This is a genomic window from Salinicola halimionae (assembly GCF_003206065.1).
Lineage (GTDB): Bacteria > Pseudomonadota > Gammaproteobacteria > Pseudomonadales > Halomonadaceae > Salinicola > Salinicola halimionae.
Map to the genome: position 1 here is coordinate 287,395 of NZ_PZJQ01000005.1, position 113,226 is coordinate 400,620.

Below are 113,226 nucleotides of genomic sequence, written 5' to 3' on the forward strand. Positions count from 1 at the left end.
TCGAGCGGGAAGTCGAGGAGCGCCGCTACCGGGCGATCTTCGATAACGTCGAAGCCGGTATCTTCGAACTCGACGGTGGCGGTTTCATCCGGTCCGCCAATCCGGCATTTCGGCGCCTGTTCGGCATGCCCGGCGGGACCAATCTGGAGCGCCATCCGGTCGCGTTCGCTTCGCTGGTCGACGACGGTGACGGCGAGGCGCAATCCTTCGTCATTGGCGATGATCAGGGCGGACATGATCGACAGTGGGAGGTGGCGCTGGAGGATGGCGACCGGAAGCGCTGGGTCAGCCTGATTCTGAGCCCGCTCGAGACGGGGCGCCTGCAAGGGGTGGCGCACGATATCACCGAGCGCAAGGAGGCAGCGGACGCGGCCGAGCGGATGGCGATGACCGATCCGTTGACCGGGCTCGGCAACCGCCGCGGCTTCGATCATCGGCTGGCGGTGATGGCGCGCCATCATCGGCTGTATCCCGAACGCTGCCACGCGTTGATCACACTGGATTTCGACCACTTCAAGCAGATCAACGACACCTACGGTCATCAGGTGGGGGACCGCGCCTTGAGTCATATCGGCGCCATTCTGGCGGATCTGATTCGGCAACGAGATTACGTTGCCCGGCTCGGAGGCGACGAGTTCGTCGTACTGCTTGAAGGGTGCAGCGAGCGCAGCGAGGTCGAATCGATCCTGGCACGCTTCCTCGACCGGCTTCGGACTCCGCTCAAGGTGCATGAAAACGTCGAATTTACCGTCGGTGTCAGCATCGGTATCGCCATGCTGGGACTGGACTCTGACGATCCCCAGCAGACGATAAAATTCTCGGATATGGCGATGTATGCCGCCAAGCGGGCCGGCCGCAACACTTGGCGCTTTTACGAGCCTGTGAATGTGAGCCAGTAGCAGATCTCAGCTGGGTCGAGACATCTTGAAGTTCTGATCCGGGCTGATCTCGAAATAGTCGGCAGGCCCGCCACCACGCAGAATCGGACGCGCGGCGGCGGTCTGGTAGACGCCGTCGCTCAGCAGTGCCGGGTCGATATGCACGCCGACCACTTCACCCAGTACCAGCCAGTTGTCGATCTTCTCGCCGTTGGCCGATTCGAGACGAATCGATTGCGTCAACCGACATTCGAAGACGACCTGCGCTTCTCCGACATGCGGTACATCGAGGACTCGAGATTGACGGGGGGTCAGACCGGCCAGTTCGAACTCGTTCACTTCCGGGTCCACCGAGGCCGAACTTCGGTTCATGGCTTCGGCGAGCGCATGTGTGGACAGCTGCCAGCAGAACTCCCCGGTCGCTTCGATATTGCGGACGCTGTCCTTGTAGCCTGCGCTCGAGAAGCCGATGATCGGCGGCGTGTCGGCGAAAGCATTGAAAAAACTATAGGGCGCCAGATTCAGCCGGCCATCGCGATCTTGCGATGAGATCCAGCCGATCGGTCGTGGGCCGACGATCGCCTTGAAGGGGTTGTGGGGTAGCCCGTGACCAAGGCTCGGTTCATAGAAATGTGCATTGTTGGGCATGCCGAAGAATTCCTGAGAGACGTGACAGAGGTAGAGACGCTATCACGTAGAAGTTTATTACCTGGCGCTTCGTTATGCAGGGTATGTCGTGCGGCGTGCGGGAATTTGTCGTGCAAGGCTGTGTCGCGTAGGGCTTGGCTCGCATGTAGAGGATATCGGCGGGTAACGAGGGACGTGCCAGTTGACCGACGGCAACGGCTAAATCTCATGAGCAAAGGATTGAGTCGCGAATTCAAAAGTCGTAATAGAAAAGCGTCAGGCTCGACGGCCTGGGCCGTCGAGCCTGATAAACGCAGCGATCATTATTTGCGAACGACGCGATAGATCACCAGCAGCACGATCGCACCGATAACCGCGATCACGAAGCTGCCGATATTGAAACCGGACACGTCACCGAAGCCTAGGGCCGTGCCGATCCAACCGCCCACGACGGCACCGAGAACCCCGAGGATGATGGTGACGATGAAGCCACCCGGATCTTTACCCGGCATGATCAGCTTGGCAATGGCACCGGCGATCAGGCCGAATATGATCCACGCAATAATTCCCATGGTGTCTGTCCCTGTTTATTCATGCTGAAGTTTTCACGACAAGCGCATGCCTTCCTGACACGCCTTCTGGAAGTTAGTCGTAGATGGTGGAAACGACAAGCGTCGAATTGGCGCTATCATCGTTTCCTGAGCTTGACGCCGTTCCCGGCAAAACGCGCGTCCCAGCATATCAGTCGAAGGGTGAAGGAGGAGTTCATGTCATCCAGTGATGCCGACAACACGATCGTCGGGCGCGTATTGACGTCGAACCGACTGTCGGTTGGATTGGCGTTGCCGATGATGTCGAGCGATCAGGCGGTGATCGACGTTACCGAGCAGAGACGACTGGCAAGACTCGCCGACGATAGCGGGTTCCGCGCCTTGTGGATTCGTGATGTGCCGCTCAACAGCAGCCATTACCCCGACCCGGTCGGGCATCTGGACCCTTGGAGCTGGCTGGGTGCGCTGGCGGTGGAAACGCGGCAGATCGCGCTGATCAGCGGCGCCATCGTGCTGACACTGCGGCATCCGCTGCATATCGCCAAGGCGGCGGCATCGGTCGCCACGCTCTCGGACGGTCGCTTCATTCTCGGCCTGGGCTCCGGCGATCGCCCGCCTGAATTCGCTGCTTTCGGTGAGGATGTCGCCGAGCGGCGTCGCCTGTTCGCGGATCACTGGCAGGTGGTGGCAAGGGCGCTGGGCACGCCGCAACAGGTCATTCCCGATCGCCGCGAAGCGGATTCGCCGGAATTCCAGCTGCGACCGTTGCCGCCGGCGCCAGTCTCGCTGTTGGCGGTCGGCTCGGGCGGGCAGAGCGTCAACTGGATCGCTCGCAATGCCATCGGCTGGATGACCTATCACCGCGAACCGGCGCAACAGCTCGATCGCTACCGAATGTGGCGCGCGGCCGTCGAACAGAGTGCACCCGGTGAGTTCCGAGGGTTCGGCGAGGCGATGCGTCTCGATCTGGCCTTGGATCCGGGAACGCCGGCGACTCATATCGAACTGGGTTATCGGGCCGGCCGCGATGCCCTCATCGAGGTGCTGAATGCGCTCCGGGACATGGGCGTTCACCATGTCTCTCTGAATTTACGCCTCGACGAACGGCCAGCCGATGCGATCATCGAAGAGCTGGCCGCCTACGTCTTACCGCACTTTCATCACTCCTGAGTCGTTCCAGGTTCACTCTGGAACGACTTCACTCGCTCTGAAAGGCGTTTATTGGGATTGGCTGGCCAGGAACGTCAGCGTTCTGCCGTGGGCCAGCGCCGAGGCGTGCTGGTTGTAGCTTGCCCGCGCCCAGCAGTTGAAGCCGTGCTCTGCGCCGCCGTAGAGATGGACTTCAACATCGTCGTTGCCAGCAAAAGCCTGACGCGTCTGCTCGACGTGCTCGAGCGGAATGTGATCGTCTTCGGCGCCGAAGTGGAACTGCGCCGGCACCTTGAGTTCATCGGCACGCGGCAGATACTCGGTCACGCCGCCAGCGTAGTAGCAGACCGCCGCATCGACGCCGGCGTCCAGGCCACAGAGGTAGGAAAGCACGCCACCCATGCAATAGCCCACCGAGGCGACAGGGCCGTCGCAGACGGGGCTCGCGCGTAGCGCCTTGGTGGTCGCCCGCAAATCGCTGATCGCGGTGGGGAAGTCCAGCGCCTGCTTGTGTGCCACGGCTGCCTTCCAATCGTCGCCGTCGTAGCCGAGTTCCACGCCCGGCTCATCGCGCCAGAACATGTCCGGCACGATGACGGCATAGCCATCCATGGCGTACTGCTCGGCGACGCCCCGCATATGGCCGTTGACGCCGAAGATCTCCTGAATCAGCAAGATGACGGGGCCTTTGCCCTTGTGCGGCAGAGCCTGATACGCCTTGAACGTCTTGCCATCTTCGGCGGTGATCTCGATCCATTCGGTCTTGATGTGGGTCTGGGAATCGCTCTGAGACATGGTTTCTCCTCGTGGGCGGTCAACTGAACTTTGAGAGATACTTTGAGAGATAGATATGAAGCCCGAGACAGGAGTTTAGCAGGCAATGAAAAAGACGAGAGTATGGTGTGTCCTTACCTTTCCAGCGCGACACTGTTTCCTTTCGTTTCCCCCAGAATTCTTGCCGCGTCTCGGCCGGGAGGAAGGCCGAATACCCGCGCGTAATCACGGCTGAACTGGGTGGCGCTTTCATAGCCGACCTCGAAGGCCGCGTTGGTAACGCTTTTGGTACTGGCCACCATGAGCATTCGTGCCTTGAGCAAGCGGACGCGTTTTTGATACTGCAATGGACTCAACGTCGTAACCGCTTTGAAGTGCCGATGGAAAGCGGACACGCTCATCGCCGCTCTCTGCGCCAGTGCCTCCACTCTGATGGGCTCGGCAAAGTCCTGGCGAATCCATTGAATGGCCTGGCTGACCCGCGCCATGGCGGTATCCGGTGCCGCAATGTCTCGCAGCATCCAGCCGTGAGGCCCTTGCAGAACACGGTAGAGAATTTCCCGCTCGTATACCGGTGCGAGAGCCGCGATTTCATCGGGCCTGCCCGTTAATCGCAGCATGCGTAGCCATGCATCCATCAATTCTGGCGTGACCGCAGCCACCGAAAAGCCGGCGTCGCTTTCGTTGCGTTCGGCGGGCGAGGCCAGGTCGGTCAGCAACGTCGCGAGTACTGCGGGATCGAGCGTCAGGCTCAATGCAAGATAGGGCTCACCCGACGCCGCCGGATGGATCGTACCCACCGCCGGCAACTCGATCGACATGACGAAGTACGTGGCCGGGTCGTAGCGCAGCGTGCGGTCGCCGACGGTCATCGTCTTGCTGCCCTGCAGGATCAGATTGATCATCGGCTCGTAGACGGCGGCCAGCATGTGTTCCGGAATCTCGCCCTGAACCATGGCTACACGCGGGATGCCCGTTTCGGTACGGCGATTCTCGGCCCTGGAAGCCAGTGAGCGAAGCTCGAGCAGTTGGCCGTTCATGGTGAGCAGTTGGTTATTCATGGTGAGATGCTGATCCCGGGTGCACGCCCGCGCAAGCGAAAAGCAGAAACGGGCAGGTTTCGGGCAGGAACGGCTGAGCCCGCGATGAGGGTAATGGGTACGGTAGTAGCTGGTGACATCGTCTGAATCGCGAGGCTACTCCATGCTTGATCATCTCTTTTTATCCGTCAGCGACATCGAACGCTCGATTCGTTTTTACGAAGCCGTGCTTACCCCGCTGGGGATCACGGCTCGGCTCGATTACGACGGCAAAGATGGCCCACCAGGCCATCCGGATCTCAAGGGTTTCGGCGCCAATGGTCGGATGTTTTTCTGGCTACGCGAGGGCATGATCGAAGGAAAAGCCGTTCACGTCGGTTTCGTGGCGAACGGCAAGACAGCGGTCGAGGCGGCCTACGCCGCGGCTATTGAAAACGGTGCGACCGACAATGGCGCGCCAGGGGCTCGGCTGCATTATGACCCCGACTACTACGCCGCCAACGTTCTTGACCCCGATGGGTACAGTCTCGAATTCGTCTACAAGAACTGGCAGCACGCCCAATGAAAAAACTGCTGATCTACGGCGCGACCGGCTATACCGGCCGCATGGCGGCAGAACGTGCTAAAGCATCGGGGCTCGACTTCGAGATCGCCGGGCGCAATCGGCAGACGCTGGCTTCTCTCGCTGACGCTCTGGCGGTTCCGTTCCGGATATTTTCTGTCGGTGGGGCTGTCGATGGCGATGCAGATGCCGGGACGACGCAGTCTCTGGCCGGTATCGATGTGCTGCTGAACTTCGCGGGGCCCTTCGCGCAAACGGCGGCGCCATTGATGCGGGCGTGTCTCGACGCCGGCGTCGATTACCTGGATATCACCGCCGAGATCAACGTCTATCGGCTGGCGGAACGGTTGGGTGCCGAAGCGGCTGAAGCCGACGTCATGCTGCTGCCTGGGGTCGGCTGGGACGTGGTACCGACAGATTGCCTGGCAGTGCACGTCGCGCAGCGTGTGCACGACCCGAAGTCGCTGAGTGTAGCGCTTCAGGTTCCCGGCGCCATGTCGCGGGGCTCCGCCATGAGCGTCAGTGAGATCATTGGCGCAGGCCTGATGGCGAGAGTCGATGGTCATCTGGTTGCGACCCCCGAAGCACAGCCGCGAGACTTCGATTTCGGTGAGGGCCCGGTGCAGTGCGCGCCGCTATCGTTCGGGGATCTGGTGACCGGCTGGCACTCCACAGGTATCTCCAATATCGCCATGTACGTGCATGTCAGTGGCGAGGCGTTTCCCGAAGGTGATCTGTCACAACTGCCTGATGGTCCCACCGCGGAACAACGCGAGGCTCATCGCGCCCGTGCCGTGGCCGAGGTAACCGCGGCCGATGGCACGGTTTTCCGATCGATGATCGAAACCATCAACGGCTATTCCTACACGCCGCTGTCGGCGGTAGAGGCCGCGCGCCGGGTACTCGAAGGGGAGCGTCGCCCCGGTTTCGAAACGCCGGCGCGGCTGTTCGGTGGCGGGTTCGCCGGGACCATCGAAGGAACGACGATCACGGATTTCTAGAGACCGATCTGTAGAAACAGACCTGCAGAGATGGAAGCGACTAACCCCACAACGGCTTCACGACTCAAGACGCCGTTGTGGGGTCGTCGGTTTCCAGTTCACGCGCCACAAAACGGCCGGCGGTCCGCGCGGCTTCCGTCAGGCGCTCGTAAGACATGCCGTTGCAGGCCGAAGCCGACAGGCCACGCAAGGTGACCGCAATATAGTCGGCCATTGCTTGTGCCCCCTGCGGATGAACCCGATCGAGGTAGGCGCGAATCGCCTGGAGCCCGCCATCGGCAAGCTTCTCGGCCATCAGGCGGGCGGCCGGGTCATCCGCCCGCATCCCCTCCGTAATCATGCAGCCGCGCAACACGCTGTTGCGCCCATACTGTTCGGCGGCGGCGAGCAGCAGGGCAGGAATGGTTTCGGCGGGGTGGCGGTCAGGCGCCAGAAGCTCGTCCAGCGGCAGCGCGTTTTCCTGTGCATAGCGCCGCATGGCTCGCTCGAACAGGGCAGCCTTGTTGCCGTAGGCGGCATAAAAGCTGGGCGGCTTGATGTCCATGGCTTCGGTCAGGTCGGCAAGACTGACCGCGTCATAACCACGCTGATGGAAAAGAGCCTGAGCGATGGCGACTCCCGCTTCGCGATCGAAGGCCGGGCGGCGTTGGCGGATTTTTGCGTTCATGGTGGCCTCGCAGGATAAGACGGCAGTGTAGCGGTCGCTACATCAAGGTTCAAAGGGCCGCCAGACACCTATTTTATATAGTGACTGATAAATAGATTGTGCGATACTCTCGCTTTATGTAGTGTCTGCTACATGTGGTGTAGTCCTTTCCTTCCCTCGCTCAGGTAAACGTTCATGTCGTTCAAAGATAAAGTCGTGCTGGTCACCGGTGGGTCATCAGGTCTGGGGCTCGCAATCGCCCAGGAGTTCGCCGCACAGGACGCGCTGGTGGTCATTACTGGACGCCGGCAGGAGCAGTTGGATGAGTCCTTGGCCACTCTTGGCGATGACGCTGTCGCCATTGCAGCCGATGTGTCCAACGCAACCGATCTCGCAGCACTCTTCAGTCGTATCGAGTCGCTTCATGGCCGTATCGATGTTCTGGTCGCCAACGCCGGGATGGGCGAAATCACTCCACTTGGCACGATTACCGAGGGGGCCTTCGATCGCGTGTTCGATACCAACGTGAAAGGGGTAACGTTTACTGTCCAGGGTGCGCTGCCGCTGATGGGCAAGGGATCCAGCGTTGTCATCATCGGTTCCACGGCCTCAATGAATCCCGGCCCCGGCCTGAGCGTCTATGGTGCGACGAAAGCGGCCATCCGTGCCATGGTCAGAAGCTGGGTCCTGGACATCAAGGGTTCCGGCATTCGGATCAATCTGCTCAGCCCCGGCCCTGTCGATACCCAGTCCCTGCGAAGCATGCTGGCCGATGACGCGGAGCAGATCATTCAAGCGTTCAGTGAAAAGAGCACGCTCGGACGGATAGGCGAAGCGCACGAGATCGGCAAGGCCGTGGCGTTTCTGGCGAGTGATGCCTCGAGCTATATCAACGGCGTCGAGTTGTTTGCCGATGGCGGGGCGTCTCAGGTGTAATCAGCCACGCGTGTTTATCCCAACCCCTGAACTGCAGCGTACAGCCATGACCATCCTCGACCATGTTGAATTTGCCGTGCGCGATGCCGAGGCATCGCGTCATTTTTACGAACAGGCTCTGGCCCCGCTGGGCCTCTATCGAGTCCTCACGGTCGGACCCGAGCGCACCCGCACAGGGGGCACACGCCACGGTTTCGGCAAGGACGGCTATCCCAGACTCTGGATTCATGACAACGAGCCTCCGGGCGCCGGCACGCACATCGCCTTTGCAGCGCAGGACCGAGCCATCGTCGATGCCTTCCATCAGGCCGCACTGAAGGCCGGTGGGGTCGACAACGGGCCGCCTGGCGTCCGAACGCACTACCACGAACACTACTATGCGGCGTATGTACTGGATCCGGACGGTATCAACGTGGAAGTGGTGTGTCAGGACGCTTCTATCAATAACCCATGACGGCAGGAGAGGGCCACGGGCTTTACATGCCCCGCCCTTTTGATGCTGATGCATCGGTCACGACTCCAATCGTTTAAGCTTGAGGCCTTTCACGCCAATCCTGCCTCGACATTAGGAGCCGCATGGACGCTCATAGCCCGATATGGATCGCCGCTCAATTGGGCGGGTTCGTGGCCCTCGGCTTCATCATCGCGGCATTTGCCAGTCGTCAGGATGACCGGCTGCTGCTTTATCTGATATTCGCCAACGTGGCCTTCGCCGTGCATTTCCTGCTGTTTGGCGAGGCAGTCGCGGCTGGCATGTCGGGCCTGGTGGTCGTCCGGATCTGGCTAGCGCGGCGGTTTCCGCGGCGTCAGGGGATCATGTGGCTGGTGCTGGCGGCAACGGCGGCGGTCGCCATGGCGACCTGGCAGTCCTGGTACGATATTTTCCCGCTGCTCGCTGCCATTTTCGGTACGCTGGCGATGTTTCTATTGCGGGGCCTGCCCATGCGAGCGCTGCTGGCGGGCGTCGCGCTAAGCTGGCTCGCGAATGCGCTGATCATCGGTTCGATCGGTGGCGCCATTGCCGAGCTCATCGCGCTCGGCACCAATCTGATCACCATGTGGCGAATTCAGCGCGCCAAGCGTCGAATCCAGGCTTGCTGATGTATGAGTCAGACGGTCGCGGCCGGATGTGCGAGCAGGCGCTCGGCGAAGGCTAATCTCATCGCTGTCGTCCAGCGGGCCAGGCAGGACCATTATTATCCTTGAAAGCTCGAAAATGATTCGAACCAGTCTTGGCTCGTGGATGGCATTCAAGTCAAAAGGCCGCTATGCGCTCGGAGTGGCCTCCTCCAGCGTTTTCTGGCGTTCATCGTAGTCGCGCCGTGCCGTTTCGACTTCGTGATGGTATTGCAGCGTCCATTGATGCAGCGCCTGAAAAGGCGCCTTGAGCGTTCGCCCGAGCGGCGTGATCCGGTATTCCACGGCCACCGGAGCCGAGGCGATCACGCGGCGTTCGACGATGCCATTGCGTTCCAGCCGCCGCAGCGTATGGCTCAATGCCTTCTGGGTGATGCCTTCCAACTGGCGCTTGAGTGCGTTGAAGCGCAGCGGTTCGTTGCACAGGGCAGCCAGTACCAGTACCGACCACTTGTCCGCGATTTGATCGAGAATCACGCGGCTGGGGCAATTGGCCGCCGCGGTCGGGTGCGATGAATTGAGCATGGCGGTTTCCTCGAGGCTATCTGGTGAGTTGAAAGTATCCGGTGGGTATCTGGTATAAGTCCTATACCGCAAGTCCCATCTTATCACTCGGAGCATCTTCATGGCCTCATCCAATGTCGACGCGCTGTTTCAGCCTTTTCAATTGAAATCACTGTCGCTCAAGAACCGTATTGTCATGGCGCCGATGACGCGGTCGTTTTCGCCGGCGGGCATACCTGGCGAGAACGTCGCGGCCTACTACCGGCGGCGTGCCGAGAACGAGGTCGGTCTGATCCTGTCCGAGGGCACCACCATCGATCGGCCGGCCGCGCGCAACGAACCGAACATCCCGTTCTTTTATGGCGAAGACGCGCTGGCCGGCTGGCAGAACGTTGTCGATGGCGTGCATGAAGTGGGTGGTCGCATGGGGCCGCAGATCTGGCACGTGGGCTCGGTCTCCAGTTTTCTCACGGACTGGGTTCAGGACGTGCCTGTGGAAAGCCCGTCCGGTCTGGTCGCGCCCGGTCAGCCTCGCGGCAAAGCCATGAGTGAAGAGGCTATCGCCGACACGCTCGATGCCTATGCCCAAGCCGCTGTCGACGCCAAACGGCTCGGTTTTGACACGGTCGAAATTCACGCGGCCCACGGCTATCTGATCGACCAGTTCTTCTGGGCGGCCACTAATCAGCGCAGCGATCGATACGGCGGCACCACGCTCAAGGACCGCTCCCGCTTTGCCGCCGAAGTCGTCAAGAGCGTGCGTGACGCCGTCGGCCCCGATCTGCCGATCATCCTCCGCGTCAGTCAGTGGAAACAGCAGGACTTCGACGTACGCCTGGCCAACACACCGGATGAAATGGCGGCCTGGCTGTCCCCGCTCGTGGAAGCCGGCGCGGATATTCTGCACTGCTCACAGCGGCGGTTCTGGGAACCGGAATATCCGGAACTCGACGGCCCTGAGGGGCTGAATTTCGCCGGCTGGGCCAAGAAACTCACGGGCGCGCCCACGATCAGCGTCGGCTCGGTCGGTTTGTCCGGCGACTTCATGGGTGCATTCAGCGGCGAAAGCTCCACCCCGGCCAGCCTGGATAAGCTTGTGGCCCGGATGGAGCGCGACGAGTTTGACCTGATCGCCGTCGGCCGCGCCTTGCTGAGCGATCCGGCGTGGGTGAAGAAAGTGCATGCCCGCGATGAGGAATCGCTAAGCGATTTCACCAAGGAGGCGTTGGCCGAACTGTACTGATTCGGCGTCTGATCTCCGCAACAGACTCGGACCACCGCACGGTGGTCCGAGCAACCGGCCAGCGCTCGAGGTTGTGGCACTTTTAAATCCGACCCCGAGAGCTCTCGAGATAGCGGGGCCTCCGCTCGAAGCGTCGGCTTCACGCTCGCTGACGGCGATCCTCGATAATCCGTCGACCACGAACGCAATCGGCTTCATGGGGCTCGTCGACCCACGGTTCGGCGATGCCCTGTTCGACCCATTCGGCCACCGCCGGAAGGGCGAGCAACCGTTCGACGTAGGCCATGGCGGCGGTGCCGAGTTCGATACCGTAGCCGCGGATACGAACCGCGACCGGGGCGAACATGGCGTCCACGGCGGTAAACGAGTCGCCGGCGAGCCAGGGGCCGCCAAACACGTCGAGACCCTCCTGCCATAGAATATCGAGCCGGATCAGATCCTTCTCGAGCGCCTCGCTCGGCGTGTCCAGGTCGATGGTCAGCGAACAGTTCATCGAGCACTCGTCGCGTATCGCGGCAAAGCCTGAGTGCATCTCGGCGCTGGCGCAGCGAGCCCAAGCGCGGGCGGCGCGATCACCGGGCCACGCGGCGGGGTGATCCTCGGCAATGAATTCCAGAATCGCCAGTGAATCCCAAACCACCTGATCGTCATCGTGCAGGCAGGGGACCTTGGCGGTCGGCGAAAAGTGCGTGAACGCCTGCTGCTGGCCGGCGCCTTCGAACGGCGTCAGTACCTCCTCGAACGGGATCTCAAGCGCGCGCAGCAGCACCCAGGGTCGCATCGACCAGGAAGAGTAGTTCTTGTTAGCGATGAAAAGTCGATAGGCCATGGTTGCCTCTGCTGTCGGGAAAAATCCGAGTATGCGTTTTCGCCGTGAGTCCGCAAAGCCTCGATCACCGGGTCTATGACTGGCTGATTGATCGAGGGAATCAGACCTGATCGAGGAAAGCATGATCGTTCGATGGAATAAGGACAGCGCCGATCGGACTTTTTGATTCTTGCACCATACCCCAACACTCAACGATTAACCGACTAGGCTTTGGCCAATCGATTTCGAGAGCGCGTTTCGCGCCGTTTCGTTCAATTTACCGGTTTATCGGTTACCGGATGTGCCGAGAGGTCATGGATGGCTCCCAACTCGCTGACCGACACCAACAGCCCCCTGAGTGCCGATCAGGCCAAGCGCGTGCAGCAGGCTTTGACCGATCTGGATGCCTCCCAGTGCCAATGGTTGAGCGGTTACCTGGCCGGTCTCGGCGCCCAGGCGGCGGCCGGGACATCGCAGTTGGCGCCAGCGACATCCACTACGTTGACCGTGCTCTATGGCAGCCAGACCGGCAATGCCGAGGGTGTGGCCGAACTGGCGGCCGAGCGTGCCGGTGCGAAGGGCTTCGACGTCAAGCTCACGAGCATGGCGGATGCCGGCAAGAAGACGCTGAAGGAAGTCGAGCGGTTGCTGGTCGTCGTCAGCACCCAGGGCGACGGCGATCCGCCCGATCCGGCGCTCGAATTTCACGAACTGATGATGGGGCGCAAGGCGCCGAAACTCGCGGGGTTGCGCTTCGCCGTGCTGGGGCTGGGCGATACCAGCTACGAACACTTCTGCCAGACCGGCAAGCAGTTCGACGCCCGCCTGGCGGAGCTCGGTGGCGAATCGATCCATGCGCGGACGGATTGCGATGTGGATTACGAGGAGGCGGCCGAGGTCTGGATCGACGAGGTGCTCGAGGCGCTGGCCGCCGATCTCGCCACGCCGCCACCGGCTCAGGCCGCTGAAGCCGACGCTTCGCAGAGCGCTCAACTACGCTACTCCAAGAAGCACCCGTTCCTGGCCGAGGTGCTGACCAGCCAGCCGCTCAACGGTCGCGACTCGGACAAGCAGACGCTGCATCTCGAATTGTCGCTGGAAGAGTCGGGGCTCGAATACCTGCCGGGCGACGCGGTCGGGGTGGTGCCGCAGAACGATCCTGCCCATGTCGACGAGCTGATCGAAATGCTCAAGTTCGATGCCGAATCGCCGCTGGAGGAAGGACGCGTGCTGCGCGATGCGCTGCTGACGGATTTCGAGGTGACGACGCTGACGCGGCCGTTCCTGCAGCAGTGGGCCGAATGGTCGCAGGCGCCGGAACTGCGCCGCCTGCTGGGTGAAGACGCCCGCTCCGAGCTGCGCGACTGGCTGCAGGGGCGCCACATCATCGATGTGGTCGAGCAGTTCCCGGTCGACGGAATCGACGCCGCCCAGTTTTCGGCGGCGCTGCGCAAGCTGCCGCCACGGCTCTACTCGATTGCCTCGAGCCAGGCGGCGGCGTCCGACGAGGTGCATCTCACCGTCGCCGTGGTGCGCTACGCCACCCATGGCCGCGCCCGCGACGGCGTGACCACGAGTTACCTGGCGGATCGCATCGAGCCTGGCGATCGCGTGCCGATCTACATCGACCGCAACAAGCAGTTCAAGCTACCGGAAGATGACGAGGCGCCACTGATCATGATTGGCCCTGGCACCGGCGTCGCACCGTTTCGCGCGTTCCTGCAGGAACGTGAGGAGCGTGGCGCCGGTGGCGACAACTGGCTGTTCTTCGGCGATCGACGCTTTCGCAGCGACTTTCTGTATCAGTCGGAATGGCTCAGGTGGCGCCAGCATGGATTGCTAACGCGACTCGACGTCGCTTTCTCCCGCGACCAGTCCGACAAGGTCTACGTTCAGGATCGGCTGCGCGAACAAGCCGAAACGCTGTACGCCTGGCTGGAAGCCGGGGCGTATGTCTACGTCTGTGGCGATGCCGAGTTCATGGCGCCGGACGTACATCAGGCATTGCGCGATGTCATCCGTGAACAGGGCGGGCACGGTGAAGCCGGCGCCGACGACTATCTGCGCCAGATGCAGCAGGAGAAACGGTATCAGCGCGACATCTATTAGGAGCCGACATGGACATCATTGCCAAACTGCGTGACGTACCGCTCGATGAGCTGCATCCCAACGAGCGGCTCAAGGTAGAGAGCGACTACCTGCGCGGCACGCTCGAAGAGGGCCTGGCCGACCGCGCCACCGGGGCGATCGCCGAGGCGGATACGCAGTTGACCAAGTTTCACGGCTTCTACCAGCAGGACGACCGTGACCTGCGCGACGAGCGTCGCCACCAGAAGCTCGAACCGCTCTACAGTTTCATGGTGCGCTTGCGACTGCCCGGCGGTCTGGTCACGCCCGCCCAGTGGCAGACCCTCGACGACGTCGCTTCGCGCTACGCCAATGGCACGCTGCGCATCACCACTCGCCAGACCTTCCAGTACCACGGCGTGCTCAAGGAAAATCTGCGCCCGCATCTGCAGACGATTCATCAGGCCATGGTGGACACCATCGCCGCCTGCGGCGATGTCAATCGCAACGTGATCTGCACCGCCAATCCGCATCGCTCAGCAGTCCATCGCCAGGTTTACGAACTCAGCCATCGGATCAGTACCCGTCTACTGCCCAGTACCCGCGCCTATCACGAAATCTTTCTCGGCGAAGAGCGTGTCGCCGGTGGTGCCCAGGAGCGTGAACCGGAACGTGAATCGAAGCGTGAACCGGAGCGCACTGAGTCGGAGGCGAAGGTTGGAGATGACCAGGAACCGCTCGATCCACAGGAGCCGTTGTATACGCGCCATTACCTGCCGCGCAAGTTCAAGGTGGCGCTGGCGATTCCGCCGGAGAACGACGTCGACCTGTTCGCCCATGACGTCGGCTTCATTGCCGATGTTCTAAAAGGCGAAAATGGCGAACTCCAGGGCTTTACCGTCTGCATCGGCGGCGGCATGGGCATGACCCATGGCGAACCGTCGACCTTTCCGCGGCTTTCCGACCCGATCGGCTACTGCGCGCCGGACGCTGTTCCCGCCGTGGCAGAGGCGATCATGCTGGTACAGCGCGACAACGGTAATCGTCGTGACCGCAAACTCGCGAGACTGAAATATACCGTCGAGGACATGGGGCTCGAAGCGTTCAAGGCCGAAGTCGAAGGGCACCTCGGCGAGACGCTGGCACCGGCGCGCGAGTTTCACTTCGAGAACAACGGTGATCGTCTGGGCTGGATTCAGGGCGATGACGGTCTTTGGCACTACGGGCTGTTCGTCCAGAACGGACGAATCGCCGACTTTCCGGATGGCCCGCAGCTACGCACCGGCCTGCGCGAGATCGCCGAGCAGCACGATGGCGATCTGGTTCTCACCACCAATCAGAATGTGATCATCACACAGGTCGATGAGTCCCGGCGCGAGGCCATCGATGCGTTACTGGATCGCCACCGACTGGTCGCGGAAACGTCTCCGTTACGGCGCAATGCCATGGCTTGCGTGGCATTCCCGACCTGCGGGCTGGCCATGGCGGAAAGCGAGCGCTATCTGCCGTCGTTGATCGACAAGCTCGAGCACGTGATGCAGCAAGCCGGGCTCGCCGAGGATGCGATCATCGTGCGCATGACCGGCTGCCCCAACGGCTGCGCGCGACCCTATTTGGCCGAGATCGGCTTCGTCGGCAAGGCGCCGGGGCATTACAACCTCTATCTCGGCGGCGGCTTCAGCGGGCAACGGCTGAACAAGCTCTACCGCGAAAACATCAACGAAGCGACGATCCTCGAGGAACTGACGCCACTGATTCAGCGCTACGCCGCCGAGCGCGAAGCCGCCGAACCCTTCGGAGACTTCGTCATCCGTACCGGCGTGATCCGCGAGACCACGGCCGGGCGCGAATTTCATGAGGCCTGAGCATTCCCGGATGGCGTGACCTGGTCAATCTCGATGCGGTACCGGTCGCTGGGCCGGGCCGCCATAGGGCCACAACCATCCCTTGGGCATCGGCCCCTTGTTGCGGCCGCCCTGACACTGCTGTTCCCAGGCGTGGGCGAGAATGCCGACCGAACGGGAGAGGCAGAACAGGCCGCGGGCCAACGGGGCGGGGAAACCTAGCTCGGCGTAGATGACGGCGGTGGCGCCGTCGATGTTGAGCGGGATCGGCTTGCCTTTCATGGCGATCAACTGGCGTTCGACTTCACGGGCGATGGCGACGAAATTGCCATCCACTTCGCCACGAGCGGTGGCTTCTTCGACCAGTTCCAGCAACCGTGGAGCGCGCGGATCGATGGGATGGAAGCGGTGGCCGAAGCCGGGAATGATCCTGGTCCGCTCGCGCTGCCAGCTGGCAATGCCTTCCTCTACGGCGGCTTCCAGTTTGCGTCCGCCGATCTGGTTCTCGAGTATCGACTGATACAGTTCCACGGCCTGTTCGCCGGCGCCGCCGTGAACGTCATCTAGCACGTTGACGGCGGAGGCCATGGCGTTGTTGAGGCTGCTGCCGCAGGTCACCGCCATCCGTGCGATGGCGATGCTCGGTGCCTGCGGGCCATGATCGACGGCGCTCATCAACGCCGCTTCGAGCAATGCTGCCTGCGCTCGGCCGGGCAGTTCACCGCGGGTCATCAACCACACCATGTCGGTGAACCCGACGTTGCCGATCAGCTCCTCGATGGGATAGCCGCGATAGCGAATCTCACCGGGGCGCATGTCGATGATGTCGGTGTGCCACCACTGTTGGGCACGGAAGTCGGGCGCAGAAGTATCGCTCATGGAATATCTCCGGTTTATTCGTCGTTGGCAGCTTGAGCAGGAAGCAAGGTGGCGTTGTCTTGACCCAGGCGCGGGGGCGGGGAAGCAACGCGGGGTGCCTGGCCGTCGAAGCGGTAACCGCCGCTGACCACTTCCAGTGGCCGGCCGATCTCGGCACTGTCGAACCGCTCGATCAGACCGCGATCGCGAACCTGCGGGTGTGCCAAGGCTTCCGCGACGCTGTAGACGGGCCCTGCAGGAACTCCGGCCTCCACCAGTCTGGGCCACCAGTACTCGGTGGTTTCGCGTTGCAAAGCCGCTTCGATGCAGTCGCTGAGCGCCTGGCGGTTATCCAGACGTGCCTGACGTTGGACGAAGCGCGGGTCCTCCACCCATTCCGGATGCTCCATCAGGCGACAGATCGCCTCGAACTGCTCCTGCTTGTTGGCGGCGATATTGATCAGCCCGTCAGCAGTGGCGAACGTGCCGGAAGGGCTGGCCGTGACGTTGTCGTTGCCCATCGGCTGGGGCGGTTTATCGGCGATCAGCAGGTTGGACACGGCCCAGCCCATGGTGGCGAGCACGGATTCGAGCATCGAAATGTCGATGAAATGCGCCTTGCGCGGTCGCTCGGCCAGGGCGGCATTGATCGCCATGGCCGCCGTCAGACCGCCAACCGTATCCGCCAGCGGGTAGCCGACTCGATACGGTGCGTTCTCCGGCGAGCCGGTAATACTCATCACGCCTGCCATGCCCTGAATGATCTGGTCGTAGGCCGGGTAGTTGGCCAGCGGACCGTCCTGGCCGAAGCCCGAAATGGCGCAATAGACCAGCTCGGGGTTCGTCTGGCGCAGTGTCTCGAAGCCTAGGTCCAGGCGTTGCATGACGCCGGGCCGGAAATTTTCGACCACGACATCGGCACTCGCGACCAGCTCGAGGAAGGCCTCGCGATCGTCAGCCTGCTTGAAATCCAGTGTCACCGAACGCTTGCCGGCATTCTGGGCGAGAAAAGAGACGCCCATCAGATCGCGGTTGAGCGCCGGGTCTGCGCCGAGCTGGCGGGCAAGATCGCCACCCTGGGGTCGCTCGACCTTGATCACCTCGGCACCGAGATGGGCCAGCTGATGACAGCAGAACGGGCCGGCCAGCACATTGGTCAGATCGAGTACCCGGTAACCGCTTAACGGCGATGACATCATTCCTCCTGATGAAACGAATTCTTTCAGAGAGAATATGGCCGGCTCGAGCGAGTTGCAATACCGTTTTGTCTGTCGCAACATTCGCCATTAGTCCAATCCATGACAGTCAATGATCTTAAAGGAGCGTCCTATGGCCCAACGGCGCGTCGAGGCCGTCGAGCGAGCGCTGACTCTTCTCGAGGCGTTCTCCCAGGAGCGACGGGAGTTTTCATTGACCGAGCTGGCCAATGCCACGGGTTTTTACAAGAGCACCATCCTGCGACTGATGTCGTCGCTGGAGCATTTCGGCTACGTCACCCGAGACGAACGCGGCATCTACCGGGTTGGGCCGGCGGTGTCGCGCCTGGCGCCGTTGGCGGGGGACGGACCACAGCTCGAGAACCTGGTTCGGCCGATTTTGGAGTCACTGCGTGATGCCAGCGAGGAGACCGCTTCCTTCTATGTGCGAGACGGCGATCACCGCATCTGTCGTCTGCGCGAGAACGGGCGCCTGGAAGTACGACACCACCTCGAAGAAGGCGTAAGACTGCCGCTGGGGCGTGGCGCGGCGGGTCGAGTGCTCAATTACGAAACGCCCAGGGGCCAGGTCGCGGTATCGAGCGGCGAGCGGCAGGCCGGACTCTCGGCGGCGGCGATCGGTATCTACAACGGCGAAGGGGAATTGATGGGCGCCCTGGCGCTGTCCGGTCCCAGCGAGCGGTTCACGACGGCAGTCAAGGATCGTCATACGCCTTTGCTGATCCAGTACGCGCCACGTCTCGAGCGCCAATGGCCCCGTGCACTCCGGGCCACCTGACGGTCGTTGCATCGACAGCCCGTGACGAAAGCCCGTAGGCTCAAGAGAGACGGGAATGGATCGAGTGAGCAAGAACAACGGCTGACTCGCTGGTGAGCCAGCCGTTGTCACTGGCGGATCTTACTGAATCAGGCCGACTTCCTTGGAGATCGTTTCGATATCGGCGATCTGCTGATGGACGTAGTCCTTGAAAGCGTCACCACTGCGATCGAACGGAATCAGCCCGTTCTGCTGCATGACATCCTTCCACTCCTGGCTTTCATAGACCTTATGCAGGGCATCTTCCCACCAGGCGACATCTTCCTCAGAGAGTTTCGGCGGCAGGTAGAATCCGCGCCAGTTAATGCCTTCAACATCGACTCCCTGTTCCTTGGCAGTGGGGAAATCGCTGAGTGCGCCGGGTAGGCGGCCATCGGCGAGAACCGCAAGAACGCGTAGATCGCCGGATTCGACGAATCCCAGAATCTCCGACGCATCGCCTGAGAAGGCGTCGATATGGCCACCGACGACCTGCGTCATCGCCTCGCCGCCGCCGTCGAACGGCAAATACTTGATCTTGTTCAACGGTTTGATGTCATCGGCGCGCGCCATCATCAATACTTTTAGATGGTCCCATCCGCCGCTGGCGCTGCCACCGGCAAAGCTCACGCTGGAGGGCTTCTGCTCCATCGCGTCCAGCAGTTCCTCGAGGGTCTGGTAGGGTGAGTCCTTGCTTACCGCGATCACGCCATAGTCGGCGCCGACGGTGCCGGCCCAGTTGACCATGTCGGCGTCCATGCCGGGAAATTGATGCTGGGCCAGGCGAGTGGTGGTCGACGTCGACGCCGAGACGATGACGTCGTTCTGGCCGGCTCGCTTGGTTACCACGTGGGAGAACGCCACCCCACCGCTGGCGCCCGGCATATTGGTAGTCTGGACGCTACCGTCGATGGCGCCGATCTCGCTCAGCACCTGACCCACGCTGCGGCAGGTAAAATCCCAGCCGCCGCCGGGATTGGCGGGCGCGATGCAGTCGATCTTTCCGTCCGGGCCGGCTGCCTGGGTAATCAGAGGCAGTGCCGTCAACGAGAGCGCCACACATAGCGCGGCGGATTTGAGGGGCGTGAATTTCATGGCGTCTCCATTATTCTCTTTTGTAGAACCGGTTCCGACAGTGGAAATTAAGACTGTCCGTATGCCGGGTCAATCTCGAGACTATGAATTGCGACTAAAGAATATTGTCTGAAGCTATAATGTTCTTTCAGGTAGAACTTTGCCGGCCGAGGAGACGCCGGCAATCGTCAAGACAGGTGATATCTAACGGCGATATCGGCGGCCCAGGTTTTATCTCCGAAGAGGAAGCGTCAAACTAGTCAGGCGTGTGGCCTAGGGTCAGAAGAGCTGGCGCTAGCTCAGTGTTTTAATGAGAACGCTGTGCCATCCCTTTTTCAGCGAGACTGTGTTTTATGGCGTTACGACAATCGACCCGTATCAACAAGTACATCAGCGAAAGTGGGATGTGCTCTCGCCGTGAAGCCGATCGCTTCGTGGAGCAAGGCAACGTGTGGATCAACGGTCGCCGTGCCACCACCGGTGACCAGGTGGTAGCTGGCGATCGGGTCAAGGTCAACGGCCAGGATATCGAGCCTCAGGAAGAGGAAGATCTGATCCTGATCGCGTTGAACAAGCCGGTGGGGATCGTCAGCACGACCGAATCCAGCGAGAAGGACAATATCGTCGAATTCGTCAAACACGGGGCGCGTATTTTCCCCATCGGGCGACTCGATAAGGACTCCCAGGGGCTGATTTTTTTGACCAACAACGGCGATCTGGTCAACAAGATCCTGCGCGCCAACAACCATCATGAAAAAGAGTATCAGGTGACGGTGAACAAGCCGGTCACCGACGAGTTCGTCGATGGCATGCAGCGTGGCGTGCCGATACTGGGCAAGGTGACGAAGCGCTGTCAGATGCACAAAGAGTCGACGTTCGTATTCACCATTACCCTGGTTCAGGGGCTCAACCGCCAGATACGCCGGATGTGTGAATATTTCGGCTACGAAGTCACCCAACTGGTGCGTACCCGGATCATGAACGTCTCGCTCAAGGGGTTGGCGCTTGGCGACTGGCGGGATCTCACCCCGAAAGAGATCGACACCATTGTTGCGTTGACGGAAAGCTCTGACGCCGCGCCGGAGAAGAGGCGGTCCGCCAAACCCAACTCCGGCTCTCGCTCGGGTGCCGGCAAGGCAAAATCGCCGGTCTCCAAAGCCCGCCAGAAATCAGCGCAACCTGGTGCCAGAACCGGTGCAAAAGCGAATTCAGGGGCAGGGGCCAAAACCGGCGGCAAAGCCGCCGCATCCAAGCCCCATCCCAGAGGCAAGAACGCCGCCAACGGCAAAGGGCGGCCCGGCCCCAAGAACGGTGCTGCGGGCAAGCCACATCCCAAAGCCAAAGCGTCCAGCGCGGGGAAACCTGGCGCGAAAGGCAAGGCGAGCGTCAAACCCGCCGGCAAGAACCGTTCAGGCAAGCCGGGCCCCGGCAGTCGTGCCAGGAACGCGCCTTCCAAGAAGCGTTAGCAAACGATCCCGTCAGGACGCGCCAGGCGATAGTTTCAGGCGATGGTTTTAACTAATGGCTTTCACGCCAGCCTTGGCGACCTGAACGTCCTGGTCCGGCTTGACCCCGGAAACGCCGACACTGCCGATCACGTGACCGTCTTGAACCACCGGCACCCCGCCGGCCAGCAGCGCGGTCATCGGTGCAGTCACGAAGGCGGTACGCCCATTATTGATCATATCCTCGAACACCTGAGTTTCCTTGCGGCCGATCGAGGCGTTGCGTGCCTTTTCGGTGGCCACGCCAGCGCTGAATGGGGCGGCGCCATTCATGCGGCGCAGGCCGAGCAGATGGCCGCCGTCATCGGCGACGGCGATGGTGACCGCCCAGCCCTGTGCTTCGGCTTCGGTCTGCGCGGCATCCAGAATGGCATTGACGTCGTTGAGTTCGAGTGCGGATTTAGTGAGCATCGGTCGTCCTTTCGAGAGAGAAGTGCGTTTCGAGAGAGTGCGTTACGGGTTACCGAAAGCCGGTCGCCCTGAGTCAGCTTGGGCCTGAATCAGCCCATTCTTGAATCAATCTGTCCTTGAATCATTGGCTTCCAGGCATTCATCCACCAGTTCGATCCAGTGACGGACCGGTGTCCGACCGGCGCCGTTGAGATGACTCTGGCAGCCGATATTGGCGGTGACGATGGTGTCCGGCGCTTGCGCTTCCAGCGCGTCCATCTTGTTGTCGCGCAGGCGCTTGGCCAGCGTCGGTTGCGTGATCGAATAGGTTCCGGCGGAACCGCAGCAGAGATGACCATCCTGCACGGGCGCAAGCGCGAATCCCAGCCGCGTGAGAACCGTTTCGACGGCACCGCCCAGTTTCTGCGCGTGCTGTAGCGTACACGGACAGTGAAATGCCAGACGCGTCGCGGGATGACGCGCCCCTAACGCTTCCAGATCTTCTTCCCGCAGCACTTCCACCAGATCCTTGGCCAGCTCGCTGACCCGCTTTGCCTTGATCGCATATTCGGGGTCGTCGGCCAGCATCTCGCCGTACTCCTTGACGAAGGCGCCGCAGCCGCTGGCGGTCTGGACGATCGCTTCCACCCCGTCGGCGTCCGTCTCCGCTGCTCCCTTTCTCTCGATCATGGGCCACCAGGCATCGATATTGGCGCGCATGCGCTCGCGTCCGGCCTCCTGAGCATTGAGGTGGAAGTCGATGGCGCCGCAGCAACCGGCTTCCTGGGCAGGTCGCACCCCGATGCCGAGCCGGTCGAGTACCCGGGTCGTGGCATCGTTGGTATTGGGTGCCAGGCTCGGCTGTACGCAGCCTTCCAGAATCAGCATCTGGCGAGCGTGTGTGGCGGGATCGGGGCGTTTTCGCTGACGAGTTTGGGGGGGCGGCTGGCGTGCGGGAATCTTGTCATGCAGATCGTGCGGTGCCAGCGGACGAAATGTCTGGCCCAGAGCCAGCAGAGTCTTGAATCGCTTGGGTTCGGGGAGCATGGCGCGCAGGCCGAATCGAAGCGCGCGATCCCCCGGACTGCGACCAACCCGACGCTCGATTTCGGCACGACCGATATCCAGCAGCTTGTGATATTCGACCCCTGAAGGGCAGGTGGTCTCGCAGCTGCGACAGCTCAGACAACGGTCGAGATGCAGCTGCGTTTCCTGGGTGACCTGCGTATCGCCGTCTTCGCTCTCCAGCAGCTCCTTGATCAGATAGATACGCCCTCGAGGGCCATCGCGTTCGTCGCCCAGCAGTTGATAGGTCGGACAAGTGGCGTTGCAGAAACCGCAATGCACGCAGGTGCGCAGAATGCGATCGGCCTCGACGATATGCGGCTTCGCACGAGCGGCGTCGGAAAAATGGGTCTGCATGATGACTCCTTGCCACATGACGTTGGAACGGCTTGCCACTGTGGGCATCGAGACGGCTTACCACTCGGCGTAGAGCCGGCCGGGGTTGAAAATCGCCTGGGGATCGAGCCGCTGCTTGAGCTGACGGTGATATTTGTCCAGTACCGGCGTCAGCGGCGTGAAGGGCGAATCTCCGTTGGCGTTCGGCGTAAAACGCGTGGCATGGCCGCCAGCTGCAATCGCCACTTCTTTGATATGGGTATCGCTTTCCGAACCGCTTTGTTCAGGGCCTTTTTCTTCAGAGTCTATTTCGTCAGAGCTCCGCAGCCAGCGCTGGGCACCGCCCCAGTCGATGAACCAGTCGCCTTCTAGAGCCGGCGTGCGCGCCAGTGTTGGCAGCGATAGTCGCCACAGGGTCCGTCCGGTAGAGGTATCGAAAGCGCCATCGAAGAAGGGCAGGCGCTGCTCGCGTAGCTGCTCCCAGAACAGTGGGTCTTCCGATTCACCACCAAGCCGCTGACGTGTGGCCGATACCGAGCCTTCACCGCCTTCGAGACGCACGTGCAGTGCCGTTCCATCATGGGCGGCACCAGTGATCGGTAAAGGCTCGCGCCCCCAGACCGTCAGTCGATCGAACGCTTCGGTCAGCGGCAGTTCGAGTCGCAGGCAAGCGTGCGCGTGAGGGATGGGCAGCACCTTGAACGAGATCTCGGTCAGTACGCCGAGGGTGCCCTGGGCGCCGACCATCAGGCGGGAGAGATCGTAGCCGGCGACGTTTTTCATCACTTCGCCGCCGAAACGCAGATGCTTGCCCTCGAAGGTGATGACGCGCACACCCAGCACGAAATCGCGAACCGCGCCGACCCAAGGGCGACGCGGGCCAGAGAGTCCGGCGGCGACCATGCCGCCGACCGTGGCATTGGCGCCAAAATGCGGCGGCTCGAAAGCCAGACGTTGGCCATTATCGGCGAGCGTCCGTTCGAGATCGCGCAGCCGAGTGCCGGCGCGCACGGTCGCCACCAGTTCCACCGGATCGTAGTGGACGATACCGTGATGACCGGTGGTGGAGAGCGACTGCGCGGCGTCGACGCGGCGACCGTAGAACGCCTTGGTGTCACCGCCGACGATACGCAGCGTGGCCCGCTCGGCATGGGCACGTGCCACCTGTTCGCACAGTGCTGTGCTGTCATCGTTGCCTGCCGCCGGCCCGCTCGAGACAGTAGCGCCAGGCTCGCCCGGCAGGGTGTATTCCGGCTGCTGATCCTGTAGATGAGTCATGGGCGTGATTCCCTGTGTCTTGATCGGCATGGCGCTATGCCCTGTGACAACGCTTAAAATCTTGGCAGCTCGGGATGCGGCAGCTCGCCGTGATGCACGTGCATGGCACCGAACTCGGCGCATCGCGCCAGCGTCGGAATATTCTTGCCGGGATTGAGCAGCCGGCGCTCGTCGAAGGCCGATTTCACCGCGTGGAACAGGGTGATCTCGTCGGCGGCGAACTGGGTGCACATTTGATTGAGCTTCTCGCGGCCAACGCCATGCTCGCCGGTGATGGTGCCGCCGGCCTCCACGCACAGCTCGAGAATCTTGCCGCCGAGCGCCTCGGTGGCTTCGAGCTCGCCCGACTGGTTGGCATCGAACAGAATCAATGGATGCAGATTGCCGTCGCCGGCATGGAAGACATTGGCGACCCGCAGCCCGTAATGAGCGGAGAGATCGTTGATGCCCTTGAGCACACGCGGTAGCTCGCGCCGGGGAATGGTGCCATCGATGCAGTAATAGTCCGGCGACATACGGCCCACGGCCGGGAAGGCTGCCTTGCGGCCGGCCCAGAACAGCTGGCGCTCGGCGTCGTCTCGAGCGAGCTGGATCTGGGTGGCACCGGCCGCTTCGAGCAGATCTCGAACCCGCTCGCAGTCGGCGCGCACGTCGGCCTCGACGCCATCCAGCTCGCACAGCAGGATCGCCTGGGCCTCGACCGGATAGCCGGCGTGGATGAAGTCCTCGGCGGCACGAATCGCCAGGTTGTCCATCATCTCGAGGCCGCCGGGAATGCAGCCGGCGGCAATGATGTCGCCTACCGCCTTGCCGGCGAGTTCGACGTCGTCGAAGCAGGCCATCAATACCTTGGCGACTTCCGGCTTCGGCAGCAGGCGCACCGTGACTTCGGTGATCACGCCGAGCATGCCCTCGGATCCCATGAACAGTGCCAGCAAATCGAAACCCGGGGTGTCCAGCGACTCGCCGCCGAGCGTCATGCGTTCGCCCTCGATGGTGACGATATCCACGCTCAGCACATTGTGAACGGTGAGCCCGTATTTCAGGCAGTGCACGCCGCCCGCGTTCTCGGCGACATTGCCGCCGATCGAGCAGGCGATCTGCGAAGAGGGATCGGGCGCGTAATAGAGCCCGAACGGCGCCGCCGCCTCGCTGATCGCCAGATTACGCACTCCTGGCTGCACGCGGGCGAGGCGAGCATCGGCGTCAAGGCTCAGGATCTTGTTGAAGCGTGACATCACCAGCAGCACGCCCTTCTCCAGTGGCAGAGCGCCACCGGAGAGGCCGGTGCCGGCGCCACGCGTCACTACGGGCACCGCATGTTCGTAGCAGACCCGCATCAGGGCCTCGACCTCGGCCAGCGTCGTGGGCATGGCCACCAGCATCGGCAGCACGCGATAGGCCGACAATCCGTCGCATTCGAAAGGGCGCAGGTCTTCCTCCCGATCAAGCAGCGTCAACTGGGGGGCGACCGCCAGAACGGCCGCCATCAACGCCGACTTGTCGACGTTGGCGATGTCGCCATCGATGCGCTCGTCGTAAAGCAGTTCCATGACATCTCCTGGGGCCGGTCGGCGTCAGGCACGGTTCAGAAAAAGTGAGGTTTGTGGAAGGACTTTCCACATTGTCGATGCCGTCATTCTGTGGAAGGTCGCCGTCGAGGGCTATTAGCCAAAAGCCCAACGATCTGGAAAGTGGTCAGACCAATATAATGATGAATGAGTGACTCCCGGCGGTACCGGGAGTCACTGACAGATGCCAAGGATTGGCGAGAGAGAAGACGCTCTGGCGTGACCAGGAGCGTACGCAGGCTCTCATCCACCCATGAGGGGGTCGGTGAGGCCGAAGACATAGAACGTCAGCAGCCCGATGATCCCCGCGAACAGGCAGTAGTAGAGCGTCGGCAGGATCGTCTTGCGTAGCGTCGTTCCCTCGCGGCCCAGCAGGCCGACGGTGGCCGATGCCGCCACCACGTTGTGAATCGCGATCATGTTGCCGGCGGCGGCGCCCACGGCCTGAAGCGAGATCATCATCGCGGTGGAGGCGCCCAGGGCGTCGGCGACGTTGAACTGAAACGCCGACAGCATCAGGTTGGAAACCGTATTGGAACCGGCAATGAACGCGCCCAGTGCGCCGACCGCCGGCGCGAACAGCGGGTAGACCTGCCCCACGCCATCGGCGACCAGCTGGGCCATGGCAACCGGCATCGAGACCAGGTCGGACTCGTTGACGCCGGAGTTGATCAGGATTCGCACCATCGGGATCGTGAACAGCAGCACGAAGCCGGCGCCGAAGATGGTCTTGGACGATTCCGCAAAGGCGGCGGTGATCTGCTGGGCACGCATGCGGTGCAGGAAAATCGTGCAGATCACAGCGATCAGGATGATACCGCCAGGGAGATACAGCCATTCGACGCTACCGGAGACGCCCTGCTCGCCGAGAATGTTGCTCCAGCCGGTGCTGATCGACGATAGTCCCGCCTTCACCGAGGGAATGGTGCGGGAGATCACTAGCAGAATGGCGACGATGACGTAGGGCATCCAGCCACGCAGCGTCGACATCGGTGCGCGACCGGCAACCTCTTCGACCTTGATCTCGATGGTGCCCAGCCATTCTGCCGGCCATTTCGAGCGTTCCGGGAAATCCCAGGTGTCCTTGGGCAGCAGGAAGCCCTTGCGCGCTGCAGGCACCACGATTGCCAACCCGATCAGACCGCCCAGCAGCGACGGGAATTCCGGCCCTAGGAACACGCCCACCAGCATCGAAGGCACCACGAAACTGACGCCGACGAACAGCGCAAACGGCGTGATCGATAGGCCTTCGGTCCAGGACCGGTTCTCGCCGAAGAAGCGTACCATCACGATGACCAGGATCAGCGGCATGAACACGCCGATGATGCCGTGGGTGATGACGACTTCCGAGGTGATCAGGCGAAAATAGGTTTCCCAGGTCGAGCCATTGGCGGTGAGCTGTTCGGTGATACCCGCCTGATTCACGCCGCCGGTGACACCGACGACGATCGGCGTGCCGACGGCGCCGAACGAGACCGGCGTCGACTGCAACATCATGCCGACGACCACGGCAGCCAACGCCGGAAAGCCCAGCGCCACCATCAGCGGCGCAGCTACTGCGGCCGGCGTGCCGAAGCCGGAGGCGCCCTCGATGAAGCAACCGAACAGCCAGGCGACGATCAGCGCCTGCACACGACGGTCGGGACTGATCCCGGAGAAGCCGTTACGGATCGCCATGATGCCGCCCGAATGTTTCAGCGTATTGAGCAGCAGAATCGCGCCGAAGATAATCCACAGCAGCGAGACGGTCATGATCAGGCCCTGCAGCGTCGAGGCCAGAACACGGGTGCCGGTCATGTCCCAGGCGAGGAGCGCGATCAGTACTGCGACGACGAACACGATCGGCATTGCCGTGCGTGCCGCCATGCGAAACCCGATCAGCAAGACGCCGGCCAGTACCAGTGGTAGGAAAGCGAGCAGCGAGAGCAGCGTGTGGTCCATATCGAGAACCCCTGAGTCGTTGTTATCAGCGTTGGGTATCGCCGGCCGTATCGATATCTGGCTCTCGATCGCCGGCCCACGGCGATTGACTCGGAAGATAACCACAGAACGGGTCACTGCCAATTGTGGTTAATTGGTCTTACCTCTATGGGCGTTGACAAGAGTGTTAACCCCAACTCGTTGACCCGAAACGATTTGGGAGCGCTACTCGCGGACCAGAGGGATGGGTGGATGACGTCATCGGTGCGACTAATGGACATCGCCGCTTGACCGGGAAGGTCAGGCGGCGATGCTGGGGCGAGGGCCGAGTGGAGGTTGATTCGAGACGGTGCCGGATCGCGGCGGGAACACGTCAGCCGGTGGCGAGGACGCCTGTTTCGGCTTCGACCTGTTCAGTGGACATCAACTCCAGCGTCACGGGTATCGACTTGCCGGCGATCGTATTGCTCTGGCGATCGCGATTGGCCAGCGGAATCAGATCGTTGACCTCGGGGTAGTAAGCGCCAAGGCAGTTCTCCGGCAGATCGTAGGCAATGATCTTGAAGCCGGAAACCTGGCGTTCGATACCATCGTCGCTCACGGCTCTCAGGGTGACCCAGTTACCGGCTTCGAACCCGTGCTTCTCGATGTCGGTGGGGTTCATCATCAGCACCATGCGCGTGCCGTAGATATCTCGATAGCGGTCGTCATAGGAATAGACCGTGGTGTTGAACTGATCGTGCCCGCGGATCGATAGCAACTGAAAGTGGGTGTCGCCCGGTTCGGAGGCATCTTCGGTGAGGTGGTCCTCGGGAAACAGGAAGTTCGCCTTGCCGGAGTCGGTGTTCCAGATCCGGTCACGGGCGGCGATGTCGAGATGGAACACGCCGGTGGCAGCCAACCGCTGATTGAAGTCGTGGAACGTGTCTGGCTGGGTCGCCTCGATCTTGTCGCGAATGCGTGCATAGTCCTCGGTCAGCCATTCCCAATCGACCTTGGAGTTGGGCGCGAACGTCGCCTTGCCCAAACCGGCGACGATGGCGATCTCGGAGCGCAGATGCTTTGATGCCGGCTCCAGTGCGCCTTTGGATCCCTGCACGTTGCACATGCCGTCTTCGATGGTAATGGTCTGTTCGACGCCAGCCTGCACGTCCTTCTCGGTGCGCGCCAACGGCGGTAACAGATAGGCGGCCTTGCCATGGATCAGATGGCTACGGTTGAGCTTGGTGGCGATCTGCACGGTGAGCGGAATGTTGCTCACATGAGGCGCGACGCGAGCCTGATCGGCGATCGCCCGGAAGAAGTTACCGCCGAGACCGATGAAAGCGTCCACCTCGTCGCGCACGATGGCCTCGCAGCAGAGCGCCACGTCATGGCCATGTTCGCGTAGACATTCGATGCCGAAAACCTCGTCCATCTTGGACAGAAACGCTTCGCCTGACTTGTGGAAGATCCCCACGGTACGGTCGCCCTGCACGTTGGAGTGGCCGCGAACCGGGCAGGCTCCTGCGCCTCGGCGGCCGACATGGCCACCCATCAGCAGCAGATTGAGGATCTGATGGACGTTGTCGCCGCCGCGAATGTGCTGGGTGATGCCCATGCCCCAACAGCAGATCACGCGTTCGGCGTTGATCCAGGCGTTGGCAGCATCCACGATCGCGGCCTGGGTCAAGCCGCTGTGACGCTCCAACCGTTCCCACGACTGGCGACGGCAGTGTTCGGCGAAGGCGTCGAAGCCATCGGTATGCATGCTGATGAAGTCGTGATCGATCACGCGTTCGCCACCGCTGGCGCGAGCCCCGTCGTCGACCTCCAGGATATGCTTGCACATGCCCTGAATTGCGGCGATGTCGCCTCCGATGCGGACCTGATGATACTGCGAGCTGATCGGCACGCCGTGGTTGGTCAACATGTCCCTGGGCGTCTGCGGGTTGGCGAACTTGACCAGAGCCCGCTCGCGCAATGGGTTGAAGGTGATCACCTCGGCGCCACGCAGGCGGGCCTCGTGCAATAGCCCCATCATCCGCGGGCTGTTGGTTCCGGCATTCTGGCCGAACAGGAAAATGCAGTCGGTGTGCGCGAAGTCGTCCAGCACCGTGGTTGCCTTGCCCACGCCGATGCTCTGGGGCAGCGCCACGGTGGTCGTTTCGTGACACATGTTGGAGCAGTCGGGAAAATTGTGCGTACCCAACATGCGCCCGTAGAGTTGCCACAGGAATGCCGCCTCGTTGGAGGTACGCCCCGAGGTATAGAGCTCGACGCGCTTGGGGTCGAAGGATTTGACGCGCTCGCCGATCTCGCGAAAGGCGGTGTCCCAGTCGATCGGATCGTACTTGTCGGTCGTCGCGTTGTAGCGCATCGGATGCGTCAGCCGACCCTGCTTCTCGAGCGCGTGATCCGACCAGTCGAGCAGTTCGGTCAGCGTATGTTGGGCAAAGAACTCAGGCGTGGTGCGCGCGGCCGTCGCTTCCCAGGCCACTGCCTTGGCCCCGTTCTCGCAGAACTCCGCCGGGCCGGGTTTTTCCGGATTGGGCCAGGCACAGCTGGGGCATTCGAATCCCCCTTTGGGGTGATTGATCTTGAGCATCAGACCATTGCCCTTGAACGGCACCTTTTCGCGCAGGAAGTGCTTTTCGGTGGCCTGAATCGACTGCCAACCGCCGCCAGGCGCGTCGTGGTCTGACTGTGACCCATGTAACTCGTCGTCTTTGAGTTGGCGTACCATGATCTACTCCTTCCTGACCGATCTGACTTGGTAACGACGTGGTGAACCTTGAGGGTCTGCGTGAAAAAAGATGAGCCGCAGGCTCACGGTATGACTGCTATCCGTTGCAGTATGGCAACGATTGGCGGTTTGCGCCGAATCCAGCGTGGGGCGGTCTGGAACCGGTTCGGCGTTTGACGGTTTCCGTTCCGTTGGACATGCTGCGATCACAGCAATCGTGATAACCGTATCTGACGAGGAGTGTGAAATGGGCCGCAAGATGTTCGATCTGTGCGGGCGCGACGAGCGTCTGCGATTCTCTCCCTACTGCTGGCGGGTCAAGTATGCGCTGGCCCATAAAGGGCTCGATTGCGAGTTCGTCCCGTGGAAATTCACCGACAAAGAAGCGATCGCTTTCTCCGATCAGTCAAAGGTGCCGGTACTGGTCGATGTCGATGAGACCGTGGTCGACAGCTACGAGATCTTTCGCTATCTCGATCGCGCCTATCCGGATAAGCCATTGCTGGGAGATGAGACGGCCGAGGCTCGGGCACGATTCTTCAAGTTCTACGCCGAGCGTTCGCTGGCGCCGGGCGTGATGCGCACCATCCTGATGGATGTGTTCAATTCGCTGAATCCTGATGACAAGGAGTATTTCCGTACCTCACGCGAGAAAGCGTTCGGACGCACGCTCGAGGAGATGCATTCGCCGAGTCAGGGGCTGTCGATGCTCGACAAGGCACTGGAACCGATGCGTGGGCGACTGGATGAATCGCCGTTTCTGGAAGGCGATGAAGCCGGCGCATCGGACTACCTGGTCGTGGGCGCATTCATGTGGGCTCGCGTCTGTTCGACGGCGGATCTGGTCTCCAACGCCGACCCGGTCTACGCCTGGTTCCAGCGCATGCTGGACCTGCATGGCGGCGTCGGCCGCAACGCCACGCGAATTGTCGATCTCGAGGGTGCGTACGCCAACTGAGCGCAGGCTTCTAGCGGGTTTTTACCGGGTCTAGGTGGCTTGGGGCGACGTCATGAGAGACGTCGCCTCGTGTAAGGCCTATCCTGACAGCATCCGGCTACCGCCGGGCGTCACGACAGGAGCCTGTGATGATCGACCTCTATTATTGGACGACCCCCAACGGTCACAAGATCACGCTTTTCCTCGAGGAAGCGGGGCTCGACTATCGTATCCACCCGATCAATATCGGCAAGGGCGAGCAGTTCGCGGCCGAGTTTCTCGAAATCGCTCCCAACAACCGCATCCCCGCCATCGTCGACCGCGCCCCTGCCGATGGCGGTCAGCCGCTGTCGCTGTTCGAGTCCGGCGCGATCCTCGAATATCTTGCCGACAAGAGCGGTAAATTTTTGCCCAAGAGCGGGCGCCAGCGCTATCGCGTACTCCAGTGGCTAAGCTGGCAGATGGGTGGGCTGGGGCCGATGGCGGGGCAGAACCATCACTTTCGCAATTACGCGCCGAAGAAGATCGATTACGCCATCGAGCGCTATATCAACGAGACCTCGCGGCTCTATCGCGTGCTCGACAAGCAGCTCGACGATAATGATTTCGTGGCCGGCGACGATTACTCCATCGCCGACATGGCGATCTGGCCATGGATCAAGCCCTACGAGAAACAGGGCCAGGACCTGGAAGATTACCCCAGTCTGCAGCGCTGGTTCGAGCAGATCGGCAAGCGCGAGGCAGTCAGAGTCGCCTACGCCAAGGCGGAAGAGATCAATCCGCAAAACAACGTGGAAATGACCGACGAGGCGCGCAAGCACCTGTTCGGGCAGTAGCGCCTACGCCACGACGCCAGGCTTGGCGATATCGACGATAACCCCGGCTTCGGCCGGGGTTATCGTTTTGCGGTCTAGCCGGCAAAGAACTCTCTGACCTGGCGGAAGGCGGCGGAGAAGTAGAGTTCGTAGGTATCTTTCTCGACGAAGCCAATGTGGGGCGTTGCCAGCACGCGAGGATGTGACTGATAAGCGCTGGCGCCTTCGGGTTCGTTCTCGAAGACATCCAGTGCGGCAGCGCCGGGGCGGCCGGCGTCGAGGGCATCGAGCAGTGCGCCCGGGCGAATCAGTTCGGCACGGCTGGTGTTGACCAGCAGGGCATCGGCGCGCATGGCGGCGAGATCCGTCGGGGTGATCATCCCGCGCGTTTCGCCATTGAGCTTGAGATGCAGGGTGACCACATCGCAGCGGGCGAGGAAGGCGTGACGATCGGGCTCGAATTCGATGCCCAGTTCGAATGCGCGCCCGGCGCTGCTCTCGCGGCCGTGGGCGACGACCTCCATGCCGAATGCCTGAGCATAGCCGGCGACCAGAGCGCCGATCTTGCCCAGTCCCCAGATCCCCAGGATACGTCCATGCACGGCATGACCCAGCGATTCGGCTTCCAGGCGCTCATTGGTGCGCTGCCACTCGCCCTCTGCCTGGCGCGAAAGATAACCGCCCAGACGGCGACAGCCCGCCATGATCAGCAGCCAGCTGAGTTCCGCCGGCGCGATGGGCGATCCGCCGCCGTCGCGAACGGCGATGCCAAGCGCCTTGCAGGCGTCGATATCGATCGCCGAAGAGAGCCGCCCGGTCTGAACCACCAGCTTGAGTTTCGGCAGTTGCGTCAGCAGTTCACGAGTCAACGCGGTGCGTTCGCGAATCAGGATGATGGCGTCGCTGTCCGCCAGGCGGGCGGCCAGCGCCTCGTCGTCGAGATGGCGATGTTCGACGTCGAGGCGAACGTCGCTGCCATCGAGTTCGTGAGCGGCGTCGAGAAAGGCACAGCATCCCTGATAGTCGTCCAAGACCGTAACCGTTATCGACATGACAGCTCCTCGAGATGATGGCGTTTGCGCATTGTTGGCACTTTCGTCATCGGCTGTCGAGTCGCTTTCACCGTCTTCGATCGCCGGTCTTCGGTTCAGCTTTCTTCCCGCTCCAGGAACTTGCGTACCCGCTCGGTACTGGGGTTGGTGAAGAACGTTTCCGGGTCGGCCTGTTCGATGATCAGCCCCTTGTCCAGAAACACGACCTTGTCGGAAACCGCGCGGGAGAACGCCATCTCGTGGGTGACGACGATCATGGTGTAGCCCTCGGCGGAGAGATCCTTGATCACCGCCAGCACCTCGCCGACGAGTTCGGGATCGAGCGCCGAAGTGGGCTCGTCGAAGAGCATCACTTCCGGCTGCATCGCCAGCGCCCGGGCGATCGCCACGCGCTGTTTCTGGCCGCCGGAGAGCGTGTTGGGATAGGCATCGGCCTTGGGTGACATCCCGACCTTTTCCAGCAGTTCGCGGGCATGGGCCTCGGCCTCGGCCTTCGATTTGCCGAGCACGTGGATCGGCGCTTCGGTGATGTTGTGCAGCACGTTGAGGTGGGGCCATAGATTGAAGCTCTGGAACACCATGCCGGTACGGGCACGAACCTTGGCCAGCTCACGTACCGGCATGGGCCGGCCGGCATCGTTGACACCGATGCGCTGTCCGCCAATATGGATGCTGCCGCGATCGGGCTGCTCCAGCCAGTTGATGCAGCGCAATAGCGTCGATTTACCGGAGCCGGAGGAGCCCAGAATCGTCACCACGTCGCCCTCGCGCACTTCCAGATCCACGTCGCGCAGAACCTCGACGCCGTCGAAGCTCTTCGACAGATGGCGGATCGAGACCGCGGTCTGCTCAGACGTGTTTTTCTCAAACATGGTCGAACCCCCGTTTGGCGCTGAAGCGGCCACACTGTTTGATGATGATTTCCATGACCACACTGACCGCCCAGTAGAAGCCGATGACCACGATGAAGGCCTCGGTGGGGATGAAGTAGGTGCCCGCCAGGCTGTTGGCGGCGGCAGTCAGTTCTTGCACGGTGATGATCACCAGAAAGGCGGTGTCCTTGAGCGCATAGATCAGCTGGTTGCCCAGTAGCGGCCGGGTCTGCATGACGATCTGCGGCAGGATCAGGCGGAAGAACATCTTGCCCTTGGTGAAGCCGTGGGCCTTGGCGGCTTCGACCTGGCCGGGCGGGAAGGTCAACCGCGCGCCGCGGAATATCTCGGCGAAGTAGCAGCCGTGGTAGACCGCCAGTGCGCCGACGCCGGACCACCAGGCATCGAGACGGATATCGAACGCTGGCAGACCGTAGTAGAGCAGATAGGCCAGGATCAGAAACGGCAGCATGCGCATGCCGTCGATGAATACACGCAGCGGTACCGTCAGGCGAGGGCGGCTGCCCTCCAGCAGATAGAGCATGCCGCAGCCGATCAGGAATGCAGCGCTGATCGACAGGCCGAAGATCTCCATCGTGCTGAAGAATCCGCTCCAGAATTGATCGCGAGCGCTCCACAGGATTTCCCAGTTACTCATGGCGCCTCCGCAGCGTTTCGTTCCATCGTTTCTGTCGTCGTGGTCTCATCACACCGCCAGCCGATTGGCGCGACGTTCGGCAATTCGCTGCAGCCAGACCAGGCAGCCGATCGCGGCCATGTAGAGCACGCAGGCGACCAGAATCGGTGGTAAGGGCTCATAGGTCACGGCTGAAATTCGATTGGTGACACGGGTCAGATCGACGATCCCGATTACCGCGATCGCCGGGCTGCCCTTGATCAGAAACGACATTTCGTTGATCAGCCCGGGCAGGCTGGTGATCATCATCTGCGGCAGCATGATGCGCCGGAACGTAACCCACGGGGTCATGCCGTTGGCCATTGCCGCCTCGCGCTGTTCGCGGGAAAAGTTGCGAAACGCGCTGCGCCAGATCTCGGCGTTGAAGGCGGTGGTGTTGAGTGTCAGCGCGAGAATGCCGGCGACGTTGCGATCGAGATTGATACCGAAGGTCGGGGCGCTGAGGAAGATGAACAGCGCCAGCGTAACCAGCGGCGTGGCCCGGGCCAGACTGATGTAGAGCACCAGAACCTGGTCGACGACGGGAATGCGGGCGATGCGGATCAAGGCCAGAATCAGGCCGGCCGTCACTCCGATGGCGATGGAGATGCCGGAGATCCAGACGGTCGTCCAGGCGCCTTCCAGCAGCATATGCCAGGCACTGGCGTTCATGGGCGGCCCCTAGAGTTCGAGAACAAGGGTGGCGCCGCGCGAATCCGCGGCGCCGCTAACGCTGTAACGTGTCAGGCGCTGTGCTGTGCCGTGTCAGGCGATTTGCCGTGTCAGGCGATGCGGTATGTCGTGCGACCTGACGATCAGGCGACCTGGATCAGTCGTCCAGGCCGGCCAGCTCGTGGAACTGTTCGACGCTTTCGAGCGGTTCGTCGGGCAGGTCAGGGAAGCTCTCGCCGAACCACTTTTCCTGGAGCTCGGCCAGACGCCCGGTCTCCTCCATGTGATCCAGGAACTGGGTCATGTAGGCGAGCAGTTTCGGGCTCGACTTGGGGATCGGCCAGGAGACGTAGCCGGCACCGGAAACCGCCGGGCCCTTGGCGAAGACGTCCGGCTTGGAAGCCACCAGCGTGTTGACCGGCACCGCCGAGTCGATCACGAAGTCGAGGCGGCCGTTGGCCAGATCGGCGAAGGCCTCGGGGTAGGATTCGTACTGCACTACCTCGCCGAGCTCGCCGCCGTCGTCCCCGAGCATCTTCTTCAATTCCGGCAGTCGCGACAGCAGCACGCTGCCCGCCTGGACACCGACTTTCTTGCCGCTGAGGTCGTCGACGTCGGTGATGCTGTCGTCGTCGGCGCGCTTGATCGCGAAGTGCTGGGCGGAGGCGTAGGGCGGGATGTAGTTGAACACGCGAAGGCGTTCATCCGAGACCGACGCGCCGGTCAGCGCCATGTCGTACTGGCCGGTGGAGACGGCAGCCAGCAGACCGGTCCAGGGCAGGATGTCCTGTTTGACGTCGAAGTCGGCGTAGTTGCGCAACTCCTCCAGCATGTCGGTATTGAAGCCCTTGGCGTTGCCGTCCTCGATAAAATTGAACGGAGCGTAGTTGTCCTCGGTGGCCACGCTCAGATAGCCGCGGCTTTCGATTTCCGGCAAGTCGGCGGCGAAGGCCGTCAGCGACAGGGTCGACAGAGAAAATGCCATTAGCGTACCGGCCATGGCCTTGGCAGCGAGACGTGGCAGCGGGAATCTGGCGGTGGGTTGGCGGTTCGGGAAGCGCATCATGAAGTACACCCTCTCATTGTTGTTGGTGTCGGTGATGGGTCGTGATGATTGCGTAGCATGATCTCACCCTAAAGAATCCCGAAGCGGTTGCTGTAGAGCCAGTTAACGAACATTGGCTGGCCAGATCGCCGTTGCTGGCTTCAAATCAGCCAAGCGCCTCGAGCGCGGAGATCAGCGCCTCGAAAGACGCCCCGGCAAAGCCGATGCCCACCAGCTGGCTGGCGCCCGGGCGTGGCGTTGCGGGAGTCCATTCGGCCCGTCCGCCGCTCCACTGAAAGACGTAGTGCCGGCCGTTGGCCTGGATGAAGCCCTTGGCCCGAGCCAGGCCGCCGGCATGCTCGATCAGCAGCGCTTCCAGTGTTTGGCGTGTCAGCGAGGGAGGAATGGAGATCGCGAAGCGCTGCCAGTCGGGGTCGCGATCATCGGCGGTGGGGTGCAGTGTCAGCGGTCGAGCCGGGGCGGGTTTTGGTGTCCGCTCGACGCTGGAATCAATGCCGACACTGGCATGGCCGACAAGGGCCGTGGGGTTGAGCGACTGCAACTGACGTATCAGGTGTTGGCGCTCGGCCGGGTCGAGATCGCCGCCGCGATTGAGGGAGAGCCGGTCGGCACTGGCGATCTGAGCCGCCACCAGCTCGCCGACGCGGCTGTCTCCGAACCGCTGCGCGAGACTGGCCAGATCGACCAGGGTGACGATCCGATCCAGACGGAAACGGCGCGCCACCCGGATCATGTCGGCGATGCGTCGCGGTCGGGCGACGCCGCTGGTCTCGATGATCAGCGCCGGCGGCGGTTCCGGCCAGCGGCCGATGCGCGACAGCTGCGTGCCCAGCTCGTCGCTAAGCGAACAGCACAGGCAGCCGCTGCTGAGCTTGAGCAGGCGTTCCCCGGCGTAGTCGATCAGCTCGGCATCGACGTTGATGGTGCCGAAGTCGTTGACCAGCACCAGCGTGCCCGATGCCACGCCGTCCCGCAGATGCGCATTGAGCCAGGTGGTCTTGCCGGCGCCGAGATAGCCGGCCACTAATGTGACGGGAATCGTCACCGGAACCGCGTCCAGAGTTTCGCTATGCACCGGGCCGCCGCCAAGCTCAGACATTGCTGAACACTTGCCCGCCGACTACCGTGGCGACCACGCCGATCGAGGCCAGCCGCTCCAGCGGCACGTCGCGCGGGTCCTCGTCGAGCACTGCCATGTCGGCGAACTTGCCTATCTCCAGGCTGCCAACGCGGTCGTCGAGCTTCAGGGTGTAGGCCGCGTCAAGCGTGATCAGGCGCAGTGCGCGTTCCACGCTCAACGCCTCATGCGGCCCCAGTACCTCGCCGCTGGCGGTCTGACGGGCGACCGCGCACCATGCCGTGAACAGCGGCGCCAGCGGGGTGACCGGTGCATCGCAGTGGGCGGCGATCGGAATGTCCAGGCGATCGGCCGAGGCCAGCGGTTCGAGACGCTGGCAGCGTTCGAAACCCAGCGTGCGCGAGCGGTGAATGTCGCCCCAGTAGTAGAGATGATTGGCGAACATGTTGAGACACACCCCCAGCCGTGCGGCGCGCTTCAACTGAGCATGGCTGATGATCTGGCAGTGCTGCAGGGTGTGACGATGATCGGTCCGCGGCCATAGTTCCAGCGCCGACTCGATGGCGTCCAGCATCAGCTCGACGGCTTCGTCGCCATTGGTGTGAATATGCAGCTGCAGCCCGGCCTGATGATAGCGGTGGACGATTTCTGTCAGGCGTTCCGGTTCGGCATTCCACATCCCGTTGGGCGAGCCGTCGTGATAGCCCGGCCACTTGAGGCGCGCGGTATAGCCCTGGATCGAGCCATCGGTCATCAGCTTGACCAGCCCGAAATGCAGTTTGTCGCTGCCAAGCGCGCGGCAATTCAATACCCGCTCGATGCCGGCTTCCGGCGCATAGGTCAGCGCGCTCATCGCTGGCGCCAGACGCATCGGGACGTCGGCCCGGTTGCAGATCCGCTGCATGCTCTCGATGCCGTCGTCGCTCAGCGGGTTGTAGAGGTCGGTGAGCGTGGTCACGCCGTGGCGCTGGGCGATGCGCGCGTAGCGTTCGAGAGTGGTCTCCTCGCTGCCGCGATCGAAGAGATCAAGATTCAGGGTATCGAAGATCGCGAACATCGCCGCCATCTCGCGCAGCTCGCCGTTGGGCTGGCCGTCGTCGAAGGTCACCACGCCCTCGATATCCGCCTGGGACTCGAGACCGGATAGGCGCAGCATGGCGCCGTTGACCGTCATCATGTGCAGGTTGGCGTGGATGACCACGATCGGGCGTTCGGCGTCGACGACGTCGAGATCGTTGCGATCCAGCCGGCGATCGGGGAAGTAGATCGGATCGAACCCCCAGGCGATCAGCGGGGTTTCCGACGGGAGCTTGGCTAACTGTTTGCCGAGATGGCGCTGCAGCGCGGCGATGTCGGTCAATCCCGGCCAGGTACGGCCGTCGGGGTCCTGGCGCGGGAAGAAGCCGGCGTAGGAATACTCCCACAGCACGCCCTCCAGCGCGTGGCTGTGCCCCTCGACGAAGCCGGGCAGAATGATCTTGTCGGCGAAGCGCTCGTCGAGCTCGAAGTCACCCAGGTCCGTCAGCGTTTCCAGCGATCCGACGCCGAGGATTCGGCCGTCGCGGACCGCGATATGGGTGGCCTCCGGCTGGGAGGGGTTCATGGTCAGGATGCGTCGGGTGGAGAAAATGCGGTGACTCATGAGGGGTTCGGCTCCTGAACGGAAGGTGTCTCACCGCCCCGGCTGCGCTGCCATTTCAGCAGCAGCGGGATACAAACCAGCATCAGTACCACGTAGCCGCCGAAGATCGCCAGGTAGCTCCAGGTGCCGAGGGAGGGCGCGATTGGGGCGACGAAGAATAGTGTCGGGATATTGACCACGATGATCGCGATATTGAAGAACGCCAGTTCCTTGGGCACCGAAGTGCTGAAGTCAGCATCGAGCATTCGCAGCAACAGCAACCCGGTACCGGTGGAGCCGCAGCAACAGCCGAAGGCGGTGACAGCGCGCTCGGGTCCGAGCCGTCCGCTGAGACGCCCGATCGCCATTGCACCCAGGAAGGTGACCAGCGTGACCGCGACCGCGATGAGCAGAATCGGTACCAGCAGGGCTGAGAGTACGGCGATCTGGATGCTCATCAGGGTGGCGACGACCATGAAGTCCACCGACCCGCTGGTGATCCGTTTTAGCGTGTCGTCGTCGACTTTATGGGTCCAGCCGAACCGATCGATCGCCATGCGCATCAGCACGCAGACCGTCAGGCCGTGAATGAAGAACAGGTTGTAGCTGAAGAATACCGACAGCACCTGATTGCCGGCCACCAGCGGCTGCATCGCGGTCAGCCACACGTAGGTGATGACATAGGCCACGCCCAGCAGGCCAATGTGCCAGGCCAGCGAGTCGACGGTGCCGGAGTGCGATACCTGCTTGCCGGCAGACGGCTGGGTCTCTGGCGTGTGAAAGCCGCGAACGAAATCGTCATCCAGGGTCGAGTTGCGGTTGGCGTTGAGTCCTCGTTTGAGAAAATAGCGTGCGGCCGGTACACCGACGAGAAAGGCGGCCACGAAGCCCAGCGAGGCGAAGATCACGCCCACCTGCGCAGCGTTGGCGATGCCGTAATCGTTCTCCCAGATCGTGCCGTAAGTCAACGCCTGGCCAGGGCCCTGAGTGAAGCCGTGAGTGACGATGGCGCCGAGCAGCGGGCTGAGATCGCTGCCGCTGATCAGATCGTAGCCCGCCATCAGCCCATAGCCGATCACCGCCTGGGCGCCGAGGCTGGCGGTCCAGATCAGGGTCAGCCACAGCCCCCCGCCGACGATACCCTGGCGCTGTTCGCCGTCGCCCGACTTGGGACTACCGGTCAGGCACAGCGACATGAAGCTCAGGGTGAAGAAGTGGAAGGCCAGCGCGGTGAAATCGGATGGCCCGTAGCCGGGGATCAGCCCTGCGGAGAGCCCGACGAAACCGATGATGCCCGCCACGATACTGCCGGGAATCAGGCTGGCACGCAGCCAGGGGAGTCGGCTGCGCAACAGGCTGCCGACAACCAGCAGGGCGGCGATCAGCGCGAAGGCGATGACGCCATGGAAGGTGCTGCCCATGATGTAGTCCTCGTGATTGACGTTGTTATGGTCGGGTCATACAAATCATCGAGTCATACTAAAGTTCGGGTGCGCGGCACTACAGGACAGATTTCCGATCTCGTCGAGACAGGCTTTTCGAGACAGATCTTTCAAAACAGGCTTTCGAGCCAAGCTTTTCGAGACCGGCCTTTCGAGAAAGACCCGGCAAGGCAATGCCAAGTATCGGTCAGCAGCATCGAGCATGCAGCACGATCACAGTGTAGCGAGTCGATGGAGTGGCTGATCGGCGAGAAAGGAACTGGCGCAAATCTTGCTATGTATTGAGTTCAGTCACGAGGCGGGACTCGGCATGCTCGATCACTACTTTCATCTCGACTTCGATGCGCGGCGCGGGCTTCAGGAGCAGCTGCGCGAGGCGCTGCTGGATGCCATTCATACCGGCACCATCCCCATCGAGAAGGCGCTGCCTTCATGCCGCAGGTTGTCGCTGCAGCTGGGTATCTCGCGTAATACCGTGGCGCTGGTCTACGAAGGGCTGGTGGAAGACGGTTACCTGGTCAGTCGGCCACGCAGCGGCTACTACCTGCATGATGCGTATCAGGAGCCCAGTGCTTACAGCGAGTCCGATGCTCTGGAACCGGGCCGAAAGATGCGCGATGAAGTCGTGGATGCACCATCGTGGGGCAGCCGTTTCACCCATCGACCCAGTCATTTGCAGGGTGTTCTGCGCCCCAGTAACTGGATGAACTACGAATACCCCTTCGTCTACGGCCAGCTCGACACTCGGCTGTTCCCCCTGGAGCAGTGGCGCGAGACATCACGCCTGTTGTTGGGTGGCCGGCGCGAGCGCCATTGGCTGAGCGACCGCTACGATCAGGACGATCCGATGCTGGTCGAACAGTTGCGAACGCGAGTCCTGCCCAAACGCGGCATTCATGCGCGCAGCGACGAGATCCTGATCACGCTGGGATCGCAGAACGCACTCTTTTTGATTTCGCAGCTGCTGTTCGATGCACGGACTCGCGTAGCGATGGAAAACCCCGGCTACCGGGAAGCGGCCAACGTCTTCCTGCGTCAGGGTGCCCAGCTCAGTTATCAGTCGATCGACGGCGAAGGCATGCGTCTGGACGCCGCGGCCGCCAAGAGCGACTACCTGTACGTCACGCCCAGCCATCAGGGGCCGACCGGCGTGACCATGAGCCGCCGCCGGCGCGAGGCACTGATCGAGCAGATCCAGCGCCGCGACCAGATCGTGCTGGAGGACGATTACGATGCCGAGGTCAATTTCGATCGCCATGCCCAGCCGGCGTTGAAGGCGAGTCGCGCCGGTTCCCGGGTGATCTACATGAGCAGTTTGTCGAAGCCGCTGTCGCCGGGGCTACGGCTAGGCTACGTGGTGGCCGACGCCGAACTGATCGAGGAGCTACGCGCGTTGCGCCGGCTGATGTACCGCCACCCGCCGTCCGGTCTTCAGCAGCAGTTGGCACTATTCCTCTCCCAGGGCCACTATGATCGCTATCTGCGGGTGTTCGCCGACGAGATGCGCCATCGCTGGGAGATCATGGAAGCTGCCATCAGCCGCGATCTGTCCGCCTGTCGACGAGTCGGCGGTGATCATGCCAGCGTGTTCTGGCTGGAAGCGCCACAGATTATCGATACTCAGCGCCTGGCGTGGCAGGCCGCGCAACATGGGGTGCTGATCGAGCCCGGCTTCCAGCACTTCTTCGACCAGGCCCCGCCACGCAACTACATGCGATTGGGGTTCGGCGCCATCGATGCCGAACGTATCGCGCCCGGGATCGCCCGCTTGGCCCGTGCATTCGGCTGATCGTCGAGATCGAACGGCTGCGGCCGGACGACCGTGACCGGAGCCGCTCGCTCCGGTCATCTAGCGTGGAGCCCGTCAGCCCGCCGAGAACTCGCCCAGCACCTCGTCGAGGATCGCCAGCCCTTCGGCAACTTCCGCTTCGCTGACGATGCACGGCGGCACGACGTGAATGCGGTTCTCGACCACGAACGGCAGCAGACCCTTGGCGATCAAACCATTCTTGATCGCCCCCATCTCCTTGGCCGGTAACGGCGTGCGGGTCTGGCGATCGCTGACCAGCTCCAGGGCGTGGAACACGCCGAGACCGCGGGTTTCGCCGACGATGGCGTGGTCTCGTGCCAGCTGCTGGAGGCCGGCAGCCAGTGGACCGTTGCCGATACGGTCGGCGTTTTCCACGATGCCTTCGTCGCTCATCGCGTCCAATGTGGCGACGATCGAGGCCATGGCCAGCGGATGCCCCGAGTAGGTCAGCCCGCCGAAGAACATGTGGTCGTCGAAATGGCGGCATATCGCGTCGGAGATGATCACGCCCCCGGCCGGGACATAGCCGGAGTTGACCCCTTTGGCGAACACGATCAAATCCGGCTTGGCACCGAAGTGCTCGAGCGCGAACCATTTGCCGGTACGGCCGAAGCCGGCCATGACTTCGTCGAAAATCACCAGGATGCCGTACTGATCCGCCAGTTGACGCACGCCTTCCAGGTAGCCCTTGGGCGGAATCAGCACACCGGCGGTGCCGGGAATCGACTCCAGCAGGATCGCCGCGATGGCGGTCGGCCCCTCGCACTCGATCACCCGCTTCAGATGCTGCAACGCGCGCTGGCACTCCTCTTCTTCGTTGCCGGCCCAGAAGTCGCTGCGGTAGAGGAATGGGTTGAAGAAGTGGGCATGGCCGCGGGCGAATTCGTTAGGGACGCGGCGCGGGTCGCCGGTAGCGACGATCGCCGCGCCGGTATTGCCATGATAGGAGCGATAGGCCGACAGGATCTTGTCGCGGCCGGTCACGCTGCGCGCCATGCGCATGGCGTTCTCGTTGGCATCGGCGCCGGCGTTGGTGAAGAACACTTTGCCGAAGCCGGAAGGCGCCCGTTCGAGAATGCGCTTGGCCGCTTCGCCACGGGCCAGGTTGGCGTGCGCCGGAGCGACGGTGGTCAGCTGTTCCGCCTGGGCCTGAATAGCGGCGATCACCTTGGGATGCTGGTGACCAATGTTGGTATTGACCAGTTGGCTGCTGAAATCCAGATACTCCTTGCCGGCGTAATCCCATAGCCGGCAACCCTTGCCCCCCGCGATCACCATCGGCGACAGATTGCCCTGCGTCGACCACGAGTGGAACACGTTCTGACGGTCGAGTCGGTGGACATAGTCATTGGACATAGCGTCGTTGGACAAAACAGTGTCGTTGGACAAACCATCGTCGTAGCTGAGGGTGTCGGTCATGGCGGGGTTCCTGTTGTTGGTAGTCATGGGCTTGGCAGCAGTGGCTGGCGTCTCCAAGCGAAACACGACGGTTCTGGCAATGATTTTCGATATCTTGATTCAAGACTAGGGGGCGATGGTCGAATCGCGTAGAGCCAGAATTCGCCGGCAGTCGTGACAGTGTCACCCTGACGATCGGGACAGAATGGCTGCACGGCGATGTCCCGCTTCGAAGGGAAAACTGGCCCTACCCCGACGCCGGGTGGCTGGGTAGGGTTACCACTCGCGGTGTGGAACGGCGTCGACGCTCGAAGCCCAGAGGCCAGCAGAGGAGTCAGCAGCATGATGTCATCGATGCCCCTGCTTTGGCCGGCCATCGGTTTGGCGTGCTTTGCCGGACTGGTCAGAGGATACTGCGGTTTCGGTTTCGCCATGCTGCTGGCCTTGGGGTTGATGTTGTTTCTGCCGCCGCTCGAAGCGGTGCCACTGGCGCTGCTGCTCGATCTCGTGACCAGTATCGGGCTATGGCGCCGCGCCGCTCGACTGGCCGACTGGCGACACCTTCGGCGGCTTCTTTGTGGCATGGTAGTGGCGACCGTTGTCGGCGTGAGCCTGATCACCACGCTGCCGGTTGCGCCTATGCGAATATCGATCGCGTTGCTGGCGCTGGCCGGTGCGTCAGCGCTGCTGTTGCGGCGCGAATCGCCCTCCGAGGATGCTTCTTGCGAGCCATCTTTGAACCGCAGGCGGGTGAAGGGCGTTGGGTGGTCGAGCATGGCGGCCGGGGGCATTTCCGGTCTATGCATGACGTTGGCCTCGTCCGGCGGACCACCGTTGATGCTCTATCTGTTGCATCAGCGTCTGCCGCCCGTGAGTTTACGGGCCACGGCGATCCTGTTCTTCGCCGCTAGCAGCAGCGCTTCGCTGATCGGCTTGGGCCTGGCGGGCGAGTTGAGCCAGCAGACATGGCTTCGTGCCGCCTGGCTACTGATACCGGCGCTGATCGGCAACCTGCTGGGGCAGTGGGCGTTCGAACGCTCGAAGCTGCGTTCCATGAAATTGACCGTAGCGCCGCTGTTGATTGCGCTATCGGTCTGGGTGCTGATTCGGGAAGCGTTGCATGGCTGAAGAGGCCCGGGGTCAACGCCACCGACAAACATCGGGCGCGGATAAGCGCTCGTTTCATCGAAGTCTGACCAGGAGAATATCGTGAACGATGTCGTTTTCATTACCGGAGCCACCTCCGGATTCGGTCGCGCCGCTGCCCATCGTTTTGCTCGGGCCGGCTGGTCGCTGGTGCTGTCCGGACGTCGCGGCGAGCGACTCGATGCGCTCAAGGCCGAGCTTTCCGATCAGGTGGAAGTGCACACTGTGGTGCTCGACGTCCGCGACGACGAAGCCGTACAGAAGGCCGTCGATACGCTGCCGGAAGCCTTCAAGGGCGTGCGTACGCTGGTCAATAACGCGGGTCTGGCGTTGGCGCCGCAACCGGCGCAGAAGGTGGCGCTGAAGGACTGGCACACCATGATCGATACCAACGTGACCGGGCTGGTCAATGTCACGCACGCGCTGCTGCCGACGCTGATCGAGGTCGGCGAAGGGGCGACGATCGTCAATGTGGGCTCCATCGCCGGTCAGTGGCCTTATCCTGGTAGCCACGTCTATGGTGCGTCCAAGGCGTTCGTCCAGCAGTTCAGCTACAACCTGCGTTGTGATCTACAGGGTACCGGCGTAAGGGTGACCGATCTGGCCCCGGGCATGGCTGAAACCGAATTTACCTTGGTGCGTACCGGTGGCGATCAGACGGCTTCCAACAAGCTGTATAACGGCACCACCGCGCTGACGGCCGAAGATATTGCCGAACAGATGTTCTACATCGCGACGCTACCGGCGCACATCAACTTCAACCGTCTGGAAGTGATGCCGACGCGCCAAGCGTGGTCGGCCTTCGCGGTCGATCGAGACGACTGATCGCTGTCCGGTCGTCTCGGCGATCGCGATGGCGGCATGCAAAAAAGCCCGAGCCTGTCGTCGACAAGCTCGGGCCTTGTTCTTCGGATCTTTCACTTCGGACCTGGTCCATCAGGTCTTTTCTTCGGGGCCTGCGTCACCGCTTCCCGCAACGCCCGATCTCACCCTCAGACGGTGGGATTCTGCTCGATGCCCTGAACGTACCAAGGCGACCCATCCCGTAGTGCCCGCTTGAGATGCCAGGTCTCGTTGAATTCGGTCTCTTCACCGTTTTCATCGAGTACGCCATGAAACAGCACTGTCGCTTCGGCTTCGTCTTTAATCTCCTGCACGCTGCCCAGTTCGGCAAATAGACGCACGATCTCGGTGCGGTTATTGGCCGGCTGTGCCATGCGTTCTGCTTTGAGCAGGTTGTAGAGCTCCGGTGTCACGTACTCCTGGATCTGGCTCAGGTCGTTGTTGTCCCAGGCGCGCTGCAGCGTGGTGAAATGCTCCTTGGCCCCGGTCAGGAAACGTTCGCGATCGAACCACTCAGGTTCGCTGGCGATGCCATTGGTGCTCGTTCCGGTGGCGTTGCCGCCCATGAACGCTGCCGGCTGCGAGCCTGCTCCGTTTTGAGCCGCGTTGTCCTGAGCTGCATTGTACGACTGGCCACTGTCGCCATGCCCGGCCGGGGCGTGGCGTCGACGTCCCGCGATGAGCCGGAAGGCGATGAACGCCACCAGTGCGATCAGCAGCATGTCCATCATCCGGAAGCCATCGAAAGCGCCGCCGAAGAACAGCGATGCCAGCAGGCCACCCGCCAACATCCCGGCCAAGGGGCCGGCGAAACGGGATAGCCCGGCGCTGGGCTGACGGGGCGGGGCGGCGGCGTTGCTGCGGGTCGTGGTCGGGGTCGGTTGCTGTACCGAGCGCGAGTAGGAGCCAAAACTCTTGCCGCCGCCCAGACGGCGAGCCTCGGCGTGATCGACTGCTGCGCTGAAACCGAGCAGGCCGACCATCAACATGACGAGCAGATGCCGCATGGCGTTCTCCTGAAAATCATCGTTATCCGGGACGAGTGCCGGTTTTGCGGTCGGTATCGATTTCCAGACCGGTGCCCGTCGAGTGCACTCGTTGCTGCGAGCATTATGGCAGACCGTCATGAATGGAAGCTGAACGTATCGACTCCCGAGCAGGTTCTTTAGTCGCGGCCGTTAGCCGAGGCTGTCTAATCACGGCCATTCAGTCGCGGCTAAGTCGCGGCTATTTAGTCACGATCCTGCTCGCGCCGACGGAAGACGGGTTTGTCCGGCTTCGATTCGTCCGGTGCATATCGATAACCGGCGACGTCGAATTCGGCCAGCGTCGCCGGCGTGTCGATCCGTTCACGTATCATCCAGGCCGCCATCAAACCGCGGGCCTTCTTGGCATAGAAGCTGATGATCTTGAACTGGCCGTTCTTCTCGTCTCTGAATACCGGTGAGACGACATCGGCCTCGAGCTTCTTGAAGTCGATCGCCTTGCTGTATTCGTTGGAGGCGAGATTGACCAGCGTCGAACTGCCGCTGGCGGCGACCGCCTTGTCCAGATCTGTCGTCAGCCGTTCCCGCCAGTAGGCATACAGATCCCTGCCCGCACCCGTTTCGAGACGGATACCCATCTCCAGCCGATAGGGCTGAATCAGATCCAACGGCCGCAACAGGCCGTAAAGCCCTGACAGGATGCGCAGATGGTCCTGAGCGAAAGCATTATCGGCCTTGCTGAAGCCACTGGCTTCCAGGCCCACGTAGACGTCGCCCTGGAAGGCCTGGGCCGCCGGCTTTGCGTTATTCAGCGAAAACGGTGTCTTCCAATCGGCATAACGGGCAGCGTTGAGTCCGGCCAGTTTGTCACTGATTCCCATCAGCTCGGACAACTGTTGGGGAGAATAGCCGCGCAGAATGTCGATCAGCTCTCGACTCAAATCGAGATAGTCGGGTTGGGTGACGTCCTGAGTCGTCGGCGGAGTCTCGAAGTCCAGCGTCTTGGCCGGAGAGATGATACTGAGCATGGCGGGCTTATTCCGTATGGGAAATGTGTCGTTATCGACCGTTGTCGCCGGCGAACTTCAGGCCGAGCGTCCAAGACGAGCCTCAGGACCGAGCTTCATGGACAGGGATTGGAGATTCGCCGATGCACGCCCTCGATCGCTTCCAGCACGTCGTCGGAAAGCTCGAGCGAGTCGCTGTCGATGTTGGCATCGAGCTGCTCGAGGGTAGTCGCGCCGATGATGTTACTGGTGACGAACGGCCGTGACGTCACGTAGGCCAGTGCCATCTGTGCCGGATCCAGGCCGTGCTTGCGGGCGATGTCGACGTACGCTCGCGTCGCTTCCTGGGCCAGCTCGGAGGTGTAGCGGGAAAAACGCTCGAACAGTGTCAGGCGGCCTTTGGGTGGTTTCTGGCCGTCGAGATATTTGCCTGACAGCACGCCGAATGCCAGCGGCGAGTAGGCCAGCAGCCCGACGGACTCGCGGTGCGCGATTTCGGAAAGGCCGATCTCGAAGCTGCGGTTGAGCAGGTTGTAGGGGTTCTGGACGCTGGCGACCCGCGGCAACCCTTGGGTGTCGGCCAGTTGCAGACACCGCATGACGCCCCAGGGAGTGTCGTTGGAAAGCCCAACGGCACGAATCTTGCCGGCATCGACCGCCTCTTTCAGTGCACCCAGGGTTTCTTCCAGCGGAGTCGCATCGCTGTCGTCGCCCGGTAGATAGCCCAGCTGGCCGAAGCAGTTCACGTGGCGATCCGGCCAGTGAAGCTGATAGAGGTCGAGATAGTCTGTCTGCAACCGCTTCAGGCTGGCGTCCAGCGCCTGGTGAATCTGTTCGCGCGTGTGTCGCGGGCCACCGCGCAGATGTTCCATGCCGCGGCCAGCGCCCGCCGCCTTGCTAGCGATGATCAGATCGTCTCGCTTGCCGCGCTGCTTCAACCAGCTGCCGATATAGGCTTCGGTGCGCCCCTGAGTCTCGGGCTTCGGCGGCACCGGATACATCTCGGCGGCGTCGATAAAATTGATGTCTGCGGCGATGGCACGATCGAGTTGTTCGTGAGCGTCGGCTTCGGTGTTCTGTTCGCCGAAGGTCATCGTGCCAAGACATAGGCGCGAGACCTGAATGTCGGTCTTGCCAAGGGGGCGTCGCTGCATGTTGCTCTCCAGGTTGAAAAAGCCGGGTTGAGACGAGCCGGATCAAGGACGAAAAAAGCGCTGAAAATCGTATGTTACTGGCGCCGCCGGGAGGCGGCAAACCGGGTCTGAAAGCCAGGGGTTGAGTCGTTGCTCGGGCAGGCGTATTCTTGCGGCCTTTCGCCGCTTGGCCCCGGCTGAGTGCGCCTGCGAAGAGTCGGTTCCGACGCGCCATAGAGCATTGCCTGACGTCGCGGTAGTAGGGTGTTGCGGCAATAGAGAATAAGAGGCGTCCAGATCGACACGGTAGTTCGGACCGTCAACGGGTCCCAGTCTCCAGGGTCACTGTCAGTTATGCCACAGACGTTTTCTTTCTTTACGCGATTCGAGTTTCATCTGGCCACGCAACTCAGCCACACGCGCTGGATGACGGGCTCGCCGAGCAAGCAGCGCCTGATGTTGCGCTGGTTCAAACGCTGCGCCGATGCCGGGCATATCCCGGCACGCTCGCTCTACGGGCGCGTATTGATGCACCGGGGGATCTCCCCGCGCGACAAGTCTGCCGGCGCACGTTACGTGCTGCAGGCGGCTCAGCAGGGTGATCGCCATGCTCAGTACCAAGCAGGTCGTATCTACGAGCTGGGTTGTTCACAGTACCAGCCCAATGCGCATCACGCGGTGACCTGGTACGCACGGGCCGGTGAAAATGGCCATGTGCAGGCGGCGACTCGGCTAGCCGAGGCCTATCGCGGTGGTGAGTTGGGTCTGCCTAATGATCCTGCTCGTGCGGAAGAATGGCAGCGCTGGGCTTGCAACCTCGCTGAAGAGGGTCCCAACGGCGAAACGCCCGCCGCGCTCGCCACACACTGAACGCCCGCAACCGGCGGCGCATCCTGCGCGCATTCCGTCATTGGTCCCGGCCGATGACGGGATGAAGTCACGCGCCAACGCTGTCATGATGATGCCTCATCGGCGTCGCAAGATGAGACGGCATCATGGAGAGGGAGCCCGCAACGTGTTGCTGCCCACCCTGCTAGACATCGAGGCTTCCGGCTTTGGCCGTGGCAGCTATCCCATCGAGATCGGCCTGGCCCGGCCCGATGGGAGCCGCTGTGCTTTCCTGATTCAGCCCGGCGAGGAGTGGACGCACTGGGACCCCAAGGCGGAACTGCTGCACGGCATATCCCGCGCTCGTCTGATTCGTGAAGGCCATCCTCCGATCGAAGTCGCCCGTTGGCTCAACGACGAGCTGGCCTCGATCGGTATCGCTTACAGTGATAGCTGGGGCTACGACAACACTTGGCTGTCGCTGCTGTTCGATCAGGCCGGCATGCTGCCGCGATTCAGGCTGGAGGCGTTGAGGCGCCTGCTGAGCGAGGCCCAGACCGAAGGCTGGGCAGAGGCCAAGGAGCGTATCGTCGAAGAGCACGGCATTCGCCGTCATCGGGCCGGCGACGATGCCCGCTTGTTGCAGTTGACCTACAAAGCGACGCTGAACCTGGGATAGCGAGCCGGCACCGCGTCATGATNNATCATGACGCGGTGCAGCGACGCTTCAACCTTCCCCGCTGACGCTCAGCAGAATCTTGCCGGTGTTACGATTGTCCGAGAGATGCTGCATCGCTGTCTCGGCTTCCTGAACGGACCAGGCACCGGCGATCAACGGCTTGATCTCTCCGCTGGCCAGCTTGGGCCATACGTGCGCGTACAGCGCATCCAGGATCGCGCCTTTAGCCTTCGCCGAGCGAGAGCGCAGGGTCGAGCCGATCAGACGCTGACGCTTCATCAGCATGCGGCCCAGGTTGATCTGGGCTTCGATCCCGCCCATCAGTCCGATCAGCACCAGCCGACCGTCGGCGTTCAGAACCGCCAGATCCTGGGCAATATAGTCGCCGCCCACCGGATCGAGAATCATGTCGGCGCCACCCCAATCCTTGACCGCGTCAACGAAGCTGCCGTCGTGGCGATTCCAGCCGGCATCGGCGCCCAGCTGATAGCAGGCTTCCAGTTTTTCGGCGCTGCCCGCGGTAACGAAGCAGGGATTGCCGAATGTGCGACACAGCTGGATCGCCGCCGTCCCTACGCCGCTGGCGGCCGCGTGCAGCAGCACGCGTTGACCCGTCTGAACCGCCCCTTCCATGTAGAGATTGAGCCAGGCGGTCGCGAAGACTTCCGGCAGCACGGCAGCTTCACGCAGTCCCAGACCCTGAGGAATGGGTAATACCTGGGCTTCATTGACCGCTACCTGCTCGGCATAGCCGCCGCCGGCCAGCAGGGCGCAGACCCGATCGCCTTTTCCAAAGCGCTCGACGCCTTTGCCCACTCCGATGATCGTGCCACTGACTTCCAGCCCCGGAACCTCGGATTCGCCCGGCGGGGGCGGATAGTTGCCTCCGCGCTGCATCAGGTCGGCGCGATTCATCCCCGCCCAGGCCACGTTGATTCGCACCTCATTGGCGCCCAATGTGCCGGGGTCGTCGTGTTCGCGCCAGATCATCTGATTGGCTTCGATGGCGATGGCATGCATTCTCGATCCTCCTTGATGGATATGGCGTCTGTGACCGACGTTCGAACCGCTCCACTCAAGCCTTGTTATTTTCGAGCTTGGGACTGCCAAGACTTGGCGATTTTAAATGGTGCCACGTTCAAGCGTGGCACTTTCGCCCAGGCGGTCCAGCAAGGTTTCGATATCGGGCTCGGCGAACAGCGTGCGGCGAGTAGACCTATCGAGAAAACCCTGTTCGACGGTGGTGTCGAGGAAGGTCAGCATCGGCGAGTAGAAGTCGGCGACATTGAGTACGCCGATCGGCTTGTCGTGCAGGTCCAGGTAGCGCCAGGTCCAGATTTCGAACAGCTCCTCCAGCGTGCCGATACCGCCGGGCAGGGCGATGAATGCATCTGCATGCGCCGCCATGGCGGCCTTGCGCTCGTGCATGTTGTCGACGCGGATCAGCCGGCTCAGACCATGGTGCGAGACTTCGCGCTGCACCAGATGTTCGGGCATCACGCCGATCACTTCACCGCCCTCGGCGAGACAGGCGTTGGCCAGCCTGCCCATCAGGCCGTTACGGGCACCGCCATAGACCAGCCCCCAGCCGCGTCCGGCAATCGCCGCGCCCAATGCTTCCGTTGCTTCGGCGAAACGGGGGTCGTTACCTTCACGCGATCCCAGATAAACACAGATTTGCACGCTATCGCTCCTGGAAAAGAAAAGAGAAAGAGTGGCGTCGATGTCGTCGGCGGTCAGGGAATGCTGGCAGCGACGTCATGTTCCGCATCGAGCCAGCGGCCGATGGCGTTATCGCCGCACAAATGATGGGCGTACTGCGTATGCAGGCAACGCACCTGGTCCCAGTTGGTGATCCCGCCGACACCCCGCTCTCGCATCAATTGTGAATAGCCGCGTCTTTCCACCGCTTCGCGCTGCTCGTCGGTCATGAAGTCCCAGCGCTGGCGGACATAATCGGCATGGCTCTGGTGATAGCTGGCCAGCCATTCGGGGTCTTGCTGCAGTCGCGCTTCCAGCTCCTTGATCACGCCGCTGGCTTCAAGGCGTGACAGCACGACCTTGAGACGCTCGCAGGAAAGCCAGTAAAGCGTCGGGAACGGCGCATCGTCGACGATCGGGGCCATTCGCAGGACCAGCGGGCGGCCGAGGCTATCGGTGGCAGCGACCGCCTCCAGGCCGCGGGGCGGGCGACCCAGCTGTTCGGCGATCGTCGCTAGTTGCGCTTCAGTCGGTGTCTGATCGGGGTGAATCACCATGGGAAGAATCCAGTATGACCTTGTTGGAGCGAGCCACGGCACGATAGAAGGCACGGCTCAGCTGCATCGGCGTCGGCGAGTAGAGATATTCACCCAGCAGGTAATGGCGGGCGCGCTCGACCAGAGAGGCATGCAGTCGATTGAACGGCGCATCATAGTCGTAGGGGTCGGGACCCGGCAAACGTAGATGTGGATAGTCGGCCAGACGCTCCATGAAATAGCACTCCAGTACCTTTTCGACGGCGCGATGACGCTCATGATCGTCGGGATCGATCCAGAGATCGAAGTCTATCGACATGGGTCGACCTTGCGCCGGGAGCTCATTCCGAGCGGCATCAGCGACACGCCAGCGCCGCGGTGCGAGCGGCGGTCAGAGCGATCAGGTCGTTCGGTGCCAGCGATAGCTCCAGTCCGCGGCGACCGCCGCTGACGTGCATCGTCGCCATGGCCATGGCGCTCTCGTCGATGAAAGTCGGAAGGCGCTTTTTCTGGCCCAAGGGGCTGATACCGCCGACCCGATAGCCGGTCGAGCGTTCCGCCACTGCGCTCTCAGCCATGCGTGCCTTGCGGGTGCCGGCGGCCTTGGCCAGAGCCTTGAGGTCCAGCGTGGTGTCGACGGGCACCAGAGCGACTATCAGGCGGTCGTCGTCGAGCTGAGCGAGCAGCGTCTTGAAAACGCTGGCCGCGGGTAGCGAAAGCGCGCGAGCGGCATCCAGTCCGTAGGATTCCGACTCGTTCTCCAGTTCGTAGCTGGTGATCTGATGGGCAATGCCCTGTGACTCGAGCAGCCGGATTGCGGGTGTCATGAGTTAGCTCCCACGGTCTTGAAGAAGGGCGGGCAATCCGTACATGTGACTAAGCTGCCCACTCGATGGAAACTCCCTGACAAGAGTGACTGGCTTCGAGGTGGCCGAGCGCTGTTCGAACGTGCTGCGCCGTCGACGCGTCGTCCCCTCATTCACAGAACGTTGCACCGCAAATCTCGCTATCGCAAGCCCTTCGTTCACAACCGCCAGAACTTCGTTCACAACCGCCAGGACAATGGACAGAGCAATAGAGAGGTCGACGGCCGGCTTCGGCGTTGCGAGTCATGATGTGGCCTAGGCCAGAGTCCGAAGAGATCCGGAGGCCGTGTCAAATCAGGCGCAATCCTCGATAGTCCTGCCACGCTTCGGCCAGTGGCGCCGCGAGACACTCACGCAGATGCTCGGGCAGGCTGTCGCGTGCCGTTTCGAAGGCGTCGAACTGACGGTTGTGTAACCAGCAATAGGCCCAGGCGCACGCTTCGTCGTCGTCGCGGGGCAGGGGCCGGGCCGGCATCTGAACCAGCAGGAACAGCGCCGTTCTGGCTGCCCAGCGCGGCGGCGTGGCGTCTCCGCTCCAGTGAGTCAATGTGGCGCCGTCCGGGGTCGATTCGGGCTCCCCCAACTTGGCGATGCGCGCCGTATCGGCCAGAATCATGGCCAGACGGTCGGGATCGGCCTGTCCCAGCAGGAGCCAGTGCCCGACCAGTTTCGAGTTGCCGGCCAGCACCCGAGCGTAGAAGGGTCGGGGGGAGGCGTTTTCTGCAAGGTCAGGCCGCTCGCACATATTCGTCAATCCATTTCGATGATGGGACTACTATCGTGAACTTCGATTTTGCCACGCGTATCGATCGCCGCCAGCATCCCACCAAAAAGTGGCAGCAGTACGATGAAGATGTACTGCCACTGTGGGTCGCCGACATGGACTTCCGCTCTCCACCCGCCGTGCTCGACGCNNGCGTCGAGCACGGCGTGTTCGGCTACGGCGGGGTGCCGGAGAGTTTAAAGCAAGCGCTGAACGATTGGAGCCGTCACCACTACGACTGGGCGATCGACACCGAGTGGCAGCTGTGGGTTCCTGGCGTGGTCCCGGCGCTCAATCTGGCGGCGATGGCATTGAGCGAGCCGGGTCAGGGCGTGCTTACCGCGACCCCGATCTATCCGCCGTTTCTGAGCGTGGCCAAAAATACCGGCCGCGAGGCGCAGACCTTCGAACTGACTGAACCCGCGACCCCCGGCGGGCCCTGGCGACTCGATCTCGAGGCGCTGGAGGCGGCGATCCAGGCCAATACCCGCGTGCTGCTATGGTGCCATCCGCACAACCCCACCGGACGTGTGTGGAATGCCGACGAGCTCAAGGGGCTGGCCGAGCTGGTGGTACGCCACGATCTGATCGTCATTTCCGACGAGCTGCACTGCGATCTGATTCTCGATCCTTCGCGGCCGCACCGTCCACTGGGCCAGCTGTGCCCGGAATTGGCGGATCGATTGATCACGCTGTGGGCGCCGTCCAAGACGTTCAACATTGCCGGACTGTCGGCCGCCTGCGCGATCATTGCCGACGACGATCTGCGTCGGAGGTTCCAGACAGCGGCTGCCGGCCTGCTGCCCGGCGTCAACGTGCTCGGATTGAGCGCATCGCTGGCGGCCTACACGGACTGCGAGGGGTGGCGCCAGGCGTTGCTGGGCGAGCTGCGAGATAATCTGGCCATGGTGGAAGCGCACGTCTTGCGTTGGCCGGGCGTAACGATGTCGACACCGGAGGCGACGTATCTGGCGTGGCTGGATTTTCGCCATAGCGCACTGGTCGATTCGCCGCAGCAGCGTCTGCTCGAGGAAGCGCGGGTAGCGCTCTCCGACGGTGCTGATTTCGGCTGGCCGGGATTCGTCAGGCTCAACTTCGGCATGCCGCGGAGCTGGCTGGAAGAAGCGCTACTGCGGCTGGATCGTTTACTGTCCGATTGAGGCAACAAGATGCCCGGCGCCGAGAACGTTCGGCCCCGGGCATCATCACCGGTACGGCGTTCAGTAGAGCATGGCGAACAGTCGGCGACGGTAGGTGACGGTCAGCGGATGCTCGGCACCCAAGGCGTCGAAAACACGCAGTAGCGTCTTGCGTGCGGCGTCTTCGCCGTAAGCGCGATCGCGTTTCATCACCGCCAGCAGAGCCTCGAGGCCGGTCTCATACTGGCCGTCGGCAATCTGGCGCATGGCGCGCTGATACTGTGCTTCACTGTCGTCGCGTTCGCCCAGGGCGTCGATCTCGGCCTGACTCAAGGCTTCTTCACCAAATTCGATGCGCGCACGCACGCCGCGTGCCTTCGCCGCATCGCGGTGTTCCGGCGGCAAGTTATCGAGAATCTGCTTGGCATCGTCGGTTCGGCCGGCGGCCACCCGTACGCCGGCCAGATCGATCTGGTAATCGTGATGTTCCGGATACTGCTGGATCAGTTCCTGGTAAATCGCCTCGGCGGTTTCGGTGTCGCCAGATGCCAGAGCCGCTTCGGCCATCTCTTCAGGACTTTGAGACGCCTCTGCCGGCGCCTCGAGATACTTGCCGAGCCATTCACGTATCTGCTTCTCGGGCAGCGCGCCCTGGAAATGGTCGTAGAGCTGACCCTGGGAAATCAGTTTGACGTCCGGCACCGAGCGCACGCCCAGCTGCGAGGCGATCTGGGGAAAGGCCTCGGTATCGAGGCGCGCCAGCACGAAGGCCCCGGCATACTCCTGGGCGAGTTTCTCCAGCACCGGTTTCAGCGTCTGGCACGATTCGCTCGAGTTGGCCCAGCTTTGAAGTAGCACCGGGTGCTGCATCGAACCATCGAGCACGACCTGCTGAAAGTTTTCCAGCGTGACGTCGACGATGACGTCTTCCGCGGCAACTGTGTTGCCGGCGCCATTCTGGCTGCTTTCTTCGGGGCCGGTCAGCGGCTGTCCGGTACGGGGATCGACGATAGCCATGTGAAAAACCCTTGATGTTCGATTCGAGATTGATAAGTGTTATGTGGGTCATGATGCGTCGATTCAACCCCCGGCGTGCGACTCACTCTCAGGAATCCGCTATTTCCATGGATTTATCTCGCCTACTCAAGCGCGCGCTGGCTTTCGTGCTGGCGCTCGTTGTCTTCGTCGTCGTGCTGCTGTTGGGGCCTGGCTACATGCTGGCCTCCCAGCAGGTGCCGATGCATGCCGACTGGCAGGGCGCCGATCGTTCTTCGAGCGGATTGGCGCCGGATCCGGGAGAGGTCCGCGAGGCGGTCGTTCAGGTCTATGCGGCGCGCACCTTCGAGTGGCGCGGCGCATTCGGGGTGCATACCTGGATCGCGACCAAGGCCGAGGGCGCCAGCCGTTACCGGGTCTATCAGGTATTGAGTTGGCAACGGCCAACGGTGGAAACGGGCTATGCGCAGCCGGATCGCCAGTGGTATGGCAATCCGCCGACGCTGCTGGCGGATGTTCGAGGAGACAAGGCGGCGCGGGCGATCAGTGAGATCGCGCGTGTCGTGCCCGACTATCCTTATCCTGATCGTTATCGGATCTGGCCCGGACCCAACAGCAACACCTTCATCGCCTGGGTGGCACGGCGGGTTCCCGAACTGCCGGTGGACTTTCCGCCCAACGCGATCGGCAAGGATTATCTCCCCGGACAGATCGTGGCGAGAACGCCCACTCACACGGGATACCAGCTGTCGCTGGGCGGTCTGTTCGGCGTCATGCTGGCCTGGGACGAGGGCTTCGAGCTCGACCTGCTGGGGTTGACGGTCGGCGTCGATTGGCAGTCACCGGCGCTTAAGCTCCCCGGGATCGGCCGAGTCGGCATGGCGCAGCCCACCGGCAGTGCAGGAGAGCGCGAGGTCGAGCAGAAGATCCCGTGAGGCACTGCCCCCTCGGTCCTCCTCGCGACGCTCTGTTTCGCCCGTCACGCCGACCATGTCTACGGGGCTCTTTTTATTGGGTAGCGGCAGCCTGAGGAATTGCGTCGACGCCGGCCCGCGCTTCGGCCTCGACGAAAACCCGCTTGACGCTCTCGTGTGTTTGCTTGATCTCGCTGTCGAGTTTGGCGATGGTACGTTCGATACGCTCGGCGGGCGTGCCGCGAGCGAAACGCACGCTGAGATTGACCAGGATGAAATTCGGCCCCATGTGCATGGTCAGCACTTCATTGACGCCTTCGACGCCATCAGCGTCGGCGGCAAGCTGGCGGATGTTCTCGACGACGTTCGTATTGGCGCTCTCGCCGATCAGCAGACCCTTGGTCTCCATTGCCAGCCAGATCGCGGTACCGCCGAGGATCAAGCCGATGACTACCGACGCGATGCCGTCGAAGATCAATATGCCTGTCCACTGAGACAGCGCCACGCCGGCTAATGCCACTACCAAGCCAAGCAGGGCGGCCGAATCCTCGAAGATTACCACGAACATCGAGGGATCCTTGCCACGATGCACCGCCTCGAGATAACCCCATTTTCCCTTGGTCTTGCGGAATTCGTTGAGCGCGAAGGCCCAGGAAGCGCCTTCGAAAAGAATGCCCAGACCGAGCACGATATAGTTGACCAGCGGCGACTCGATCGGCTCGGGATGCAGAATGTGCATCACCCCTTCGTACAGGGAAACGCCGGAGCCGACCGCAAAAATCAGCAGTGCGACCACGAAGCTCCAGAAGTAGATTTCCTTGCCGTGGCCAAAGGGGAATTGCGGACTGGGTGGGCGTTTGGCCCGATGCATGCCGAACAGCAACAATACCTGGTTGCCGGTATCCACCACCGAGTGGATACCTTCGGAGAGCATCGCCGAGCTACCGGTGATGGCGGCTGCGACGAACTTGCTGATCGCAATGAGCAAGTTGCCGCCCATGGCGGCGTAGATGACCGGCTTGGATTCCGCCATATCTTTGACTCCCTGTCAGATGGGTTGCATTGCGGCGGTTACGGCGTGATTAGCGACCCGAATCCGGCCAGTCGATGGTGTTCTCGCGGCCGTCCGGCAGTACCTGCCAGAAACGGTCGGGGTCGTCGCCGGGTTGCCAGCCGCCGAGCGAACAGCGCGCCTCGCAGCCCAGCTCGCGAGCGGCGTCGCGGGCGCAGTCGGTATCTCTCGGCCAGGGCGTGGCGTCGCAATCGAACCACAGGCTGGCATAGCGATCTGCCGCACGCTCGACGAGCATGACGCCGATGGTGCGCTTGGTGCCCATCGCCTTGCCGCGCCAGATTCCCTTGCCGGCACGGTCGAGCGTCATCTCACCGTCGCCGAGTGTCTCGCGCAGCCAGCGGGTAATGGCGTCGATATCGGCGACCGCCAGGTAGATTTCGATGTCAGGAAAACGCTCCATGGGTTCCTCAGGCAAACAGCCGCTCGAGTGTGGCTTCGTAGATGCGGCTCAGGGTATCGAGGTCGTCGGCACGGATGCGTTCGTTGACCTGGTGGATAGTGGCATTGACGGGACCCAACTCGATCACCTGTGTGCCTAGTGTAGCAATGAAGCGACCGTCGGACGTGCCGCCGGAAGTCGATAGCGTCGGACGATGCCCGGTGATCGTCTCGCAGGCGTCCTGCGTTGCCTCGAGCAGCTCGCCCGCCGCGGTCAGGAAAGGCTCGCCATTGAGCGTCCAGTCGAGCTGGTAATCGAGGCCGTGCGCGGCGAGCTTCTGCTCGACACGCTCGCGCAGCTGAGTCTGCGTGACCTCGCTGGAGTAGCGAAAGTTGAACGTCACCTCCAGCTCGCCGGGTACGACATTGGTGGCGCCGGTCCCTGCATAGAGATTGGAAATCTGGAAGCTGGTCGCCGGGAAAAAGGCGTTGCCGGCGTCCCAAGGCTCGTTCACCAGTTCGGACAGCACCGGCAGTGCCTGGTGGATCGGGTTGCGCGCCAGATGCGGGTAGGCGACGTGCCCTTGAATGCCGCGGACGCGCAGCACGCCACCCAACGATCCGCGGCGCCCGTTCTTGATCACGTCGCCGAGATGACGGGTTGAAGAGGGCTCGCCGACAATGCAGTAGTCCAGCGGCTCGTGGCGCTCGCGCAGACGTTCGACGACCGCGCGCGTGCCGTGGATCGCGGGTCCTTCCTCGTCGGCCGTGATCAGAAACGCGATCCTGCCATGATGATCGGGATGGGCGGTGACGAAGCGCTCGACCGCCGTCACCATGGCCGCCAGGCTGCCTTTCATGTCGGCGGCGCCGCGGCCGCAGAGAAAGCCGTTGTCATCAATGATCGGTTCGAACGGCGGATGATCCCATTCGCGCTCCGGGCCGCTGGGCACCACGTCGGTATGACCGGCGAAGGCCAGCATCGGGCCGTGCTGACCGCGCGTTGCCCAGAAGTTTTCGATGCCGCCGATCGTCATCCGCTCGATCTGAAAGCCGATGTGCTCCAGGCGTTCGATCATCAGTGCCTGACAGCCGTGATCGTCCGGGGTCACCGACGGTCGCTCGAGTAGTTCGAGCGCCAGCGCCAGCGTGGCCGAGTGGGCAGTGGGCGATGACGCGCCCGTCGGTGACGCTTGAGGCATGCGGTTCTCCGGAATGGGCTGTCGGGACAGCCGAATCAGTTGTGGGCGTGCAGAGCTTCGTTGAGGGCAACGGCGCTCTTGTTGGTACGGCATTCCAGACGACCCGTCACCGAGTGACGAATGAACAGCAGGTCGTTCTGGCCAGCGAGTTCGCGTGCGGCCACGGTCTGGACCGCTTCACCCCGATCGTCAAGCACGGTGACCTTGGAACCGGCCGTGACGTAGAGACCGGCTTCGACCGTGCAGCGATCGCCGAGCGGGATGCCCAGCCCGGCATTGGCACCGATCAGGCAGTTCTCGCCGATCTTGATCACCACGTTGCCGCCGCCGGAGAGCGTGCCCATCGTCGAGCAGCCGGCGCCCAGATCCGAGCCCTTGCCGACGAAGACGCCGGCGGAGATACGGCCTTCGACCATTCCCGGCCCTTCGGTGCCGGCATTGAAGTTGCAGAAACCTTCATGCATGACCGTGGTGCCTTCGCCCAGATGCGCACCGAGACGCACGCGGGCGGTATCGCCGATCCGGATCCCCTTGGGCACGACGTAGTCGGTCATCTTGGGAAACTTGTCGACGCAGTCCACGGAGAGCGGGCGTCCGGCGAGACGGGCCTTGAGACGACGTGCCGGCAGCTCTTCGACATCGATGGCGCCTTCGTTGGTCCAGGCGATGTTCTTGAGCAGACCGAACATGCCATCGAGCTGGGTGCCATGCGGCTTGATCAGTCGATGAGAGAGCAGATGCAGCTTGAGATAGACCTCCGGCACGCTGGTCGGCGCATGATCTTCATCCAGAAAGACCGCGACCAGCGGACGCTGCGCGTCGGCAAAGGCCTCGGCGATCTCGGCCTGATCACCGGCACCAGCATCGCGCAACGCGGTCGCGAGCTTGGCGGCGTGTTCCGGCAGAAAGCTGACGACTTCCGTGGACTCGTCGGCGTCTAGCGCCTGGCGTGCGGCCGCGACAAGGGCCGCGGCAGGCTGGTGCAGCGGGGCCGGATAGTAGATTTCGAGCCAGTCGCCCTGGCTGTTCTGGGTGCCGATTCCTAGCGCGAAGCTCAGCATCGCAGGTTCCTCCTGATGGTCGAAAAGTCGTCGAGATCGTCAATGCGGGCGGCATGCTCAAGCCTCTCTAGGAGACGAGGGCCGCGTAGCGGTCGGCGTCGAACCCGGCGATGATCAAGGTGTCGTCGCTGCCGCTCCCGGTGCGCTGCAATACCGTTCGTTGCAAGATCGGGCGCTTGATCAGGGTCGGGTGGGCGAGCATCAACTCGCGGGCGCGTTCGGCGTCGAAAGGCTGCTTGTCCGCGGGGTCGAGCTGGCGCCAGGTGGTGCTGCGGGTGTTGAGCAGCGTCTGCCAGTCGGCACCGGCGAGAAAGGCATCCAGTTGCCGTGGATCGAGGCCATCCTCGCGCAGATCGTGAAATCGATACGCCACGTCCATCGCATCGAGTTGGCGCCGGGCCTTGCGGCAGGTATCGCAGGTCTTGATGCCGTAAACGGTGATGGTCATGTCACGAGCCCGTTGTGCGCTTCTCAGAAAGCGGCCGATTATAGGCGCCTGCGGACGGGAGCTCAAAAAAGTCGTCGGTTCGACGCCCGGCAGGTCTGGCAGTATTCGGCTTGCCAGTGCAGGCGATGCGGTAGTCCAGCGCCGCAGGTTGCGCTTGACCTGGAGGCTACACCTTGGTGATAACGTCGGTTTTTTCTCGGGAGAGAACGGATGACAACTTCCAAACGTCTGATGGCGGGGATCGTAGGGTTTTCCGCGCTGGCTTTCGCCGCCAGTGGTTTTGCGCAGTCGGATAGCGACAGTCATGAAGGCCACCAGGCGCATTCAGCATCGAGTTCCCGGTCCGGTGATGCCGGCGATGCCTACCGTGAGGCGGCGAAGGCCATGCAGCACGACATGGATCTGGCGAATAGTGGCAATCCAGACGTCGATTTCGCTCAGGGTATGCTGGCTCATCACCAGGGCGCGGTCGCAATGGCCAAGGTTGAACTGGAGTATGGCAAGGACCCCGAGATGCGGGCGCTGGCTCGAAAGATCATTGCGGCCCAGCAGGCCGAGATAGAACAGATGCAGGCGTGGCTGAAAGCCAACCCTGCACCGGTCGATTGAGAGTATTTCGAGCTGGCTGGCCCCTGAGCTACACGTCGAGCACCTCGTACAGTCGCGCCCGCAGGCGTGCCTGAGCTTCCGGATCGGTCAGTGGTTGACCCCGTTTGTCGGTAATGAAGAATACGTCCTCGACGCGCTCGCCGAGCGTGGCGATCTTGGCCGTCGACAGCGCAATGTCCTGCTCCATGAAGATACGCCCGACGCGGGCCAGCAAGCCGGGACGGTCGGGCGCGATCAGTTCCAGCGAGGTGCGGGCGTTGGCCGGATCCTGCTCGATGATGACTTCGACAGGGACGCGGAAATGCTTGAGCTGGCGCGGGGTGTGGCGGCTGACGATCTGCGGATAGTCGTCCGGGTCGTCGAGTTCTTCCACCAGATGGCGTCGGATCGCCTCCAGGCGGGCGGGTTCGCGAATGGCCTCATCGTCATCGTCCAGCAGAATGAAGGTGTTGAGCGTCCAGTCGTCACTGGAGGTGGCGATACGGGCATCGTGGATCGACAGGCCCAACTGCTCGATGGCTGCCGCCGTGGCGGCAAACAAGTCATCGGCAGAGCGGGTATGGATGAACAGCTTGGTGCCGCCCTCGGTCATGTCCTCGCTGGGCGCGCTGACCAGAATCAATGGCAGATGGTCGTCGTGGTGGGCGAGGATGCCCTGAGTCTGCCAGGCGACTTCGCTGGGCGTGTATTGCAGGAAGTAGTCCTCACCGAAGGTTTGCCAGAGCTGGGCGACGCATGCCTCGTCGGCGCCGACCGCCCGCAGTAACCCCAGTGCTTCCTCGCGGGTTTCGCTGACCCAGCCCTGGCGATCGACGGTGTTGTCGAGACCACGGCGCAACACGCGCCGGGTCTCGGTGTAGAGCTGGCGCATCAGTGACGCACGCCAGCCGTTCCACAGCGTCGGATTGGTGGCGCTGATATCGGCGACGGTCAACACGTAGAGATAGTCGAGGTGGGTCTCGTCCCGCACCGTGCGGGCGAAACCGTGGATGACGTCCGGATCGGAGATATCCCGTTTCTGAGCCGTCTTCGACATCAGCAGATGATGTTCGACCAGCCACGCGACCAGGCGGGTGTCCCAGTTCGACAGCGCGTGGCGACGACAGAATTCGGCGGCATCGACCGCGCCGAGCTCGGAGTGATCACCGCCTCGCCCCTTGCCGATATCGTGGTAGAGCCCGGCGATCCACAGAAGCTCCAGCTTGGGCAGCTTCTGGATGACGTCGATGGCGACGGTGTATTCATCGGTGTCTCGCTCCTCACGGAAACGCTGAAGGAAGCTAAGAAGGCGCAACGTGTGTGCGTCAACGGTATAGATGTGGAAAAGATCATGCTGCATCAGGCCGACGGCTTCGCCGAACTCGGGAAGATACTTGCCCAGAACCCCGTACCGATTCATACGGGTCAGTTGGGTCGGAACATCGCCGCCGCTGCGCAGCAGCTCCATGAACAGGCTCTGATGACGCAGGTCATCACGGAACGTATCGTCGATCAGATGACGGTGATCGCGGATCTGGCGAATGGTGTCGGCCCGCACGCCTTCGATTTCCGGGTGCTGGGCCATCAACAGGAACAGCTCCAGCAGTGCGTCGGGTCGGTGCAGAAAGACATTGGGGTGGCGGTGCTGGATGTAGCCGCCTCGAATTTCGAAGCGCGTGTTGATCGGCTTGATCTCCAGCGATTCACCGGCGTGCAGGATCACCTCGTCGAAATGCTGCAGCAGCATATCGTTGAGTCCCGCCAGAGCGGTGACGTGCCGGTAGTAGGCTTTCATGAACTGCTCGACGGCAAGCCGCTGGGGAGTATCGACATAGCCGAATAGCTTGGCCAGAGCGCGCTGATGATCGAACAGCAGCCGGTCCTCGGCGCGACCGGCGATCATGTGCAGGCCGTAACGAACCTGCCACAGGAACGCCTGACCCTGGCTCAGAATCCTGAGTTCAGCATCGTTCATGAAGCCCTGTGCGACGACGTCTTCGTAGCGCAGCGGCCCGAAATGGCGCTTGGCGACCCAGCCGATCATCTGGATGTCGCGCAGTCCGCCCGGGGCGCTCTTGAGGTTGGGTTCCAGGTGGTATTCGGAATTGTTGTGCTTGTAGTGACGGGTGATCTGCTCCTGCCACTTGCCTTCGAAAAAAGTCGCCGATGACCACATTTGCTGCGTCGACAGCCGTTCTCTCATGGCTTCGCGCAGGCTTTCCGGGCCCGCGAGCGTCCGCGTTTCCAGCAGGTTGGTGATGACGGTGATGTCACCCCGTGCCTCGCGCTCGCAGTCGTCGAGCGAGCGCACGCTCTGGCCGACTTCGAGACCGATATCCCACAGGAAGGTGATGAAGCCGGTCAGCGATTCGCGGTAGGACGTATCGTCGTTCTGCCCCAGCAGCAACAGCAGATCGATATCGGAGTGAGGATGCAGCTCGCCACGACCGTAACCGCCCACGGCGAGCAGTGCGACGTTGGCGTCCGGCCAGTCGAAACGCTCCCAGGCGATTTCGAGCAGTCGATCCAGGCACCAGGCGCGACCGTAGACCAGGTCGCGCACATCAGCTCCGTTCCGGAAGCGTTCGTCCAGGCGCTCGCGGATCGTCCTGAGCGCCTGCTTGAACAGCGGGATCGATTGCCGCTCAAGCGCCAGCGTCTCGCGAAAGGCCGCTGCATCGAAAAGGGTCGTGTCCGGGTGAAAACGGTAGTGATGCAGCAGCATGCGGTGAGCGTCTCCGAGGGCGAGGCGGTGGCGGGGTGATCAAGCCTTCAGAAAGTTGAAGTCTTCGTCGGAACGAGCCGTCAGGACTTCCACTCCGGAGGCGGTAACCAGCAGGGTGTGCTCCCACTGCGCCGAAAGGCTCTTGTCCTTGGTCACCGCTGTCCAGCCATCCTTCAGCACCTTGGTGCGATAACCGCCGGCGTTGAGCATCGGCTCGATGGTCAGACACATGCCTTCGGCGAGTTCGGCATCGGCCTCTTCGGCGTAACCATCGTAGTGCAGCACCTGGGGCTCTTCGTGGAATCCGGCGCCGATCCCGTGGCCGCAGAAGTCCCGGACCACGGAGTAGCCGGCCTTCTCGGCGTGAGCCTGGATGACTCGGGCGATGGTCGACAGCCTGACCCCGGGACGGACCTCGGCGATACCTTTATACAAGCTCTCCTGGGTGACTCGGCTCAAGCGCTCGCCCTGAATGGTGTCGCCAACGACGAACATCATGCTGCTGTCACCGTGGTAACCGTCAGCGGTCTTCACGGTGATATCGATGTTCATGATATCGCCGTTCTTGAGCTTCTTGTCGAAATCGGGGATGCCGTGGCAGACGACGTGGTTGATCGAGGTGCAGATCGATCGGGGGAAGCCGTGGTAGTCGAGTGGCGCGGGGGTGGAACCGAGCTCCTTGACGATGAAGTCGTGGCACAGACGATCGAGCTCGCCGGTGGAGACGCCGGGTTGAACGTGTGGAATGATCATTTCGAACACTGCGGCGGCCTGATGGCCCGCTTCGCGCATCTTTTCGATTTCGTCAGGCGTCTTGCGTGGAATGTTCATGCGCTCTCGCAATGGGGGTCGATAGGAAAGATGAGGGATCGCGAAACAGGGTGGATGCCCACGCGGCTGCCGGGGTTTAGACGCCCGGTGGCTTCATCTTACGTGCGTTCTATGGTATAAATCCGCGCGCTTGACTGCAATTGCCCGTCTATCAGTCTCCGAGACGAGATGGTCAATATGGACTGCGACAGCATTTCATCGGCACGAGCGAGTAGCGACGACGGCATTCGAGTGAGTGTCGCGTCATAAAAAACACACACGCACCGGCACATGGTCCCGGGTGCCGCGCTGGCTTAGCCAGGCGGTCGGATCCATGGGGTGTGTGGAAGCCTAACCCGATTCTTCAGGAGTCATCATGGCACAAGTCAATATGCGTGACCTGCTCAAGGCAGGCGCACACTTCGGTCACCAGACCCGTTACTGGAACCCGAAGATGAGTCAGTACATCTTCGGCGCACGTAACAAGATCCACATCATCAACCTCGAGCACACGCTGCCTGCACTGCTGGAAGCGACCGGTGTCGTCGAGAAGATGGCTTCTTCCAGCAACAAGATCCTGTTCGTCGGTACCAAGCGTTCCGCCAGCAAGATCATCAAGACAGAAGCCAATCGTGTGGGTCAGCCGTTCGTCAACCATCGTTGGTTGGGCGGCATGTTGACCAACTTCAAGACCATCCGTCAGTCGATCAAGCGTCTGCGCGAGCTCGAGACCATGCGCGAAGATGGCACGTTCGAGAAGCTGACCAAGAAAGAAGTCTTGATGGCGACTCGCGAGCAGGACAAGCTCGAGCGTTCTATCGGCGGTATCAAGGACATGGGCGGCCTCCCGGACGCGCTGTTCGTGATCGACGTCGACCATGAGCGCATCGCGATCAACGAAGCCAACAAGCTGGGTATTCCGGTGATCGGTGTCGTTGATACCAACTCCAACCCGGACGGCGTCGATTACGTCATTCCGGGTAACGACGACTCCATTCGCGCCATCCAGATCTATGTGCAGGCCATCGCCGATGCCTGCGGCAAGGCAAAGGAAGGCAGCCCCGACGAATTCGTCGAGGTGAACGAGACGGATGAGACAAGCGACGCCGCCCAGTAATACGGGATAGAAACGGCATCGAGTCTGCGCCGCGCGTCCTCCTGCAGGGCGGTAATCGGTCTGCCGATATCGGTCAGGCCATTGGCGCAGACTACAGGGGGCTCGAGAGCCCCCTTTTTACACCCGCGGCGACGCACTAGTCGCGTCGTTGTTAGATGAAACCGCAATTCTCAGGGGTTAGAACATGGCAGCTATCAGCGCTTCTCTAGTCAAGGAACTGCGCGAGCGTACCGGTCTCGGGATGATGGAGTGCAAGAAAGCACTGACCGAAGCCGACGGTGACATCGAGCGCGCGATCGATGATCTGCGCAAGAATTCCGGTCTGAAGGCCGCCAAGAAGGCGGGCCGTATCGCTGCTGAAGGCGCGATCCTGACCCAGGTTGCCGAAGACGGCAGCTACGCCGCGATGCTGGAAGTCAACTCAGAGACTGACTTCGTGTCTCGCGACGACAACTTCAGAGGCTTTGCCACCAAGGTGCTGGCCAAGGTTTTCGAGACCAAGTCCGAAGACATTGCCGCGATCATGGATGGCGAGCTGGAAGACGCTCGCAACCAGTTGGTACAGAAGATCGGCGAAAACATCTCCGTGCGTCGTGCAGTCGTCGTCGATGCGCCGGAAGGCGGTGTCGTCGGTGGCTACGTCCATGGTGACCGTATCGGCGTTTTGACCGTGCTCAAGGGCGGCAACGCGGAAGTGGCCAAGGATATCTCCATGCACGTGGCCGCGATCAACCCGGTCGTCGCGCGTCCGGACGAGATGCCGCAGTCTCAGCTCGACAGCGAGAAAGCGATCATCCTGGCCCAGCCGGACATGGCCGGCAAGCCGGAGCAGATCGCCGAGAAGATGGTTCAGGGTCGACTCAAGAAATACCTGGCGGAAAACAGCTTGACCGAGCAGCCATTCGTCAAGGATCCGAACCAGACTGTCGCCGAGTATGCCAAGACGGCTAGCGGTGAAGTCGTCGGGTTCACGCGCTTCGAAGTCGGTGAAGGTATCGAGAAAGAGGAAGTCGACTTCGCCAAGGAAGTGATGGAACAGGCTCGCCGCAGCTGAGCTTCTTCAAGCAGTGCCCGGAGCGAGGGTGTCAGGTATTATCGCCTGGCCCCGGCTCCATCGATGGCGTGCGCGAGAGCGCACGCCATTGCGTATCCGGTAGATGAGAAGATCATCTGTCCGACCTGCCGAACCGACTCGTCATCCCAGGAGAGAGCGATATGACTGACGTCATCGACCGACCCACCAAGCCCAATGAGCGTAGCGACAAGTCGAAGTACAAGCGCATATTGCTGAAGTTGTCGGGTGAGGCGCTGACCGGAGAGCAGGAGTTCGGTATCGACCCCAAAGTGCTCGACCGCATGGCATTGGAAATCGGGCAGTTGGTGGGTATCGGTGTCCAGGTCGGTATCGTGGTCGGCGGTGGCAACCTGTTCCGCGGCGCGGCATTGCATGCGGCGGGCATGGACCGGGTTACCGGTGATCATATGGGTATGTTGGCCACGGTAATGAATGCGCTGGCGATGCGTGACGCTCTCGAGCGCTCCAATATCCGCTCGCGCGTGATGTCGGCGATCCCGATGAGTGGTGTCGTCGAGCACTATGACCGACGCTCCGCGATTCGTTATCTGACCTCCGGTGACGTGGTCATCTTCTCGGCGGGTACGGGTAACCCGTTTTTTACCACCGATTCGGCCGCTTGCCTGCGTGGCATCGAGATCGATGCCAACGTGGTGGTCAAGGCCACCAAGGTGGACGGTGTCTACGACAAGGATCCGGTCAAGCACCCGGATGCCGTCAAATATGAGCAGCTCAGCTACGATGACGTGCTGGATCAGAAGCTGGGGGTGATGGATTTGACCGCTATCTGTCTGGTGCGTGACCATGACATGCCGGTTCGTGTCTTCGACATGACCAAGCCTGGCGCCCTGTTGAATCTGGTGGTCGGTGGGCGAGAAGGCACGCTGATTGATTGAGGTTTAGGACATGATCGACGATATCAAGAAAGACGCTGGCGCGCGGATGCAGAAGAGTCTGGAGGCGCTCCAGAGCAATTTCCACAAGATCCGTACGGGGCGAGCACATCCGAGCATCCTCGACGCGGTCATGGTGGAGTATTACGGCAGCCACATGCCGATCAACCAGGTCGCCAATATCATCATCGAAGATGCGCGTACTCTGGCCGTAACGCCTTGGGAACGCTCGATGGTGGGGAAAGTCGAGAAGGCGATCATGACGGCGGACCTGGGGCTGAACCCCGCCACCGCCGGCACGGTGATTCGCGTACCGATGCCGCCGCTGACCGAGGAGACGCGTCGCCACTATATCAAGCAGGCACGTGCCGAGGCCGAGAACGCGCGCGTGGCGATCCGCAATGTTCGGCGTGATGCCAATGGCGATCTCAAGACGTTGCTCAAGGATAAAGAGATCACCGAGGACGATCAGCGTCACGGCGAAGAGGAAGTCCAGAAGTTGACCGATAAGCACGTCAGCGAAATCGATCGTCTTCTGGAAACCAAGGAACATGACCTGATGCAGGTGTGAGGTTCCGGGCGTCCCGGTTCGTTGCCGGGCGCCGCCAATCACTTGTCTTGCGAGCTATCATGACAGACATGCAGTCGCGTGACGCTCAGGCGATGCCGTCGGTTCCACGCCATGTGGCAATCATCATGGACGGCAACAACCGCTGGGCGCGCGCTCGGGGTCTTTCCAGTGCACAGGGACATCGTGCTGGTGTCGAATCGCTGCGCGCGGTCATCCGGCGTGCGGCAGAGCAGCGTATCGAGACCCTTACGCTATTCGCCTTTTCCAGCGAAAATTGGCGCCGGCCGTCGGCCGAAGTCGGGGCTCTGATGGAGCTTTTCATGCTGGTGCTCAAGCGCGAGGTCAGGAAGCTCCACGAGAACGGCATTCGGTTGACCATCATCGGTGATCGTCGGCGCTTTTCGTCATCCTTGCAGAAGCACATGAGCCGCGCCGAGGCGCTGACGCGCGACAATTTCGGGATGCACCTCGTGGTGGCTGCCAACTACGGCGGTCGCTGGGATATTGCGTCTGCGGCCCAGCGTCTGGCGCGCAAGGTCGCCGATGGCAGGATGAGCGCCGAAGCGATCGACGAGGCGGCCCTGGACCGGGAAGTGTGTCTGAGTCAGGAGCCGCCGATCGATCTCTGCATTCGTACCAGTGGGGAGCAACGAATCTCAAATTTTGTGCTATGGCAGCTGGCCTACGCGGAGTTCGTCTTCGCCCCTGAGCTGTGGCCCGACTTCAACGGTGCGGCGTTCGATGCCGCGCTCGAGACATATCAGCAGCGCCAGCGCCGATTCGGCATGAGCCAACAGCAAGCCGAGGTCCAAGGTGCTTAGACAGCGCATACTCACGGCGCTGGTTCTGGCCCCGCTGGCGCTGGCCGGTCTGTTCGGGCTTTCAGGCGGCAGCTTTGCGGCATTCACCGCCTTGGTCCTGTTGCTCGGTGCCTGGGAATGGGCTCGACTGGCCGGCTTCGATGACCATAAGTCCAGGCTGCTTTATACCGCCGGGTTGGGGCTGGTACTGCTGGTCGCCTGGTGGGCGGGCTGGATTTCGGCGCAATGGCCACTCTGGATCGCTGCCGCCGGCTGGCTGGCCAACGCCTGGTGGGTCTCACGCTATCCTCAAGCGAGCGATCAGTGGCAGCCGCCATGGCGGCGCTTGGCCATGGGTGGCTGGGTGCTGGTTCCTTGCTGGGTCGGGCTCTATCAGTTACGTCAGGACGGCAGCGAGTGGCTGCTGTTCGTGCTGCTGCTGGTCTGGGTCGCCGATATCGGCGCGTACTTTTCCGGACGTCGTTTCGGGCGTCGCAAGCTGGCGCCTCACGTCAGCCCGGGCAAGTCATGGGAAGGGGTCTACGGCGGCTGGGTTGCGGTTGCCGTCCTGGTCTTCCTGTATGCGCTATGGCTCTCGCTCGACCTTCATCAGACGCTGGGACTACTGATCGTCGCGCTGATCGTGGCGTTCATTTCCGTCGTCGGCGATCTGCTGGAAAGTATGCTCAAGCGCTTCCGGGGCTTGAAGGACTCCAGTCATCTGCTGCCGGGTCACGGTGGCATTCTCGATCGTATCGATAGCCTGACCGCTGCCGTTCCGCTCTTCGCACTGATTCGCCCCTGGCTGGGATAGCGTGCCGATGTCTTCATCTTCTCCGCAACAGGTCACGCTGCTGGGCGCGACGGGCTCCATCGGTCGCAGCACACTGGATGTGATCGCCCAACACTCCGCAAGCTATCGGCTTCATGCAGTGACGGCATACCGTTCGCGTGACGCACTGCTCGAAATCTGTCTCCAGCATGAACCCGCGAGAGCGGTGATCGGCACCGAGTCCGATGCCCAATGGCTGCGAACGCGACTTCGCGACGCAGGGCGTGGCCATGTCGATGTCAGTCATGGCGAGGCGGCGCTACTGGAAGTGTCGCGCGCAGCCGAAGTGGACGTCGTGATGGCGGCGATCATGGGGGCGGCGGGGCTGTTGCCGACGCTCGCGGCAGTGGAGGCGGGCAAGCGAGTGCTGCTGGCCAACAAGGAAGCGCTGGTGATGTCCGGCGGGCTGTTCATGGATGCGGTTTCGCGTCATGGAGCGACACTTTTGCCCATCGATTCGGAACATAATGCCATCTATCAGTGTCTTCCTATGCAGCGTGCTGGTCGGCATCGCGAGTTGATCCGTGATGGCGTGTCGCGGTTGCTGCTGACGGCATCGGGAGGACCGTTTCGAAACTGGTCGCTGGAGGCGCTGGCGAACGTCACTCCAGATCAGGCGTGCGCGCATCCCAACTGGTCGATGGGCCGCAAGATTTCCGTCGATAGCGCCACCATGATGAACAAGGGGCTCGAGCTGATCGAGGCATGTTGGCTGTTTGATACGGCGCCTGCGCAGGTCGAGGTGGTAGTGCACCCGCAGAGTATCGTGCATTCGATGGTCGGGTACGCCGATGGTTCGGTGCTGGCGCAGATGGGCAATCCCGACATGCGCACGCCGATCGCCTACGGTCTGGCTTGGCCTTCTAGAGTCGATGCGGGAGTCGAGCCGCTGGATCTGTTCGTGATATCGCGCCTCGATTTCGAGGCCCCGGACGATGTTCGTTTCCCCTGTCTGCGGCTGGCTCGTGAGGCGATGGAAGCTGGTGGCACCGCGCCGGCGAGTCTCAACGCGGCCAACGAGGTGGCGGTACAGGCGTTTCTCGACGGAAAGCTTTCTTTTCTCGGGATCGCTCGGCTGGTGAGCGCCACCTTGCAAGCGACCGAGGTGTGCGCGGCGGATTCGCTCGACGTGGTATTGTGCGAGGATGCTCGGGCGCGGCAATTGGCCGAACGCCTGTTGCATCAACGGTCTTTCTAGAGGGGGCGGGCGTGATGGATGCGATCCAGAACGTGCTGGCGGTCATTGTCGTACTCGGCCTGCTGATCACGTTTCACGAGTTCGGACACTTCTGGGTGGCCCGACGCTGCGGGGTCAAGGTACTGCGCTTCTCGGTAGGATTCGGCAAGCCGCTGTGGTCGCGATTCGATCGCCAAGGCACGGAATTCGCCATTGCCGCAATCCCTCTTGGCGGCTACGTCAAGATGCTCGATGAGCGCGAAGGACCGGTCGCACCGCAGGAGCTGGACCGAGCGTTCAATCGCAAGAGCGTGTGGGCTCGGATCGCGATCGTGGCGGCAGGGCCCGTCGCCAATTTGTTGCTGGCGCTGGTCGCCTACTGGGCGCTATTCGTTTACGGCTCGACCACGGTGGCACCGGTCATCGGTGACGTGGCTACGAATTCGCTCGCCGCGCAGGGCGGTTTGCGCAGCGGTCAGGAAATCGTCAGCATCGAAGGGCGAGAGACGCCGTCATGGAATGAGGTCAATCTGCAGCTGATCTCGGCGATCGGTGCCAACGGCGAACTGCGCTTCACGACTCGAGATCCTGCGGGTGGCGCGACTCGGACGCACGACGTGCCGGTGCGGCAGTGGCTGGTGCGCCAGGATCCGCCGGAGCCAATGTCCTCATTGGGTATCACGCCATGGCGTCCCGATGTCCCGGCGGTACTGGGTCGCGTGCTCGAGGATGGCCCGGCGAGCCGCGCCGGGCTGCAGGCGGGGGATAAGGTCGTGAGCGTCGATGGCAAGCCGGTCGATGACTGGGTCGCGTTCGTCGATGTCGTCCGCAGCCATCCCGGCGTCGATCTTTCCCTGTCGGTCGAGCGGGAAGGTGTGGTTCGCAGCGTATCGCTCACGCCCGAATCGAGGAAGGCGGAGGACGGCGAGAGCATCGGTTACGTCGGTGCTGCCTCACGGACGGTCGAGTGGCCGGAGTCCTACCGCCGCGAAATTCGCTATGGGCCGGTCGCGGCGATAGGTCAGGCGCTGAGCAAGACGGGTGAAATGACCTGGCTGACCGCCGACTCGATTCGCAAGATGATCGTGGGCTGGATCTCGCCCTCGAATCTGTCGGGGCCAATCACCATTGCCCGTATCGCGGGTGACTCGGCGCGCAGCGGCGTCGAGACCTTCGTCGGTTTTCTGGCCTATCTGTCGATCAGTCTGGGCGTGCTCAACCTGCTGCCGATCCCGGTGCTCGACGGCGGCCATCTGGTCTACTATCTGATCGAGCTGATTCGAGGTAAACCGGTGTCGGAAACGGCGCAAGCCATGGGCCTGCGCTTCGGTGTCGCTCTGGTGGGATGTCTGATGGTGATGGCGCTCTATTTTGATTTGATGCGGCTTTAGTGACAGGCCTGTAACGCGACGCTGGCATGGCGAGCCGTCAGCAGTCGGCGCCGCAATGGTGGCGCATGGAAAGACCCCAGGCATGGCAAGCGATGAGCTTGTCAGTCGTAGGGAGAAATGTATAAGGTGCCTGTTCGATACGCGGGCGGACCCCACAGAAGCGACTGATTGAATGAAACTCAAGACCATCGGATTGGCAGGACTACTGCTGGCCAGCTCTCCCGTTGCGCTGGCAGCACCTTTTGAGATTTCGGATATTCGTGTAGAGGGGCTGCAGCGCGTCTCGGCCGCATCCGTTTTCAACGCTTTCCCCGTCAGTGCGGATCAGACGGTAGACGATCAGCAGCTGGGCCAAGCGGCACAGAAACTGTTCGATACCGGATTGTTCGATGACATTCGTCTCTCCCGTGATGACGATGTATTGATCGTTAACGTGGTCGAGCGGCCGTCCATTGCCGAGATCAACATCGACGGCAACTCCCAGATATCAGACGACGATCTGCGCAAAGGACTGACCGACGCCGGCCTGGCCGAAGGCCAGGTGTTGCAGCGGTCGACGCTGGAGGAGATGCAGCGTGAGCTGGAGCGCCTGTATCAGTCTCAGGGGCGTTACAGCTCGAACATCAAGACCTCGGTCGAGCAACTGGAGCGCAACCGCGTCCGTGTCAACATCAATATCAACGAAGGGGAAGTGGCGAAGATTCGCCAGATCAACGTCGTCGGCAATGAGGCTTATGACGACGGCACCCTGAGCGATCTGTTCCAGCTCGAGGACAAGCCCGGCTGGTTCTTCGGCTGGTTCTCCGACGACGAATACTCTCGCGAAGCGCTCTCCGGCGATCTGGAAACGCTGCGTTCCTGGTATCTCGATCGCGGCTACGTCAACTTCGCCATCACCTCGACCCAGGTGTCGATCAGCCCGGACAAGTCACGAATCTTCGTCACCATCAATGTCGACGAGGGCAAGCGCTACAAGCTCGACAAGATCAATTTTGCCGGCGATCTGAAAATCGACGATGCGACCGCGCGTTCGTTGGTGACGGCCAAGTCGGGTGAGTATTTCTCTCAGAGCAAGCTGACCGAATCATCGGAGGCGCTACGTCAGAAACTGGGGGCCGAAGGTTTCGCCTTTGCCGACATCCAGGCGGTGCCCACCGTCAACGACGCTGGCGATACCGTCGATATCACCTTCCGCGTCGATCCGGGCCGTCGTGCCTACGTGCGCCGGATCAACTTCGAAGGTAATACCACGACCCAGGACGAGGTACTGCGCCGCGAGATGGTGCAAATGGAGGGCGCGCCGGCTTCCACCGATCAGATTTCCCAGTCGCGTCAGCGTCTCGAACGACTCGGTTTCTTCAAGCAGGTCGATGTCGACACCCGTCCGGTAGCCGGCGAGCCTGATCAGCTGGACGTGACCTACAACGTTCAGGAACAGCCGTCGGGGTCGATCTCGGCAAGCGTCGGGTTCTCGCAGACAGCCGGCGTGATCTACGGCGCGGCGCTGTCACAGAGCAACTTCCTGGGCACGGGCAACCGCGTCAATATCGGCGCGCAGAAGAGTGATACGTTCACCAATATCAACTTTGGTTTCACCGATCCGTACTGGACGCTCGACGGTATCTCGCGCGGTTATAACGTCTTCTATCGCGAGACCGATTACGAAGACTCCGATATCTCGACCTACTCGACCGACTCCTACGGCGGCAACATCAACTTCGGTTATCCGATCAACGATCTGTCACGCCTGAATTTCGGTGTCGGCCTCGAGAATCTGTCAATCGATACCTACGACGATACACCGGCGGAGATCGTCCAGTACACCGACGATCAGGGCGAGGACTTCTTCAACTATAAAGTGACGGCCAGCTGGACCCGGAACGATCTGAACCGCGGTATCATGCCGACGGCCGGCAGCTACCAGCGCGTGTCGCTGGAGGCCGCTGTCCCTGGCTCTGATGCCGACTACTACAAGCTGCGTTACCGTGGGCAAAAGTTGTTCGAACTCAATCCCGACTGGTCGCTCAAGTTCAGTTCCAACCTCGGTTACGCCGATACGCTAGGCTCTAACGATCCCTATCCGTTCTACGAGAACTTCTACTCGGGCGGTCTGGGCTCGGTACGTGGCTACACGGGTAACACCCTGGGGCCAAAGACTACCAAGCGCGGCGACGGCGACGACGATACCCTGGGCGGTAACGTGCTGGTCGAAGGATCCGCGGAGCTGATCTACCCGTTCCCGTGGGTCGAGGATCGCCGTTCGCTACAGACCAGCATCTTCCTCGATGGCGGTAATACTTTCCTGACCGATTGCTACGATGTCCCTGACGACTTCACTTCGAGCTGTAACAGTGGTGTCAATCTCGATGATCTGCGCTATAGCGTGGGTCTGGGGCTTTCCTGGCTGACGCCGGTAGGGCCGTTGACGTTCAGCGTGGCCAAGCCGCTGAACGACAAGGAAGGCGACGATCCTCAGGTCTTCCAGTTCTCGCTGGGACAGACCTTCTAGCATCAGCGCACGGGATCACGGCACCCTGGGGGTGCCGTGAATTCGATCCCGATGATTTCACCAGCAATCAGATTTATTTCAAGGAGATGCCGTATGCGCAAGATCGCAGGAGTTCTCGGACTCGGTTTGTTGACCATGGTCTCCGTGCCAGCCATGGCCACGGAAGTAGGTGTGCTCGATTGGCGTGAAGCGTTGATGTCCTCCAATTCCGCTCAGGCATCGATGAATCAGTTGAAGAACCGTATCAGCGCACAGCAGCAGCAGGCGAAGTCGCTGAGTCAGCAGCTTCAGCAGCTTCAGCAGCGGCTGCAGAAAGACGGTGATGTGATGTCCGAATCCGAGCGCAACTCGGTGACACAGCAGTTGCGCGAGAAGGGCGGAAAGTTTCAGCAACTGCGTGGCCAGATCTCTCAGGCACAGCAGCAGGCCGAGCAACAGTATCTGAAAAGTGCCAAGCCCCAGCTCGATCAGGCGATTCAGCGCGTTGTCGACGAGCATGACCTCGACATGGTCGTTGACCGTGATGCCGTGGTCTATTCGGGTGACAGCCTCGATATCACCGATGAAGTGACGAAGATATTCAACTCGCTCAAATAATGGTTCAACCCGGCGCCCGTTCATGAACAGAGATGCTGCTACCTCCTACACGCTCGGTGAACTCGCCGAGCGTATAGATGCACGCGTGGTCGGTGATGCTGACGTGCGTGTCAGCGGACTGTCGACGCTGACCGACGCCGGCCCGACGGATTTGGCGTTTCTCGCCAACCGGGCTTACCTGAAGTATCTAGCCGAGACTCATGCGGCTGCCGTTCTGGTGCATCCCGCGCATGGCGAAAGTTGCCCCTGTCCGCGGCTGGAGCTGGATAACCCTTACCTGGGTTATGCCAAGCTTTCGCGGCTGTTCGACCCGTTGATCAATCAGCCCTCACGTGGGGTGCATCCGACGGCGTCGGTATCGACGACAGCGGTCATCGGAGAGCGAGTCGAGATCGGCGCCTACTGTGTCATCGAGGACGGTGTCGAGGTTGCCGACGACTGTGTCGTTGGAGCGGGGTCTTTCGTCGGTGCCGATACGCTGATCGGCAAAGGGTCTCGACTGCACGCCAACGTCACGCTTTACCACGGCGTGGTCATCGGTGAACGTGCCATCCTTCACAGTGGCTGCGTCATCGGGGGGGACGGGTTCGGTTTCGCCCACGATGGCAAGCAGTGGGAAAAAATCGCGCAGTTGGGTGGCGTTACCCTGGGCGACGATGTCGAGGTCGGCAGCTGTTCCAGCATCGACCGTGGTGCGCTGGGCGACACCTTGATCGGCAATGGGGTCAAGATCGACTCCCAGGTGCAGATCGCCCATAACGTGCAGATCGGAGATCATAGCGCGTTGGCGGGTTGCGTCGGTATTGCGGGGTCTACCAAGGTGGGCCGCCACTGCCTGCTAGGCGGCGGCGTCGGTCTTTCCGGGCATCTTACTCTGACCGACGGCGTGCAGGTGACCGGCATGAGTCTGGTGACGAACTCGATTCTCGAGTCCGGTGTTTACTCTTCCGGCACCGGTTCGATGTCGAATAGTCAGTGGCGAAGGAACGCGGTACGCTTCAAACAACTCGATGAGATCGCCAAGCGGCTGACGCGGCTCGAGCGCGATATCCGCGACGCTTGAGAGCTTGGGCCACTCTCTTGGCAATCCGGGCCCGGCGCCCGGAAGGCTGGTAGTCGCTAGGTGCGCCTGTATAATGCCCGCCCACACGGGTCACCGCTTTTTCTGCCCGGTGCCTGCCCTTGGCCAAAGCCCTGCCATTGGTCAACGTTCTGCCCTTGTCAAAGTATAGGGCAGGCATTTCGTTATTCTAGAGGTCGTATTGATGATAATGGACATCAACCAGGTTCGTGAGTATCTACCGCATCGTTATCCGTTTTTACTGGTAGATCGCGTGATGGAAATCACGCAGGGCGAGTCGATCGTCGCGCTCAAGAACGTTAGCATCAATGAGCCCTTTTTCAACGGCCATTTTCCGCACCACCCGATCATGCCCGGCGTGTTGATCATTGAGGCACTGGCTCAGGCCTGCGGTATTCTCGGCTTCAAGACCGTCAACAAGATGCCGGCGGATGGCTATGTCTACTATCTGGTCGGTAGCGACAACGTACGCTTCAAACGCCCGGTCATGCCAGGCGATCAGCTACGACTCGAAGCCAATGTCATCAAGGGCAAACGCGGTATCTGGAAGTTTGCCTGCCGCGCCACTGTCGGCGGCGAGCTGGCCTGTGAAGCTGAAATCATCTGTGCCGAGAGGAAAATCGCTTGATTCATCCTACCGCCATCATCGACCCTTCCGCCCGACTGGCCGATGACGTCGAAGTCGGCCCTTATAGCGTGATCGGACCCGACGTCGACATCGGCGCGGGGTGCGTGATCGGTCCGCACGTGGTGATCAAGGGGCCCACACGACTCGGCAAGCGCAACCGGATATTCCAGTTCGCATCGGTCGGGGAAGATTGTCAGGACAAGAAGTACGCTGGCGAGCCGACGCGCCTCGAGATGGGTGACGACAACGTCGTACGCGAGAGCGTGACCATCCATCGCGGCACGGTCCAGGGCCACAACGTGACCACCATCGGTCATCGCAATCTGTTCATGGCCTATTCCCACGTGGGTCACGACTGCCTGATCGGCAACGATTGCATCCTCGCCAATCAGGCGACGCTGGCTGGCCACGTGACGCTGGGTGATTTTGCCATCATCGGTGGGTTGTCGGCGATCCATCAGTTCGCCCATATGGGTGAACATGCCATGGTTGGAGGTTGCTCGGCCATCACCAAGGACATCCCGGCTTTCGTCATGGTCAATGGCAACCCTGCCGCTGCCCACGGTTTGAACTCGATTGGACTCAAGCGTCGTGGTTTTTCGGCCGAGGCCATCAAGGCGTTGGGTGAAGCCTATCGCCTGGTTTACCGCAAGGGATTGACGACAGAGCAGGCCATTAGCGAAATCGAGAGTCGCTTTTCACTCGAGGAGACGCAGCGTTTCGTCGACTCCCTGAAAGTCTCCGAGCGTGGCATCACTCGCTAAACGCTATCCGGCCTGGGTTTATCCAGGCGGGCTTGTTTAGCCTGGTTCTACTTCGCCAAGCCCATTTACCAAGCCCTATTTAGCCAGGTCTTATCGGACAGGAGACGGCGCATGCGCGTCTATCTCATAGCGGGAGAGCTGTCGGGGGATATCTTGGGCGCTGGCTTGATGCAGGCGCTCAAGCACCGCCATGCTGATATCGAGTTCCGCGGCATCGGCGGCCCTCGTATGCGGGCCCAAGGCCTCGATTCGCTCTATCCGTTGGAAACGTTGTCGGTCATGGGCTTTGTCGAGGTGTTGAAGCACCTGCCGCGTTTGATCAAGGTGCGACGTCATCTCAAGCGCGACGCGCTGGCCTGGCAGCCCGACATCATGGTGGGCATCGATTCACCGGACTTCAATATTGGTCTCGAGCGCCAGCTGCGCGAGCAGGGTATCCGTACCGCGCACTACGTCAGCCCGTCGGTATGGGCGTGGCGACAGGGCCGAGTGAAAACGATCGCCAAGGCGGTCGACGGAATGTTGACCTTCCTGCCGTTCGAAGCGGATTTCTATGCCGAACATCGGGTGCCGGTCGCCTACGTCGGTCATCCGCTGGCCGACGAACTGCCGCTGGTCAATGATCGAGCGTTGGCTCGCAATGAGCTTGGGCTTGCCATCGGGGTGCCGACATTGGCGGTGCTGCCTGGCTCGCGCAGCAACGAGATCCGCTTTCAGGGGGAGATGTTCCTGCGGGCGGCATCCGCGCTGCGCCAGCATCTTGGTGCGCTGCAGGTGGCGATCCCTGCGGCATCACCGGAGCGGCGTCGCGAGCTCGAGGCGTTGCTCGTGGAGTTCCCGGACCTTGCCGCCAACACGGTCATCGTCGAGGGCCGCTCGCGCGAAGTGATGACGGCCGCCGATGCGGTGCTGCTGACCTCCGGTACCGCGACTCTGGAAGCCATGCTCTGCCATCGGCCTATGGTAGTCGCCTATTGCATGGCGCCAGCGACCTACTGGCTCGCACAGCGGCTGGTCAAGACGCGCTGGATTGCGCTGCCGAATCTGATCGCCCAGGAAACGCTGGTGCCGGAGCTGGTCCAGGAGGCGGTGACTCCCGAATCGCTGGTCGAGACATTGATGCCGTGGTTCGAGGACGAGCAGGCGCGCTTGGCGCTCGAGCAGCGCTTCGCGGCACTGCATGCCGAGCTTCAGCGGGGTGCCAGCGAGCGAGCTGCCACAGCCATTAGCACGCTGGTCGAGCATGGGACGCTGAATTCCGAAATCGGAAGCGTTTGACGAGGAAATCATGTCATTGAAATCTTCGATATCCGCTTGGCCGGACATTATCATCGAGTATGATGGTCATCTGCTTGCCGGTGTCGACGAGGTTGGGCGAGGGCCGCTGATCGGATCTGTGGTGGCCGCAGCGGTGATTCTCGATCCCGACCGTCCGATCGACGGGCTGACGGATTCCAAATGCCTGAGTGCAGCGCGCCGCGAGGCGTTCGACCTGCAAATCCGCGAGTGCGCGCTGGCATTCGCGATTGGTCAGGCTTCGCCACGGGAAATCGACTCGCTCAACATCTATCACGCGACGCATCTAGCCATGCGACGCGCGATCGATTCACTGCCGATGGCCGCCGAGTACCTGCTGGTCGATGGTAATCGTCTGCCCGGTCATGCCTGCCCGGGGCAGGCCGTCGTCAAGGGCGATCTGCGCCACCCCGCGATCAGCGCGGCTTCGATTCTGGCCAAGGTGGCGCGGGATGCTCAGATGGTCGAGCTGGACGCGCGCTATCCGGGTTATGGCTTCTGCCGTCACAAGGGCTACCCGACGCCGGAGCATCTCGACGCGCTGGCGCGGCTCGGGCCACTGACGGAGCATCGCTGCTCCTTTGCGCCGGTTCGCGAACGACTGATGCCGGTATGAGCGGGCGGGCCTGATAGGATCGTTCTGGTCGATTCGCGCCGACCGATTCGCAACTCAAATACGCCCCATCGCCCATTGTGGCTCGTGTGACGTTTAGGCATGCTGATTTTCACGAATCGCCGGTCGCTGTCATTATCTTCCTGCCGGTGACCGCGAGCACCCCGGGATTTTGTGCCCAACGTCTGATTTCATTCGCCGCCTGACTCGAGTTCGTCATGACAACACCCTTCGTTCACCTTCGTGTCCACAGCGAATACTCTCTGGTCGACGGTCTGGTTCGCCTCAAGCCGCTGATCAAGGCAACGGCCGAAGCCGGCATGCCGGCGGTAGCCGTGACCGACGACACCAACCTGTTCGGACTGGTCAAGGTCTACAAGGCAGCTCAGGGCGCCGGGCTCAAGCCAATCATCGGTGCCGATCTTTGGCTGCACAACGCTCACGACGAGAGCCATCCCTATCGTCTGACCCTGCTGGCGATGAGCGATACCGGCTACCGTAATCTGACCGAATTGATTTCGCGGGCCTGGACCGAGGGTCAGCGGCAGAACATGGCGATCCTCGACAAGACCTGGGTGTTCGAGCAGAGCGAGGGGTTGATCGCCCTTTCCGGCGCTCGTGAAGGCGAAATCGGGCGTTTTCTGATTGCCGAGCATATCGACACCGCGCGCCAGCTGCTGGAAGAGTGGCGCCAGCATTTTCCGGGACGCTTTTATCTGGAGTTGCAGCGCACCGGCCGGCAGTACGACGAGGAGTGCGTGCACCATTCGGTCAGGCTGGCGAGCGAGAGCGGTACACCGGTGGTGGCGACCAACGACGTACGCTTTCTCCAGCGTGAGGACTACTGGGCCCACGAGACGCGCGTCTCGATCGGCGAAGGAAAGGCGTTGGAGGACCCCCGGCGCGAGCGACGCTATAGCGAAGAGCAGTATCTCAAGACCCCCGAAGAGATGGCCGAGCTTTTCGCCGACGTGCCCGAGGCGCTCGAAAACAGTGTCATGATCGCGGCGCGCTGTAGCGCCAGTGTGCGTCTGGGCGAGATATTCCTGCCTGAATATCCGATCCCCGAAGGGCTGACCCAGGACGAATTCTTCCGCAAGATATCCCATGACGGCCTCACCGACCGCTTGAACAAGCTATTCGAGGGCGATCCGCCGATCTACCCGGGACGGTCGCTGGCCGAGCACGAGCCCGCCTACCGCGAGCGGCTCGATTTCGAGCTCGATATCATCCTCAAGATGGGGTTCCCCGGTTACTTCCTGATCGTGATGGACTTCATCCAGTGGGCCAAGGACAACGATATTCCGGTCGGTCCGGGGCGAGGGTCCGGCGCAGGCTCGCTGGTCGCCTACGTGCTCAAGATCACCGATCTCGATCCGTTGGAATACGACCTGCTGTTCGAACGTTTCCTCAATCCGGAACGTGTCTCCATGCCCGACTTCGACGTCGATTTCTGCATGGAAAAACGCGACCGGGTCATCGATTACGTCGCCGATCGCTACGGCCGTAATGCGGTCTCGCAGATCGTCACCTTCGGCACCATGGCCGCCAAGGCGGTAGTGCGGGATGTGGCGCGTGCCCAGGGCAAGCCTTACTCGATGGGCGACAAGCTCTCCAAGTTGATTCCATTCGAGGTCGGCATGACCTTGGCCAAGGCGATCGAGCAGGAGCCGCAGCTCAAGGAGTATCTCGAGTACGACGAGGAGGCCGCCGAGATCTGGGAGATGGCGCTCAAGCTCGAGGGGATCACTCGCGGTACCGGCAAGCACGCTGGTGGCGTGGTGATCGCGCCGACCAAGTTGACCGATTTCTCGCCGCTGCTGTGCGACGAGGACGGCTCTGGCTTGATGGTGCAGTTCGACAAGAACGACGTCGAGGATGCCGGGCTGGTCAAGTTCGACTTTCTCGGTCTGCGCACGCTGACCATCATCGACTGGGCGCTGGAGATGGTCGATGTGGTGCGTGCCCGCGACAATGTCGGTCCGCTCGATATCAGCACCATCCCGCTGGATGACAAGCCGACCTTCGACATGCTCAAGAAGGCGGAAACCACGGCGGTATTTCAGCTCGAGTCGCGCGGTATGAAAGAGCTTATCAAGCGCCTGCTACCCGATTCGCTGGAGGACATGATCGCGCTGGTCGCGCTGTTCCGTCCCGGTCCGTTGCAGTCGGGCATGGTCGACGACTTCATCAACCGTAAACACGGCCGAGCCGCCATCGCCTATCCCAGCGCCGACTATCAGCATGAGCTGCTCAAGCCGGTGCTGGAGCCGACCTACGGCATCATCCTGTATCAGGAACAGGTGATGCAGATTGCGCAGGTGCTGGCCGGCTACACCCTGGGGCAGGCCGACATGCTGCGTCGCGCCATGGGCAAGAAGAAGCCCGAAGAGATGGCCAAACAGCGCCAGGGCTTCATGGATGGCTGTGCCGACAAGGGGATCGACAAGAATCTTGCCGGCAACATCTTCGACCTGGTGGAGAAGTTTGCCGGTTACGGGTTCAACAAGTCACACTCGGCGGCTTACGGCCTGGTTTCCTACCAGACTGCGTGGCTCAAGGCGCATTATCCGGCACCATTCATGGCGGCGGTGCTCTCCACCGAGATGGACAACCTCGACAAGGTCGTGCCGCTGATCGAGGAGTGCCGCCACCTTGGGCTCACGGTGACGCCGCCGAATGTCAACGTCGGTGCCTACAAGTTCACCGTCGACGAGGACGGGCAGGTCGTCTACGGGCTCGGCGCGATTCGTGGCGTCGGCGAGGGGCCGATCGGCGCCATCGTCGAAGCGCGCGAGGCGGGCGGGGAGTTCACGGACCTGTTCGACTTCTGCCGTCGCATCGACGGCAAGCGCATGAATAAGCGAACCCTCGAGGCGTTGATTCGTTCCGGTGCGGTGGACACGCTGGGGCCCTCTCGCGCGGTGCTGGCAGCTTCGCTCGAGGCCGCGATCAAGGCCGCCTCGCAGAATCAGACCAACCAGAACCTGGGCATGATAGACATGTTCGGTGAGGCCTTTGCCGACGCGGACGACAGCGCCGATATCTACGCCGACTATCGCCATGCCCGCGACTGGAGCGACAAGGAGCGCCTGGCGGGCGAGAAGGATACGCTCGGTCTCTATCTCACTGGACATCCGATCGACGAATACGAGCACGAGCTCAAGCGCTTCGTGGCGACCCGAATCGTCGATCTCAAACCGTCCCGCGAGCCGCAGCGTGTCGCCGGCCTGGTTGTCGCAATGCGCACCATGAAATCGAAGCGTGGCGATACCATGGCGTTTCTCACGCTGGATGATCGCACCGGACGGATCGAGGCGTCGCTGTTCGGGGAGCTTTACGATCAGGTTCGCGGGCAGTTGACCGCGGAGCAGGTGCTGATCGTCGAGGGGGAGGTTTCCAGCGACGACTACTCCGGTGGTCTACGTCTGCGCAGCAAGGACATCACCTTGATGGCCGATGCCCGTGCCCGCTTTGGCGAGGCGGTGGAACTGTCCGTCGATGGTGCCCAGCTCAATGGCCGGTTTTCTCGATCGCTGCACGACAGTCTTTCCCCATGGCTGAGCGACACCGGCCTGCCGGTGCGAGTTCGCTATCGCAACGCCAGCGCCAGCGGCTGTTTCGAGTTGGCGCCATCCTGGAAAGTTTCACCCAGCGATGAATTGATGACCGCGCTTCGCGGGGTCGAAGGTTACGAGCAGGTGGCGCTTCGTTACCGCGGCGGCTAACCGGTCCCCAGGGGCCTCCTTGCGAACACACATGAAGGTGCGATAATGGTGTGTTTCGCCGCACGCCAGTCGCTCGTATTTCAGACACCGAAGCTTGCCAGGATCACACAGTAGAAGCTCTATGAATCCCAATTACCTAGACTTTGAACAACCGATTGCCGAACTCCAGGCCAAGATCGAAGAACTGCGTCTGGTCGGTAACGATAGCCGCATCAGCCTGAGTGAAGAGATCGGCAAGCTCGAGGAGAAAAGCCGTAAGCTCACCGAGCAGATCTTTCGCGACCTGACCGCCTGGCAGGTGACGCAGCTGTCACGCCATCCTCAGCGCCCCTACACGCTCGACTATCTCGATAGCATCTTCACCGACTTTGACGAGATGCACGGCGATCGTCATTTCGCCGACGATGCCGCCCTGGTCGGCGGTGTGGCACGTCTCGACGACAAGCCGGTGATGGTCATCGGCCATCAGAAAGGTCGTGACGTCAAGGAGAAGGTGCGACGTAACTTCGGCATGCCACGGCCTGAAGGCTATCGCAAGGCGTGCCGCCTGATGGAGACGGCCGAGCGCTTCAAGATGCCGGTGCTGACGTTCATCGACACCCCCGGAGCCTATCCCGGCATCGATGCCGAGGAACGCGGACAGTCCGAAGCGATTGCCTACAATCTGGCGGTGATGTCGCGTCTGAAGACGCCGATCATAGCCACGGTGATCGGTGAAGGGGGTTCCGGCGGGGCCTTGGCGATCGGCGTCTGCGACGAGTTGCAGATGCTGCAGTACTCGACCTATTCGGTGATCTCGCCGGAAGGCTGCGCCTCGATCCTGTGGAAGAGTGCCGAGAAAGCCTCCGATGCGGCGCAGGCCATGGGTATCACCGCCTCGCGCCTCAAGGAGCTCGGCTTTGTCGATACGTTGATCAGCGAGCCGCTCGGCGGCGCCCATCGCAATCCGCACAAGACCGCCAATCAGGTCAAGGAAGCGCTGACGGGTAGTCTCGATCGGTTGCAGGCGATGGATACCGAGAGTCTTTTGGAAACACGTTATCAACGCCTGATGAGTTACGGCGCTCCGCAATAAAGACGGCCGGCTGCGTTCGATCATACGGTGCCGAGCACTCGCTCGGCCTGCTCATGTAGCGATCTACACTGCGCGTCTTTGCTCGCTCTCGCTTTGTCTGAGTATCGCTTGCGCGGTTACGCGGCGATACTGGTTCGGCTGAAAGAGTTGAGCTTTCAGGAGGGCTGGGCGTTGCAGTATTCCTTGGAAAATCTCATCGATAATGCCTTGGCACATCATGTGCCGGGGCGCGTCGTCTGGGTGGCGCTTTCCGGCGGTCTCGACTCTTCTCTGCTATTGAGCGTGGCGGCGCCGCTGGCGCGTCGCCGCGGTATCGATCTGCGTGCGATCCACGTCAACCACGGCCTGCAGGCGTCAGCGAGCGACTTCGAGACATACTGTCGGGAGCTGTGCGGTTCGATGGCCGTGTCTCTGGTCGTTGCTCATGTGTCCGTCAGCCCGGCAGGACAGGGCGTCGAGGCGTCCGCGCGAGACGCCCGTTATCAGGCATTTTCCCACCATCTCTCTGCGGGTGACCGCCTCTGGTTGGCGCAGCATGCCGACGATCAAGCCGAAACGCTCATGCTGGCGGCACTCCGTGGCAGTGGGGTGCGTGGTCTGGCGGGCATGCCTGTGGTGCGCCAATGGCGGGGAATATCCATCGAGCGCCCTTGGCTGAGTCTGGGGCGATCCGCACTAGCGAGGGAGGCGCAGCGTCGCGAACTGGCCTGGTGCGAGGATCCCACCAATGCCGAGGTGAGATTCGACCGCAACTATCTGCGCCATCGCGTGCTGGCACCGTTGCGACAGCGCTGGCCACACGCGGTCGAGGCTTTGGCGCGGAGTGCCGATCATCTGCAGGAGGCCGACGAGCTGCTGGGAGAGCTCGCCGAGATCGACTTGGCGGAAGCGGGGAGTGATCCCGGCTGCCTGCGGCTGTCAACGCTACGCGGGCTCCGCTCCTCGCGCCGACGCCTGCTGATTCGCCATGCGCTCGAGCGTCTCGGATTGCCGATGCCGCCGGAGACGCGCCTGTTCGAGCTGGAACGCCAGCTATCCGCGGCAGCGCCCGATCGCCAGCCATTGCTCTACTGGGCGGGGGGGGAGGCTCGGATCTGGCGGCATCATCTCTACTTGATGGCGCCACTGTTCCCGGTCGATCCCGGATGGCAAGTGGCCTGGGACGGGGTTTCATCGCTGGAAACGCCCTGGGCGCGCTATTCATATGAGTTGCGGCCGTTACAGGGCGGCACGACATCGCCGCTGTGTGTCAGCCTGCGCCAAGGCGGAGAACGATTGCGTCTGGCCGGACGCGGCACTCGCGATCTCAAACGGCTGTTACAGGAAGCCGGCATACCGCCCTGGCAGCGAGATCGCTTGCCGCTAGTGTGGTGCGGGGACGAGTTGGTGGCCGTGCTCGGCGTTCTGTCAGCGCAGGGCTGGAATCAGGCGCCGTATGTCAGCGTCAGCCCGGCGGCTTCTTGATAGGCGGCTTCCTGCTCGAGGTCGTTGAGCAGTAGTGCCTGAGGCTTGGCTTCCAGCAACATGAGTTGCAGCTCGTCGCCCTGGCAGACGAGACGAAAGTCGACGGGGGCCTGTTCCGGGCGAGCGTGATTGAGTATCACTGCCAGCCGTAGCAGGCGAGCCAGACGCCGATAGGTAAGTTGCACGGTTTCTGGCAGGGCTTCCAGCTCCTTCTGAGCGAATTTACGCCGATGAGCACGGACCAGAAACGCCAGCGCTTGCTGCTCGGGGCGCGAGAATCCGGTCAAATCGGAATATTCGAGCAGGTAAGCGCCGTGGCGGTGGAATTGGCTATGAGAGATCGCTAGCCCAATCTCGTGCACCTGGGCGGCCCAGAACAGGAACAGACGCTGCTCTTCAGTCAGCGACCAGGCCTTGCTGACCTGATCGAAGGCGATCATGGCGCTTTTCGCTACATGATCGGCGTGGGCCGTCTCGACGCTGTAGCGCCGCATCAGCAGCTCGATGGTATGTCGACGGGAATCTTCGGGAGTACTGCGGCCGATCAGATCGAATAGCACGCCTTCGCGCAGCGCGCCGTCGGAATATCGCATGCGCTCCAGGCCGAAGGCCTCGAAAACGGCACACAGAATCGCGACGCCAGCGGGAAATACGCGCGCGCGATCTTCCTTCAGGCCCTCCATCGCGATCTTGTCCAGAGCGCCGAAGCCGATCAGCGTCTTGCGCAGTTTCATCAGCGCGTCGCGCTCGATCAGCGTGGCATCGCCATCGCCTCTGGCTCCGATCACGGCGGCGACAGCCTTGATCGTGCCGCTGGAGCCGATCGGATCCTGCCAGCCCAAATGGCAGTAGTGTCGCTGGATATTGGCCAGTTCCGACATCGCCGCCATCTCGGCGCGTCTAAAGCGCTTTTCGCTGATTTCGCCGCTGGCAAAAAAGGTGCCGGTGTAGGCGACACAGCCCATATGAAGACTCTCCAGCGCCTGGGGCTCGAAGTCTTCGCCGATAATGAATTCGGTTGAGCCGCCACCGATGTCGACGATCAGGCGTCGACCATGCACTTCGGCCAGGGCATGCGCAGCGCCCAGGTAGATCAGACGCGCTTCTTCGCGCCCGCCAATGATCTCGATCGGGTGTCCGATCAGGGCCTCGGCGCGGTCGATCAATTCGCGGGCATTGTAGGCGGCACGCAGCGCGTTGGTACCCACGATGCGCAAGTTGGCAGCCGGGACGCCGTCGAGAAAAGGTGCGAAACGCTCAAGGCATGCCAACGCTCGCTCCATGGCCGCATCGGTAAAATTCTCGTTCTCATCGAGGCCGGCGGCGAGCTGGACTTTCTCGCCCATCTTGGCGACGACCTGTAGCTGGCCGTCCTGGTAGTTGGCGACCAACAGATGAAAACTGTTGGAGCCAAGATCGATTGCGGCCAGGCGACGCGTCGCGTCTTTGGCGGTCGACTTCCCGCTCATGGCGTAGCGTCCTCGAAAGCGGCATGAAAGATTGGTATCTACAGCGTGTCGTCCGCACTCGTGACGCTCATGGCGAGCGCCGGGAGAACACCGGACGGGCCAAGATTGCGGGGGTCTTCGGGCCTTGTCAATTACCTGCGCTGCGGGCATGCTAGCGTTAGGGAAGATGCCAACCGATAGGGGCGCGAGTTCATGCAGTCACAGCGGCGCCATCTGGATAGTGAGGCTTTCGAGCGTCAACGCGAGGAACGGCAGACACCGTGGCTCGCGGTTTTCGTCGCCGACTGGTGTCAACCCTGTGAAACGCTGCTGTCGCGCCTTTCCTCGGCGACGCCTGAGTCGATTCGTGACCTGACCGTGGGTGTCGTCGATGTCGATCGCGAATCAGCGCTGGCGGAGCGTTACGGAATCAAGGGTACACCGACGCTGATTCTATTCATCGAGGGCGAGCCTCGTCTCACGCGGGTGGGCGCATTATCGGAAGCGCAGTTGTTGCAAATCGGCGAAGAGAGTCTGCGCAATTGATCGAACGCACTTGATATGGCGGCAGAACGTCACTATTTAGGGGCTTGCTTTCGGCAGATAGCTTGTCTACCATCTGGACGTTCACCTGTTCCGAATGCTTCTCGACCGCGCCGCGGTCCCCCAAGTCGTCAGTCAATCCCAGTCCCAATCTTCGGTCAGTTTCGATCTTTGGACAGTGACAACGCTCCCGGATGACTCTTTCCGTGAGATTGCAGGCGAATCAAATCGCTCTCCCGGCATCCTCGCAACATGGCAAGTCGGTATCCGGCCTGTTTCGACGTAGCGCCTAGAGGCCATGCGAAATGTCTGCCCCTGGGACGACTGAACGCGCCGCGCGGCGTTTGAATTGACCGCCTCTTGTCCTCCTTTTCTATCTCGGCAAAAGTCATTGCCTGCGACACGAGCCATCTTTGACGAACTCATGAATCTAACCGAACTCAAGCAAAAATCCGTTCCTGAACTGCTGGATATCGCCCGTGAAATGGGTATCGATAATCTGGCTCGCTCGCGCAAGCAGGACATCATCTTCGCCATTCTGAAAAAGCACGCCAAGAGTGGTGAAGATATCTATGGCGATGGCGTCCTGGAGATTCTGCAGGACGGTTTCGGTTTCCTGCGTAGCGCGGATTCCTCCTATCTGGCTGGCCCCGACGACATTTATGTCTCGCCTTCACAGATTCGTCGCTTCAACCTGCGCAAGGGCGACTCGATTTCCGGCAAGATTCGTCCGCCGAAAGAAGGCGAGCGCTACTTCGCGCTATTGAAAGTCAACGAAATCAACTTCGACAAGCCGGAAAACGCCAAGCACAAGATCTTGTTCGAGAACCTGACGCCGCTGTTCCCGCAGGAACGTCTGCCGATGGAGATCGGCAACGGCTCCACCGAGGACATCACGGCCCGCGTGATCGACCTCACGTCACCGATCGGCAAGGGCCAGCGTGGCCTGATCGTATCGCCGCCCAAGGCCGGCAAGACCTTGATGCTGCAGAACATCGCCGCCTCGATCACGCGCAACAATCCCGAATGTCACATGATCGTGCTGCTGATCGACGAGCGGCCGGAAGAAGTGACGGAAATGTCGCGCACGGTGCGTGGCGAAGTGGTGGCCTCGACCTTCGACGAGCCGCCGGCGCGTCACGTTCAGGTCGCCGAGATGGTCATCGAGAAGGCCAAACGCCTGGTCGAGCACAAGAAGGACGTGGTCATTCTGCTCGACTCCATCACCCGTCTGGCGCGCGCCTACAATACCGTGGTGCCGTCCTCCGGCAAGGTTCTGACCGGTGGTGTCGATGCTCACGCCCTCGAGAAGCCCAAGCGCTTCTTCGGTGCGGCGCGAAACATCGAAGAGGGTGGCAGCCTGACCATCATCGCCACGGCGCTGGTCGATACCGGCTCGAAGATGGACGAAGTGATCTTCGAGGAGTTCAAGGGTACCGGCAACATGGAAGCCCACCTCGACCGCAAGCTGGCCGAGCGTCGTGTCTACCCGGCCTTCAACATTCGTCGTTCCGGTACGCGTCGCGAGGATTTGATCGCCTCCGAGGAAGAATTGCAGCGCATGTGGATCCTGCGCAAGCTGCTCAACCCGATGGACGATGTGGCAGCGACGGAGTTCCTGATCGATCGCCTCAAGGATACCAAGACGAATCTGGAATTCTTCGAAGCCATGAAAAGACGTTGATTCTGGCTGGCTGCACTCGATGATACTGCGTTGGAAAATCGCTCAAGCTGCTCATTTACTCCCGTAAACTCCGCGCTCTCGCAATTTTCCGCCTTGTCTCATCATCGCTCGCTCAGTCACCTTTCAACGTCTATCTCCATGGGTAGGTGCCAAGCGGGCCGAAAATAAAGGGCAGCATGCTATGCTGCCCTTTTTGCGTTCTTGAATAGCGGGATACGGGCAACGTCATGAAATATCACGATTTGCGGGATTTCATCACGGCGCTGGAGCAGCGTGGTGAGTTGAAGCGCGTCAGTGTCGAAGTGGACCCGTATCTGGAAATTACCGAAATCTGCGATCGCACCCTGCGGGCTGGCGGACCAGCGCTACTGTTCGAGAACGTCAAGGGCAGCGAGATGCCGGTGCTGGGTAACCTGTTCGGAACCCCCGATCGGGTTGCCTTGGGGATGGGGCAGGAGAGTGTCGAATCGCTGCGCGAGGTCGGCAAGCTACTGGCTTTTCTGAAGGAGCCCGACCCGCCCAAGGGGCTCAAGGATGCCTGGGACAAGCTGCCGATCTTCAAGCAGGTCATGAGCATGGGGCCGAAGACGGTACGGTCCGCACCCTGTCAGCAAGTCGTGTTCGAGGGCGAGGACGTCGATCTCGCCCGGCTGCCGATTCAGCATTGCTGGCCAGGCGACGTGGCGCCGCTGGTGACCTGGGCGCTGGTGGTCACCAAGGGGCCGCACAAGACGCGGCAGAATTTGGGCATCTATCGCCAGCAGAAGCTGGGGAAAAACCGATTGATCATGCGCTGGTTGAGCCACCGGGGCGGGGCGCTGGATTTCCGCGAATGGCAGCAGGTCCATCCGGGTGAACCATTTCCCGTGGCCGTGGCGTTGGGTGCCGACCCGGCAACGATTCTTGGCGCGGTAACGCCGGTACCGGATACGCTCTCCGAATACGCTTTCGCCGGGCTGTTGCGAGGTTCGCGTACGGAGCTGGTCAAATGCGGCCACGCCGATCTGGAAGTCCCGGCCTCGAGCGAGATCGTGCTGGAAGGCTTCATTTATCCGGATGACATGGCACCTGAAGGGCCCTATGGCGACCATACCGGTTACTACAACGAAGTCGAATCCTTCCCGGTGTTCACCGTCGAGAGAATTACCCACCGGCGCGATCCGATCTACCATTCCACCTATACCGGACGGCCGCCGGATGAACCAGCAGTGCTGGGGTTGGCGCTCAACGAGGTATTCGTGCCGATTCTGCGCAAACAGTTCCCCGAGATCGTCGATTTCTATCTGCCGCCGGAGGGATGCTCCTATCGCATGGCGGTAGTGACCATGAAGAAGCAGTATCCCGGCCATGCCAAGCGCGTGATGATGGGAGTCTGGAGTTTTTTACGCCAGTTCATGTATACCAAGTTCGTGATCGTGCTGGATGACGATGTCGATGCGCGCAACTGGGAAGATGTGATCTGGGCCATCACCACGCGCATGGATCCGGCCCGCGATACTGTCATGGTCGAGAATACGCCTATCGACTATCTCGATTTCGCATCACCGACGGCGGGGCTTGGTTCCAAGATGGGTCTGGACGCCACCAACAAGTGGCCGGGCGAAACCACTCGAGAGTGGGGTGAGCCCATCGTCATGGATCCGCGAGTCAAATCACGTGTCGATGAGCGTTGGGAGAGTTACGGTATCGATATCGCAGCGCCGCCGGCGCGAACGGGAACCTCGAGCAAAGATGGGGCGGCATGACGGCAAGTAGCGAAGTAGACATGACGGTCAGGACGTTGACCTGCCAGGTCGAGACGGTCGAGGATCTGACGCCCGATGTGTTCCGGGTCATGCTCGAAGGGCGGGTCGAGGCGATCGGCCATGCGCCGGGTCAATATCTGGAACTGGAATTGCATGAAGGCACCTGGGTGCCTTTCTCGATCGCCTGCGCCGAAAACGGTAACGGGCAGCTGGAGTTGCATATTCAGCACTGGCCGGAACGTACCCACTCGGCGCGGTTGCGCGAACTGTTGACCCATCGCAATAGACTGTCGGTGCGTCTGCCCAGTGGCAATTGCTTTCTGCCGACGGGAGGATCACAGCCGCTGCTGTTGATCGCGGCCGGTACGGGCTTCGCTCAACTCAAGGCGATCGTCGAAGCGGCGCTGGCGGAAAACCGCAATCGGGAAATATCGCTCTGGTGGGCAGTGCGCGAGCGCCGTGATCTGTATGCGGAGTCATTGGCGCGGGAATGGGCTCAGGGGTATTCGAACGTCCATTTCCACGCTGTGGTCGAAACGCCGGAGACCGAGCTCGAATCGGTGCCGGGACTTCACTGGCATCCGGGACGTATTGACGAGGCGCTGGCGGCAACGCTGGAGACGCTCGAAGGCATCGAGATCTATATCGCCGGCTCACCGGGCATGGTTTACGCCTGCGTCGATACACTGGCTCCGCTGGGTCTTCTCGAGCAACAGGTGCATTCGGACGTCTTCAACTACGCACCGAGAGTGCCATTTCTGCCACTGCCCGAGGGCGGCCCGACGCAGGCGCTACTGACCCCGGGCGAAGCGCTCTCGACATCGAAGAAGAGAAATCCATGAGTCAGTCCCCGATTCTGATCACCGGTGGCGCTCAGCGTTTGGGGCGTCACTGTGCCGAGCGGCTGCTCGACGACGGTCATCCGGTCATCGTCACTTACCGACGCGAGCGCGATACGCTGACGGCGTTGCGGGAGCGAGGCGCGATCACGCTGTCTGCGGATTTCGCCAGCGAAGCGGGTATACATGATTTCATCGCCCGGCTGCGCGACACTACCTCAAGTCTGCGCGCCGTCATTCACAATGCCGGCGAGTGGCTATCGGATCCCGAGCCATCGGCGGCGGGCGAAACTCTGGAGCGACTGTTTCGGGTCCATATGCAGGCGCCGTATCTGATCAACCTGAACGTCAGAGATCTGCTGGAAGCGTGTCAGGAACCTCAGTGCGATATCGTGCATATCACCGATAATATCGTTCGGCATGGGGTGGCGCGTGGTGCGGCAGGGCAGGCGGCTTATGCCGCCACCAAGGCGGGGCTCGAGAGTCTGACCCGGTCGTTCGCGGTACAGTTTGCTCCCCGGATTCAGGTCAACGCGATTGCGCCGGGTCTAGTGATGCTCAATGGGGACGAGGGTCTCGCCGGTGACAGCGAACGGCGAGTGCCCGGGCCCGGGGTGGTCTATCAGACTCTGCGTTATCTGCTCGATAACGATTTCGTCACCGGGACCATCGTCGCGGTGGATGGCGGCCGTCATCTCGATTGACGGTCGTGCCGGTCGGCGTTGAGGCCCCGGCGCCCGTCAAGAGATGGCCGGGTCTGTTATCGACTACGAGATTTGACTACAGCGATACGGTGTTGCTGCGGATCTGAATCAACTTGCCCTCATCGATCACCGGTCCGGATGGTTTGCCTTCCGGTGCCCCGGCGCTGGGTTCCATGCTCACGGCGAAGTCGGCGGTCTTCATCAGATTCAGCATCTTGGCGGGAAGCTGCATGGTGGCTTCGCCGTGGTTCGGCAGCATGCCCAACGAGACCGGCGTGCCATTCTCCATCATCCATAGTTCGCCGCCCTTGCCGGCGGGCATCGGATCCGGCGACACCGCTTGTACCATCATCTTGCCGTTCAGGGTGGCGTTGAGAATCCACGCTGTCTGTCCACTGGCCTGGTTGATCACGAACACGTACTCGCCCGGCATCATGCCCGACTCCTTCGGTGTCAAAGTCAGCACGGCCAGCGCTAGCGCCGCGGCAGTCGCGAGACCGCTGAATGCGCGCCAGAAGCCGAGGCGCTGTATCAGGCCGGTGCTCAGCCCGAGGCGTGAGCTGATGCCGCTCCACAGGCGAGAGGGCGGTGGAACGGGCGCAAGCTGCTGATTGAGCAGCTGCAGGTGCTCGCGCCAGGCATCGACGCTCTGCTGTAGCTCGAAACTGACCGCAAGCAATGCCTCGAACTCGGCACGCTGATCGCGGTCAAGCGTGCCGAGGACATATTCCCCGGCTGCCATCTCGCGCTCATCCGGGTCGCTCAAGCGAAACGTGTCATGCATTCTTTCAACCTCTCGAGGCCTCTCCGGACCCAGCTCTTGACGGTTCCCAGCGGTTTGGTCATATGCGACGCTAGGTCGTGGTGAGTCAGCCCTTCGAAAAACGCGAGTTCAAGCGCTTGGCGCTGTTGCGACGTCAATTCTGTCAGGCACTGCTGCAGCGTTTCTGCCTGCTGATTGATATCGCTCTCGCTTTCGACATCGGATTCGCCCGGTAGCGAATCGATGATGGCATCACCGTCGGATTCCTGGGGGCGCTGACGCCTGAGCCAGTCGATACCGATATTGCGCGTGAGCGTCGATAACCAGGTCATCGGCCGGGCGCGCGAGGCATCGTACTGACCGGCTACCTGCCAGACACGCAGGTATACCAGTTGCAGGCAATCCTGAGCTGCTGCTTCCTGTCGTACGATACGCAGCAACTGGGCGTATAGATGCGGACTGGTCGCACGGTATAGCTTCTCGAAAGCGGAACCGTCGCCACGGGCGCTGGCGTGGAGATTGTCGATCAGCACGTCATGAGGCGGGTAGGCCATGGAAGTCCTTAGAATGCTTTCTTTTTCTTGCCCTCAGTCTCGCCAACGGGCTCGAACAAGTAAAGCTCGGATAAAGGCTGGGCATCCTATCGGCGCAAAAGACTTGTCAAAACTCATCGGCAGGTTAGGATAGGGGTACGACATTTCGAATAGAACGTCTGCGAGAGAACGTCATGACCGAACGCCACGACTCACGTTTCATCGACACGGCCCAAGCTTGCGGCAATGCGGTGACGTTTGCGTTCTTTGGTTATGGCTATTGGTTTAGGACTGGCGTGCCCGCCGGTTGGTCACATTGACCTGAACCCGCGAGGCACGCCCGGAACCGGGCTGCCTCCTCGCATCAAGAACCCCCGGATGGCTGCCCACCCGGGGGTTCTTGCGTATCGGGTCTCGCTTCTTGAATTCAATCCTGGAATGAGATCGTTATGGACGCTGCCACATCCGAGCTGAAACCGACCCCGTCGACACCGGCGTCATCGCCCGCCGTGAGGATACTGCCGTTACCGACGGCCGATGAGCTGCGCCAGCGCCTGCCGTTGAGCCCGGCACTGCAAACCCGGATCGGCGAGCAGCGTCGAGCCATACAGGCGATTCTGGACGGCAAGGACGACCGCCTGCTGGTGGTGGCCGGACCCTGTTCGGTGCATGACCCTGTCGCAGCCCTGGAATATGCCCAACGCTTGGCGGCGCTCAATGCGGTCGTCGAGGACCGATTGCTGCTGGTGATGCGGGTCTATGTCGAGAAGCCGCGGACTACCGTCGGCTGGAAGGGCATGGCCTACGATCCGCATCTCGATGGCAGCGACGATATGGCCGCGGGCCTGGCCATGGCGAGGCGGCTGATGCGGGATATCGCCGAGCTGGGCCTGCCGGTCGCGACGGAGCTGCTCCAGCCGATGGCGGGAGCCTATTTCGATGATCTGCTGAGCTGGGTGGCGATTGGTGCGCGCACCACGGAATCGCAGATTCATCGCGAGCTGGCCAGCGGGCTGGCGGCAGCCGTCGGCTTCAAGAATGGTACCCAGGGCAATGTCGATGTCGCCATTGCCGCGATGCAGTCTGCTGCCCACCCGCATCGCCATTTCGGTGTCACGACGGCCGGCGGCCCGGCGATGATCGAGACATCGGGGAATCCGGCCACACATCTGGTGCTTCGAGGGGGGCAAAACGGGCCCAATCACGATGCCGAAAGCGTGGCCGCCAGTCGCCGCGCCATGGAGCAGGCCGGGCTCAGGGCCAATGTCATGGTGGACTGCAGCCACGCCAACTCGTGCAAGGATCATCGGCGTCAGACGGAAGTGCTGTTCGATGTGCTGGAACAGCGGCTGAAGGGCGATCGGAGCCTGATCGGAGTGATGCTCGAAAGCCATCTGTTCGAAGGTAAGCAGGCGCTCAACCCTGCGACGCTGCGCTACGGCGTATCGATCACCGACGCCTGCCTGGGCTGGGAGGCCACTGGCGCGTTGTTGACGCGAGTTGCCGACCGTCTACGCGGCGGATGAGCGCCGCGGAAATGGGTGATGCTGCGCTCGCTCGACATCATTTTGTCACGCCCTCGGCATAGTCTCGTCACGACAATCAATCCGTGGCGAGTCAGGGGATATAACGTGAGCCGAGACGTCGAAGATCATCGAATTCACAATCGCAGTCAAAATCTGCCTTTTGACGAGGTGGTCGCGCGCCATCTTTCACGTCGACAGATTCTGCAAGGTGGCCTGGGGCTGGCCGCACTCTCGATGATGGGAGGATTCGGCCTCGGTGGCAGCAACGGCGCCCGGGCACAGGACAAGACGCCGTTGGCACTGGCGTTCGAGTCTATTCTCGGTTCCCGTACCGATGCGGTCGTGGTGCCAGCCGGGTATCGGGCACAGGTGTTGATTCCGTGGGGAACGCCACTCAACGCCCGGGCCAGCGACTGGCACAGGGAGCTTGTCATGACGCCGGCGCAGCAGGCGAACAGCGTGGGGATGCATCACGATGGAATGCACGCCTTTCCGCTGGACTTGGAGAATGCCTCCCGACGCTTCTTGCTAGCGCTCAACAATGAATACATCGACCAGGATGCACTGTGGGCGCCCCGAGGCCCGACCCAGCCGGACGGCGTAAGACCAGCCGACGAAGTGCGCACCGAGATCAATGCCCACGGTGTCACGATCGTCGAGATCCAGCGCCAGAACGACGGTGGCTGGGCGCATGTGATCGATTCCCCCTACAACCGCCGAATCACCACCGCCACGCCGATACGGCTCTCCGGGCCAGTGGCGGGTAGCGATTACGTCAGGACGCGCTACTCCGCCGACGGTACCCGAACGCGAGGCACCAACAACAACTGTGCCAATGGCTATACGCCTTGGGGTACCTACCTGACCTGCGAAGAGAACTGGCCGGAAGTGTTCGTCAATACCGGTGAGCGTTTTAGTGACGATGCCCGTTTGGGGCTGCCGACCGATCGCGGGCGTTATGGCTGGGAGACGGCGGCCGGCGACGGCGAGCAGGATGACGAGTTTGCCCGTTTCGATGTCACGCCCGGCGAGGGCGAGGCCAGCGAGGACTACCGCAACGAGGCGCGCACATTCGGCTACGTGGTCGAGATCGATCCCTACACCCAGGCAATGGCAATGAAGCGCACCGCCCTGGGACGCTTTCGCCACGAAGGCTGCTGGCCGGGGCTCGTTCGTGCCGGAGAGCCGCTGACGTTCTATACTGGCCACGACTCGCGCAACGAGTACATCTACAAGTTTGTCAGCGCCGCCAATTGGGATCCCGCCGACGCCCCCAAGCCGGGCAGCGAGGCGGACCGTCTGGCGATCGGTAGCCGTTATCTCGACGAGGGTACGCTCTATGTGGCGCGCTTCGATGAGGATGGCCGGGGTGAGTGGCTGGCGCTGACGCCGGGTGCCGCAACGCCTACTGGCCAGACATTGGCCGCGGCGCTGAACCTGGAGGCCGACGATGCTGCTGGCGTCATCATCCACACCTGTGACGCCGCCGACCTGATGGGGGCAACGCCGATGGACCGACCGGAGTGGTCGAGTGTCGATCCCGTCTCCGGCGAGGTCTATTTCACGCTGACCAACAACTCCAAACGTACCGCAGATGGCACCGACGCCACTTTCACCAACGAAGGCGCGGCACTTGAGGCATCAGGCGCGGGTTATGCCACCGCGCCGACCAATAGCGCCAACCCGCGCGCCGATAACGAGAACGGTCACATCATTCGCTGGCGCGAACAGTCGGATAATCGTTTTGCTTGGGAGATCTTCGTGTTCGGCAGCGACGCCGGCGCCAACGATAACCGCTCTGGCCTGACGCCGGGCAACCAGTTCGCGAGTCCCGACGGCCTATGGTACGACGAGCGCGGCGAGGGCCAGGGCATCCTCTGGTTCCAGACCGACAACAGCGATAATGCCGTGGCCGAATACACCAACGACCAGTTACTGGCAGTGGTGCCGGGGGCGCTCGATTCCGGTCGTGGGTCCGACTCGGTCATCGATGCCGACAATCAGGATCAGCTCAAGCGCTTCGCCGCGGGGCCCAACGACTGCGAGGTGACCGGTATCTTCGCCACGCCCGATCGCACGACGCTGTTCATCAATATCCAGCACCCCGGCAACTGGCCTGCGGATGGCGATGCGTTGACTCAGGATGCGACGCAGGTCGCTGCCGGGAAGGTGCGTCCACGAGCGGCGACGGTAGCCATCTGGAAAGAGGATGGCGGGCAGATCGGCGTCTAGTTCTTCGACGATAGTTGAGCCGGATGCGCCTGCATCCGGCTTTTTTGCGATCCATCACTCGATATTGACGGATAGTCCGGACTCGTGGCGCGCTCAGGTCTGGCTGGCGTAGGCATAGAGCAGAGTCTCCTGCGCGCTGATCGGTTCGGCCTCCCCCGGATCGCGCAGATGATACTGCCCTTCGGTGTCGAGCTCCCAGCTCTGGCAATTGTCCAGCAGATAGGTATCGAGGTCCTTGCGTACCTGCTGCGCGACTTTCTTGTCCAGCAACGGGAAGCATGTCTCCACGCGATGGAACATGTTGCGTTCCATGGCGTCGGCGCTGGAGCACCAGGTTTCGTGCTTGCCGTCATTGTGGAAGTAATAGACGCGGGTATGCTCGAGGAAGCGACCGATGATCGAGCGAACTCGAATGTTGTCGGAGATACCCGCAATGCCGGGGCGTAGGCAGCACATGCCGCGAATGATCAGATCGCAGGTCACGCCTGCCTGGGAGGCCCGGTAAAGCGCGCGAATCAATTTGGGCTCGGTAATCGCATTGCACTTGATGACGATCCGGGCCTTCTTGCCACCTTCGGCCAGCTTGGCCTCTCGATCGATCATCTCGACCAGTGTCCTGTGCAGCGTGAACGGGGCGTGCAGCAAGGTATGGATCTTGCGGGGCTTGCCCATGCCGGAGAGCTGCTGGAACACCTTGTGCACGTCTTCGCACAAGGCATCGTTGGCGGTCATCAGGCTGTAATCGGTATATAGCCTGGCGGTCTTGGCGTGGTAATTGCCCGTGCCGAGGTGAGCGTAGTGGCGTAGCTCGCCTTTCTCACGCCGCACGATGTGCATCATCTTGGCGTGGGTCTTGTAGGCCATGACGCCATAGATGACGATGGCTCCGGCCTCCTGCAGACGTGAGGCCAGCGCCAGATTGTCGGCCTCGTCGAAGCGCGCCCGTAGCTCGATGACCACGGTCACCTCCTTGCCGCCTCGTGCTGCCTCCACCAGCGCGCCCACGATCGAGGAGTCGGCGCCGGTCCGATAGAGCGTCTGCTTGATCGCCATCACGTCGGAATCGCGTGCCGCCTGACGCAGCAGGTCCTCTACCGGTGTGAACGACTGAAACGGGTGATGCAGCAGAATATCGCCCTGGCGGATGGCGGTGAACAGATTGACGTCGCCGCGTACCGACTTGGGCAGGCCGGGCGTGAAAGGGCGATAACGCAGATCCGGACGCTGGACATCGCCGAGCACGGCCATCATCCGGGTCAGATTGACGGGGCCGTTGACCCGATAGAGATCGTCTTCCCCCAGTTCGAACTGCTTGAGCAGAAAATCGATCAGGCTGTCGGGGCAGTTGTCGGCGACTTCGAGCCGTACGCCGCTACCGTAGCGCCTCGCCAGCAGTTCGCCGCGCAGCGCCGAGGCCAGGTCGGAGACTTCCTCGGGATCGACCGATAGATCGGCATTGCGTGTCAGTCGGAACTGGTAGCAGCCTTCCACCTCCATGCCGGGGAAGACCTCGTGGGCATGGGCGTGAATCATCGATGACAGGAACACGTAATCGGTGAAGCCGACGTCGCATAGTGCTTCCGGCAGGCGGATCAGTCGTGGCAACGAGCGCGGCGCGGGTAGAATCGCCATGCCGCCTTCACGGCCGAAGGCATCGGTGCCCTCGAGTTCGACGATGAAGTTGAGGCTCTTGTTGACCAGGCGAGGGAAAGGATGCGAAGGGTCGAGCCCGATCGGGCTGATCACTGGGGCGATTTCATCCTCGAAGTAGTCCGCCACCCAGGCGGCCTGCTCAGGAGTCCACTGGGCGCGACGCCGGAAACGGATCTTCTGTTCTTCCAGAGCGGGCACCAGGACATCGTTGAGGATGCGGTACTGGCGCTCCACCTGTTCGTGGCCAATGCGCGAAACCTCGCTCAGCACCCGAGCGGGTGTCATACCGTCGGCGCCTGTCTCCTCGTGAAACGAGGCCAGTTGATGCTTGAGTCCGGCGACCCTGATCTCGAAGAACTCATCGAGATTGGAAGAGACGATCAGCAGAAACATCAAGCGGTCGAGCAGCGGATGCGAAGCATCCAGCGACTGCTCCAGCACGCGGATATTGAACTGCAGGTGGGACAGTTCACGATTGAAGTAGAGCGTCGGGTCGTCGAGATCCGCCTGAGAAGAGGGTGTCTCCTTGGCGTGAATGCCCTTGCGCGTACGATTGACGCGCAGGGGCGAGGCGTTGATCTCTTCACCACTGAGCGACAACGGTGTATCAGTGGAAGCGCTGGGCGTGTCTGGCGTGCCTGAGTCTGTCATCAAGAGTCTCCGGTGCCGGGGCAGACACGCCCGGGACCTCAGGTTTTGAGCAATTGAGCGGCGCGTTTGGCGAAATAGGTCAAGATGCCATCGGCGCCGGCGCGTTTGAAACAGGTCAGCGATTCCAGAATCACGCTGTCCGCATCCAGCCAGCCTTTCTCGAAGGCGGCCATGTGCATGGCATACTCACCGCTGACCTGATAGGCGAAGGTGGGCACACCGAATGACTCCTTCACCCGCTGGATCACATCGAGATACGGCATGCCGGGCTTGACCATGACCATGTCGGCGCCTTCCTGGATATCCAGGGCGGTTTCGTGCAGCGCTTCGTCGGTGTTGGCCGGATCCATCTGATAGCTGAACTTGTCCGCCTTGCCCAGGTTGCCGCTGGATCCGATGGCGTCTCGGAACGGGCCGTAATACTTCGAGGCGTATTTGGCCGAGTAAGCCATGATCTGTGTTTCATGCAGCCCTTCGCGCTCGAAGGTGTCGCGAATCAGACCGATTCGCCCATCCATCATGTCGGAGGGCGAGATCACGTCCGCACCGGCCTCGGCGTGGGACAGTGCCTGCTTGATCAACGCCTCGATGGTGCGGTCGTTGATCAGGTAGCCGTTCTCGTCGGGCACTCCATCCTGGCCGTGAGTGGTGTAGGGGTCGAGCGCCACGTCGGTAATGATGCCGAGATCCGGGAAGCGCTCGCGCAGCGCCCGAATCGCACGCTGAATCACGCCGTCCGGATTCCACGCTTCGGCGCCGTCGAACGTTTTCTTCTCCGGCGGGATGAACGGGAACAGGTCGATTGCTGGAATGCCGAGCTCGACCAGCTCTTCGGTCTCGCGCAGCAGTTCGTCGATGGACAGGCGATCGACGCCGGGCATGGAAGCGACCGCTTCGCGGCGATTTTCCCCCTCGAGCACGAACACGGGGAGGATCAGATCGTCCGTCGTCAGTGCCGTTTCCCGGGCCAGACGGCGAGAAAAGTCGTTCTTGCGCAGGCGACGCAGGCGGGTGGCCGGGTACTGACGTGACAGGGAATAACGCATGAATCTCTCCACAGAAGCGGCAAACGCGCCTTTCGACACGCTCGCGGCGCCGACAGCTACGCTATCAGCGACAAATGACAAAACGATGACAGTGAGTTTGACGTCCCCAGTATAACAATCGCAATGGCTGGTCGTGTGGGGGCGATTGTCGCAGCGGCTAGCATGGAAATGCCGCGCGGGGAGTCAATCCGCGGGATCGGGCTCGTCGTGCCGGCGGCGCTGGACGATACGACCAAAGATGATGCCGACCTCGAACAGCAGCCACATGGGTACGGCCAGCAGGCTCTGCGAGATGATGTCCGGCGGGGTCAGCAGCATGCCGATGATGAAGCAGATCAGAATGACATAAGGCCGCTTCTTGCTCAGGCTAGCGACATCGGTGATGCCGGTCCAGATAACCAGGAAAGTGGCAATCGGAATCTCGAAGGCCACGCCGAAGGCGAAGAACATCTTAAGCACGAAATTGAGATAGGCATTGATATCCGTCATGACCGTCACGTCCTGCGGTCCGGTATGCACGAAGAAGCTGAACAGCAGCGGGAATACCACGTAGTAGGCGAATGCCGCACCGCCGTAAAACAGCAGGATGCTGGAGGCGAGCAGCGGAAAGGCCAGCGCCTTTTCATGCTTGTAGAGTCCCGGGGCAATGAACGCCCAGGCCTGATAGAGAATGAACGGGATGGCCGCAAAGATGGCGACCACCATGGTCAGCTTGAACGGTGCCAGGAAGGGCGACGTGACCTCGGTGGCGATCATCTTGGAACCCGCCGGTAACAGCGCCACCAGCGGATCGGCCACGAAACGGTAGATATCGTTGGAGAAGGCGTAGAGGCCGATGAAGATCACCACGACGAGGATCACTGCCTTCATCAGCCGTGAGCGCAGTTCGATCAGGTGCTCGATCAGTGGGGCTTGCGACTGCTGTTCTTCTGGCGGTGGCGTATGGACATCGCTCATCGGGAAGCCGGATCCTTGTCCGCGGGAGAGGTGTCGGCAGGCTGGGCATTCGACGCCAATGACCGATCGTCACGCGAAGACGATTCGACGGGATCGAGCTCTGCCACCGGGTCGTGGCTATCGGTGGCGGCGGGAGGCGGCGCCGAGGCACGTGCTGGCGTCGAGGTGCCCGACTCGCCGGACTTGGCGCCAGCCCCGAGACTCGACTCGACACCGCGTCGCGCCTGATTGACGCCTTCATCCAGTTTTTTCTGCTGCTCGGCCAGTTTCTGACGCAGTTCCTCCGCCTCGAGCTGAGAGGTGATCTCGCGCTGCATGGTCGAGACGCTGCGTTTGATTCGGCCGACCCACAGGCCGGCCGTACGCGCGGCCCTGGGCAGGCGCTCGGGGCCGAGTACCAGCAATCCGACGATGCCGATCAGCAACAGTTCGAAGAAACCGATATCGAACATAGGGGTTACTGGTGCCCGGCCTTGTCGTTGGAAGGCTGCTTCGTCTCGTCGGGGCGATTCTCGAAGTTGTGATCCTGGGTCTTGTTGTGGCCCGCATCTTCGGAATGGTTGATGCTGTGCTGCGTCGTGCTCTCTTTCTTGTCGTCGTCATCGATGGCTTTCTTGAAGCCTTTGACGGCGCCGCCTAGATCGCTGCCGACATTGCGCAGTTTCTTGGTGCCGAAAATCAGGATGATGATCCCGAGAACGATCAACAACTGCCAGATACTGATTCCACCCAGCATGACTTTCTCCTTACCGATGCGCCTTGGCGCGATGATGATTCATGCGTCCTGCTGACGCGACGCTTTTTCGTCCAGTCCGGAGACATTGAACCGTCGGGCCAGCTCCGCGAGAACTTCGCGATGATCGATGTCGAGATGCGACAGCATCACCAGGCTATGAAACCACAGATCGGCGACTTCACCGATCAGAGCCTGGCGACTTTGAGCATCATCTACCTCGACATCCTTGGCGGCAAGCAGCGTTTCCGTGGCTTCTTCGCCAACTTTTTCCAGAATCTTGTTGAGGCCGCGATGATGCAGCTGAGCCACATAGGAGCTATCCGGGTCCGCGCTGCGGCGCGCATCCAACACCGCCGCCAGTTGTTCGAGAGTATCACTCATGACATGACATTCCTGCTTATAAGGCGAGTTTAGCTTGGCGCTTAGCACTCAGCGACCCCAGCAATCGGGTCGTATCATACACTCACCGCCAGGCCAGCAGCAGCGCGCCCAGACCAGCTGCAACCAGTACCGGCCACGGCTGCTGTTCCGCCCACGCCAGCATCGGTTGCCAAGCCAGCGCTAGCGCCAGTAGCACGGCGCCCAGGCGCAGCCGCCTGGCGCGTGGCGCCGCTCGCTGAAAGCGGGCCTCCAGCCCCGTCAACGCCTCGGTTTGCTGACGGTAGAGCCGACGCTGCTGATCGCGATCGGCAAGCGCCTGATGGGCGAGTACCGGCAGCTCCGGAATCTGATGCGCCAGTTCGGGCGCGTGCTTCTGCAGGGTCTTCCAGAAGCCCTTGGGTCCAGCGCGCTCTCGCATCCAGCGCTCCAGATAGGGTCTGGCGGTGCTCCAGAGATCCAGATCCGGGTAGAGCTGACGACCCAGGCCTTCGATATTGAGTAGCGTCTTCTGCAGCAACACCAGCTGTGGCTGGACTTCCATGTTGAAACGCCGTGCAGTCTGGAACAGGCCCAACAGCACCTGACCAAACGAAATGTCCTTGAGCGGCTTCTCCAGAATCGGCTCGCAGACGGCACGAATCGCCGAGGCGAACTCGTTGGCCCGAGTCCCTTCACCGACCCAGCCGGATTCGATGTGCAGCACCGCAACCTCGTAATAGTCCTGGCGGAAGAAGGCCAGCAGATTACGTGCCAGGTAATCCTGGTCTTCGCGGGTCAGACTGCCGACGATGCCACAGTCGATGGCGATGTAACGGGGCTCGGTAGGATTTTCCCGCGAGACGAAGATGTTGCCGGGGTGCATGTCGGCATGGAAGAAGTTGTCACGAAAGACCTGGGTGAAGAAGATTTCGACGCCGCGCTCGGCCAGCTTCTTGAGATCGGTACCCTGGGCACGAAGCGCGTCGATATCGGCCACGGGAATGCCGTTGATACGCTCCTGAACCATTACCTGACGGTGGGTCAACGACCAGTGAATGGCCGGCACGTAGAGCAGCGGCGAGCTCTGGAAGTTGCGCTTGAGCTGCGACGTGTTGGCGGCTTCCTTGTTGAGATCGAGCTCGTCGAACAGGGTCGCCTCGTAATCCTTGACCACCTCGACCGGGCGCAGGCGGCGAGCTTCCGGCACGCGACGCATCAGGCGTGCAAAGGTATAAAGCAGCCCGATGTCCTCGCGCATGATGCGGTCGATGCCGGGGCGGATGATCTTGACCACGACCTGTTCGCCGCTATGCAGCTCGGCGGCATGAACCTGGGCGATCGATGCCGAGGCCATCGGCTCGGTCTCGAAGGCGGCGAAAGCTTCCTCGACGGTCTTGCCGAGTTCGACCTCGACCATGGCGCGGGCGGTCTCACCGGGGAAGGGTGGTACTTGATCCTGAAGCCGCTTCAGTTCGTCGGCGATATCCGGGGGTAGCAGATCGCGGCGGGTCGACAGCATCTGGCCGAACTTGACGAAGATAGGCCCGAGGGACTCCAGCGCCAGGCGTAGCCGTTTGCCGCGAGAGTGATCGCCGATCGGAATCAGCCGAACGGGCGCGAAGCGCCATAGCCAACGGATGACAGGCGGCAATCGTTCCGGGGGAACCAGACTGTCGAGACGGTAGCGCGAAACGGTCCAGGCGATGCGAAATAGCCGCAGGCTCATGAATGAGGCTCCTGGCGGCGTTGCAATCGATCGATGCGGGCACCAAGACGATCGACGGTCTGCTGGAGCTCGGTCAGATGATCGCGGGCGACGGCGAGCTGGTTGCGCCCGGCCAGCCAACGGCGCTCTTCGAACAGATATTCACGCATGTCCTGTTGCCACTCGCTGGCCATGAAGCGTGCCTGTCGGCCCAGGTGGTGAACTCCTGTCGCGACGCCGTGGGCATTACGGCTACCCAGCCCCTTGGCCAACGCGCCTTCCCAATCGAGATCGAGGTCCATGAACAGGGTCTGGATCGAGGGCAGGAGCGCTGTCTGGCCGGTGACCGGCAACTGCCCGCTGAACAGCAGGCGCTCGGGAGAATCGCCTGCCATCAGGCGGGTCATGGCGTGTCGGGTCAAGGTGACCTCGAGATCGTCTGTGTCATGCCACTCGAGCGCTCGGCTCAAGATGAGACCGTCAGCGTGGAACGCCACCCGAAATCCGATCCGGGCGTCGTCGAGGGTGAGCCGCAGGGTAGTGTCGGACAGCGCCGCCAGCCGCGCAGACGCAGCCGGATCGCGGCGCAGCAAGGTATTCAGCGAGCGTTCGAGAGCGACCAGGGCGAAAGTATCCAGCATGACGCGCGCCCTCAGAGCTTGATGCCGCGATGTAGCGCGACGATCCCACCGGTCATGTTGGTATATTCGACGCGCTCCAGCCCGGCCGCCTGCATCATGCCTTTCAGCGTTTCCTGATCGGGATGCATGCGTATCGACTCGGCCAGATAGCGGTAACTGTCGGCATCGTTGGCCACCAGCCGACCCATCTGCGGCAGCAATCGAAATGAATACTGATCGTAGGCTTTCGACAGCAAACCGTTGACCGGTTTAGAAAACTCCAGCACCAGCAGGCGTCCGCCCGGCTTGAGAACGCGGGTCATCGAGCGGAGCGCGGCATCCTTGTCGGTGACATTGCGCAAGCCGAAAGCGATGGTAATGCAGTGAAAGCTGTTGTCGGGGAACGGCAGGCTCTCCGCGTTGGCCTGCACGTATTTGACGTTGTCGCCGACCCCGTGGTCGATCAGCTTGTCGCGGCCGACACGCAGCATCGACTCGTTGATATCGGCCAGTACGACGCGACCTTGGGGGCCGACACGTTTGGCAAATTGGCGGGTCAGATCGCCGGTGCCGCCGGCGATATCGAGCACGCTATGCCCGGGGCGGACGCCGCTGCGCTCGAGCGCGAGCTGTTTCCAGAAGCGATGGATGCCGAATGACATCAGATCGTTCATGACGTCGTAGCGCGCGGCCACCGAATGAAAGACGTCGGCCACGCGGGCGGCCTTCTCGTCGACCGCGACCTTCTCATAGCCAAAGTCGGTCGTGCGCTTGTCCATGTGCTTTTCTCCGAGATGACGCGAGCGGCGATCATTTTGCTGTCTAAGCGATCGTTCAGCTGTCGAGAGGATTGCCAGGTGGTTCGAGCCCTGCGAGTGACGCGCTCGAGACCGGGGCGAGTCGATGTGAGCCGATCGAGCCAGCATTGTAGCGTCTGGGTGCAAACTTGTCTTTGCGCATCACCGCCGGTAGGCCTGGAGAGCTACCCGATGGTGGTGGCAGGTATCCAGTGCCGCCTCAAACCTGATGAATCTGAATCACGCTGGCTTCGCGCGATGCGCCGGCGCGCTCCAGCCGGGCTAGGTAATCGTCCCACCAGGCCTGCCGGTGGAGGGCCATGTCGTGAAGGTATTCCCAGGTATAAAGGCCCGTGTCGTGGCCATCGTCGAAGTGCAGCTTCAGCGCGTAACGGCCGGTTTGAGAGATGTCCAGCAGTCCGACATGACGCTTGCCGGTCTGCAGCACGGCTTCGCTGGGATGATGGCCCTGGACTTCCGCCGAGGGCGAATAGACGCGCAACAGCTCTATCGGCAGGCGATAGCTCTCGCCATCGGGATAGCCCAGTTCGAGCTCGCGATCGCCCTTGTGATAGTGGACTCGAGTGGGAATGGGTGCGGGCATCGGTATCTCCTGCGGTAAGGAAGCGCTGATGTCTCGAATAGACAATGACGCCGCTACGCAACGGGAAGAGAGAAGAGGTCCGCTCTCTTCTCTCTTCGTTCAGATCTCTTTGCGCTTTAGAGAATATACCGCGAGAGATCTTCGTCCACGGCCAGCTCTCCGAGCTTTTCGTTGACGTAGTCGGCGTTGACGACCAGCGGACTCGGATAGTCACCGCCCTGGAAGGAGGCTTCCTCGAGCAGCCGCTCCATGACCGTATGCAGACGGCGGGCGCCGATGTTCTCGGTACCGTCGTTGACCTGCCAGGCAATCTCGGCGATCCGCGAGATACCGTCTTCGGTGAACTGCACCTCCAATCCTTCGGTATCGAGCAGTGCCTGATACTGCTTGGTCAGCGCCGCCGATGGCTCGGTCAGGATGCGCTTGAAATCGTCCGGGGTCAGCGCGGTCAACTCTACGCGGATCGGAAGGCGGCCCTGCAGCTCCGGGATCAGATCCGAAGGCTTGGCAAGGTGGAAAGCACCGGAGGCGATGAACAGGATGTGATCGGTACGCACCATGCCGTGCTTGGTGGAGACGGTGGAGCCTTCGATCAGTGGCAGCAGATCGCGCTGCACGCCTTCCCGGGAAACGTCACCGCCGCTACCGCCAGATTCGCCGCGCTTGGCGACCTTGTCGATCTCGTCGAGGAACACGATACCGTTCTGCTCGACCGCTTCCAGCGCGCGCTGCTTGATCTCTTCCTCGTTGACCAGCTTGGCGGCTTCTTCGTCCTGCAGCAGTTTCCAGGCATCCTTGACCGCCACGCGGCGCGTCTCGGATTTCTGCTTGCCCATGTTGGCGAACATGCTCTGCAGCTGATTGGTCATTTCCTCCATGCCCGGCGGGGTCATGATGTCGACGCCCTGGCTGGCCGGGGTCACCTCGATATCGATTTCCTTGTCGTCGAGCTGGCCTTCGCGCAGCTTCTTGCGGAAGACCTGACGCGTCGAAGTGTCGTCGCGGCCCGCGTCGTACTCGCTGCCACGCGGGCGCGGCAATAGCGCATCGAGGATACGATCCTCGGCAGCATCCTGAGCCTTGTGACGGACTTCGACCTTGGCCTGCTCGCGAACCATCTTGATCGCCATTTCCATCAGGTCGCGAATGATCGATTCGACGTCGCGGCCGACGTAGCCCACCTCGGTGAACTTGGTCGCCTCGACCTTGAGAAACGGCGCGCCGGCGAGCTTGGCCAGACGCCGTGCGATCTCGGTCTTGCCGACGCCGGTCGGGCCGATCATCAGGATATTCTTGGGCACGATCTCGCCGCGCATGTCCTCGCCGAGACGCATACGGCGCCAGCGGTTGCGCAGCGCCACGGCGACGGCGCGCTTGGCGTCGTGCTGGCCGATGATGTACTGGTCGAGAGAATGCACGATTTCGCGCGGAGTCATCGCAGACTGGGTCAGTGCCGGTACGGCGCCGACGTTTTCCTGACCGGCACCGTTCTGGGAAGAACTTTGAGACGGGGTATTCGCAGACGTAGTGTTCGCAGACATGGATTCGGCCTCGTTACAGCTCTTCGAGCGTGATCTGGTGATTGGTGAAGACGCAGATGTCGGCGGCGATATTGAGTGATTTCTCGGTGATCTCGCGGGCGCCGAGCTCGGTGTTCTCGAGGAGTGCACGCGCCGAGGCCTGGGCGAAGTGACCGCCGGAGCCGATGGCGATGATGCCGCGTTCGGGCTCGACCACGTCACCGTTGCCGGTAATGATCAGTGAGGCGGTCTTGTCGGCGACGGCCAGCATGGCCTCGAGGCGGCGCAGGGCGCGGTCGGTGCGCCACTCTTTTGCCAGCTCGACCGCGGCTTTGGTCAGGTGACCCTGGTACTTTTCCAGCTGCGCTTCGAAGCGCTCGAACAGAGTGAAGGCGTCGGCAGTACCGCCGGCGAAACCGGCCAGAACCTGGCCGCGATAAAGTCGGCGGACCTTGCTGGCGTTGCCTTTCATCACCGTGTTGCCCAGTGAAACCTGGCCATCGCCGGCCAGAGCGACCTGGTCGCCACGGCGCACTGATACGATTGTGGTCATGCAATTGACTCCCAATGGCGCGCCGCCAAACCTCCCGGCGGCGCCGAAAACGGGTGCGATCGCGTCCGTTGAAAGCTCTGGAGAGCGTTGCCCGGAACGACGCGATGCGGCATGAACAATCAAGTATGGGCGAGAAAGGGGGAAATCAAGCCGACGGTGAACGTCGAAGGTCATGAACGGACGGACGGCAGGGTGCCGGCCGCCATGACGCCTGATAATGGCGCGTGATCGCGGCGCCTATTGAGGGCGCGAATTTCTGGCCCTGAGACGCCGCGGGCCTCGATGTCGAAGGCGCTAGTTCTGCAAGCGCAGCAGCAACGGTTCGATACCCTGGGTCACCATCAGGTCCTGAGCACGCGACAGCTCGCGCTTGTCTTCGTAGGGACCGACCTGAACGCGGTGCCACAGCTGATCCCCGTTGGCACGCACGTCGGTGATCTTGGCCAGCAGGCCGAAATCCTTGAGTCGGTTGGCGAGGCGTTCGGCATCGCCGAGATCACGGAACGAGGCGGCCTGCAATACGTAGCGGCCACCGCTGGGCGTCGGCTGCTTGGTCTTGTTGGCGGCATCGTCGGCCGCCGCCTCCTGAGCGGCCTTGGCCGATGGCTCCGGAGACGAACTGTCGCTGTTGGGGGCGATGACTTCGGTTTCCGGCAGCAGGGTATAGAACTCGAACGTGGGCGTTGCCGGCTGCTGCGCGCCGCCGTCTTTACTGCCCCTGCCGGCGTCACTGTTGGCGCTCTGATTGCCGCCACTGTTGGCTGTCTGGTTGGACGTGGGTCGAGGTACGACCGCGGCTACCGGTTCGGGTGAGGAACGATCCAGATACTGCGACAGTACAAAACCGGCGATCAGGCCGGCAATGGCCCATAACCACCCTGGAATGCTCCCGAGTCCGCCGCCGCTTGACTGGCGTGATCGGGATTTCGTCGTCGCGCCTTTAGGAGAAGGGCGATTAGCGGACGGACGGCTGTTCTGAGCGGGTCGGCGTGCCATGTTCTACATCTCCTCCGGGGCGCTGACGCCGAGCAGCGCCAATCCATTGCCAATGACCTGGCGTGTTGCCAGACCCAGTGCCAGCCGTGCATTACGCAACTCGGTATCGTCGACCATGACTTTCTGGGCGTTGTAGCAGGTGTGGAAATCACTCGCGAGATCGGTCAGGTATTGCGCTATCTGATGCGGCTCGCGGGCGCGGGCGGCACGCTCGACGGTATCCGGGTAGCGCGCCAGCCGATTCATCAGCGCCTTTTCCTGGGCGGCATCGAGGCACTCGAGGTTGGCCATGGCAACCGTATGATCGAACGTCAGACTGTCGCTTTCGGCCTTGCGCAACACGCTGCAGACGCGGGCATGAGCGTATTGAATGTAGTAGACCGGGTTGTCGTTGGTCTGCGAGCGCGCGAGATCGATATCGAAGGTGAGCTGGGAGTCGGCGCGGCGCGCGGCCAGGAAGTAGCGCGTGGCGTCACGACCTACCTCGTCGATCAGGTCACGCAGCGTAACGTAACTACCGGCGCGCTTGGATAGCTTGACCTCGACGCCGGAGCGGGTCACCAGCACCATCTGGTGCAGCACGTAGTCCGGCCAGCCCTGCGGTATTCCCGCCTCCAGTGCCTGCAGCCCGGCGCGCACGCGGGTCACGGTCGAATGGTGATCGGCGCCCTGTTCGTCGATGACGGTAGCGAAGCCGCGCTGCCACTTGTTGAAATGATAGGCGACGTCGGGCACGAAGTAGGTGTAGGCGCCATCGGTCTTGCGCATCACCCGATCCTTGTCGTCACCGAAATCGGTGGTACGAAGCCACAGCGCGCCATCCGCTTCGTAGGTGTGTCCGCCGGAAATCAGGGCCTCGACGGTCTGCTCCACCCGGCCTTCGGCATACAGCGAGGATTCGAGGAAGTAGACGTCGAATTCGACCCCGAAAGCCTTGAGGTCGAGATCCTGCTCGCGACGCAGATAGGCCACGGCAAAGGCTCGAATGGCATCGCCGTCATCGGGATCGGCCTTGGCCGTGACCTCGCGATCATCGGCGGTCACGGTATCGCCGGCCAGATAGGCTCTGGCGACATCACTGATGTAGTCGCCGCGGTAACCGTTCTCGGGCCAACCGTCGTCCTCCGGCCCCAGACCCTGGACTCGGGCCTGAACTGAAAGCATCAGGTTGTTGATCTGCGCGCCGGCATCGTTGTAGTAGAACTCGCGAGTCACGTCATGGCCGGTTGCTTCCAGCAGGCGACAAAGGCAGTCGCCAATGGCGGCGCCACGACCATGGCCGACGTGTAGTGGCCCGGTGGGGTTGGCGGAGACGAACTCGACCTGCACTTTCTCGCCGGCGCCGATCATGCTGCGGCCGAAGGTGTCACCGGCATCCAGGATCTGGCTGACGATGCCGGCAATGGCGTCGGTGGCGGCGAAGAAATTGATGAACCCCGGGCCGGCGATTTCGGTTCGGCGAATGACGTCGTTGGCGGGCAGTGCCGCAACCAGCTTGTCGGCCAGATCACGCGGCTTGCCGCCGGCCGGTTTTGCCAGTACCAGCGCGAGATTGGTGGCGTAGTCGCCATGGGCCTTGTCGCGAGTCGGATCGACCTTGATCGCGGGATGCACGTCCGCCGGGAGATCGCCGGC

At 61.7% G+C, this 113,226-nt stretch carries 107 protein-coding genes (2 of these 107 cut by a window edge); 48 read left to right on the plus strand and 59 right to left on the minus strand.

The features are described 5' to 3' along the window. Nucleotides 1–899, plus strand: partial view of a diguanylate cyclase domain-containing protein gene (locus tag DOM27_RS14195; RefSeq protein WP_110656813.1) — the 3' portion only. The gene continues 700 nt to the left of window position 1, outside the view; 899 of the gene's 1,599 nt are visible here — the last part of the coding sequence; its start codon lies off the left edge, out of view; its stop codon occupies nucleotides 897–899. Nucleotides 900–905: 6 nt separating this feature from the next. On the opposite strand, the gene DOM27_RS14200 is transcribed toward DOM27_RS14195, so the two are convergent. Continuing rightward, nucleotides 906–1,526, minus strand: a complete 621-nt coding sequence (locus DOM27_RS14200) for a flavin reductase family protein (protein WP_110656815.1) — start codon at nucleotides 1,524–1,526, stop codon at nucleotides 906–908. A 302-nt stretch (nucleotides 1,527–1,828) separates the two neighbouring features. Then, on the minus strand, nucleotides 1,829–2,077 hold the full coding sequence (locus DOM27_RS14205; RefSeq protein ID WP_110656817.1) for a GlsB/YeaQ/YmgE family stress response membrane protein: 249 nt from the start codon (nucleotides 2,075–2,077) through the stop codon (nucleotides 1,829–1,831). A 195-nt stretch (nucleotides 2,078–2,272) separates the two neighbouring features. Here DOM27_RS14205 and DOM27_RS14210 point away from each other — a divergent pair, with 195 nt between their 5' ends. Then, nucleotides 2,273–3,226, plus strand: coding sequence for a TIGR03571 family LLM class oxidoreductase (locus DOM27_RS14210; RefSeq protein ID WP_110656819.1), 954 nt, complete (start codon nucleotides 2,273–2,275; stop codon nucleotides 3,224–3,226). 48 nt (nucleotides 3,227–3,274) lie between these two features. Here the strand turns inward: DOM27_RS14210 and DOM27_RS14215 are convergent, their stop codons facing one another. Both DOM27_RS14215 and DOM27_RS14220 read right to left on the minus strand, forming a co-directional pair. After that, nucleotides 3,275–4,000, minus strand: coding sequence for a dienelactone hydrolase family protein (locus DOM27_RS14215; RefSeq protein ID WP_110656822.1), 726 nt, complete (start codon nucleotides 3,998–4,000; stop codon nucleotides 3,275–3,277). Between the two features lie 113 nt (nucleotides 4,001–4,113). After that, on the minus strand, nucleotides 4,114–5,040 hold the full coding sequence (locus DOM27_RS14220) for an AraC family transcriptional regulator (protein WP_245392731.1): 927 nt from the start codon (nucleotides 5,038–5,040) through the stop codon (nucleotides 4,114–4,116). 142 nt (nucleotides 5,041–5,182) lie between these two features. On the opposite strand from DOM27_RS14220, the gene DOM27_RS14225 reads away from it, so the two are divergent. Together DOM27_RS14225 and DOM27_RS14230 are read left to right on the plus strand one after the other, a co-directional pair. Beyond that, nucleotides 5,183–5,584, plus strand: a complete 402-nt coding sequence (locus DOM27_RS14225; protein ID WP_110656824.1) for a VOC family protein — start codon at nucleotides 5,183–5,185, stop codon at nucleotides 5,582–5,584. Next, on the plus strand, nucleotides 5,581–6,582 hold the full coding sequence (locus DOM27_RS14230) for a saccharopine dehydrogenase family protein (protein WP_110656826.1): 1,002 nt from the start codon (nucleotides 5,581–5,583) through the stop codon (nucleotides 6,580–6,582). Before DOM27_RS14225 ends, DOM27_RS14230 begins: the two co-directional genes overlap by 4 nt. Nucleotides 6,583–6,646: 64 nt before the next feature. On the opposite strand, the gene DOM27_RS14235 is transcribed toward DOM27_RS14230, so the two are convergent. After that, nucleotides 6,647–7,249 (minus strand): TetR/AcrR family transcriptional regulator, encoded by a 603-nt coding sequence (locus tag DOM27_RS14235; protein WP_110656828.1) that lies wholly within the window; start codon nucleotides 7,247–7,249, stop codon nucleotides 6,647–6,649. Nucleotides 7,250–7,423: 174 nt separating this feature from the next. Between DOM27_RS14235 and DOM27_RS14240 the strand changes: the two genes are divergently transcribed. The 3 genes from DOM27_RS14240 to DOM27_RS14250 all read left to right on the plus strand — a co-directional run bounded on the left by DOM27_RS14240 (nucleotide 7,424) and on the right by DOM27_RS14250 (nucleotide 9,265). Then, on the plus strand, nucleotides 7,424–8,164 hold the full coding sequence (locus tag DOM27_RS14240; RefSeq protein ID WP_110656830.1) for an SDR family NAD(P)-dependent oxidoreductase: 741 nt from the start codon (nucleotides 7,424–7,426) through the stop codon (nucleotides 8,162–8,164). A gap of 46 nt (nucleotides 8,165–8,210) precedes the next feature. Continuing rightward, on the plus strand, nucleotides 8,211–8,618 hold the full coding sequence (locus DOM27_RS14245; RefSeq protein WP_110656832.1) for a VOC family protein: 408 nt from the start codon (nucleotides 8,211–8,213) through the stop codon (nucleotides 8,616–8,618). Nucleotides 8,619–8,740: 122 nt separating this feature from the next. Next, a complete protein-coding gene (locus DOM27_RS14250; RefSeq protein WP_110656835.1) occupies nucleotides 8,741–9,265 on the plus strand; it encodes a YgjV family protein in 525 nt (174 codons plus the stop codon). Between the two features lie 165 nt (nucleotides 9,266–9,430). Here the strand turns inward: DOM27_RS14250 and DOM27_RS14255 are convergent, their stop codons facing one another. Then, the gene (locus DOM27_RS14255) at nucleotides 9,431–9,826 is read right to left on the minus strand and encodes a winged helix-turn-helix transcriptional regulator (RefSeq protein WP_110656837.1); all 396 of its coding nucleotides are present in this window, start codon (nucleotides 9,824–9,826) and stop codon (nucleotides 9,431–9,433) included. Nucleotides 9,827–9,926: 100 nt separating this feature from the next. On the opposite strand from DOM27_RS14255, the gene DOM27_RS14260 reads away from it, so the two are divergent. Then, a complete protein-coding gene (locus DOM27_RS14260) occupies nucleotides 9,927–11,048 on the plus strand; it encodes an NADH:flavin oxidoreductase (RefSeq protein ID WP_110656839.1) in 1,122 nt (373 codons plus the stop codon). 139 nt (nucleotides 11,049–11,187) lie between these two features. Here DOM27_RS14260 and DOM27_RS14265 read toward each other — a convergent pair whose 3' ends face one another. Further along, the gene (locus DOM27_RS14265; RefSeq protein ID WP_110656842.1) at nucleotides 11,188–11,877 is read right to left on the minus strand and encodes a glutathione S-transferase family protein; all 690 of its coding nucleotides are present in this window, start codon (nucleotides 11,875–11,877) and stop codon (nucleotides 11,188–11,190) included. Nucleotides 11,878–12,174: 297 nt separating this feature from the next. Here DOM27_RS14265 and DOM27_RS14270 point away from each other — a divergent pair, with 297 nt between their 5' ends. Further along, nucleotides 12,175–13,965 (plus strand): assimilatory sulfite reductase (NADPH) flavoprotein subunit, encoded by a 1,791-nt coding sequence (locus tag DOM27_RS14270; protein ID WP_110656844.1) that lies wholly within the window; start codon nucleotides 12,175–12,177, stop codon nucleotides 13,963–13,965. A gap of 8 nt (nucleotides 13,966–13,973) precedes the next feature. After that, nucleotides 13,974–15,788 carry an NADPH-dependent assimilatory sulfite reductase hemoprotein subunit gene (locus DOM27_RS14275; protein WP_110656847.1) on the plus strand — a complete coding sequence of 605 codons (1,815 nt, stop codon included), beginning with the start codon at nucleotides 13,974–13,976 and terminating at the stop codon, nucleotides 15,786–15,788. 24 nt (nucleotides 15,789–15,812) lie between these two features. Here the strand turns inward: DOM27_RS14275 and DOM27_RS14280 are convergent, their stop codons facing one another. Both DOM27_RS14280 and DOM27_RS14285 read right to left on the minus strand, forming a co-directional pair. Then, nucleotides 15,813–16,646 carry a citryl-CoA lyase gene (locus DOM27_RS14280; protein WP_110656849.1) on the minus strand — a complete coding sequence of 278 codons (834 nt, stop codon included), beginning with the start codon at nucleotides 16,644–16,646 and terminating at the stop codon, nucleotides 15,813–15,815. A 14-nt stretch (nucleotides 16,647–16,660) separates the two neighbouring features. Continuing rightward, nucleotides 16,661–17,821, minus strand: coding sequence for a CaiB/BaiF CoA transferase family protein (locus DOM27_RS14285; RefSeq protein ID WP_223162357.1), 1,161 nt, complete (start codon nucleotides 17,819–17,821; stop codon nucleotides 16,661–16,663). A gap of 133 nt (nucleotides 17,822–17,954) precedes the next feature. Here DOM27_RS14285 and DOM27_RS14290 point away from each other — a divergent pair, with 133 nt between their 5' ends. Continuing rightward, nucleotides 17,955–18,620, plus strand: coding sequence for an IclR family transcriptional regulator (locus DOM27_RS14290; RefSeq protein WP_188113733.1), 666 nt, complete (start codon nucleotides 17,955–17,957; stop codon nucleotides 18,618–18,620). Nucleotides 18,621–18,740: 120 nt separating this feature from the next. On the opposite strand, the gene DOM27_RS14295 is transcribed toward DOM27_RS14290, so the two are convergent. Beyond that, nucleotides 18,741–19,733: a Bug family tripartite tricarboxylate transporter substrate binding protein gene (locus tag DOM27_RS14295; RefSeq protein ID WP_110656855.1), complete on the minus strand. Its 993-nt coding sequence runs from the start codon at nucleotides 19,731–19,733 to the stop codon at nucleotides 18,741–18,743. A 332-nt stretch (nucleotides 19,734–20,065) separates the two neighbouring features. Between DOM27_RS14295 and rluF the strand changes: the two genes are divergently transcribed. Further along, nucleotides 20,066–21,178 carry a 23S rRNA pseudouridine(2604) synthase RluF gene (gene rluF / locus DOM27_RS14300; RefSeq protein ID WP_110656857.1) on the plus strand — a complete coding sequence of 371 codons (1,113 nt, stop codon included), beginning with the start codon at nucleotides 20,066–20,068 and terminating at the stop codon, nucleotides 21,176–21,178. A gap of 48 nt (nucleotides 21,179–21,226) precedes the next feature. Here rluF and DOM27_RS14305 read toward each other — a convergent pair whose 3' ends face one another. The 6 genes from DOM27_RS14305 to DOM27_RS14330 form a co-directional block, all read right to left on the minus strand. After that, a complete protein-coding gene (locus DOM27_RS14305) occupies nucleotides 21,227–21,628 on the minus strand; it encodes a GlcG/HbpS family heme-binding protein (RefSeq protein WP_110656859.1) in 402 nt (133 codons plus the stop codon). A gap of 105 nt (nucleotides 21,629–21,733) precedes the next feature. Beyond that, nucleotides 21,734–23,029, minus strand: a complete 1,296-nt coding sequence (gene glcF / locus DOM27_RS14310; RefSeq protein ID WP_110656862.1) for a glycolate oxidase subunit GlcF — start codon at nucleotides 23,027–23,029, stop codon at nucleotides 21,734–21,736. A gap of 57 nt (nucleotides 23,030–23,086) precedes the next feature. Then, nucleotides 23,087–24,316, minus strand: a complete 1,230-nt coding sequence (gene glcE, locus DOM27_RS14315; protein ID WP_245392733.1) for a glycolate oxidase subunit GlcE — start codon at nucleotides 24,314–24,316, stop codon at nucleotides 23,087–23,089. Nucleotides 24,317–24,339: 23 nt separating this feature from the next. Beyond that, complete coding sequence (gene glcD, locus DOM27_RS14320; RefSeq protein WP_110656867.1) at nucleotides 24,340–25,839, minus strand: glycolate oxidase subunit GlcD; 1,500 nt, start codon at nucleotides 25,837–25,839, stop codon at nucleotides 24,340–24,342. A 261-nt stretch (nucleotides 25,840–26,100) separates the two neighbouring features. After that, complete coding sequence (locus DOM27_RS14325) at nucleotides 26,101–27,798, minus strand: L-lactate permease (RefSeq protein ID WP_110656870.1); 1,698 nt, start codon at nucleotides 27,796–27,798, stop codon at nucleotides 26,101–26,103. A 352-nt stretch (nucleotides 27,799–28,150) separates the two neighbouring features. Continuing rightward, nucleotides 28,151–30,502 carry an FdhF/YdeP family oxidoreductase gene (locus tag DOM27_RS14330; protein ID WP_110656872.1) on the minus strand — a complete coding sequence of 784 codons (2,352 nt, stop codon included), beginning with the start codon at nucleotides 30,500–30,502 and terminating at the stop codon, nucleotides 28,151–28,153. Nucleotides 30,503–30,749: 247 nt separating this feature from the next. Here DOM27_RS14330 and DOM27_RS14335 point away from each other — a divergent pair, with 247 nt between their 5' ends. After that, nucleotides 30,750–31,460 carry a glutathione S-transferase N-terminal domain-containing protein gene (locus DOM27_RS14335; protein ID WP_110656874.1) on the plus strand — a complete coding sequence of 237 codons (711 nt, stop codon included), beginning with the start codon at nucleotides 30,750–30,752 and terminating at the stop codon, nucleotides 31,458–31,460. A gap of 128 nt (nucleotides 31,461–31,588) precedes the next feature. Next, nucleotides 31,589–32,275 (plus strand): glutathione binding-like protein, encoded by a 687-nt coding sequence (locus DOM27_RS14340; protein ID WP_110656876.1) that lies wholly within the window; start codon nucleotides 31,589–31,591, stop codon nucleotides 32,273–32,275. A 74-nt stretch (nucleotides 32,276–32,349) separates the two neighbouring features. On the opposite strand, the gene DOM27_RS14345 is transcribed toward DOM27_RS14340, so the two are convergent. The 8 genes from DOM27_RS14345 to DOM27_RS14380 all read right to left on the minus strand — a co-directional run bounded on the left by DOM27_RS14345 (nucleotide 32,350) and on the right by DOM27_RS14380 (nucleotide 40,712). Then, nucleotides 32,350–33,306, minus strand: a complete 957-nt coding sequence (locus tag DOM27_RS14345) for a D-2-hydroxyacid dehydrogenase family protein (protein ID WP_245392734.1) — start codon at nucleotides 33,304–33,306, stop codon at nucleotides 32,350–32,352. Nucleotides 33,307–33,401: 95 nt separating this feature from the next. After that, complete coding sequence (locus DOM27_RS14350; RefSeq protein ID WP_110656878.1) at nucleotides 33,402–34,178, minus strand: amino acid ABC transporter ATP-binding protein; 777 nt, start codon at nucleotides 34,176–34,178, stop codon at nucleotides 33,402–33,404. Beyond that, nucleotides 34,171–34,836 (minus strand): amino acid ABC transporter permease, encoded by a 666-nt coding sequence (locus tag DOM27_RS14355; RefSeq protein WP_110656880.1) that lies wholly within the window; start codon nucleotides 34,834–34,836, stop codon nucleotides 34,171–34,173. Before DOM27_RS14355 ends, DOM27_RS14350 begins: the two co-directional genes overlap by 8 nt. A 48-nt stretch (nucleotides 34,837–34,884) precedes the next feature. Continuing rightward, nucleotides 34,885–35,526, minus strand: a complete 642-nt coding sequence (locus tag DOM27_RS14360; RefSeq protein WP_110656882.1) for an amino acid ABC transporter permease — start codon at nucleotides 35,524–35,526, stop codon at nucleotides 34,885–34,887. A 157-nt stretch (nucleotides 35,527–35,683) separates the two neighbouring features. Further along, nucleotides 35,684–36,592, minus strand: coding sequence for a transporter substrate-binding domain-containing protein (locus DOM27_RS14365; RefSeq protein WP_245392735.1), 909 nt, complete (start codon nucleotides 36,590–36,592; stop codon nucleotides 35,684–35,686). A gap of 145 nt (nucleotides 36,593–36,737) precedes the next feature. Continuing rightward, a complete protein-coding gene (locus tag DOM27_RS14370; RefSeq protein WP_110656891.1) occupies nucleotides 36,738–37,691 on the minus strand; it encodes a CobW family GTP-binding protein in 954 nt (317 codons plus the stop codon). Next, nucleotides 37,684–39,312, minus strand: coding sequence for an amidohydrolase (locus tag DOM27_RS14375; protein ID WP_110656893.1), 1,629 nt, complete (start codon nucleotides 39,310–39,312; stop codon nucleotides 37,684–37,686). Before DOM27_RS14375 ends, DOM27_RS14370 begins: the two co-directional genes overlap by 8 nt. Continuing rightward, complete coding sequence (locus tag DOM27_RS14380; protein ID WP_110656896.1) at nucleotides 39,309–40,712, minus strand: sodium/glutamate symporter; 1,404 nt, start codon at nucleotides 40,710–40,712, stop codon at nucleotides 39,309–39,311. Before DOM27_RS14380 ends, DOM27_RS14375 begins: the two co-directional genes overlap by 4 nt. On the opposite strand from DOM27_RS14380, the gene DOM27_RS17980 reads away from it, so the two are divergent. Together DOM27_RS17980 and DOM27_RS14385 are read left to right on the plus strand one after the other, a co-directional pair. After that, the gene (locus tag DOM27_RS17980) at nucleotides 40,695–41,018 is read left to right on the plus strand and encodes a hypothetical protein (protein WP_188113734.1); all 324 of its coding nucleotides are present in this window, start codon (nucleotides 40,695–40,697) and stop codon (nucleotides 41,016–41,018) included. The genes DOM27_RS14380 and DOM27_RS17980 overlap by 18 nt on opposite strands. A gap of 25 nt (nucleotides 41,019–41,043) precedes the next feature. Next, entirely contained in the window at nucleotides 41,044–42,522 is a 1,479-nt protein-coding gene (locus tag DOM27_RS14385; protein ID WP_110656898.1) for an aminotransferase-like domain-containing protein, read from the plus strand. A gap of 75 nt (nucleotides 42,523–42,597) precedes the next feature. Here the strand turns inward: DOM27_RS14385 and DOM27_RS14390 are convergent, their stop codons facing one another. Next, nucleotides 42,598–43,962 carry an aspartate aminotransferase family protein gene (locus DOM27_RS14390; protein WP_110656900.1) on the minus strand — a complete coding sequence of 455 codons (1,365 nt, stop codon included), beginning with the start codon at nucleotides 43,960–43,962 and terminating at the stop codon, nucleotides 42,598–42,600. Nucleotides 43,963–44,283: 321 nt separating this feature from the next. Here DOM27_RS14390 and DOM27_RS14395 point away from each other — a divergent pair, with 321 nt between their 5' ends. Then, nucleotides 44,284–45,069 carry a sulfite exporter TauE/SafE family protein gene (locus tag DOM27_RS14395; protein WP_223162358.1) on the plus strand — a complete coding sequence of 262 codons (786 nt, stop codon included), beginning with the start codon at nucleotides 44,284–44,286 and terminating at the stop codon, nucleotides 45,067–45,069. An 81-nt stretch (nucleotides 45,070–45,150) separates the two neighbouring features. Beyond that, a complete protein-coding gene (locus tag DOM27_RS14400) occupies nucleotides 45,151–45,912 on the plus strand; it encodes an SDR family NAD(P)-dependent oxidoreductase (RefSeq protein ID WP_110656903.1) in 762 nt (253 codons plus the stop codon). A 167-nt stretch (nucleotides 45,913–46,079) separates the two neighbouring features. Here DOM27_RS14400 and DOM27_RS14405 read toward each other — a convergent pair whose 3' ends face one another. The 3 genes from DOM27_RS14405 to DOM27_RS14415 form a co-directional block, all read right to left on the minus strand. Beyond that, entirely contained in the window at nucleotides 46,080–46,937 is an 858-nt protein-coding gene (locus tag DOM27_RS14405; RefSeq protein ID WP_110656905.1) for a Tim44 domain-containing protein, read from the minus strand. 224 nt (nucleotides 46,938–47,161) lie between these two features. Next, on the minus strand, nucleotides 47,162–47,944 hold the full coding sequence (yaaA, locus tag DOM27_RS14410; RefSeq protein ID WP_110656907.1) for a peroxide stress protein YaaA: 783 nt from the start codon (nucleotides 47,942–47,944) through the stop codon (nucleotides 47,162–47,164). 95 nt (nucleotides 47,945–48,039) lie between these two features. Then, the gene (locus DOM27_RS14415; protein ID WP_110656909.1) at nucleotides 48,040–49,077 is read right to left on the minus strand and encodes an NADP(H)-dependent aldo-keto reductase; all 1,038 of its coding nucleotides are present in this window, start codon (nucleotides 49,075–49,077) and stop codon (nucleotides 48,040–48,042) included. Between the two features lie 333 nt (nucleotides 49,078–49,410). Between DOM27_RS14415 and DOM27_RS14420 the strand changes: the two genes are divergently transcribed. Both DOM27_RS14420 and DOM27_RS14425 read left to right on the plus strand, forming a co-directional pair. Next, nucleotides 49,411–49,926: a tetratricopeptide repeat protein gene (locus DOM27_RS14420; RefSeq protein WP_110656911.1), complete on the plus strand. Its 516-nt coding sequence runs from the start codon at nucleotides 49,411–49,413 to the stop codon at nucleotides 49,924–49,926. Between the two features lie 145 nt (nucleotides 49,927–50,071). After that, nucleotides 50,072–50,563 (plus strand): 3'-5' exonuclease, encoded by a 492-nt coding sequence (locus tag DOM27_RS14425; protein WP_245392736.1) that lies wholly within the window; start codon nucleotides 50,072–50,074, stop codon nucleotides 50,561–50,563. Nucleotides 50,564–50,611: 48 nt separating this feature from the next. On the opposite strand, the gene DOM27_RS14430 is transcribed toward DOM27_RS14425, so the two are convergent. The 6 genes from DOM27_RS14430 to DOM27_RS14455 form a co-directional block, all read right to left on the minus strand. Beyond that, a complete protein-coding gene (locus DOM27_RS14430) occupies nucleotides 50,612–51,583 on the minus strand; it encodes an NAD(P)H-quinone oxidoreductase (RefSeq protein ID WP_110656913.1) in 972 nt (323 codons plus the stop codon). A gap of 102 nt (nucleotides 51,584–51,685) precedes the next feature. After that, nucleotides 51,686–52,246 carry an LOG family protein gene (locus tag DOM27_RS14435; protein ID WP_157956774.1) on the minus strand — a complete coding sequence of 187 codons (561 nt, stop codon included), beginning with the start codon at nucleotides 52,244–52,246 and terminating at the stop codon, nucleotides 51,686–51,688. A 53-nt stretch (nucleotides 52,247–52,299) separates the two neighbouring features. After that, a complete protein-coding gene (locus tag DOM27_RS14440; protein WP_110656915.1) occupies nucleotides 52,300–52,821 on the minus strand; it encodes a DUF501 domain-containing protein in 522 nt (173 codons plus the stop codon). After that, nucleotides 52,790–53,119, minus strand: coding sequence for a hypothetical protein (locus DOM27_RS14445; protein ID WP_110656917.1), 330 nt, complete (start codon nucleotides 53,117–53,119; stop codon nucleotides 52,790–52,792). The genes DOM27_RS14440 and DOM27_RS14445 overlap by 32 nt, the downstream gene beginning before the upstream one ends. Before the next feature lie 37 nt (nucleotides 53,120–53,156). After that, a complete protein-coding gene (gene ybaK / locus DOM27_RS14450) occupies nucleotides 53,157–53,627 on the minus strand; it encodes a Cys-tRNA(Pro) deacylase (RefSeq protein WP_110656919.1) in 471 nt (156 codons plus the stop codon). Nucleotides 53,628–53,955: 328 nt separating this feature from the next. Further along, on the minus strand, nucleotides 53,956–54,411 hold the full coding sequence (locus tag DOM27_RS14455; protein ID WP_110656921.1) for a hypothetical protein: 456 nt from the start codon (nucleotides 54,409–54,411) through the stop codon (nucleotides 53,956–53,958). A gap of 35 nt (nucleotides 54,412–54,446) precedes the next feature. On the opposite strand from DOM27_RS14455, the gene DOM27_RS14460 reads away from it, so the two are divergent. Next, the gene (locus tag DOM27_RS14460) at nucleotides 54,447–55,589 is read left to right on the plus strand and encodes a MalY/PatB family protein (protein ID WP_110656923.1); all 1,143 of its coding nucleotides are present in this window, start codon (nucleotides 54,447–54,449) and stop codon (nucleotides 55,587–55,589) included. A 60-nt stretch (nucleotides 55,590–55,649) separates the two neighbouring features. Here the strand turns inward: DOM27_RS14460 and DOM27_RS14465 are convergent, their stop codons facing one another. Then, nucleotides 55,650–56,585 (minus strand): tetratricopeptide repeat protein, encoded by a 936-nt coding sequence (locus tag DOM27_RS14465; protein WP_110656925.1) that lies wholly within the window; start codon nucleotides 56,583–56,585, stop codon nucleotides 55,650–55,652. A 107-nt stretch (nucleotides 56,586–56,692) separates the two neighbouring features. On the opposite strand from DOM27_RS14465, the gene DOM27_RS14470 reads away from it, so the two are divergent. Beyond that, nucleotides 56,693–57,499: a DUF3750 domain-containing protein gene (locus DOM27_RS14470; RefSeq protein ID WP_110656927.1), complete on the plus strand. Its 807-nt coding sequence runs from the start codon at nucleotides 56,693–56,695 to the stop codon at nucleotides 57,497–57,499. 73 nt (nucleotides 57,500–57,572) lie between these two features. Here DOM27_RS14470 and DOM27_RS14475 read toward each other — a convergent pair whose 3' ends face one another. The 5 genes from DOM27_RS14475 to DOM27_RS14495 form a co-directional block, all read right to left on the minus strand. Next, a complete protein-coding gene (locus tag DOM27_RS14475; RefSeq protein ID WP_110656929.1) occupies nucleotides 57,573–58,511 on the minus strand; it encodes a cation diffusion facilitator family transporter in 939 nt (312 codons plus the stop codon). A 49-nt stretch (nucleotides 58,512–58,560) separates the two neighbouring features. Then, nucleotides 58,561–58,953 (minus strand): hypothetical protein, encoded by a 393-nt coding sequence (locus tag DOM27_RS14480; RefSeq protein ID WP_110656931.1) that lies wholly within the window; start codon nucleotides 58,951–58,953, stop codon nucleotides 58,561–58,563. 7 nt (nucleotides 58,954–58,960) lie between these two features. Then, entirely contained in the window at nucleotides 58,961–60,133 is a 1,173-nt protein-coding gene (gene dapE, locus DOM27_RS14485) for a succinyl-diaminopimelate desuccinylase (protein WP_110656933.1), read from the minus strand. 35 nt (nucleotides 60,134–60,168) lie between these two features. Beyond that, on the minus strand, nucleotides 60,169–61,194 hold the full coding sequence (gene dapD / locus DOM27_RS14490; RefSeq protein WP_110656935.1) for a 2,3,4,5-tetrahydropyridine-2,6-dicarboxylate N-succinyltransferase: 1,026 nt from the start codon (nucleotides 61,192–61,194) through the stop codon (nucleotides 60,169–60,171). Between the two features lie 67 nt (nucleotides 61,195–61,261). Continuing rightward, entirely contained in the window at nucleotides 61,262–61,642 is a 381-nt protein-coding gene (locus DOM27_RS14495) for a Spx/MgsR family RNA polymerase-binding regulatory protein (RefSeq protein WP_110656937.1), read from the minus strand. 210 nt (nucleotides 61,643–61,852) lie between these two features. On the opposite strand from DOM27_RS14495, the gene copM reads away from it, so the two are divergent. Further along, nucleotides 61,853–62,251, plus strand: coding sequence for a CopM family metallochaperone (gene copM / locus DOM27_RS18230; protein WP_110656939.1), 399 nt, complete (start codon nucleotides 61,853–61,855; stop codon nucleotides 62,249–62,251). 28 nt (nucleotides 62,252–62,279) lie between these two features. Here the strand turns inward: copM and DOM27_RS14505 are convergent, their stop codons facing one another. Continuing rightward, on the minus strand, nucleotides 62,280–64,955 hold the full coding sequence (locus DOM27_RS14505; protein ID WP_110656942.1) for a [protein-PII] uridylyltransferase: 2,676 nt from the start codon (nucleotides 64,953–64,955) through the stop codon (nucleotides 62,280–62,282). 39 nt (nucleotides 64,956–64,994) lie between these two features. Further along, nucleotides 64,995–65,786 (minus strand): type I methionyl aminopeptidase, encoded by a 792-nt coding sequence (gene map, locus DOM27_RS14510; protein ID WP_110656944.1) that lies wholly within the window; start codon nucleotides 65,784–65,786, stop codon nucleotides 64,995–64,997. Nucleotides 65,787–66,141: 355 nt separating this feature from the next. On the opposite strand from map, the gene rpsB reads away from it, so the two are divergent. The 18 genes from rpsB (at nucleotide 66,142) to tilS (ending at nucleotide 87,376) form a co-directional block, all read left to right on the plus strand. Continuing rightward, nucleotides 66,142–66,882, plus strand: coding sequence for a 30S ribosomal protein S2 (gene rpsB / locus DOM27_RS14515; protein ID WP_110656947.1), 741 nt, complete (start codon nucleotides 66,142–66,144; stop codon nucleotides 66,880–66,882). Nucleotides 66,883–67,066: 184 nt separating this feature from the next. Further along, entirely contained in the window at nucleotides 67,067–67,936 is an 870-nt protein-coding gene (tsf, locus tag DOM27_RS14520) for a translation elongation factor Ts (RefSeq protein WP_110656949.1), read from the plus strand. 161 nt (nucleotides 67,937–68,097) lie between these two features. Beyond that, complete coding sequence (gene pyrH, locus DOM27_RS14525; RefSeq protein WP_110656951.1) at nucleotides 68,098–68,853, plus strand: UMP kinase; 756 nt, start codon at nucleotides 68,098–68,100, stop codon at nucleotides 68,851–68,853. A 10-nt stretch (nucleotides 68,854–68,863) separates the two neighbouring features. Further along, complete coding sequence (gene frr, locus DOM27_RS14530; RefSeq protein WP_110656953.1) at nucleotides 68,864–69,421, plus strand: ribosome recycling factor; 558 nt, start codon at nucleotides 68,864–68,866, stop codon at nucleotides 69,419–69,421. Nucleotides 69,422–69,480: 59 nt separating this feature from the next. Further along, nucleotides 69,481–70,242, plus strand: a complete 762-nt coding sequence (uppS, locus tag DOM27_RS14535; RefSeq protein ID WP_110656955.1) for a polyprenyl diphosphate synthase — start codon at nucleotides 69,481–69,483, stop codon at nucleotides 70,240–70,242. After that, complete coding sequence (locus DOM27_RS14540; RefSeq protein ID WP_110656957.1) at nucleotides 70,235–71,035, plus strand: phosphatidate cytidylyltransferase; 801 nt, start codon at nucleotides 70,235–70,237, stop codon at nucleotides 71,033–71,035. The genes uppS and DOM27_RS14540 overlap by 8 nt, the downstream gene beginning before the upstream one ends. A gap of 7 nt (nucleotides 71,036–71,042) precedes the next feature. Then, nucleotides 71,043–72,251 (plus strand): 1-deoxy-D-xylulose-5-phosphate reductoisomerase, encoded by a 1,209-nt coding sequence (ispC, locus tag DOM27_RS14545; protein WP_110656959.1) that lies wholly within the window; start codon nucleotides 71,043–71,045, stop codon nucleotides 72,249–72,251. A 14-nt stretch (nucleotides 72,252–72,265) separates the two neighbouring features. Further along, nucleotides 72,266–73,621 (plus strand): sigma E protease regulator RseP, encoded by a 1,356-nt coding sequence (gene rseP, locus DOM27_RS14550; RefSeq protein ID WP_110656961.1) that lies wholly within the window; start codon nucleotides 72,266–72,268, stop codon nucleotides 73,619–73,621. Nucleotides 73,622–73,793: 172 nt separating this feature from the next. Further along, nucleotides 73,794–76,130 (plus strand): outer membrane protein assembly factor BamA, encoded by a 2,337-nt coding sequence (gene bamA, locus DOM27_RS14555; RefSeq protein WP_245392737.1) that lies wholly within the window; start codon nucleotides 73,794–73,796, stop codon nucleotides 76,128–76,130. A 93-nt stretch (nucleotides 76,131–76,223) separates the two neighbouring features. After that, nucleotides 76,224–76,727 (plus strand): OmpH/Skp family outer membrane protein, encoded by a 504-nt coding sequence (locus tag DOM27_RS14560; RefSeq protein WP_110656963.1) that lies wholly within the window; start codon nucleotides 76,224–76,226, stop codon nucleotides 76,725–76,727. Between the two features lie 22 nt (nucleotides 76,728–76,749). Then, nucleotides 76,750–77,790: a UDP-3-O-(3-hydroxymyristoyl)glucosamine N-acyltransferase gene (lpxD, locus tag DOM27_RS14565; RefSeq protein ID WP_110656965.1), complete on the plus strand. Its 1,041-nt coding sequence runs from the start codon at nucleotides 76,750–76,752 to the stop codon at nucleotides 77,788–77,790. Between the two features lie 202 nt (nucleotides 77,791–77,992). After that, the gene (fabZ, locus tag DOM27_RS14570) at nucleotides 77,993–78,436 is read left to right on the plus strand and encodes a 3-hydroxyacyl-ACP dehydratase FabZ (protein ID WP_110656967.1); all 444 of its coding nucleotides are present in this window, start codon (nucleotides 77,993–77,995) and stop codon (nucleotides 78,434–78,436) included. Beyond that, nucleotides 78,433–79,200 carry an acyl-ACP--UDP-N-acetylglucosamine O-acyltransferase gene (gene lpxA / locus DOM27_RS14575; RefSeq protein ID WP_110656969.1) on the plus strand — a complete coding sequence of 256 codons (768 nt, stop codon included), beginning with the start codon at nucleotides 78,433–78,435 and terminating at the stop codon, nucleotides 79,198–79,200. The genes fabZ and lpxA overlap by 4 nt, the downstream gene beginning before the upstream one ends. Before the next feature lie 111 nt (nucleotides 79,201–79,311). Next, nucleotides 79,312–80,478 (plus strand): lipid-A-disaccharide synthase, encoded by a 1,167-nt coding sequence (gene lpxB, locus DOM27_RS14580; RefSeq protein WP_110656971.1) that lies wholly within the window; start codon nucleotides 79,312–79,314, stop codon nucleotides 80,476–80,478. Nucleotides 80,479–80,488: 10 nt separating this feature from the next. Continuing rightward, the gene (rnhB, locus tag DOM27_RS14585; protein ID WP_110656973.1) at nucleotides 80,489–81,112 is read left to right on the plus strand and encodes a ribonuclease HII; all 624 of its coding nucleotides are present in this window, start codon (nucleotides 80,489–80,491) and stop codon (nucleotides 81,110–81,112) included. A 215-nt stretch (nucleotides 81,113–81,327) separates the two neighbouring features. Next, on the plus strand, nucleotides 81,328–84,837 hold the full coding sequence (gene dnaE / locus DOM27_RS14590; protein WP_110656975.1) for a DNA polymerase III subunit alpha: 3,510 nt from the start codon (nucleotides 81,328–81,330) through the stop codon (nucleotides 84,835–84,837). Nucleotides 84,838–84,958: 121 nt separating this feature from the next. Beyond that, a complete protein-coding gene (gene accA / locus DOM27_RS14595; RefSeq protein WP_110656977.1) occupies nucleotides 84,959–85,912 on the plus strand; it encodes an acetyl-CoA carboxylase carboxyl transferase subunit alpha in 954 nt (317 codons plus the stop codon). A 108-nt stretch (nucleotides 85,913–86,020) separates the two neighbouring features. Beyond that, entirely contained in the window at nucleotides 86,021–87,376 is a 1,356-nt protein-coding gene (tilS, locus tag DOM27_RS14600) for a tRNA lysidine(34) synthetase TilS (RefSeq protein WP_245392738.1), read from the plus strand. Here the strand turns inward: tilS and DOM27_RS14605 are convergent. Continuing rightward, nucleotides 87,337–88,845, minus strand: a complete 1,509-nt coding sequence (locus tag DOM27_RS14605; protein WP_110656979.1) for a Ppx/GppA phosphatase family protein — start codon at nucleotides 88,843–88,845, stop codon at nucleotides 87,337–87,339. The two genes, tilS and DOM27_RS14605, sit on opposite strands and share 40 nt — an antisense overlap. A 192-nt stretch (nucleotides 88,846–89,037) precedes the next feature. Here DOM27_RS14605 and DOM27_RS14610 point away from each other — a divergent pair, with 192 nt between their 5' ends. The 5 genes from DOM27_RS14610 to folM all read left to right on the plus strand — a co-directional run bounded on the left by DOM27_RS14610 (nucleotide 89,038) and on the right by folM (nucleotide 94,339). Continuing rightward, entirely contained in the window at nucleotides 89,038–89,370 is a 333-nt protein-coding gene (locus tag DOM27_RS14610; protein WP_110656981.1) for a thioredoxin family protein, read from the plus strand. 421 nt (nucleotides 89,371–89,791) lie between these two features. Next, nucleotides 89,792–91,051: a transcription termination factor Rho gene (gene rho / locus DOM27_RS14615; RefSeq protein WP_110656983.1), complete on the plus strand. Its 1,260-nt coding sequence runs from the start codon at nucleotides 89,792–89,794 to the stop codon at nucleotides 91,049–91,051. Nucleotides 91,052–91,278: 227 nt separating this feature from the next. Then, nucleotides 91,279–92,796 (plus strand): 4-hydroxy-3-polyprenylbenzoate decarboxylase, encoded by a 1,518-nt coding sequence (ubiD, locus tag DOM27_RS14620; RefSeq protein WP_110656985.1) that lies wholly within the window; start codon nucleotides 91,279–91,281, stop codon nucleotides 92,794–92,796. A 20-nt stretch (nucleotides 92,797–92,816) separates the two neighbouring features. After that, nucleotides 92,817–93,638 carry an FAD-binding oxidoreductase gene (locus tag DOM27_RS14625; protein WP_110656987.1) on the plus strand — a complete coding sequence of 274 codons (822 nt, stop codon included), beginning with the start codon at nucleotides 92,817–92,819 and terminating at the stop codon, nucleotides 93,636–93,638. Further along, nucleotides 93,635–94,339 carry a dihydromonapterin reductase gene (gene folM, locus DOM27_RS14630; RefSeq protein ID WP_110656989.1) on the plus strand — a complete coding sequence of 235 codons (705 nt, stop codon included), beginning with the start codon at nucleotides 93,635–93,637 and terminating at the stop codon, nucleotides 94,337–94,339. Before DOM27_RS14625 ends, folM begins: the two co-directional genes overlap by 4 nt. 76 nt (nucleotides 94,340–94,415) lie before the next feature. On the opposite strand, the gene DOM27_RS14635 is transcribed toward folM, so the two are convergent. Together DOM27_RS14635 and DOM27_RS14640 are read right to left on the minus strand one after the other, a co-directional pair. Further along, entirely contained in the window at nucleotides 94,416–95,123 is a 708-nt protein-coding gene (locus DOM27_RS14635; RefSeq protein ID WP_110656991.1) for an anti-sigma factor, read from the minus strand. Then, the gene (locus tag DOM27_RS14640) at nucleotides 95,102–95,656 is read right to left on the minus strand and encodes a sigma-70 family RNA polymerase sigma factor (protein WP_110656993.1); all 555 of its coding nucleotides are present in this window, start codon (nucleotides 95,654–95,656) and stop codon (nucleotides 95,102–95,104) included. The genes DOM27_RS14635 and DOM27_RS14640 overlap by 22 nt, the downstream gene beginning before the upstream one ends. A gap of 428 nt (nucleotides 95,657–96,084) precedes the next feature. On the opposite strand from DOM27_RS14640, the gene DOM27_RS14645 reads away from it, so the two are divergent. Further along, nucleotides 96,085–97,161 carry a 3-deoxy-7-phosphoheptulonate synthase gene (locus DOM27_RS14645; RefSeq protein ID WP_110656995.1) on the plus strand — a complete coding sequence of 359 codons (1,077 nt, stop codon included), beginning with the start codon at nucleotides 96,085–96,087 and terminating at the stop codon, nucleotides 97,159–97,161. Nucleotides 97,162–97,266: 105 nt separating this feature from the next. Beyond that, complete coding sequence (locus tag DOM27_RS14650) at nucleotides 97,267–99,393, plus strand: PhoX family protein (RefSeq protein ID WP_110657831.1); 2,127 nt, start codon at nucleotides 97,267–97,269, stop codon at nucleotides 99,391–99,393. Between the two features lie 93 nt (nucleotides 99,394–99,486). Here the strand turns inward: DOM27_RS14650 and ppk1 are convergent, their stop codons facing one another. From ppk1 to argS, 14 genes are all read right to left on the minus strand, one after another. Beyond that, nucleotides 99,487–101,697, minus strand: coding sequence for a polyphosphate kinase 1 (ppk1, locus tag DOM27_RS14655; RefSeq protein WP_110656997.1), 2,211 nt, complete (start codon nucleotides 101,695–101,697; stop codon nucleotides 99,487–99,489). A gap of 38 nt (nucleotides 101,698–101,735) precedes the next feature. Beyond that, entirely contained in the window at nucleotides 101,736–102,743 is a 1,008-nt protein-coding gene (hemB, locus tag DOM27_RS14660; RefSeq protein ID WP_110656999.1) for a porphobilinogen synthase, read from the minus strand. 183 nt (nucleotides 102,744–102,926) lie between these two features. Continuing rightward, entirely contained in the window at nucleotides 102,927–103,700 is a 774-nt protein-coding gene (gene tatC / locus DOM27_RS14665) for a twin-arginine translocase subunit TatC (protein WP_110657002.1), read from the minus strand. Continuing rightward, on the minus strand, nucleotides 103,697–104,152 hold the full coding sequence (gene tatB / locus DOM27_RS14670) for a Sec-independent protein translocase protein TatB (protein WP_110657004.1): 456 nt from the start codon (nucleotides 104,150–104,152) through the stop codon (nucleotides 103,697–103,699). Before tatB ends, tatC begins: the two co-directional genes overlap by 4 nt. Before the next feature lie 5 nt (nucleotides 104,153–104,157). Beyond that, nucleotides 104,158–104,436 carry a Sec-independent protein translocase subunit TatA gene (tatA, locus tag DOM27_RS18145; protein ID WP_245392739.1) on the minus strand — a complete coding sequence of 93 codons (279 nt, stop codon included), beginning with the start codon at nucleotides 104,434–104,436 and terminating at the stop codon, nucleotides 104,158–104,160. A 39-nt stretch (nucleotides 104,437–104,475) separates the two neighbouring features. Further along, complete coding sequence (locus tag DOM27_RS14680) at nucleotides 104,476–104,817, minus strand: phosphoribosyl-ATP diphosphatase (protein WP_110657006.1); 342 nt, start codon at nucleotides 104,815–104,817, stop codon at nucleotides 104,476–104,478. Between the two features lie 82 nt (nucleotides 104,818–104,899). Further along, on the minus strand, nucleotides 104,900–106,522 hold the full coding sequence (ubiB, locus tag DOM27_RS14685) for a ubiquinone biosynthesis regulatory protein kinase UbiB (RefSeq protein WP_110657008.1): 1,623 nt from the start codon (nucleotides 106,520–106,522) through the stop codon (nucleotides 104,900–104,902). Beyond that, nucleotides 106,519–107,142, minus strand: coding sequence for a ubiquinone biosynthesis accessory factor UbiJ (locus DOM27_RS14690; RefSeq protein WP_110657010.1), 624 nt, complete (start codon nucleotides 107,140–107,142; stop codon nucleotides 106,519–106,521). Before DOM27_RS14690 ends, ubiB begins: the two co-directional genes overlap by 4 nt. 11 nt (nucleotides 107,143–107,153) lie before the next feature. Further along, nucleotides 107,154–107,900 carry a bifunctional demethylmenaquinone methyltransferase/2-methoxy-6-polyprenyl-1,4-benzoquinol methylase UbiE gene (gene ubiE / locus DOM27_RS14695; RefSeq protein WP_110657012.1) on the minus strand — a complete coding sequence of 249 codons (747 nt, stop codon included), beginning with the start codon at nucleotides 107,898–107,900 and terminating at the stop codon, nucleotides 107,154–107,156. A 238-nt stretch (nucleotides 107,901–108,138) separates the two neighbouring features. Further along, nucleotides 108,139–108,522, minus strand: a complete 384-nt coding sequence (locus tag DOM27_RS14700; RefSeq protein ID WP_110657014.1) for a gamma-butyrobetaine hydroxylase family protein — start codon at nucleotides 108,520–108,522, stop codon at nucleotides 108,139–108,141. A 116-nt stretch (nucleotides 108,523–108,638) separates the two neighbouring features. After that, the gene (hslU, locus tag DOM27_RS14705; RefSeq protein ID WP_110657832.1) at nucleotides 108,639–109,958 is read right to left on the minus strand and encodes an ATP-dependent protease ATPase subunit HslU; all 1,320 of its coding nucleotides are present in this window, start codon (nucleotides 109,956–109,958) and stop codon (nucleotides 108,639–108,641) included. 118 nt (nucleotides 109,959–110,076) lie between these two features. Further along, nucleotides 110,077–110,595 (minus strand): ATP-dependent protease subunit HslV, encoded by a 519-nt coding sequence (hslV, locus tag DOM27_RS14710; protein ID WP_110602302.1) that lies wholly within the window; start codon nucleotides 110,593–110,595, stop codon nucleotides 110,077–110,079. Between the two features lie 294 nt (nucleotides 110,596–110,889). Beyond that, entirely contained in the window at nucleotides 110,890–111,591 is a 702-nt protein-coding gene (locus tag DOM27_RS14715; protein WP_110657016.1) for an SPOR domain-containing protein, read from the minus strand. A 3-nt stretch (nucleotides 111,592–111,594) separates the two neighbouring features. Then, a protein-coding gene (gene argS, locus DOM27_RS14720) for an arginine--tRNA ligase (protein WP_110657018.1) crosses the window boundary here: on the minus strand, nucleotides 111,595–113,226 show its 3' portion. 54 nt of this gene lie beyond the right edge of the window; the window shows 1,632 of its 1,686 coding nt (coding positions 55–1,686); its start codon lies off the right edge, out of view; its stop codon occupies nucleotides 111,595–111,597.

Coding starts and splice junctions, on each gene's coding strand:
- DOM27_RS14200 (WP_110656815.1), bottom strand. CDS start 1,526: ATGCCCAACAATGCACATTTCTATGAACCGAGCCTTGGTCACGGGCTA.
- DOM27_RS14205 (WP_110656817.1), bottom strand. CDS start 2,077: ATGGGAATTATTGCGTGGATCATATTCGGCCTGATCGCCGGTGCCATT.
- DOM27_RS14210 (WP_110656819.1), top strand. CDS start 2,273: ATGTCATCCAGTGATGCCGACAACACGATCGTCGGGCGCGTATTGACG.
- DOM27_RS14215 (WP_110656822.1), bottom strand. CDS start 4,000: ATGTCTCAGAGCGATTCCCAGACCCACATCAAGACCGAATGGATCGAG.
- DOM27_RS14220 (WP_245392731.1), bottom strand. CDS start 5,040: ATGAATAACCAACTGCTCACCATGAACGGCCAACTGCTCGAGCTTCGC.
- DOM27_RS14225 (WP_110656824.1), top strand. CDS start 5,183: ATGCTTGATCATCTCTTTTTATCCGTCAGCGACATCGAACGCTCGATT.
- DOM27_RS14230 (WP_110656826.1), top strand. CDS start 5,581: ATGAAAAAACTGCTGATCTACGGCGCGACCGGCTATACCGGCCGCATG.
- DOM27_RS14235 (WP_110656828.1), bottom strand. CDS start 7,249: ATGAACGCAAAAATCCGCCAACGCCGCCCGGCCTTCGATCGCGAAGCG.
- DOM27_RS14240 (WP_110656830.1), top strand. CDS start 7,424: ATGTCGTTCAAAGATAAAGTCGTGCTGGTCACCGGTGGGTCATCAGGT.
- DOM27_RS14245 (WP_110656832.1), top strand. CDS start 8,211: ATGACCATCCTCGACCATGTTGAATTTGCCGTGCGCGATGCCGAGGCA.
- DOM27_RS14250 (WP_110656835.1), top strand. CDS start 8,741: ATGGACGCTCATAGCCCGATATGGATCGCCGCTCAATTGGGCGGGTTC.
- DOM27_RS14255 (WP_110656837.1), bottom strand. CDS start 9,826: ATGCTCAATTCATCGCACCCGACCGCGGCGGCCAATTGCCCCAGCCGC.
- DOM27_RS14260 (WP_110656839.1), top strand. CDS start 9,927: ATGGCCTCATCCAATGTCGACGCGCTGTTTCAGCCTTTTCAATTGAAA.
- DOM27_RS14265 (WP_110656842.1), bottom strand. CDS start 11,877: ATGGCCTATCGACTTTTCATCGCTAACAAGAACTACTCTTCCTGGTCG.
- DOM27_RS14270 (WP_110656844.1), top strand. CDS start 12,175: ATGGCTCCCAACTCGCTGACCGACACCAACAGCCCCCTGAGTGCCGAT.
- DOM27_RS14275 (WP_110656847.1), top strand. CDS start 13,974: ATGGACATCATTGCCAAACTGCGTGACGTACCGCTCGATGAGCTGCAT.
- DOM27_RS14280 (WP_110656849.1), bottom strand. CDS start 16,646: ATGAGCGATACTTCTGCGCCCGACTTCCGTGCCCAACAGTGGTGGCAC.
- DOM27_RS14285 (WP_223162357.1), bottom strand. CDS start 17,821: ATGTCATCGCCGTTAAGCGGTTACCGGGTACTCGATCTGACCAATGTG.
- DOM27_RS14290 (WP_188113733.1), top strand. CDS start 17,955: ATGGCCCAACGGCGCGTCGAGGCCGTCGAGCGAGCGCTGACTCTTCTC.
- DOM27_RS14295 (WP_110656855.1), bottom strand. CDS start 19,733: ATGAAATTCACGCCCCTCAAATCCGCCGCGCTATGTGTGGCGCTCTCG.
- rluF (WP_110656857.1), top strand. CDS start 20,066: ATGGCGTTACGACAATCGACCCGTATCAACAAGTACATCAGCGAAAGT.
- DOM27_RS14305 (WP_110656859.1), bottom strand. CDS start 21,628: ATGCTCACTAAATCCGCACTCGAACTCAACGACGTCAATGCCATTCTG.
- glcF (WP_110656862.1), bottom strand. CDS start 23,029: ATGCAGACCCATTTTTCCGACGCCGCTCGTGCGAAGCCGCATATCGTC.
- glcE (WP_245392733.1), bottom strand. CDS start 24,316: ATGCCGATCAAGACACAGGGAATCACGCCCATGACTCATCTACAGGAT.
- glcD (WP_110656867.1), bottom strand. CDS start 25,839: ATGGAACTGCTTTACGACGAGCGCATCGATGGCGACATCGCCAACGTC.
- DOM27_RS14325 (WP_110656870.1), bottom strand. CDS start 27,798: ATGGACCACACGCTGCTCTCGCTGCTCGCTTTCCTACCACTGGTACTG.
- DOM27_RS14330 (WP_110656872.1), bottom strand. CDS start 30,502: ATGGTACGCCAACTCAAAGACGACGAGTTACATGGGTCACAGTCAGAC.
- DOM27_RS14335 (WP_110656874.1), top strand. CDS start 30,750: ATGGGCCGCAAGATGTTCGATCTGTGCGGGCGCGACGAGCGTCTGCGA.
- DOM27_RS14340 (WP_110656876.1), top strand. CDS start 31,589: ATGATCGACCTCTATTATTGGACGACCCCCAACGGTCACAAGATCACG.
- DOM27_RS14345 (WP_245392734.1), bottom strand. CDS start 33,306: ATGTCGATAACGGTTACGGTCTTGGACGACTATCAGGGATGCTGTGCC.
- DOM27_RS14350 (WP_110656878.1), bottom strand. CDS start 34,178: ATGTTTGAGAAAAACACGTCTGAGCAGACCGCGGTCTCGATCCGCCAT.
- DOM27_RS14355 (WP_110656880.1), bottom strand. CDS start 34,836: ATGAGTAACTGGGAAATCCTGTGGAGCGCTCGCGATCAATTCTGGAGC.
- DOM27_RS14360 (WP_110656882.1), bottom strand. CDS start 35,526: ATGAACGCCAGTGCCTGGCATATGCTGCTGGAAGGCGCCTGGACGACC.
- DOM27_RS14365 (WP_245392735.1), bottom strand. CDS start 36,592: ATGATGCGCTTCCCGAACCGCCAACCCACCGCCAGATTCCCGCTGCCA.
- DOM27_RS14370 (WP_110656891.1), bottom strand. CDS start 37,691: ATGTCTGAGCTTGGCGGCGGCCCGGTGCATAGCGAAACTCTGGACGCG.
- DOM27_RS14375 (WP_110656893.1), bottom strand. CDS start 39,312: ATGAGTCACCGCATTTTCTCCACCCGACGCATCCTGACCATGAACCCC.
- DOM27_RS17980 (WP_188113734.1), top strand. CDS start 40,695: ATGGAAGGTGCTGCCCATGATGTAGTCCTCGTGATTGACGTTGTTATG.
- DOM27_RS14380 (WP_110656896.1), bottom strand. CDS start 40,712: ATGGGCAGCACCTTCCATGGCGTCATCGCCTTCGCGCTGATCGCCGCC.
- DOM27_RS14385 (WP_110656898.1), top strand. CDS start 41,044: ATGCTCGATCACTACTTTCATCTCGACTTCGATGCGCGGCGCGGGCTT.
- DOM27_RS14390 (WP_110656900.1), bottom strand. CDS start 43,962: ATGACCGACACCCTCAGCTACGACGATGGTTTGTCCAACGACACTGTT.
- DOM27_RS14395 (WP_223162358.1), top strand. CDS start 44,284: ATGATGTCATCGATGCCCCTGCTTTGGCCGGCCATCGGTTTGGCGTGC.
- DOM27_RS14405 (WP_110656905.1), bottom strand. CDS start 46,937: ATGCGGCATCTGCTCGTCATGTTGATGGTCGGCCTGCTCGGTTTCAGC.
- yaaA (WP_110656907.1), bottom strand. CDS start 47,944: ATGCTCAGTATCATCTCTCCGGCCAAGACGCTGGACTTCGAGACTCCG.
- DOM27_RS14415 (WP_110656909.1), bottom strand. CDS start 49,077: ATGCAGCGACGCCCCCTTGGCAAGACCGACATTCAGGTCTCGCGCCTA.
- DOM27_RS14420 (WP_110656911.1), top strand. CDS start 49,411: ATGCCACAGACGTTTTCTTTCTTTACGCGATTCGAGTTTCATCTGGCC.
- DOM27_RS14430 (WP_110656913.1), bottom strand. CDS start 51,583: ATGCATGCCATCGCCATCGAAGCCAATCAGATGATCTGGCGCGAACAC.
- DOM27_RS14440 (WP_110656915.1), bottom strand. CDS start 52,821: ATGGTGATTCACCCCGATCAGACACCGACTGAAGCGCAACTAGCGACG.
- DOM27_RS14445 (WP_110656917.1), bottom strand. CDS start 53,119: ATGTCGATAGACTTCGATCTCTGGATCGATCCCGACGATCATGAGCGT.
- ybaK (WP_110656919.1), bottom strand. CDS start 53,627: ATGACACCCGCAATCCGGCTGCTCGAGTCACAGGGCATTGCCCATCAG.
- DOM27_RS14455 (WP_110656921.1), bottom strand. CDS start 54,411: ATGTGCGAGCGGCCTGACCTTGCAGAAAACGCCTCCCCCCGACCCTTC.
- DOM27_RS14465 (WP_110656925.1), bottom strand. CDS start 56,585: ATGGCTATCGTCGATCCCCGTACCGGACAGCCGCTGACCGGCCCCGAA.
- DOM27_RS14470 (WP_110656927.1), top strand. CDS start 56,693: ATGGATTTATCTCGCCTACTCAAGCGCGCGCTGGCTTTCGTGCTGGCG.
- DOM27_RS14475 (WP_110656929.1), bottom strand. CDS start 58,511: ATGGCGGAATCCAAGCCGGTCATCTACGCCGCCATGGGCGGCAACTTG.
- DOM27_RS14480 (WP_110656931.1), bottom strand. CDS start 58,953: ATGGAGCGTTTTCCTGACATCGAAATCTACCTGGCGGTCGCCGATATC.
- dapE (WP_110656933.1), bottom strand. CDS start 60,133: ATGCCTCAAGCGTCACCGACGGGCGCGTCATCGCCCACTGCCCACTCG.
- dapD (WP_110656935.1), bottom strand. CDS start 61,194: ATGCTGAGCTTCGCGCTAGGAATCGGCACCCAGAACAGCCAGGGCGAC.
- DOM27_RS14495 (WP_110656937.1), bottom strand. CDS start 61,642: ATGACCATCACCGTTTACGGCATCAAGACCTGCGATACCTGCCGCAAG.
- copM (WP_110656939.1), top strand. CDS start 61,853: ATGACAACTTCCAAACGTCTGATGGCGGGGATCGTAGGGTTTTCCGCG.
- DOM27_RS14505 (WP_110656942.1), bottom strand. CDS start 64,955: ATGCTGCTGCATCACTACCGTTTTCACCCGGACACGACCCTTTTCGAT.
- map (WP_110656944.1), bottom strand. CDS start 65,786: ATGAACATTCCACGCAAGACGCCTGACGAAATCGAAAAGATGCGCGAA.
- rpsB (WP_110656947.1), top strand. CDS start 66,142: ATGGCACAAGTCAATATGCGTGACCTGCTCAAGGCAGGCGCACACTTC.
- tsf (WP_110656949.1), top strand. CDS start 67,067: ATGGCAGCTATCAGCGCTTCTCTAGTCAAGGAACTGCGCGAGCGTACC.
- pyrH (WP_110656951.1), top strand. CDS start 68,098: ATGACTGACGTCATCGACCGACCCACCAAGCCCAATGAGCGTAGCGAC.
- frr (WP_110656953.1), top strand. CDS start 68,864: ATGATCGACGATATCAAGAAAGACGCTGGCGCGCGGATGCAGAAGAGT.
- uppS (WP_110656955.1), top strand. CDS start 69,481: ATGACAGACATGCAGTCGCGTGACGCTCAGGCGATGCCGTCGGTTCCA.
- ispC (WP_110656959.1), top strand. CDS start 71,043: ATGTCTTCATCTTCTCCGCAACAGGTCACGCTGCTGGGCGCGACGGGC.
- rseP (WP_110656961.1), top strand. CDS start 72,266: ATGGATGCGATCCAGAACGTGCTGGCGGTCATTGTCGTACTCGGCCTG.
- bamA (WP_245392737.1), top strand. CDS start 73,794: ATGAAACTCAAGACCATCGGATTGGCAGGACTACTGCTGGCCAGCTCT.
- DOM27_RS14560 (WP_110656963.1), top strand. CDS start 76,224: ATGCGCAAGATCGCAGGAGTTCTCGGACTCGGTTTGTTGACCATGGTC.
- lpxD (WP_110656965.1), top strand. CDS start 76,750: ATGAACAGAGATGCTGCTACCTCCTACACGCTCGGTGAACTCGCCGAG.
- fabZ (WP_110656967.1), top strand. CDS start 77,993: ATGATAATGGACATCAACCAGGTTCGTGAGTATCTACCGCATCGTTAT.
- lpxB (WP_110656971.1), top strand. CDS start 79,312: ATGCGCGTCTATCTCATAGCGGGAGAGCTGTCGGGGGATATCTTGGGC.
- rnhB (WP_110656973.1), top strand. CDS start 80,489: ATGTCATTGAAATCTTCGATATCCGCTTGGCCGGACATTATCATCGAG.
- dnaE (WP_110656975.1), top strand. CDS start 81,328: ATGACAACACCCTTCGTTCACCTTCGTGTCCACAGCGAATACTCTCTG.
- accA (WP_110656977.1), top strand. CDS start 84,959: ATGAATCCCAATTACCTAGACTTTGAACAACCGATTGCCGAACTCCAG.
- DOM27_RS14605 (WP_110656979.1), bottom strand. CDS start 88,845: ATGAGCGGGAAGTCGACCGCCAAAGACGCGACGCGTCGCCTGGCCGCA.
- DOM27_RS14610 (WP_110656981.1), top strand. CDS start 89,038: ATGCAGTCACAGCGGCGCCATCTGGATAGTGAGGCTTTCGAGCGTCAA.
- rho (WP_110656983.1), top strand. CDS start 89,792: ATGAATCTAACCGAACTCAAGCAAAAATCCGTTCCTGAACTGCTGGAT.
- ubiD (WP_110656985.1), top strand. CDS start 91,279: ATGAAATATCACGATTTGCGGGATTTCATCACGGCGCTGGAGCAGCGT.
- DOM27_RS14625 (WP_110656987.1), top strand. CDS start 92,817: ATGACGGTCAGGACGTTGACCTGCCAGGTCGAGACGGTCGAGGATCTG.
- folM (WP_110656989.1), top strand. CDS start 93,635: ATGAGTCAGTCCCCGATTCTGATCACCGGTGGCGCTCAGCGTTTGGGG.
- DOM27_RS14635 (WP_110656991.1), bottom strand. CDS start 95,123: ATGCATGACACGTTTCGCTTGAGCGACCCGGATGAGCGCGAGATGGCA.
- DOM27_RS14640 (WP_110656993.1), bottom strand. CDS start 95,656: ATGGCCTACCCGCCTCATGACGTGCTGATCGACAATCTCCACGCCAGC.
- DOM27_RS14645 (WP_110656995.1), top strand. CDS start 96,085: ATGGACGCTGCCACATCCGAGCTGAAACCGACCCCGTCGACACCGGCG.
- ppk1 (WP_110656997.1), bottom strand. CDS start 101,697: ATGACAGACTCAGGCACGCCAGACACGCCCAGCGCTTCCACTGATACA.
- hemB (WP_110656999.1), bottom strand. CDS start 102,743: ATGCGTTATTCCCTGTCACGTCAGTACCCGGCCACCCGCCTGCGTCGC.
- tatC (WP_110657002.1), bottom strand. CDS start 103,700: ATGAGCGATGTCCATACGCCACCGCCAGAAGAACAGCAGTCGCAAGCC.
- tatB (WP_110657004.1), bottom strand. CDS start 104,152: ATGTTCGATATCGGTTTCTTCGAACTGTTGCTGATCGGCATCGTCGGA.
- tatA (WP_245392739.1), bottom strand. CDS start 104,436: ATGCTGGGTGGAATCAGTATCTGGCAGTTGTTGATCGTTCTCGGGATC.
- DOM27_RS14680 (WP_110657006.1), bottom strand. CDS start 104,817: ATGAGTGATACTCTCGAACAACTGGCGGCGGTGTTGGATGCGCGCCGC.
- ubiB (WP_110657008.1), bottom strand. CDS start 106,522: ATGAGCCTGCGGCTATTTCGCATCGCCTGGACCGTTTCGCGCTACCGT.
- DOM27_RS14690 (WP_110657010.1), bottom strand. CDS start 107,142: ATGCTGGATACTTTCGCCCTGGTCGCTCTCGAACGCTCGCTGAATACC.
- ubiE (WP_110657012.1), bottom strand. CDS start 107,900: ATGGACAAGCGCACGACCGACTTTGGCTATGAGAAGGTCGCGGTCGAC.
- DOM27_RS14700 (WP_110657014.1), bottom strand. CDS start 108,522: ATGCCCGCACCCATTCCCACTCGAGTCCACTATCACAAGGGCGATCGC.
- hslU (WP_110657832.1), bottom strand. CDS start 109,958: ATGACTCCGCGCGAAATCGTGCATTCTCTCGACCAGTACATCATCGGC.
- hslV (WP_110602302.1), bottom strand. CDS start 110,595: ATGACCACAATCGTATCAGTGCGCCGTGGCGACCAGGTCGCTCTGGCC.
- DOM27_RS14715 (WP_110657016.1), bottom strand. CDS start 111,591: ATGGCACGCCGACCCGCTCAGAACAGCCGTCCGTCCGCTAATCGCCCT.